This is a genomic window from Pseudomonas sp. B2M1-30 (assembly GCF_025447575.1).
Classification (GTDB): Bacteria; Pseudomonadota; Gammaproteobacteria; order Pseudomonadales; family Pseudomonadaceae; genus Aquipseudomonas; species Aquipseudomonas botevensis.
This window is the reverse complement of sequence record NZ_JAOEJT010000001.1, coordinates 678,311-782,975: the sequence shown is the minus strand read 5'-3', so window position 1 is coordinate 782,975 and position 104,665 is coordinate 678,311. Positions and strand designations below refer to the sequence as shown.

Genomic DNA, 104,665 nt, shown 5'->3' with positions numbered 1-104,665 from the left:
CTACAGCGTTACACGCTGCTGTCAACACCTCTTTTTCTCCGCTTTCGATCGAGAAGATCGAACCGTTAAAAGAGCTAAACATCACCACTCTTTCAACGCATTCCAGGCTTCGATGAACTGAAGCGATCCGCAGCCGAAAAACATTCTAACTCATTGAATCTCAAGGAGTTTTCCGTTTCGACTGCGCCGGAAGTGGGGCGAATTATAGACCTCCTGAATCTGCCGTCAACCGTTAATTTCACTTTTCTTTCAACAAGTTGCGAAACGGCAAAAACCCGATGCTTCTATATAGAAGAGCTCCCTCTATATAGAAGCCACCATCAAAGCACCCCATCCCTCTTGAGAGCATCCACCGCACCAGCCTCAAGCCCCAGCACCCGCTGCAAGACCTCCAGCGTATGCTCGCCCAATAAAGGCGGCGCACGACGATACTCGACCGGGGTCTGCGACAGACGAATCGGACTGGCCACCTGCGGCACCATTCCTGCCAACGCATGGGGCAACTCAATCGCCAACCCACGGGACTTCACCTGCGGATCCTCGAACACCTGGGACAAATCGTTGATCGGCCCACACGGCACCCCAGCCTGTTCCAACTGCGCCACCCACTCAGCCGTCGTCTTGAAAACCGTTGCCTGGCGGATCAACGGAATCAGCACCGCCCGGTTCGCCACTCGCAGCTTGTTTGTCGCGAAGCGTGGGTCATCCGCCCACTGCGGCTGCCCGGCCACCTCGGCGAACTTGCGGAACTGCCCGTCATTACCCACAGTAAGGATGAAGTCGCCGTCAGCCGTAGGAAAATCCTGATACGGCACAATATTCGGATGCGCATTCCCCAGCCGTTTCGGCGCATTGCCCGTCGTCAGGTAGTTCATCGCCTGGTTCGCCAGACAAGCCACCTGCACATCCAGCAAGGCCATGTCGATATGCTGGCCGCCACCTTCGTGATCGCGATGAGCGAGCGCAGCCAGGATGGCAACCGTTGAATAGAGCCCGGTCAGAATGTCCGTCAACGCGACACCAACCTTGACCGGACCCGCCCCCTCGTCACCCTCTGGCCGCCCGGTGAGGCTCATCAGCCCGCCAAGCCCCTGGATCATAAAGTCATAACCCGCGCGCTTGGCGTACGGCCCGGTCTGACCGAAACCGGTGATCGAGCAGTAGATCAGATCCGGGTTGATCGCCTTCAGCGACTCATAATCCAGACCATAGGCCGCCAGGCCACCCACCTTGAAGTTTTCGATCAGGATGTCGGACTTCGCCGCCAGTTCTCGCACCAGCTTCTGCCCCTCGGGGCGCGTGAAGTCGATCGTTACCGATTGCTTGTTGCGGTTGGCCGACAGGTAATACGCCGCCTCGCTGGTGTTCTCGCCATAGGCGTCCTTCAGGAAGGGCGGCCCCCAGGCGCGCGTGTCGTCGCCATTGCCCGGACGCTCGACCTTGATCACCTCGGCGCCAAGGTCGGCAAGAATCTGCCCGGCCCATGGGCCGGCCAGCACGCGCGATAAATCCAGTACCCGCAGATGCGATAGCGCGCCCATGGTCGCTCTCCTATTAATAGAACGCCTGCAGACCGGTTTGCGCACGCCCCAGAATCAGCGCATGAACGTCATGGGTCCCTTCATAGGTATTCACCACTTCCAGGTTGACCAGGTGACGAGCCACGCCGAACTCGTCGGAGATGCCGTTCCCACCGAGCATGTCGCGAGCCATTCGAGCGATTTCCAGCGACTTGCCGCAGGAGTTGCGCTTCATGATCGAGGTGATTTCCACCGCAGCGGTGCCCTCATCCTTCATGCGACCCAGACGCAGGCAACCTTGCAGTGCGAGTGTGATTTCGGTCTGCATGTCCGCGAGCTTTTTCTGAACCAGTTGAGTGGCTGCCAGCGGGCGACCGAACTGCTGACGGTCCAGGGTGTACTGGCGAGCGGTGTGCCAGCAGAACTCGGCGGCGCCCAATGCCCCCCAGGAAATACCATAACGAGCGGAGTTGAGGCAGGTGAACGGCCCTTTCAGGCCACGCACGTCAGGGAAAATGTTCTCTTCCGGTACGAACACGTTATCCATGACGATCTCACCGGTGATCGACGCACGCAGGCCGACCTTGCCATGAATCGCCGGGGCGCTCAGGCCTTTCCAGCCCTTCTCCAGGACGAAACCACGGATGTCGCCAGCATCGTCCTTGGCCCAGACCACGAACACGTCGGCAATCGGGCTGTTGGTGATCCACATCTTGGCGCCGGTCAGGCTGTAGCCGCCTTCGACCTTGCGTGCACGAGTAATCATCGCGCCCGGGTCGGAACCATGGTTCGGCTCGGTCAGACCGAAGCAGCCGATCCATTCGCCGGATGCCAGTTTCGGCAGGTATTTCTGCTTCTGGGCCTCGGTCCCGAACTCATTGATCGGCACCATCACCAGCGAAGACTGCACGCTCATCATCGAGCGATAGCCAGAGTCGACGCGCTCGACTTCACGGGCAATCAGGCCATAGCTGACATAGTTCAGGCCGCTGCCACCGTACTGTTCCGGAATGGTCGCGCCCAACAGGCCGACTTCACCCATTTCACGAAAGATTGCCGGGTCGGTCTTTTCATGGCGGAACGCCTCGAGAACGCGCGGAGCAAGACTCTGCTGGGCGAACTGCTCGGCGGTGTCGCGGATCATGCGTTCTTCTTCAGTCAGCTGTTGATCCAGCAGCAGGGGATCGATCCAGTTGAAGCTAGCTTTACCGCCCATGAGTGAGTCCTCGCAAATCGAGTGAATTAACGTGGGATTGATCCTAGGCGCGACTGAGCCATGCGGCAAACGAGGATTTCGCATTCTGTTGTGCTAATTTCTCACTCCGAAACATCTTCGATAGCCGTTTACCTGAAACATTAGTGAGGTTGACGTACATGCGCCGCAAGATTCCCAGCACCACCGCTCTGATCAGTTTTGAAGCGGCCGCCCGGCACGAGAGCTTTACCAAGGCCGCCGAGGAACTTTCGCTCACCCAAGGCGCCATTTGCCGACAGATCGCCAGCCTTGAGGAGTTCCTCAACGTCGAACTGTTCCGACGCTCGCGGCGCGGAGTGAAACTGACCGAAGCAGGCCTTTCCTACAGTCGTCGGGTTGCCACCCAACTCGACGCGGTGGAACGCGACACGCTGTCGGTCATGGGCCAGCAAGGCACCAATGTGATCGAACTGGCGGTAGTGCCAACCTTCGGCACCCAATGGCTGCTGCCACGACTCAAGGATTTTCAGTCCAGGCACCCCGAAGTCACGGTCAACCTGACCAACCGCACGCGCCCCTTTCTGTTTGCCGATACCGAGTTCGATGCGGCGATCTATTTCGGCGATGCCGACTGGTCGGGTACGGAATCACACAGATTGATGGGCGAGAATCCGATGCCGGTGTGCAGCCCCTCCCTACTTGGCAACAAGACGCATCTGACAGCCGAAGACATCGCCGAACTGCCCCTGCTGCAACAGACCACTCGCCCCTATGCGTGGCGCCAGTGGTTCAACTCACAGCATCTGAATATTCCCCGCGACATGACAGGTCCGCGCTACGAGCTATTCTCCATGCTGGCGCAGGCGGCCATGCACGACATGGGGATCGCGCTGATTCCACCGTTCCTGATTCAACGCGAACTGGCGGAAAAACGTCTGGTCATCGCCAACCAGAATGCACTCTCGAGCATCAAGGCGTATTACCTGATGATTCCGGAGCGGAAAGTCGAATCGGCGTCGCTGAAGGCTTTTCGCGACTGGCTCGTACATCAGGCGTACAGCTACAGCCCAGAAGGATAAAGGCCTGCGGCACTTGTTAACCCCGTAGTCAGGAAAACAAAAGCCCTACAGATATAAGTATTTGTCGCAAATCAGCAGACTGTATACGAAGGTCGTACAGACGTCCCAGAACCGGCTCCCCGCGTGGCTTTGCGCCTACATTTACGACGCATCACTGCTTATTCACGCCACCGATGAGAAAATTTTGCATATTCGTCCAGAATCCTTGCAAGGCACGGCCTGTAAGGGATTCGACCGGCCCTGTGCGACATTCGGTCACGGCATGACTTGTAGTTAATTTTCCGTCACCCGTCATAATCCCTTGAAGGGCATAAACTTCGCCTGCAAAATGCCGCGCCCCGCCCTGATTTGGCGGGATCGTGCTGATCGGCCGCCCCAGTCGCACCATCCGAAGTGCCTGGGTTTACTCAATAAGATCACGCAGGAGATTTGACGTGCACATTGGTGTTCCTCTCGAAACCCAGACCGGTGAAACACGGGTTGCCGCAACCCCGGAAACCATTAAGAAGCTGATCAGCCAAGGTCATAAGGTCACTGTGCAAACCGGCGCCGGCATCAAAGCCAGTGTTGTCGACAGTGCCTATGAAGCGGCGGGCGCAACCATTGGCAGTGCCAACGATGCGTTCGGTGCCGAGCTGATTCTCAAAGTGGTCGCCCCCAGCGACGCCGAACTGACGCTGATCAAGCGTGGAACGGTGCTGGTCGGCATGCTCAACCCGTTCAACAACGAAACCATCGCCAAAATGGCCGAGTGCGGGATCACCGCGTTCGCCCTGGAAGCGGCGCCGCGCACCTCTCGGGCACAGAGTCTCGATGTGCTGTCGTCCCAGGCGAACATTGCCGGTTACAAGGCGGTGTTGCTGGCTGCCCACTATTACCCGCGCTTCATGCCGATGCTGATGACCGCCGCGGGCACCGTGAAAGCGGCGCGCGTGCTGATTCTCGGCGCGGGCGTGGCCGGATTGCAGGCGATTGCCACGGCGAAGCGTCTGGGCGCGGTCATCGAGGCCTCCGACGTTCGTCCGGCGGTGAAGGAACAGATCGAATCTCTTGGCGCCAAGTTCGTCGACGTTCCCTACGAAACCGATGAAGAGCGTGAATGCGCGGTCGGTGTCGGCGGTTACGCGCGACCAATGCCGGCAAGCTGGATGCAGCGCCAGGCCCAGGCCGTCCACGAGCGCGCCAAGCAGGCCGACATCGTCATCACCACCGCTCTGATTCCGGGCCGCAAGGCGCCGACGCTGTTGAGCGCCGAAACCGTGGCCCAGATGAAACCAGGCTCGGTGGTCATCGACCTCGCCGCCGCACAGGGCGGCAACTGCCCGCTGACCGTGGCCGATCAGGTTGTCGTGGAGAACGGCGTGACCATCGTCGGCCCGACCAACCTGGCCGGCGAAGTCGCCGCAGACGCCTCGGCACTGTATGCGCGCAACCTGCTGGACTTCCTCAAGCTGGTATTCAGCAAGGAAGGTCAGTTCGACGTGAACCTCGAAGACGACATCGTCGCCGCGTGCCTGATGTGCCGCGACGGCCAAGTCATCCGCAAAAACGCCTAAGCAGGGATTCAGACGATGGAAGAGCTTATCTCCCCCGGTATCTACAACCTGATCATCTTCGTGCTGGCGATTTATGTCGGTTATCACGTGGTCTGGAACGTTACGCCTGCACTGCACACGCCGCTGATGGCGGTGACCAACGCCATTTCGGCCATCGTGATCGTCGGCGCCATGCTGGCCGCCGCCCTGACCATCACTCCGCTGGGCAAGACCATGGGCACCCTCGCCGTGGCCCTGGCGGCGGTCAACGTGTTCGGTGGCTTCCTGGTCACCCGCCGCATGCTTGAGATGTTCAAGAAGAAAGCCCCGAAAGCAAAAGAAGAGGCGCCGAAGTAATGAGCATGAATCTCGTCACGACGCTCTACCTGATCGCGTCGATCTGTTTCATCCAGGCCCTCAAAGGCCTGTCGCATCCGACCACGTCGCGTCGCGGCAACCTGTTCGGCATGCTCGGCATGGCCCTGGCCATCCTGACCACTGTCGGCCTCATCTATAAGCTGGGCGCCGAGCTGGCTACCGCCGGTATCGGCTACGTGATCGTCGGCCTGCTGATCGGCGGTACCGCCGGTTCGATCATGGCCAAGCGCGTTGAAATGACCAAGATGCCGGAGCTGGTCGCCTTCATGCACAGCATGATCGGCCTGGCGGCGGTGTTCATCGCCATTGCCGCAGTGGTCGAGCCGCAGTCGCTGGGCATCGTCAAGCAACTGGGCGACGCGATCCCGGCGGGCAACCGTCTGGAGCTGTTCCTCGGTGCGGCCATCGGCGCAATCACCTTCTCCGGTTCGGTAATCGCCTTCGGCAAACTCTCGGGCAAGTACAAGTTCCGCCTGTTCCAGGGGGCACCGGTACAGTTTTCCGGTCAGCACAAGCTGAACGCAGTACTGGGCCTGGCCACACTGGTGCTCGGCGTGACCTTCATGCTCACCGGCAACCTCGCCGCGTTCGCGCTGATGCTGGCCCTGGCGTTCGTGATGGGCGTGCTGATCATCATCCCTATCGGCGGCGCCGACATGCCGGTGGTGGTGTCGATGCTCAACAGTTATTCCGGCTGGGCGGCGGCGGGTATCGGCTTCTCGCTGAACAACTCGATGCTGATCATTGCCGGTTCGCTGGTGGGTTCGAGCGGTGCGATCCTGTCGTACATCATGTGCAAGGCGATGAACCGTTCCTTCTTTAATGTGTTGCTCGGCGGTTTCGGCAATACGGCGGATGCCGGCCCGGCCGGTGCGAAAGAGGCGCGTCCGGTGAAATCCGGTTCGGCCGACGACGCTACCTTCCTGCTGACCAACGCCGACACCGTGATCATCGTTCCGGGTTACGGCCTGGCGGTGGCCCGCGCACAGCATGCACTGAAAGAGCTGACCGAAAAGCTGACCCACCACGGCGTCACCGTGAAGTATGCGATCCACCCGGTAGCCGGGCGCATGCCGGGGCACATGAACGTACTGCTGGCGGAAGCCGAAGTGCCGTACGACCAGGTGTTCGAGATGGAAGACATCAACTCCGAGTTCGGTCAGGCCGACGTGGTGCTGGTGCTTGGCGCCAACGACGTGGTCAACCCGGCCGCCAAGAACGATCCGAAATCGCCGATCGCCGGCATGCCGATTCTCGAAGCGTTCAAGGCCAAGACCATCATCGTCAACAAGCGTTCGATGGCCAGCGGCTATGCCGGTCTGGACAACGAACTGTTCTATCTGGACAAGACCATGATGGTGTTCGGCGACGCGAAGAAGGTCATCGAAGACATGGTCAAAGCGGTCGAGTAAACCTCGCCGGCAATGCAAAACGCCCCGACTCGTCGGGGCGTTTTTGTTTGCGCAAATCGTTGGACAATTTGCCGCGTTGTTACCGATCCGGTAACGGTGTTTTACTTGAAACCCGCTGAATAGACGCCTCGTTTGCGACCTTGGTAGCGGGACAGGCGCCCGCGAAATTCACTAGACTGCGCATCCTGCTACTCGCTGCCCGAGATAAAAATCCATGTACCGTGACCGTATTCGCCTGCCTGCGTTGTTGGATAAAGTGATGACCGCCGCCGAGGCCGCCGCTCTGATCGAGGACGGCATGACCGTCGGCATGAGCGGCTTCACCCGCGCCGGCGAAGCCAAGGCCGTGCCCCATGCTCTGGCCGAACGGGCCAAGGTCACGCCGCTGAAGATCAGCCTGATGACCGGCGCCAGCCTCGGCAACGATCTCGACAAGCAACTGACCGAGGCCGGCGTCCTGTCGCGACGCATGCCGTTCCAGGTCGACAGCACCTTGCGCAAGGCAATCAATGCCGGCGAGGTGATGTTCATCGACCAGCACCTGTCGGAGACTGTCGAGCAACTGCGCAACCAGCAACTCAAGCTGCCGGACATTGCCGTGATCGAAGCCGTTGCCATCACCGAGCAAGGGCATATCGTGCCGACCACGTCGGTGGGCAACTCGGCGAGCTTCGCGATTTTCGCCAAACAGGTGATCGTCGAGATCAACCTGGCGCACAACGCCAACCTCGAAGGCCTGCATGACATCTATATCCCGACCTATCGCCCGACGCGCACGCCGATCCCTCTGGTAAAGGTCGACGACCGCATCGGCAGCACCGCCATTCCGATTCCACCGGAGAAGATCGTCGGCATCGTCATCACCCAGCAGCCGGATTCGCCGTCCACCGTGCTGCCACCGGACGCCGACACCAAGGCCATCGCCGACCACCTGATCACTTTCTTCAAACAGGAAGTGGACGCCGGGCGCATGACCAACAAGCTTGGCCCATTGCAGGCCGGAATCGGCAGCATCGCCAATGCAGTGATGTGCGGCCTGATCGACTCGCCGTTCGAAGACCTGAGCATGTACTCCGAAGTGCTGCAGGACTCGACCTTCGACCTGATCGATGCCGGCAAGCTCAGTTTCGCTTCGGGCAGCTCGATCACCCTGTCCGAGCGGCGCAACAGCGACGTGTTCGGCAATCTCGAGCGCTATAAGGACAAACTGGTGCTGCGCCCGCAGGAAATTTCCAACCATCCGGAAGTCGTGCGGCGCCTGGGCATCATCGGCATCAACACCGCGCTTGAGTTCGACATCTATGGCAACGTCAACTCCACCCACGTCTGTGGCACGCGGATGATGAACGGCATTGGCGGCTCCGGCGACTTCGCGCGCAATGCGCACCTGGCCGTGTTCGTCACCAAATCGATCGCCAAGGGCGGCGCGATCTCCAGCGTGGTGCCGATGGTCAGCCATGTCGACCATACCGAGCACGACGTCGACATCCTGGTGACCGAAGTCGGCCTGGCCGACCTGCGTGGCCTGGCGCCCCGTGAGCGCGCCCGGGCAATCATCGACAACTGCGTACACCCGGATTACCGCCAGGCGCTGAACGATTACTTCACCGCAGCCTGCGCAATCGGCGGTCACACGCCACACATTCTGCGTGATGCGTTGAGCTGGCACATGAATCTGGAAGAAACCGGACGCATGCTGGCGGTGTAATCCACACAGAAGAGCCGCTGATGCAAACACAGTTTTCGTCAGCGGATTTATTGCAAAGACCATTTCCATCAAAAACTGTACTGCTGTACCGGTGATTTCCTACCGCTTTTTCCTACTTGCATGATCAATCCGAGCAAAAACGCACCATTAATGGGCAGACAGGTACAGTTTGCGCGATTTTGACCCATACACCGTCTATAAACAGTTAACTGGTCACTCACAATACATATGAACTGTATCTACAGAGACTGGGCAAACGAGAGGATCATGGGTACCAGTTAAACCACTACCTAATCCCGCCACAAGCGGAAGGATGTCAACCATGGAACGTACACTCAGTTCCGAACTGTTCTTCGAAGACAAAGCTGTTAAATCCCAGGCTTCCATGCCTCTGCGCGTTCTCGCCAACCTGATGCTGTGGCAGCGCCGCATCTCCAGCCGCCACCAACTGGCTCGCCTGGATTCGCGTCTGCTGGCTGACGCCGGTATCAGCGAAGCACAACGCTATGAAGAGCTGAGCAAGCCGTTCTGGCGCTAAGTAGCGTCGCTGGCTCTGGTCGCTAGACCCACCGCCAGCAACCCGAATTGAACAAACAAGACCCGTCGCGGGAAACCGCGACGGGTCTTGTCGTTTCTGGCCCGAAAAACTCCCGATACAGCCGCCCGAGCCAAAGACAGGTACAGTTTTAAATAAACTACAACTGAATCAGTACAATTTTGACTCTGTGTATCTGCCCCTGCCCTTGCATCCGGCTCAACATGACTTTTCGCCTCTCCCGGTAAAAGGAAAACGTCATGAATGACTTACAGGATGTGTCAGCGATTGTTATCCCGTCCGCTGCTCGCCAAAAGCCTCTGTGGCGTCTGTTTCAGGGCCTCTGGCAAGGTCTGGAGCGCGCCAGAACGCGGCGCCTGCTGGCGCAACTCAATGCGCGGGATCTGGCCGACCTGGGTCTCAGCCACGCCGATCGGCTCAATGAAATGACCAAACCCTTCTGGCGCTAGCATTCTGCCCACTGTGCGAACACCGCGCGTCGGCCTAATATCCACGCAGAACGTGGCGAATGCTGTGCGACTGGCGTCTGACTCCCAGACACCGTGCCACCTCTCAATACGGTTTTATCTACAGGAGTTACACCATGTCCCCTCTTCGCCTGCTCAGCGCTGCCGCCCTGCTGGCCGTGGCTGCCAACGCCAGCGCCACCAGCTTCATCGTGACCACCGACGCCGTTGTCGGTGCCCTGAAATCCTCTTCCGATGCCACCTCCGACGTCACCTCGTCCTTCCGTGACGACAAGATCGTGCTCGCCGCCCGTGACGACGCCGCCAGCTTCGTGGCCAGCGAAGGCGAAATCCGTGGCGTGAAACTGGAAAGCGCCCTCGATCACATCCGCCATCAGGCACCGCAACTGAACGCGACCGACGCACAGCTGGCCCAGGCCATTCTGACGATCTAAGCGACAGCGGTACTTGCGGGACATGCCAGTCATGTCCCGATGTTTCGGCGCTGGCTCTGGCCCGGGGGTTACGCTAGCCTTGGGACTCACCAACAGCCGCCGAGTCTCATGCGCTTTCTTGCCAAACTGCTCATTCCTTCCGTTGCCGTGACTGCCTGCTGGACGACATCGGTCGATGCCTTCGATGTGTCGACGCAAAACACCGTCGTCAGCGGATACGCCACCAGCCTGGTGTCTTCTGCGCCTTTCGACCGTAAAATGCTGCTCGCCGCCCACGACGATGCGGCGGTATTCGTTGCCAGTGACGGCCAGTTACGAGGCGCCCGGCTGGAATCCGCGCTGCATTACCTGCGCAAATCCCGGCCAAAACTTCATGTAAGCGACCTTGAACTGGCTGAGGCAATTCTCGTCCAATAGTTATCCCTGTCCCCTCCGGAGTCGTTCCATGCGTAGCCCGCTGATTGCTGCCGCCCTTGGCCTGCTGTTGTTGGCCGATATGGCCCAGGCGCACACCCTGGTAGCCACCAGTAACATCATCGTTCGTGCCTCCCAGCGCACCATCGATTTCACGTCCGATACCACGACGTCGATCCGCGATTCGAAAATCATCCGCGAAGCCCACGACGATGCCGCCAGCTTCGTCGCCAGCAATGGCGATATCCGTGGCGCGCACCTGGAAGCCGCCCTCAACACCTTGCGCACCCGCGTGCCGGAAGCCCGCGACGCCAGTGATCAGGTACTCGCCGAAGCCATCCTCGCACTGTGAAGTCACTCAACGCCTGGCTGCTGGCCGGGGCGTTGTTGCTGCTTGGCAACAGTGCCCACGCCGACCTGCAACTGCGGCTCAAGACCGACGGCCTGAGCCCCGCCCAACAACAGGCCAGCCAGGCGCTGCTCGATGAAGCCATGCAGGCGTTGCCGCCGAGCTTCATCGCACGTCTGGACCGACGCATCGATGTCGGCTGGACCGATGACATGCCCGGCAACGCCTACGGCCAGGCGACGCTGGTCGACGAACTCGATCTGAATCGCAAACTGCTCGCCGGTCTCACCGATGGCAGTGCGGCGAAAGAAAAAACCAATCGCCCCCACGGCACCGTACGCCGCGAACTGTTGGCCACGGTCCTGCACGAAATTACCCACATTTACGACCGCGCACGTTTATGGCCCGCCGCCGAACGTACGCTGATCCAGCGCTGCACCCGGCGTTTCAACAGCGCCGGGCTGATCGGCATTCCCGATGAATGTCGCGGCCAGAACGGGCGGCGCTTTACCCTCAGCGATGACCCACGCCTGCTCGACCTCGCGGGCTGGCAGCAATACGTCGGTCGCCGTGGCGAGCGCGAGCAGCACAACCGGCAGATCGCCCGCAGCCCGGATTTGTATGAAGTTTCCGCGCCGAAAGAGTTTGTCGCGGTCAACATGGAATATTTCCTCCTCGACCCGAGCTATGCCTGCCGTCGCCCGGCGCTGTACCGCTATTACAAGGAGCACTTCGGCTGGGCGCCGCCGGCCAAGGACACCTGCAGCCAATCATTCTCCTTCCTCAATGCGGGCAACGACTTCGCCAAACAGCCGCTGGGCCAGGTCGACCCGGAGCGCGTCTACGCTGTCGATTACCTGCTGGCCGAAGCCAATCAGAACTGGGTCAGCCGCTGGGGCCACAGCATGCTGCGTCTGGTGATCTGCGCCCCGGGCCGGCCACGCGGGCCGGACTGCCGCCTCGATCTCGACCAGCATCTGGTGCTGTCTTACCGCGCGTTCGTCGGTGACGTGCAGCTGTCGAGCTGGGACGGTCTGGTCGGCAAGTACCCATCGCGGCTGTTCGTACTGCCACTGGCACAGGTGATCGACGAATACACCAAGACCGAACTGCGCAGCCTTGCTTCGGTGCCACTGAACCTGTCGCGCAAGGAAATCGAGGAAACGGTCGAGCACGCCGCCGAAATGCACTGGAGCTACGACGGCAATTACTTCTTCCTGTCCAACAACTGCGCGGTGGAAAGCCTGAAACTGCTGCGCAGCGGCAGCAACAACGCGCAGCTCACGGGCCTGGACAGCATCATGCCCAACGGTCTGCTGGAAGTGCTCAAGGGTCGGGGTCTGGCCGATACCAGTGTGCTGGATGACCCGAAAGAAGCCCTGCGCCTGGGCTATCGCTTCGACTCGTTCCGCGATCGCTATCAGGCGATGTTCGATGTGTTGAAAAAGCAACTGCCGATCAAGCAGATCAGCGTCGAGGACTGGCTCTCGCTGTCCGCCGACGAGCGTCGACCGTGGTTCGAGCGCGCGGACCTGCGCACCAGCGCTGCGTTGCTGCTGTTGGAGCAGGCGAGTTTCCGTCGCCAGTTGTTGCTGGCTCAGGATGAGGTCAAGCAGCGCTATCTCGGCGCCCGTGAGCTGGAAAACGGTGGCATGGACAAGGCCAATGCGACCTTGCAACAGATCCTCGCCAACAGTGGCTTCCTCAGCCGTCCGGCGGAGCTGCTCGACAGCCGTGGCTACGGCTTGCCGCAACCGAGTGAATTCAAGCGCCTGGAAGCCGAAAGCGCGTTGCGTCAGCAGAAGTTGCTGGTGTTGAGCGGCGACCTGGACAAGGAAGTGCGGGCATTGCTGGAACCGAAACGCGCTGCCGAGATTGCCGCCAACGAGGCCAACGTGAAGCTGATCGGCGAGCATCTGCGCAAACTGCACAAGGCGGCCGGCGGCCTGGAACTGCCGTAAAACAAAAGATCGCAGCCTTGTACAAGCAAGGCTGCGATCTTTTTTATTGCCTGTCGATCAATACAACACGCCGTCCAGGATTTCATAGACGATCCCGGTGCCCACCGCGATCAGCACGATATCGCCCCCCGCACGGCGCCATTCATAGCCGGGATACACCGGCAAGCGCCCCAGTGCGCGATTATCCAGACGCTCTCCGTAATAGCCGTGCGGCAACGGCCGACCACGTTCCAGATGAATGCCCGGAGGCGGCGGCGCGCCGCGAACGAAGTAGCCATGGTTGTCGCGAATCACCTGGCGAACCGGGCCGAAATCACGCGGCGGCGGGCCGCCACGGTGGTTGCTCTGCCAATCATGATGGTCACCGCCACGATTGTCGTAGTGGCCCTGTTGCGGGCCGCCGTGGTCGTGATCGTCGCGCGGATCGGCGCTGGCCAGCAGCGGTGTCGCGCTGATCATCAGCACGCCCAGACTGGCAATCAGACGTTTCGGCATTTTCATCGGGTCTTTCCTCACTGCACTGACAGCAAAAAGGGATTCAGGACAGAGTCCTGAATCCCTCGATCTTGCTGATTTAGTCTGTGCCGCGAGGCGCTAATTCCTCTGTATCAGGAACTTTACCTTCAGCTGACGCGGGCCTTACGCACGCCCTCGGACAGCGCCGAACACAGGCCCAGCACGCCGTCGATGGCCTGGGCCGGCGTGGCGGCATTGGCGATGTGGTCGATCAGCGCCGAACCCACCACCACACCCTCGGCCAGACGCGCGATGGCGGCGGCTTGCTCCGGGGTACGGATGCCGAAACCGATGCTGATCGGCAGATCGGTGTGACGACGCAGGCGCGCCACGGCTTCCTCGACATGCTCCAGGGTGGCCGCACCGGCACCGGTCACCCCGGCAACCGACACGTAGTAAACAAAACCGGAGCTGCCGTTGAGCACCTTCGGCAGACGTGCGTCATCAGTGGTCGGCGTGGTCAGGCGAATGAAGTCCAGACCGGCCGTCTGCGCCGGGTCGCACAGCTCGGCGTTGTGTTCCGGCGGCATGTCGACCACGATCAGACCGTCGACGCCCGCCTCTTTGGCTTCGGCGATGAACCGCTCGACGCCAAACTTGTGAATCGGGTTGAAGTAGCCCATCAGCACCAGCGGCGTGTCGCTGTTGTCCTTGCGGAACTCGCGAACCATTTGCAGGGTTTTCGCCAGGTTCTGTTTGGCCCCCAGGGCACGAATGTTCGCCAACTGGATTGCCGGGCCATCGGCCATCGGGTCGGTGAACGGCATGCCCAGTTCGATCACGTCGGCACCGGCGGCAGGCAGCCCCTTGAGGATCGCCAGCGAGGTGTCGTAATCCGGGTCACCGGCGGTGATGAAAGTCACCAGCGCGGCGCGGTTTTCTTGCTTGAGGGCGGCAAAACGGGTTTGCAGGCGGCTCATCAGTGTTTCTCCTGCTTCGATTGTTCCATGTGATGCATGACGGTCTGCATGTCTTTGTCGCCACGGCCGGACAGGTTGACCACCATCAGGTGATCCTTCGGCAGTTTCGGTGCGCGCTTGAACACTTCGGCCAGGGCATGGGCGCTTTCCAGCGCCGGGATGATCCCTTCGAGGCGGCAGCACTGGTGGAACGCGGCGAGGGCTTCGTCGTCGGTCACCGAGGTGTACTGGACGCGGCCGATGTCATGCAACCAGGCATGCTCCGGGCCGATGCCCGGGTAGTCGAGGCCGGCGGAAATCGAGTGAGCGTCGATGATCTGGCCGTCGTCGTCCTGCAGCAGGAAAGTACGGTTGCCGTGCAGCACACCCGGTACGCCGCCGTTGAGGCTGGCCGCGTGCTTGCCGGTTTCGATGCCATAACCGGCCGCTTCGACGCCGATGATTTCAACGCCCTCGTCGTCGAGGAACGGGTGGAACAGGCCCATGGCGTTGGAGCCACCGCCGATGCACGCCACGAGGCTGTCCGGCAGGCGGCCTTCCTGAGCCTGCAACTGGTCACGGGTTTCCTTGCCGATCACGGCCTGGAAGTCGCGCACCATCGCCGGGTAAGGGTGCGGGCCGGCCACAGTACCGATCAGGTAGAAAGTGCTGTCGACGTTGGTCACCCAGTCACGCAACGCTTCGTTCATCGCATCCTTCAGGGTGCCGGTGCCAGCGACCACCGGGATCACTTCAGCGCCCAGCAGCTTCATGCGGAACACGTTGGCCTGCTGGCGCTCGATGTCGGTGGTGCCCATGTAGATCACGCAATCCAGGCCGAAACGCGCGGCCACGGTGGCGGTCGCCACGCCGTGCATGCCGGCGCCGGTTTCGGCGATGATGCGTTTCTTGCCCATGCGCCGCGCCAGCAGGATCTGGCCGATGCAGTTGTTGATCTTGTGCGCGCCTGTGTGGTTCAGCTCTTCGCGCTTGAGGTAGATCTTGGCGCCACCGCAGAACTCGGTCAGGCGCTCGGCGAAGTACAGCGGACTTGGACGTCCGACGTAATCACGCTGGAAGTAGGCCAATTCTTCCTTGAACGCAGGATCTTCCTTCGCCGCTTCGTATTCACGGGCCAGATCAAGGATCAGCGGCATCAGGGTTTCGGCGACGTAACGGCCACCGAACGCGCCGAACAGGCCGTTATCGTCCGGGCCGTTGCGCAGGTTGGAAGTGTTCGAAGTCTGGGTCATGGGTGGCTCCAGGTGGATTCGCTGAGTAGACCGCGAGAAAGGACAATGGCGTCCACTCTACCCCTGACCTTCTATGCTGAAAACCGATAAGATCGCCGCAACCCGTCAGGAAAACTCACAGATCCCATGAGCCACGACCTTCCCCCGCTGAACGCATTGCGTGCCTTCGAGGCCACCGCCCGGCTGAACAGCGTCAGTCAGGCCGCCGAGCAATTACACGTAACCCACGGAGCCGTCAGTCGTCAGCTCAAGGTGCTTGAGGAACACCTTGGCGTGAGTCTGTTCGTCAAGGATGGGCGCGGCTTGAAACTCACAGATGCCGGCATCCGCCTGCGAGACGCCAGCGGCGAGGCGTTCGACCGGTTGCGCAGCGTCTGCGCCGAACTGACCCAGAGCCACGCCGATGCGCCGTTCGTACTCGGCTGTTCCGGCAGCCTGCTGGCACGCTGGTTCATTCCAAGGCTGGGGCGACTGAATGCGGATCTGCCGGACTTGCGTCTGCACCTGTCGGCCGGCGAAGGCGATCTCGATCCACGGCGTCCGGGACTGGATGCGCTGCTGCTGTTCGCCGAGCCGCCATGGCCGGCCGACATGCAAGTCTACGAACTGGCCAGCGAACGCATCGGCCCGGTACTCAGCCCGCTGTTCAGCGGCTATCAGCGGCTGCAAGACGCGCCCGCCGAAGCGTTGCTCCATGAACCCTTGCTGCACACCACCTCGCGCCCGCAGGCCTGGCCGAGCTGGGCGCAGCAAAGCGGCCTCGACGCCAAGGCATTGAAGTTCGGGCAGAGTTTCGAGCATTTGTATTATTTGCTGGAGGCGGCGGTCGCCGGCCTCGGCGTGGCCATTGCCCCGCAGCCGCTGGTGGCCGAAGACTTGAAGGCCGGTCGCCTGGTCGCGCCATGGGGTTTCTGTGAAACCCCGGCGCAACTGGCGTTGTGGCTACCCAAGCGCGCCGCAGACGGGCGCGCCCGGCAATTGGCGCAATGGCTCAGGGATGAGTTGCGCCAGGCGGATCACTCGCCGCGCTTGAACAGCAAGTAAGCGGCCAGCAGACCCAACGCGCCGACGGCCACGCCGGCGGTCGTCCACGGATGTTCCTGCGCGTAGTCGCGGGTAGCGATGCCGGTCTCGCGGGTTTTCACTTTGACTTCTTCATAGGCATCGCTGAGCAGGTGACGCGAATGTTTCAACGCGCTTTCGGCGTTGCTTTTCAGCGCCTTGAGGGTCTTGCGCGACTCGTCCGAAGCATCGTCCTTCAGACTTTCCAACGACTTGAGCAGACTCTCGATCTCCGCTTCCATGCTTTGCAATGAGGCTTTGCGTAAAGAGGTGTTGGCCATGGTAACTCTCCTGCATTGGTGATGAGTGGCGTGTGTTGGTTGGGACTTCGCGGGTTTGAGAAAGTGCAGAAAATCTGAACTTCGCCTCGCGCAGGTCACCGAAATCAACACTGGAAATTCACTGCTAGGCTGTATTCACACTTCAAGGAGAACGTCATGAGTGATCACCACACGTACAAGAAGATCGAGCTGGTCGGTTCGTCCACTACCAGCATCGAAGAAGCCATCAACAACGCGTTGGCCGAGGCCAACAAGAGCATCAAGCATCTGGAGTGGTTTGAAGTGGTCGATACTCGCGGCCACATCAGGGACGGCAAGGCCGCTCACTTCCAGGTGACCCTGAAAGTGGGTTTCAAGATTGCCAGTAGCTGAGTTTGATCTACGCTTCTGAACTTGCGCGCTGGCCGAGTGCCATAGGAATGGCAAAGCGCTACAGGTGAGCGCATCGAGCAGATCGCCCGGTGCCCGCCTCTTTTGATCCGACCAGGGAGTGCGACCGATGAAGAAGTTCATGTTGGCGGTAGGTTTGTTGAGCCTTGCGGGTGGTGCGTTTGCTGCCGGCAAGCCTTGTGAAGAGCTGAAGGCCGAGATTGCGGCCAAGCTCGATGCCAAGGGCGTTTCCGGTTATTCGCTGGAGATTGTCGACAAAGGTGCGACGGCGGACGGCAAGGTCGTCGGCAAGTGTGAAGGCGGCGCCAGGGAAATCGTCTACAAGCGCGGTTGAGTGCACCTGGAATGCAAAAGCCGACGCGGATGCGTCGGCTTTTTTATGGGCGCTCGGCTGGGGGATCGTGGCGTGATTGAGGCGGGAGGCGGAGGGAGCCCAATCCCCACGCTCAGTCCCCGAGTTTTCAGCCCTTCATCACCTGCGCCAGCAACGCGTAGGAATGCAGCCGGTCCGCATGCTCATACAAATCGCAAGTGAAGATCAGCTCATCGGCCTGGGTCTGCTCGATCAGCACTTCCAGTTTCGCGCGGATCTTCTGCGGGCTGCCAACCATCGCCAGGCCAAGGAAATCGCCCACGGCCTCGCGCTCGTGAGGCAGCCACAAGCCGTCCATGGTTTTCACCGGTGGACGCTGCACCAGACTTTGCCCACGCATCAGCGCAAGAATTCGCTGATAGACCGAGGTTACCAGGTAATCGGCCTGTTCATCGGTGTCGGCCGCCACCAGCGGCACACCGAGCATCACATACGGCTTGTCGAGCACCGCCGACGGCTTGAAATGATTGCGGTAGACGCGAATCGCCTCGTGCATGAAACGCGGTGCGAAATGCGAGGCGAACGCGTAGGGCAAACCGCGCTCCCCGGCCAGTTGCGCGCTGAACAGGCTGGAACCGAGCAGCCAGATCGGCACATTGGTGCCGGTGCCCGGCATCGCGATCACCCGCTGATCCGGAGTGCGCGGGCCGAGGAAGCGCACCAGTTCGGCGACATCTTCCGGGAAATCATCGGCACTGCCGGAGCGCTCGCGACGCAGGGCGCGGGCGGTCATCTGATCGGAGCCCGGCGCACGCCCAAGGCCCAGATCGATCCGGCCCGGATAGAGACTTTCCAGGGTGCCGAACTGCTCGGCGATCACCAGCGGCGCATGGTTGGGCAGCATCACGCCGCCGGAACCGACGCGGATGGTCGAGGTGCCGCCGGCCAGATACCCCAGCAGCACCGAGGTCGCGGAGCTGGCGATACCGTCCATGTTGTGGTGTTCGGCGACCCAGAACCGGGTGTAGCCCAGTTTTTCGGCATGCCGGGCCAGGTCCAGCGAATTGCGCAGCGATTGGGCCGGGCTGCCGTTCTCGCGCACGGGCACCAGATCGAGCGTGGAAAATTTTACATCGGACAGTTGCTTCATAACCCTGCTTCTCCGGGTGAGGACGCAGGTTTGTTCTCGCGAACGCGAACCTGCCGAATTCATAAGCGTGTCCAGAGCAATATGGGCATATACCCGAGTTTCAATAGCCGATGCGAAATTTCCTACTAAATTTGTCAACGATTCACATGGGCTGAACTTTGTTCCGCCGTCTATCCTCAGAAACCTTGCAGACAAAACCGCGATGGCGCGGCATTCCGCGCCTGATGATGAGGAGGTACACATGGCTATCGTGAAGAAAGCATCCGCGCATTGGGAAGGTGACCTGAAAACCGGCATCGGCTCGATTTCCACCGAAACCGGTGTCCTGCGGGAAGCCCCCTACGGCTTCAAGGCCCGCTTCGAAGGCGGCAAGGGCACCAACCCGGAAGAACTGATCGGCGCCGCGCACGCCGGCTGTTTCTCCATGGCGTTTTCGATGATTCTCGGCGACGCCGGGCTCAAGGCCGACAGCATCGACACCCAGGCCGAAGTCACCCTCGACCAAGTGGAGGGCGGCTTCGCGATCACGGCGGTGAAGCTGATCCTCAAGGCGAAAATCCCGGGCGCGACCCAGGCGCAGTTTGAAGAACTGAGCAACAAGGCCAAGGAAGGTTGCCCGGTTTCCAAGGTGCTGAATGCGAAGATCAGCCTGGACGCCTCGTTGGTCGGCTGATCGCCTTGAGCCAGGTCAGAACCCGCCAGGCAAAACGCTGGTCGAATGTAATGACAGCAGCCTTCGCGCATCTTCGTGCGCGCTGCTCCAGGGAGCTTCAACCATGAAACGTTTTGCTTTGGCGGTTCTCGGCCTTGCCCTCGCGACTGGCGCCGTGGCGGCACCGAAACCCTGTGAAGAACTCAAGGCCGAGATCGAAGCCAAGATCCAGGCGCGCGGGGTCACGTCCTACACGCTGGAGATCGTCACCAACGATGAAGTCCACGATCAGAACATGGTCGTCGGTTCGTGCGAAAACGGCACGAAGAAGATCATTTACCAGAAGAACGACCGTTGAGAGGCCTCAGATGATGCAGTAGGACTCACGGTCTTCGGCGACGATTTCCTGCCTGTCGTTGTACAGCCGGGCACTCGGGGTAAACGCCAGCGAGCGCCCTTCCAGCCTGTAGCGCTTCCCGGCCTCGAAATGGTCGTAGCGGATGGTGAGGTAGCAGAGGCGTTCCATCGGCCCGGTCATCAGGCTGCCGCCACCACCGAACACTTCGAAATCGAACCGCACGCGCAGCTCATGGCTGCCCGGCGTCACCTGGAAATAGCGCCCGTCGCTCAACCGCTGGTTGTCCAGACGATCGGCCATGAGCAGTTTGCCGCCCGGGGTCGGCGTGGCGAATTCGACCCAGGCCATTTGCGGATTGACCGGTGGCAATGGCGTCTGGCAACCGGCGATAGCGCCGACTGCGAGCAACAGCATCAACTTGCGCATGATTGGATATCCCTTGTTCCGGACATCCAGCATAACGCCGATCATGTGCCCTGACAGCCCGCCGGCGTGCCTTGGCCGACCACTTTGCGCTGCTGGTCATAGAGTTTGGCCCAGGGCCGGAAACCGATATTCCCGGCCTGCAATTGATAACGCTGGCCGGCGTTGAAGTCCTTGAATTTCAGGCTCAACTGACAGTCGCGCCACAGCGTCTGGGCATCGGGGCCGATGTTGGTCGCCTCCACCGGAAACTGGTAGCGCACCTTCAGTTCATGGCTGCCGGGCTGCACTTCGAAATAACGTTTGTCGACGGCAGCCTTGGCATCGACCTGCAACGCTTGCAGCGCCGTGTCCTGCTGTCGGGCATCCAGATCGATCCAGGCCTGGGAAGGATCAGGGTTGGGCATTCCGAATCCGGCACAACCGGCCAGCGTCAGCAGGCCTCCAGTCAGCATCAACATGCGCATAGCGAAGCTCCAATGGGCGGGATAGTCTTGCGGGCAGACTTTCCAGGGATGTTCTTATTGTGATCAGGCCGTTTCCAAGCCTTGGGTTACTTGATCGCGTTTTGCGGGTTTTGTTTCCGGGTGCGTTGTTTTTGTTACTCAACGGTTGCTCCAGCCTTGGCTACTACAGCCAACTGGCCTCGGGGCAGATGCAATTGCTGCGGGCGCGGGAGCCGGTGAGTGAGGTCATCGCCGACCCGAGTCGCGACCCGACCCTGCGCGCGCACCTGGTCCAGTCGCAGAAAGCCCGGGCCTTCGCCAGCGAGCACCTGCACCTGCCGGACAACCAGAGTTATCGCCTGTACGCCGACATCGGCCGGCCCTATGTGGTGTGGAATGTGTTCGCCACCCCGGAGTTTTCCCTGACCCCGCAAAACCATTGTTTCCCGATTGCCGGGTGCGTGGCCTATCGCGGCTACTACAGCCAGAGCGCGGCCCGGGGCGAGGCGGCGATCCAGCGCCTGCAAGGCATGGACGTATCGATTGGCAGTGTGGAAGCCTATTCGACCCTGGGCTGGTTCAACGATCCGATTCTCAACTCGATGATGGGCTGGGGCGACGAGCGGCTGGCGACGCTGATCTTTCATGAGCTGGCGCATCAGCGTTTTTATGTGCAGGACGACACCGAGTTCAACGAGTCCTTCGCCACGTTCGTCGAGCAGGAAGGCACTCGCCAGTGGCGGGCATTTCGCGGACTGCCGGCCGATCACGACGCGCAGTTGCAACGACGCGATCAATTCATTCAGTTGGTGCTCGATACCCGGACCCGTCTGGAAAAACTCTACGCGCAACCCTTGCCCGCCGAGCAGATGCGCACGCGCAAGGCCGCTGAGTTCGAACGGTTTCGCCGGGATTACCGGACCCTGCGCGATAGCCAGTGGGCCGGGGACAAACGTTATGACGCCTGGGTCAATGCGCCACTGAACAATGCCCGGTTGTTGCCGTTCGGGCTGTATGACCAGTGGGTGCCAGCGTTCGCCGAGCTGTTCCGGCAGGCCGGCGGCGATTGGCAGCGCTTTTATGCACAGGTCGAGAAGCTAGGGGGATTGCCAGCCAGGGAGCGCAAGGTGGCGCTGCAAGCCCTGGCAGGCTCATAACCTTTATTGGCACGGGCTCGCCCGCGAAGGCGACTCCCTCAACGCCGCAAAAACGCCTGGTGCAACTCGTCCAGCGTCTCGAAGTGATAAGCCGGGGCCTCGGCGCTCAGCTCTTCGTGACTGCCAAACCCATACCCCACCGCCGCCGCATCCAGCCCGTTGCTGCGCGCACCGATCAGGTCATGCTTGCGGTCGCCGATCATCAGGGTGTCGGCCGGATCCAGCCCTTCCTCGGCCACCAGATGGGCAATCAACTCGACCTTGTTGGTGCGGGTGCCGTCCAGCTCGCTGCCGTAAATCACCTTGAAGTGCCGGGCGAAGTCGAAGTGCCGGGCGATTTCCCGGGCGAACACCCACGGCTTGGATGTCGCAATGTAGAGCTGCCGCCCCTGGCCGCCGAGGGTTTCCAGCAACGGCGTGACGCCATCGAACACACGGTTTTCGTACAGACCGGTGACTTTGAAGCGCTCGCGATAGAAATTCACCGCCTCCCAGGCCTTGGCTTCGTCGAATCCGTAGAACTGCATGAACGCCTGCAACAGCGGCGGGCCGATGAAGTGTTCCAGTTTGCTCAGATCCGGCTCATCGATGCCGAGCTTGCCCAAGGCGAACTGGATGGAGCGGGTGATGCCCTCACGCGGGTCGGTCAGGGTGCCATCGAGGTCGAACAGTACAGTCTGGTAATGCATGGGAATTCCAAAGTCGGTTCAGAGGGTGTCGTAGCCTTCGGCCAGATGCAGGTTCTTGAGCTTCACGTAGTTCGCCGCGCTGTAGGTGAAAAAGGCGCTTTCCTTGTCGGACAGTGGCCGGATCTGCTTCACCGGGCTGCCGACGTACAGAAAACCGCTTTGCAAACGCTTGCCCGGGGGCACCAGGCTGCCGGCGCCGATGATCACATCGTCCTCGACCACCGCGCCGTCCATGACGATGCTGCCCATGCCGATCAGCACGCGACTGCCGACGGTGCAGCCATGCAGCATGACCTTGTGGGCGATGGTCACATCGTCACCGATCAGCAACGGGAAACCGTCCGGGTTGAAAGGGCCGGCGTGGGTGATGTGCAACACGCAGCCGTCCTGGACGCTGGTGCGCGCGCCGATGCGGATGCGGTGCATGTCGCCACGGATCACCGTCAGCGGCCAGACGGAGCTGTCTTCACCGATTTCGACGTCGCCGATCACCACCGCCGAGCCGTCGACAAAAGCGCCTTTGCTCAAGCGTGGCATGTGATTCTGGTACTTGCGAAGGGACACGATAATTTCTCTCTCTGTCGCCGATAGCTGCGGTTGCTGCCGATTGTAATTAAGATGGCCGCATGTTTCTCCCAGCCAAGGTGCCAACCGTGAGCGTGAACAACCCTCTTTTGCAGTCCTACGACCTGCCGCCGTTCTCCACGATCCGTGCCGAACACGTCCTGCCGGCCATCGAAACCATCCTGGCCGACAACCGCGCCGCCATCGCCGGGATCCTCAAGACTCAAGGTCAGAACCCGACCTGGGCCGGCCTGGTCCTGGCAATGGACGAACTCAATGATCGCCTGGGTGCCGCCTGGAGTCCGGTCAGCCACCTCAACGCCGTGTGCAACAGCGCCGAACTGCGTGAGGCCTACGAGTCGTGCCTGCCGGCCTTGAGCGCCTACTCCACCGAGATGGGCCAGAACCGCGAACTGTTCCAGGCCTATGAAGCCCTGGCCAACAGCCCGGAAGCCGCCGGCTTCGACGTGGCGCAGAAAACCATTCTGGAACACGCCCTGCGCGATTTCCGTCTGTCGGGTATCGATCTGCCGGAAATCGAGCAGAAGCGCTACGCCGAAGTACAGAGCAAGCTTTCCGAGCTGGGCAGCCGTTTCTCCAACCAACTGCTCGACGCCACCCAGGCCTGGACCAAGCACGTCACCGATGAAGCCGCCCTAGCGGGCCTGACCGATTCGGCCAAGGCGCAAATGGCTGCCGCCGCGCAGGCCAAGGCGCTGGACGGCTGGCTGATCACCCTGGAATTCCCGAGCTACTACGCGGTGATGACCTACGCGCAAGACCGTGCCCTGCGCGAAGAAGTCTACGCCGCCTACTGCACCCGCGCCTCGGACCAAGGCCCGAACGCCGGGCAGAACGACAACGGCCCGGTGATGGGCGAAATCCTCGACCTGCGCCAGGAACTGGCGAAACTGTTGGGCTTCAGCAGTTTCTCCGAGCTGAGCCTGGCGACCAAAATGGCCGAGTCCAGCGACCAGGTACTGAGCTTCCTGCGTGACCTCGCCAAGCGCAGCAAACCGTTCGCCGCCCAGGACCTGCAACAGCTCAAGGCCTACGCCGCCGAACAAGGCTGCGCCGACCTGCAAAGCTGGGACAGCGGTTTCTACGGTGAAAAACTCCGTGAACAGCGCTACAGCGTGGCCCAGGAAACCCTGCGCGCCTATTTCCCGATCGACAAGGTGCTGAGCGGCCTGTTCGCCATCGTCCAGCGTCTGTACGGCATCGAAATTGCCGAACTGAAAGGCTTCGACACCTGGCACCCGGATGTACGTCTGTTCGAAATCAAGGAAAACGGCCAGCACGTCGGCCGCTTCTTCTTCGACCTCTACGCCCGCGCCAACAAGCGCGGCGGCGCCTGGATGGACGGCGCGCGCGACCGTCGCCGCACCGCCGACGGCGCGCTGCAAAGCCCGGTGGCCAATCTGGTGTGCAACTTCACCCCGGCCGTCAGCGGCAAGCCTGCGCTGCTGACCCACGATGAAGTGACCACTCTGTTCCACGAATTCGGCCATGGTCTGCATCACCTGTTGACCCGCGTCGAGCATGCCGGTGTGTCCGGGATCAACGGCGTGGCGTGGGACGCGGTCGAGCTGCCGAGCCAGTTCATGGAAAACTGGTGCTGGGAGCCGGAAGGTCTGGCGCTGATTTCCGGCCACTACGAAAGCGGCGAGCCACTGCCCCAGGATCTGCTGGAAAAAATGCTCGCGGCGAAAAACTTCCAGTCCGGCCTGATGATGGTGCGTCAGCTTGAGTTCTCGCTGTTCGACTTCGAACTGCATGCCACCCACGGCGACGGCCGCAGCGTCGCGCAGGTGCTCGAAGGCGTGCGCAACGAGGTTTCGGTGATGCGTCCGCCGGCTTATAACCGCTTCCCCAACAGTTTTGCGCACATCTTCGCTGGCGGTTACGCGGCGGGTTACTACAGCTACAAGTGGGCGGAAGTGCTGTCGGCCGATGCCTTCTCGAAGTTCGAAGAAGACGGCGTGCTCAACGCCGACACCGGCCGCGCCTTCCGTGAAGCGATCCTGGCGCGCGGTGGTTCGCAGGCACCGATGGTGCTGTTCGTCGACTTCCGTGGCCGTGAGCCGTCGATTGACGCACTCTTGCGCCATAGCGGCCTGAGTGAGGACGCGGCAGCATGAGTGAGGCACCTGTGAAGACCAAGAAACGCTTTATCGCCGGGGCGGTCTGCCCGGCGTGCAGCGAGCAGGACAAGTTGATGATGTGGAGCGAAGACGACGTGCCGCACCGCGAATGCGTGGCTTGCGGTTATTCCGACACGCTCAATGCGCAGGGGTTGTCGGTTCCCAAAGAACTGGGCACACGGGTCAACACCAGTGCGCTCAAACCGGCGCCGGACAAGACCGTCCAGACCGTGCAGTTCTTCCCGAATCCGAAGCTCGCGAAAAAGTCCGAAGACTGAACCAAGGTTACCTTCCACGGTGCAACGCCGTGGAAGGTCCCGGTTTACTTGAGGTTGACGGTCTGGAACCAGCTCTTCATCGAGCAGGTGGCAAAAGCACTGGTGCTGCAATCGCCATTGGCCAGCGCGGTGCGCAGTTTGTCGGCATCGGCCTGCATCACGTAGCGAACGCTGTCCTTGAAGTGACCACTTTCGCCGAAACCGCCCTGAGTCATTTCATTCAACGCGTCTTCCTTGCTCCAGCCCTGGATAACGATCCGGTACATCGCCGCCATCAGGCCGGTACGGTCGGAACCGTGTTTGCAATGCATCAACACCGGGCCGTTGGCTTCGGCAGCCTGAATCGCCCGCAGAGTCTTGAGCACATCGGCGTCGTCAACATGGTTGGTGCGGTACGGCAACTGCACCTGATTGATGCCGGGACTCGTCAGCCACCGCGAATCCGCTTCCGGGAGGAAGTTGATGACCGTGGCGACCTTGAGATTGTTCAGCAGCGGCACCACGCCGCTATCCGGCAGCGCGCTGCGGTAGAGGGTCGGCGACATCTGGAACAGGTTGTATTGCACCTCGACCGGTTGCGCCCATTCTGCGGGCCGGACAGCAGGAGCATCGGCGGCATGGGCGGGTATCGAGCTGAACAGGAAAAACAGCGAAAAACCGATTGCAGAGGAAAAACGCTTCAAGGACATGCTGTGCGGTGACCGTATGTTATTTCGCCAGTGAAGGCCGCAGCTTGCGCGCCAGGCAGTCAAATCCCTGTGAGCCGCTTGTCAAAGAAACGTGAATCGGTGGTGATCTTTCATCGCAAAAATCAGGCTTTTTTCAGCTGAATCGCTTCATCCGATTGCTTAGCCTGCTACCATTTGTCACAGCATGTTGCAGACGTGTCCCCTTTCTCCGGGTCATCACCCGCCACGTCGCAGCCACGAACCCCGAAAGCCGCCCACAGAAAACGGCTGACAACCCTCAATGCCTGATGAGGTACACCCCATGTCTGATGAAAATCGAGACAACCCGCGGCGTGATTTTTTGCGCAAATCCCTGACCCTGATTCCCGTGGTCACCCTCGCCGGCACCGGCCTGGGCAGCAGCGTGCTGCAAGCCGCTCCCGAGAGCGCACCGGCGCCGCAACCCGTGCGCGCCAACGCCAGCGCAGGCACCTATGAACCGACCTGGTTCACCGCTGAAGAATGGGCATTCATCAATGCCGCCGTGGCGCAGCTGATTCCCAACGACGCCCAGGGTCCCGGCGCTCTCGAGGCCGGTGTGCCGGAGTACATCGACCGACAGATGAATACCCCGTATGCCGCTGGCGCCCTGTGGTACATGCAAGGCCCGTTCAATGCCGACGCGGCGCCCGAGATGGGCTGGCAGAGCAAACTGGTGCCCAAAGAGATTTATCGCCTCGGCATCGCCGCCACGGATCAGTGGGCAAAATCCCTCAACGGTAAAGTATTTGCTGAGCAAGACAGCGCTACCCGAGACGATTTGCTCAAACAGCTCGAAGCCGGCAAACCCCAGTTCGACAGCGTTCCGGCGAAGATTTTCTTCAATCTGCTGCTGCAGAACACCAAGGAAGGGTTCTTCTGCGACCCGATCCACGGTGGCAACAAAGGCATGGTCGGCTGGACCATGATCGGCTTCCCCGGCGCCCGCGCCGATTTCATGGATTGGGTGGAACGCAACGAGCAATACCCCTTCCCGGCAGTTTCGATTCGCGGCGAGAGGGCGTGAGCATGGCAACGGTAATGAAGAAGGTCGACGCGGTGATCGTCGGGTTCGGCTGGACAGGCGCGATCATGGCCAAAGAGCTGACCGAGGCCGGCCTCAATGTGCTGGCGCTGGAGCGCGGGCCGATGCAGGACACCTATCCTGACGGCAACTATCCACAGGTGATCGACGAACTCACCTACAGCGTGCGGAAAAAGCTCTTTCAGGACATCTCGAAAGAGACCGTCACCATCCGCCACAGCGTCAACGACATCGCCCTGCCGAACCGCCAGTTGGGTGCATTCCTGCCGGGCAATGGCGTGGGCGGCGCCGGGCTGCACTGGTCGGGCGTGCATTTTCGGGTCGACCCGATCGAGTTGCGCATGCGCAGCCACTACGAAGAGCGCTACGGCAAGCACTTCATCCCCAAGGACATGACCATCCAGGACTTCGGCGTCAGCTATGAAGAACTGGAGCCGTTCTTCGACTTCGCCGAAAAAGTCTTTGGCACCTCCGGCCAGGCCTGGACCGTGAAAGGTCAATTGGTCGGCGAGGGCAAGGGCGGCAACCCCTATGCACCGGATCGTTCCAATCCGTTCCCGCTGGAAGCACAGAAAAACACGGTTTCCGCACAGCTGTTCGGCAAAGCGGCTACCGAGGTCGGCTACAAGCCCTACAACCTGCCGTCGGCCAATACTTCGGGACCGTACACCAATCCCTACGGCGCGCAGATGGGGCCGTGCAACTTCTGCGGTTTCTGCAGCGGCTACGTCTGCTACATGTATTCCAAGGCCTCGCCCAACGTGAACATTCTGCCGGCGCTCAAACCGCTGGCGAACTTCGAACTGCGTCCCAATGCCCATGTCCTGCGGGTCAACCTCGACAGCAGCAAGACCAAAGCGACCGGCGTGACCTACATCGACGGCCAGGGCCGGGAGATCGAGCAGCCGGCGGACCTGGTGATTCTCGGCGCATTCCAGCTGCACAACGTGCGGCTGATGCTGCTTTCCGGGATCGGCAAGCCCTACGACCCGATCAGCGGCGAAGGCGTGGTCGGGCGTAACTTCGCCTACCAGAACATGGCGACGATCAAGGCGTTCTTCGACAAGGACACCCACACCAACAACTTCATCGGCGCCGGTGGCAACGGCGTGGCGCTGGACGATTTCAACGCCGACAACTTCGATCACGGCCCGCACGGCTTCGTCGGCGGCTCGCCGATGTGGGTCAACCAGGCCGGCAGCAGACCGATTGCCGGCACCTCCAACCCGCCGGGCACCCCGGCCTGGGGCAGTGCGTGGAAACGCGCCACCGCCGATTACTACACCCATCAGGTGTCGATGGACGCCCACGGCGCGCATCAGTCCTACAGAGGCAACTACCTCGATCTGGACCCGGTGTACCGCGATGCCTACGGCTTGCCGCTGCTGCGGATGACCTTCGACTGGCAGGAAAACGACATCAAGATGAACCGCTTCATGGTCGAGAAAATGGGCAAGGTCGCCGAAGCCATGGGACCGAAAGCCATCGCGGTGATCGGCAAGAAGGTCGGCGACCACTTCAACACGGCGTCGTACCAGACCACTCACCTCAACGGTGGCGCGATCATGGGCACCGACCCGAAGACCAGCGCCCTCAACCGCTACTTGCAGAGCTGGGACGTGCATAACGTCTTCGTACCGGGGGCTTCGGCTTTCCCACAAGGTCTGGGTTACAACCCTACAGGACTGGTCGCCGCGTTGACCTACTGGTCGGCGAAAGCCATCCGCGAGCAATACCTGAAAAACCCCGGCCCGCTGGTTCAGGCTTAAGGAGCGATGACCATGAAGACTCTCGTTATCGCCACCCTGGCGCTGCTCGGCAGCACCGGCATTTACGCCGCCGAAGCGGATCAGGCCTTGATCAAACAGGGCGAATACCTCGCCCGTGCCGGCGACTGCGTGGCCTGCCATACCGCCAAGAACGGCAAGCCGTTTGCCGGTGGCCTGCCGATGGAAACCCCGATCGGCACGATCTACTCGACCAATATCACCCCGGACAAAACCGGCGTCGGTGATTACAGCTTCGAGGACTTCGACCAGGCCGTGCGCCATGGTGTCGCCAAAAACGCTAGTACCTTGTACCCGGCCATGCCGTATCCGTCCTACGCCCGCGTCAGCGAAACCGACATGAAGGCGTTGTATGCCTACTTCATGCACGGCGTTAAACCGGTGGCACAGGACAACAAGGCCAGCGACATTCCGTGGCCATTGAGCATGCGCTGGCCGCTGACGGGCTGGCGCTGGATGTTTGCGCCGAAGGTCGAGGACTACAAGGCAAGCGGCACAGATGCCGTCGTCGATCGTGGGGCGTATCTGGTGGAAGGCCTCGGACATTGCGGCGCGTGCCATACGCCGCGTGCCCTGACCATGCAGGAAAAATCCCTGAGTGCCGCGGATGGCAGCCATTTTCTGGCAGGCAGCGCACCGCTGGAAGGCTGGATTGCCAAAAGCCTGCGCGGCGATCACAAGGACGGTCTCGGCAGCTGGAGCGAAGCGCAACTGGTGCAATTCCTCAAGACCGGGCGCAGCGACCGCAGTGCGGTGTTCGGCGGCATGAGCGATGTGGTCACCCACAGCATGCAGTACATGACCGATGCCGACCTGACCGCGATCGCCCGCTATCTGAAATCGCTGCCGGCCAGCAACCCGGCCGACCAGCCGCACCAGTACGATGAAAAGGCCGCCAAGGCCCTGTGGAACGGTGACGACAGCCAGCGCGGCGCCTCGGTGTACATCGACAACTGCGCCGCCTGCCACCGCACCGACGGCCACGGTTACACCCGCGTGTTCCCGGCGCTGGCGGGCAACCCGGTGCTGCAATCGGACGACCCGACCTCGCTGATTCACATCGTACTCAAGGGCGGCACCCTGCCGGCCACCCACGCCGCACCGTCAACCTTCACCATGCCGGGCTTCGCCTGGCGCCTGTCGGATCAGGAAGTGGCGGACGTGGTGAGCTTCATCCGTGGCAGCTGGGGCAACAAAGGTGCGCCGGTCGAGGCCGCCGATGTCGCCGAGTTGCGCAAGGAAGACATGCAGCACACCTCGAACGATGACCTCGGTCAGGTGACCCGGCACAACTGACGAGTCGCCCAACGGCACTGGTCAGATGCACTGCGCCTCGATACTGTATATACAAACAGTATCGAGGCGCTGCCATGTCTGCTCCACTTCCCCCGCGCGGTCGCGGCACCGCCAGCAACCCGCACAACCGCTTCGCGCCGAATCGTTCGGTGGTCGAGGATGACGGCTGGTATCAGGAGGTGCCGCAGACCCAAAGCACCGAAATCCGCTTTGAAACGGCGAAATCCATCATCACCCGCAACACCTCGCCCGACCTGCCCTTCGACCGTTCGATCAACCCCTATCGCGGCTGCGAGCACGGTTGCATCTACTGCTACGCCCGCCCCAGCCATGCCTATTGGGACATGTCGCCAGGGCTGGACTTCGAAACCAGACTGATCGCCAAAACCAACGCCGCCCAGGTGCTGGAAGAACAGTTGAGCAAACGCGGTTATCAGTGCGCACCGATCAATCTCGGCTCCAACACCGATCCGTATCAGCCGATCGAACGCGAACAGCGGCTCACCCGCCAGACCCTCGAAGTGCTGCTGCGCTATCGGCATCCGGTGACCATCGTCACCAAGGGTTCACTGATCCTGCGCGATCTCGACCTGCTCACCGAATTGGCGCAGCAACGACTGGTAGCGGTGATGATCAGCCTGACCACCCTGGACGACGAACTCAAACGCATCCTCGAACCCCGTGCCGCCGCGCCCAAGGCCCGGTTGCGGGCGATCCGGGTGATGCGCGAGGCGGGAATTCCGGTCGGCGTGCTGTGCTCGCCGATGATTCCGATGATCAACGACAGCGAGATCGAAAGTCTTTTGACCGAAGCCCACGCCGCCGGCGCGCAGAGCGCCGCCTACATGATGCTGCGCCTGCCGCTGGAAGTGGCACCGCTGTTCGAGGAATGGTTGCAGGCGCACTACCCGCAACGGGCTGCTCATGTGTTGAGCCTGATCCGCCAGAGCCGGGGCGGTGAACTGTACGACAGCCGTTTCGGCGCCCGCATGCGCGGTGAAGGGCCGTTCGCCGACCTGCTGGCGCAGCGCTTCAACAAAGCCATCAAACACCTGGGGCTCAATCATCGGGAGGGGTTCAACCTCGATTGCACGGCCTTCTGTCCGCCGGGTCGCCAGATGGCGTTGATTTAGCGACAATTGACCTATGGTTAAGTCGCTGGAATGGCTTGGCCCGGTTTACGTCGGTCACGTTTTTTGTGACCTGGAACACACGTTCTAGAGCGCTTGATTCAGTTTGAGTTAAGTTTCGGCCGCTACCTTGTTCATCGAGTGACTGACGGGTCGGGATGACCCGGATGTTGTAAACAGCCACTGGCTTCCACCGGACTACACGGGAAGACTCCCTGAATCCGCCAAAGAGGATGAATCATGAGTGACAAGGATAAACAGCCGTTGGCTGCGTCGGCATCTCCACAACCTGTGGCGGAATCCGCCGATGCAGCGCTGAAACACATTGTTGACGGCTTTTTGCATTTTCATCATGAGGTCTTTCCACAGCAGGAAGAACTCTTCAAGAAACTCGCCACGGCCCAGTCGCCACGCGCGATGTTCATCACCTGCGCCGACTCGCGCATCGTGCCCGAGCTGATTACCCACAGCTCCCCTGGCGATTTGTTCGTGACGCGCAACGTCGGTAACGTCGTACCGCCTTACGGCCAGATGAACGGTGGCGTTTCCACCGCCATCGAATACGCGGTGCTGGCCCTCGGCGTGCAACACATCATCATCTGCGGCCATTCCGATTGCGGCGCGATGCGCGCGGTACTCAACCCGGACAGCCTGGAAAAAATGCCGACGGTCAAAGCCTGGCTGCGCCACGCCGAAGTCGCGAAAACCATGGTGCAGGACAACTGCAACTGCGCCGACGAAAAAGAAAGCATGCCGATCCTCACCGAGGAAAACGTCATCGCCCAATTGCAGCACTTGCGTACCCATCCTTCGGTAGCCTCGCGCATGGCGAACGGTCATCTGTTCATCCATGGCTGGGTCTACAACATCGAAACCAGCGAAATCAAAGCCTACGACGCGGACAAAGCCTGTTTCCTGCCGCTCGACGGCAGCCATCCGATTCCGGTGGCGACGCCCAAAGCGCGCTTCTAAATCCTCCTAAAAATCCGTGTGGTCTGATGCCGGTCGCTGTTTCAGCGGCCCGGCCTCCCCACGCCTGAAGAAAACTTCGGGAGAGTCATCATGCGTGCTGCTCAATTGAAAGCTGTTCTGCCACGGGAGCTGCTGGCTTCGGTGGTGGTGTTCCTTGTCGCCCTGCCGCTGTGCATGGGTATCGCCATCGCTTCCGGGTTGCCGCCGGCCAAGGGGCTGATCACCGGGATCATCGGTGGTCTGGTGGTCGGCTGGCTGGCCGGTTCGCCGCTGCAAGTCAGCGGGCCGGCGGCGGGTCTGGCGGTGCTGGTGTTCGAGCTGGTGCGCCAGCACGGTATCGAGATGCTCGGGCCGATCCTGCTGCTCGCCGGTTTTCTGCAACTGGTGGCCGGGCGTCTGAAGCTCGGTTGCTGGTTTCGGGTCACCGCGCCAGCCGTGGTGTACGGCATGCTCGCCGGGATTGGTGTGCTGATCGTGCTGTCCCAGGTGCATGTGATGCTCGATGCCAAGCCACAACCTTCCGGTCTGGATAACCTGACGGCGTTCCCCGGCGCGGTGGCGCAGGCGTTGCCGTCGTTTGGCTGGCAGGCCGGATTGCTCGGGTTGTCGACGATTGCGGTGATGTGGTTGTGGGAGAAATTCCGCCCGCATTCGTTGCGCTTCATTCCCGGCGCGTTGCTCGGTGTCGGTCTGGCGACGGGCGCCAGCCTGATGCTGGCGTTGCAGGTGAAACGGGTCGAGGTGCCGGCGAATCTGGCGGAAGCGATCGACTGGCTGACCCCGACAGATCTGCTCAGCCTGGCCGATCCGACCCTGCTGATCGCCGCGTTTGCCGTGGCCTTCATCGCCAGCGCCGAAACCCTGTTGTCCGCCGCCGCGGTGGATCGGATGCACAGCGGCCCACGTTCGGACTTCGACCGTGAGCTGTCGGCGCAAGGCGTCGGTAACATGCTCTGCGGACTGGTCGGCGCACTGCCGATGACCGGGGTGATCGTGCGCAGTTCGGCTAACGTGCAGGCCGGGGCCACCACCCGTTACTCGACGATTTTCCATGGCCTGTGGCTACTGGCGTTCGTGCTGTTGCTGTCGAGCGTGCTGCAAAGCATTCCGGTGGCGAGTCTGGCGGGCGTGCTGGTCTACACCGGGTTCAAACTGGTGGATCTGAAAGCCTTTCGCGGTCTGGGGCGGTATGGCCGGATGCCGATGTTCACCTACGCCGCGACGGCGCTGGCGATCATCTTCACCGACCTGCTGACCGGCGTGCTGATCGGGTTCGGGCTGACCCTGGTGAAGCTCGCGTTCAAGGCTTCGCGATTGAAGATCAGCCTGATCGACCTGCCCCAGGATGGCGAGATGGAGTTGCGTCTGGTTGGCGCGGCGACCTTCCTCAAGGTGCCGGCGCTGACCCAGGTGCTGGGCAGCATTCCGCCGGGCGTGACGGTGCATGTGCCGCTCAATAACCTGAGCTACATCGACCATTCGTGTCTGGAGTTGCTGGAAGAATGGGGCCGGGCGAACGCGGCCAAGGGGTCGAAACTGCTGATCGAGTCACGCGGCTTGAAGCGACGGCTTGAAGGCCGGATTCGCACCACCACCGGGATCGGTGCGGCGGGCTGAAAACATTTGGGGGAACAGAGTGATCTGTTCCCCCGATTTTTTGCGCGGATCAGGCAGCTGGCTGGTCCAACTCCAGACCCACGCCCAGGCGGCGCCCCATGCACGGCCAGCGTTTCCACGCGGCACCGGTGTCCGGGCTGCTGAGTTTCTCGCGGTAGGCTTCCACCGACTCCAGCGCAAAGCTGTCGTCGTCGAGCATGCTGTCGACCGCGTGATGCACCACTTCGTCGAGTTGGTTGGCAAATTCCTCACCGATCAATTGGTGAGCAATCAGATTGGCGACCGTCATGTCCAAGGGGATCAGTGGCTGGCCGAAATGCTTGATGTACAGGTCGTTGACCTCTTCAACGAAACGGTGCGCCAGATAGGCTTCGTCCAGCAGGCTGTCCAGGCCGACGTGACCGTTGAGGACGGCTGGCGGCTGGAGGAAATACTGCTCGGCGATTTTCAGCACCGGTTTGATCTGCGATTCGATTCCCGCTTCCCTGGCGACTTCATTGGCTGCATCCAGCAGGTCCGGTACTTCATCGATGTAGGCGGCGACAAAACGCGTCAGCACGCCGTTGGCGTCCGCTTCCGGCAGCTGGATTGCCGGGTGCAGATGAGGGAGTTTTGTTTCGAGTTGACGTGCCAGCAGGCCGGTATCGGCCTCGTGTTGTTGGGCTGTTTGGATCTGCTCGCGCAATGCGGCGGTGTTCATGAAAACTCCAGGGAACAAGGCAATGAAATAGGGAAGACATAACTTAGCTGGCTTACGAAAAATGCTAAGACGCATTTGTCATAATTATTTCATCCTTGATGCACCGGCGTTATATCGGTTTGCCACCGCTCGTCTGCATCCTTCTCCAATCGTGCCCCGGAACGCAAGTGCCAGCTGTTTCAGATGATTTACGTCCGCGCATTGCAATTTCCAGTCGATGTCTATACTCGCCAGTGAATGGAGTTAGCTGATGACGCCCGACTGCACCCGCAGCAAGGCCCGGCGATTCAAGTTCGTAGTCTGATGCAGCCGCTCCCTTGCCGCAGGCGAAAGCCGGCGGGATAACAAGAACGATAAGGGGAACCCGCAATGATGCGACATCCACACGTCTGGATGGGCCTCCTGTTGTGGTCGATTTTCAGCCAGGCCAATGCGGCCTGGACTGTGAATATGGCGCCTGGAGCGACTGAAATCAGTCACGCAGTATTCGACCTGCACATGACCATTTTCTGGATCTGTGTGGTGATCGGGATCATCGTCTTCGGCGCCATGTTCTGGTCGATGATGGTGCACCGCCGTTCCACCGGGCAGGTCGCCGCAAAATTCCACGAAAGCACCACCGTCGAAATTCTCTGGACCGTCGTGCCGCTGCTGATTCTGGTGGCGATGGCCGTTCCGGCGACCGCCACCCTGATCAAGATGTACGACACCAGTGAGCCGGATATCGATATCCAGATCACCGGTTATCAGTGGAAGTGGCACTACAAATACCTGGGCCAGGATGTCGAATTCTTCAGCAACCTGGCCACCCCCGCCGAACAGATCCACAACAAGGAAGCCAAGGGCGAGCATTACCTGCTCGAAGTCGACAAGCCGCTGGTGCTGCCGGTCGGGGCCAAAGTGCGCTTCCTCGTCACCTCCGCCGACGTTATCCACTCCTGGTGGGTGCCGGCCTTCGCGGTCAAGCGCGATGCGATCCCCGGTTTCGTCAACGAAGCCTGGACCCGCATCGACAAGCCGGGCCTCTACCGTGGGCAATGTGCCGAACTGTGCGGCAAGGATCACGGCTTCATGCCGATCGTGGTCGACGTCAAGGAGAAGGGCGACTACGACAAATGGCTGGCCGAACGCAAAGCCGAAGCCGCTCAGCTCAAGGAGCTGACCAGCAAGGAATGGACCCTCGACGAGCTCAAGGAGCGCGGCGACAAGATCTACCACACCACCTGCGTGGCCTGTCACCAGGCCGAAGGCCAGGGCCTGCCGCCAATGTTCCCGGCACTCAAAGGCTCGAAAATCGCCACCGGGCCGAAAGAGGCGCACCTGAGTCTGGTGTTCCACGGCAAACCCGGCACGGCCATGGCGGCGTTCGGCAAACAGCTGTCGGAAGTCGATATCGCAGCGGTCGTGACCTACGAACGTAACGCCTGGGGCAACAACAAGGGCGACATGGTCACGCCAAAAGAAGTGCTGGAGCTGAAACAGGCGGAAAGCAAATGAGCCGGCCCATCGCGTTATCCAGCCAACGTCCGGGGCACCGCGCCCCGGGCCGCCCAGCCCAATCGCTTAAAGGAGACAGGCCATGAGCGCTGTAATCGATGACCACGGTCATGCCGACCACGCCCACGGCCCGGCCAAAGGCCTGATGCGCTGGGTACTGACCACCAACCACAAGGACATCGGCACGCTGTACCTGTGGTTCGCGTTCTGCATGTTCCTGCTCGGCGGCTCGTTCGCGATGGTGATCCGCGCCGAGCTGTTCCAGCCCGGCCTGCAGATCGTCGAGCCGGCGTTCTTCAACCAGATGACCACCATGCACGGTCTGGTGATGGTGTTCGGTGCGGTGATGCCGGCGTTCGTCGGCCTCGCCAACTGGATGATCCCGTTGATGATCGGCGCGCCGGACATGGCCCTGCCACGGATGAACAACTTCAGCTTCTGGCTGTTGCCGGCGGCTTTCCTGCTGCTGGTCTCGACCTTGTTCACCGCCGGTGGCGGGCCGAACTTCGGCTGGACGTTCTACGCGCCGCTGTCCACCACCTACGCGCCGGAAAGCGTGACCTATTTCATCTTCGCCATCCACCTGATGGGGATCAGCTCGATCATGGGCGCGATCAACGTGATCGCCACCATCCTCAACCTGCGTGCCCCCGGCATGACGCTGATGAAAATGCCGCTGTTCGTCTGGACCTGGCTGATCACCGCGTTCCTGCTGATCGCGGTGATGCCGGTCCTGGCCGGTTGCGTGACGATGATGCTGATGGACATTCACTTCGGCACCAGTTTCTTCAGTGCCGCCGGCGGCGGTGACCCGGTGCTGTTCCAGCATGTGTTCTGGTTCTTCGGTCACCCCGAGGTGTACATCATGATCCTGCCGGCCTTCGGTGCCGTCAGCCAGATCATCCCGACCTTTTCGCGCAAGCCGCTGTTCGGCTACACCTCGATGGTCTACGCCACGGCGAGCATCGCGTTCCTGTCGTTCATCGTCTGGGCGCACCACATGTTCGTGGTGGGCATTCCGCTGGTGGGCGAGTTGTTCTTCATGTACGCGACCATGCTGATCGCGGTGCCGACCGGGGTGAAAGTGTTCAACTGGGCCAGCACCATGTGGCAGGGCTCGATGACCTTCGAGACGCCGATGCTGTTCGCCGTGGCGTTTGTAATCCTGTTCTCCATCGGCGGGTTCTCCGGGCTGATGCTGGCGATCGCCCCGGCGGACTTCCAGTACCAGGACACCTACTTCGTGGTCGCGCACTTCCACTACGTACTGGTGCCGGGGGCAATCTTCGGGATCTTCGCCTCGGCCTACTACTGGCTGCCGAAATGGACCGGGCACATGTACGACGAAACCCTGGGCAAGCTGCATTTCTGGCTGTCCTTCGTCGGCATGAACCTGACGTTCTTCCCGATGCACTTCGTCGGCCTGGCGGGGATGCCGCGACGGATTCCGGACTACAACCTGCAATTCGCCGACTTCAACATGGTGTCGTCGATCGGCGGATTCATGTTCGGCGCCACGCAGATCTTCTTCCTGTTCATCGTGATCAAGACCATTCGCGGCGGCCCGCCGGCACCGGCCAAGCCGTGGGATGGCGCCGAAGGCCTGGAGTGGAGCGTGCCGTCACCGGCGCCGTACCACACCTTCACCACGCCGCCGGAAGTGAAATGAGACCTGTAGCCTTTGAGGCCTGCCACCATGGCTGACTCGATTTCGATGAAGAAACTGGTGACCCGACTGCTCGGCGTGGTGGTGGCGATGTTTGTCTTCGGTTTTGCTCTGGTGCCGATCTACGACGTGATGTGCAAGGCGTTCGGCATCAACGGCAAGACCGCCGGGCAGTACGAAGGCGAGCAGGTCGTCGATACCTCGCGTCAGGTGCGGGTGCAGTTCCTGTCGACCAACAACATCGACATGCCCTGGGACTTCTACCCCAAGCATGACGAACTGACGGCCAACCCCGGTGCGGTGAACGAGATGATCTTCATCGCCCGCAACCCCACCGACAAACCCATGAGCGCCCAGGCCGTGCCGAGCATCGCACCAAGCACCGCGGCGGCGTATTTCCACAAGACCGAATGTTTTTGCTTTACCCAGCAGGTGCTGCAGCCCGGTCAGCAGATCGAAATGCCGGTGCGTTTCATCGTTGACCGCGACATGCCCAAGGACGTGAAGCACCTGACGCTGTCCTACACGCTGTTCGATATCACCGCCCGACATCCTCCGGTGGCTGTAAACACTGGCGGTTGAGCGTGCCCGATAAGGAGAACAATAAATGGCAACTCATGAGCACTATTACGTTCCGGCCCAGAGCAAATGGCCGATCGTCGCCACGGTGGGGATGTTCGTCACCGTGTATGGCCTGGCGACCTGGTTCAACGATCTGAAGGCAGCGCGCCCGGAATCCCATGGCCCGCTGATCTTTTTCGTCGGCGGCCTGTTGCTCGCGTACATGCTGTTCGGCTGGTTCGGCACAGTGATCAAGGAAAGCCGCGCCGGGTTGTACAGCCCGCAACTGGATCGCTCGTTTCGCTGGGGCATGAGCTGGTTCATTTTTTCCGAGGTGATGTTCTTCATCGCCTTCTTCGGTGCGCTGTTCTACGTGCGGCACATTTCCGGCCCGGCGCTGGGCGGTGAAGGCACCAAGGGCATCGCCCACATGCTCTGGCCGAACTTCCAGTTCACCTGGCCGCTGCTGCACACCCCGGACCCGAAACTGTTCCCGCCGCCCAAGGAAGTCATCAGCCCCTGGGGCCTGCCGCTGATCAACACCATTTTGCTGGTGAGCTCCAGCGTGACCATCACCATCGCCCACCACGCCCTTAAGAAAGGTCATCGCGGTGCGCTGAAACTGTGGCTGGCGATCACTGTGCTACTGGGCTGCGGGTTCCTCGCGTTGCAGGCCGAAGAGTACATCCACGCCTACCACGAACTGGGCCTGACCCTCGGTTCGGGGATCTACGGCGCGACGTTCTTCATGCTCACCGGGTTCCATGGCGCCCACGTGACCATCGGCACGATCATTCTGTTCGTGATGCTGATGCGCATCCTGAAGGGGCACTTCGATGCCGATCACCAGTTCGGTTTCGAAGCCGCGAGCTGGTACTGGCACTTCGTCGATGTGGTGTGGATCGGCTTGTTCATCTTCGTCTACGTGCTCTGAACCTCACCAGGGCGCATGTGAAACCAGCTGGCCGCTGAAGAATCCCCAGGCGATCAAGCCGACGGTGACAGCGGCCAGCGTGACCCGAACGCTCAAGGCGATGACCAGGCGATTCGAACTGCTGTCGTCCTTGACCAGAAAAAACAGGCCGCTGAACAGGCTGATCACCGTGGCAATCAGCATCAGGACGATCGCTGCTTTGAGCATGGGAAGACTCCGGGGGAAGGCGATGCATTTGAGTATAGCGCTCGCGAAAACCGACTCTGTGGCGCGGCCATGAAGCGCTTTCGGCCGGGCGTGGTGCCGACGGTGGTGGTCGCCTTGCTGCTGCCGCTGCTGATTTCGCTGGGCTTCTGGCAACTGGGCCGGGGCGCGGAGAAAACCGCCCTGCTCGCCAGTTACGCCGAACGCCGCGCCGCCGACCCGATGGCCAGCAGCGAACTGCTGCACAGCGCCGACCCGGCCTATCGCCGGGTACATCTATATGGGCAGTTCGACGCCGCCCATAGCCTGCTGCTCGACAACCGTCAGCGCAATGGCAAGGTCGGCGTCGAGTTGCTGCAACCGTTTCAGGATCAGCGCAGCGGTTTGTGGCTGCTGGTCAATCGCGGCTGGCTGGCGTGGCCGGACCGGCGCGTGCCGCCGCAATTCAATACCCCCGGCAACGCGGTGAATCTGGACGCCTGGGTCTACGTCGCTCCCGGTGCGACCTTCCAGTTGCACGCCGACCCCGCCAGCAATACCTGGCCGCAAACCATCACCGCCGTCGAGCCGGCCAGGCTGTGGAAGTCCCTCGACCGCGACGGCTTCGCCTACGAATTACGCGCAGAACCCGGCCCCGCCAGCTATGAGGCCGACTGGCCGGTGGTGGCGATGGGGCCGGAAAAACACCTGGGTTACGCCGTGCAGTGGTTTGCCATGGCGACCGCCCTGTTCGGTCTGTACCTCTACCTCGGCTGGCACAACGCAAAGGAGAAACACCATGGGAGCGGCCATGAATCCACCCAGCATGTCTGAAGCCAAAGCCCCGGGCCGGCGCGGTCGCGGGCGTATTCAACTGCTGTTGATCCTGCTCGGCGTGGTCGGCCCGATGATCCTCGCCACCGGCATGTACAAATTGCAGTTCTGGGTGCCGGAGGGCCGCAGCTATCACGGCGAACTGATCGGCAACGGCCAGACCCGCGCCGACCTCGGCGTGCAGGCCGACGAACAAACCTGGCAGATGCTGGTGACCGCGCCCAGGGATTGCGCGGTGGACTGCCAGCAACTGGTGTACCTGGCACGGCAGATCCAGATCGGCCTGGGCCGTGATGCCAACCGCGCCAGCCATGCCCTCGCTGCCGCGCAACCGTTGACCGCCGATTACGAAGCCAAGCTGAGCCGCGAATACCCGCAGTTGCAACGCTACCCGCTGGACGCCGCGACCTTCGGCAAGACCACCGGCGACAAAGCCACGCCGCAACTGTGGATCATCGATCCCCACGGCAATCTGGTGCTGCGCTATGACCCGAACGTCAAAGGCAAGGATCTGCTCAACGACCTGCGTCACCTGCTGAAACTGTCGAACATCGGATAAGGGCATCGTCATGGCCAAACCAGGATTTCGCCTCGCGTTGTTTGCCACCCTGCTGGCACTGATTGTGGTGCTGCTCGGCGCCTACACCCGCCTGACTCACGCCGGCCTCGGCTGCCCGGACTGGCCCGGCTGCTACGGGTTTATCAGCGTGCCGAAAAGCGAAGCGCAACTGGCCCATGCCGAACTGCACTACCCCGATTCACCAGTGGAAGCGCACAAAGGCTGGAACGAGATGATCCACCGCTACTTCGCCGGCACCCTCGGCATGTTGATTTCGTTGCTGGCCGGGCGCGCCTGGGTCAATCGCCGGCATCCGGGACAACCGCTGAAACTGCCGCTGTTCCTGCTGGCGGTGGTGTTCGCCCAGGCTGCGTTCGGCATGTGGACGGTAACGCTGAAACTCTGGCCGCAAGTGGTCACCGGGCACTTGCTCGGCGGTTTTGCCACGTTGAGCCTGCTGTTTCTGCTGACCTTGCGTCTGTCCGGCGTACTGCCGGCGCTGACCGTGCCGCGTCGCTTGCAGTACTGGGCGACCGCCGGACTGTTGCTGGTGATCGGCCAGATCGCCCTCGGCGGCTGGGTCAGTTCCAACTATGCGGCGGTGGCCTGCATCGACTTCCCGACCTGCCACGGCCAATGGCTGCCGCCGGCGGATTTCGCCAACGGTTTTCACCTGACCCAGCACATCGGCCCGAATTACCTCGGCGGGCAACTGGACAGCGACGCGCGCACGGCGATTCACCTGACCCACCGCATCGGCGCGCTGCTGGTGACCCTGGTGCTGCTGGGCCTGGCCTGGCAACTGAAGGTGGTGGGCATGACGCGCCTGGCCGGGCTGGTGCTGGTCGCCCTCGCCGCGCAGATCACCTTGGGCATCAGCAACGTGCTGTTCCACCTGCCGCTGCCGGTAGCCGTGGCGCATAACGCGGGCGGCGCGGCGCTGTTGCTGACCATGGTGCTGGTCAACTATCACGCGCGCACCAGTCTGGTCCGGGTCAAGCAGCCGATGATCGCGCGCTGGCGCCTGAGCCCCGGTAAACACGTGGCCGCGCCCATCACGATAAAAGGAGAGACGCCATGGCGATTCTGATCGGCGAACGTCCGGCGCAGGCGCTGTGGCGGGATTATCTGGAACTGACCAAGCCAAAAGTGGTGGTGCTGATGCTCATCACCTCGCTGGTGGGCATGTTCCTCGCGACCCGCGCCGGCGTGCCGTGGACGGTGCTGGTGTTCGGCAACCTGGGGATTGCGCTGTGCGCGGGTGGCGCAGCGGCGGTCAACCATGTGGTGGATCGGCGGATCGACGCGGTGATGGCCCGTACCCACAAGCGGCCACTGGCCGAAGGACGGGTGTCACCGGTGGCGGCGCTGACCTTTGCATTGGCGCTGGCATTGCTCGGCCAAGGGTTGTTGCTGACCTTCACCAACCCGCTGACCGCCTGGCTGACCCTGGCCTCGCTGCTCGGTTACGCGGTGATCTACACCGGTTTCCTGAAACGCGCGACGCCGCAGAACATCGTCATCGGCGGCCTCGCCGGTGCCGCGCCGCCGCTGCTCGGCTGGACCGCCGCCACCGGCCACGTCAGCGCCGAACCGTTGCTGCTGGTGCTGATCATCTTCGCCTGGACCCCGCCGCACTTCTGGGCGCTCGCGATCCATCGCAAAGAGGAATACGCCAAGGCTGACATCCCGATGCTGCCGGTGACCCACGGCGAGCACTACACCAAAGTACACATTCTGCTGTACACCGGCGCGCTGCTCGCGGTCAGTCTGCTGCCCTACGTGATTCACATGAGCGGCCTGCTGTACCTGGTCTGCGCGCTCGCGCTGGGCGCCAGGTTTCTGCAATGGGCCGTGGTGCTGTACCGTGGCAGTCGGCCGCACGCGGCGATCAACACCTTCAAGTACTCTATTTATTACTTGTTCCTGCTGTTCATCGCCCTGCTCGTAGACCACTACTTACTGTTGAACCTATGACTCGAACCCAGAAAACCGTCTTCATCCTCGTCGCCGTGATCGCGCTGATCCTCGGCCTGACCGTCAACAAAGTGCTGAGCGGCAAGGGCCAGGGCGATCCCACCGCGCTGATCGACGCCGGCATCATCCTGCTGCCGCAGAGCCGTAACCTGCCGGACGTGACGATGACCAATCAGGACGGCCAACCGGTCACGGTCAACGAACTCAAGGGCAAGTGGAGCCTGCTGTTCTTCGGCTACACCTTCTGCCCGGACATCTGCCCGACCACCCTCGCCCAGCTTCGCCAGATCAAGAGCGAACTGCCGAAAGAGGCTGTGGACAAGTTGCAGATCGTGCTGGTCAGCGTCGACCCGAACCGCGACACCCCCAAGCAGCTCAAGCAGTACCTGGGTTACTTCGATCCGCAGTTTGTGGGTCTGACGCCGGCCTCGGTTGAAGAGTTGCAGAAGGTTGCCAATGCGGTGAGCATTCCGTTTATTCCGGCGGATACGAGCAAGCCGAATTACACCGTCGACCACAGCGGCAATCTGGCGGTGATCGGACCGGACGGGACGCAGCGCGGGTTTATTCGGGCGCCGTTGAACAATGCCAAGCTGGTGGCGCAGTTGCCGGTGATGCTTGACCGCAAGTAATCAGATCAAAAGCGCCCTCACCCTAACCCTCTCCCGGAGGGAGAGGGGATTGAATGGGGAATATTGGCGACCTACACCGAATTGAACGCACTGCTTTGAATCCATAATCGCCAAGATCTTTCAGGTCGATGCAGGACACAAGACACCTCGATCGGCTCCCTCTCCCTCCGGGAGAGGGCTGGAGTGAGGGGCGCGCGATTTCAAATGCGCTACAAAACCCAAATCGAAAGCACAAAAAAGGGGACGCCCATGGCGTCCCCTTTTTCGTTGCAGCGCCCGAATCAGAACGCTGGCAACACCGCACCCTTGTACTTCTCGGTAATGAATTTCTTCACTTCCGGGCTGTGCAGGGCAGCAGCCAGTTTCTGCATGGCGGCGCTGTCCTTGTTGTCCGCGCGGGACACCAGGATGTTGACGTAAGGCGAGTCGCTGCCTTCGATCACCAGGGCATCCTTGGACGGATCGAGCTTGGCTTCCAGCGCGTAGTTGGTGTTGATCAGCGCCAGGTCGACCTGGGTCAGCACACGCGGGATGGTCGCGGCTTCCAGTTCACGGATTTTCAGATCCTTCGGGTTCTGCGCGATGTCCTTGACGGTCGACAGGATGTTGGTCGGATCCTTCAGGGTGATCACGCCAGCCTTGGCCAGCAGCAACAGCGCACGGCCGCCGTTGGTGGCGTCGTTCGGGATCACCACGTTGGCGCCGCTTGGCAGCTCGTCGAGTTTCTTGATCTTGCTGGAGTAGGCGCCCAGCGGCTCCAGGTGCACACCGGTCACGGCAACCAGGCTGGTGCCCTTGGCCTTGTTGAACTCATCGAGGTACGGCTGGTGCTGGAAGAAGTTGGCGTCCAGACGCTTCTCGGCCACCTGCACGTTCGGCTGGATGTAGTCGGTGAACACCTTCACCTTCAGATCCACACCTTCTTTCGCCAGCGCAGGCTTCACGAACTCGAGGATTTCGGCGTGCGGCACCGGGGTCGCGGCAACGGTCAGTTCTTCGGCGTGGGCCGAAAAAGCGGCAACGGCCGCCAGGGCAACGATCAGTTTTTTCATTCAGCTAACTCCTTGTGAGGCGCCCGTCCGGCGCCTGCCAGCGAATGGCCGGCTTATGTCTTGATTACAAAACCGGTTATTTGCGCGAGAAATGGACGACCAGACGATCACCCACCATTTGCAACACTTGCACCAGGATCAACAGCAACACCACGGTCACGATCATCACGTCGGTCTGGAAACGCTGGTAGCCGAAACGGATCGCCAGGTCACCCAGACCACCGGCGCCGACCACACCGGCCATCGCCGTGTAGGAAACCAGTGTAATCGCCGTCACCGTAATCGCCGCGAAAATGCCCGGACGGGCTTCCGGCAGCAAGGCATTGACGATGATCTGCCGGGTGGTCGCGCCCATCGACTGGGTCGCTTCGATGATGCCGCGATCGACTTCACGCAGGGCGGTTTCCACCAGACGCGCGAAGAACGGCGTCGCGCCCACCACCAGCGGCGGAATCGCACCGGCCACGCCCAGCGACGTGCCAGTGATCAGCACGGTGAACGGGATCATCACGATCAACAGAATGATGAACGGCAGCGAACGCAGGATGTTCACCACCAGCGACATGATCGCGTAGACACCACGGCTTTCGAGCAACTGGCGCGGGCTGCACAGAAACAGCAGTACACCCAGCGGCAGGCCGAGCAGCACGGTGAACAGCAGCGAACCGCCGAGCATCATCAGGGTGTCGCCGGTGGCGAGCCAGATTTCATACCAGTCGATATTGGTGAAGAAACTCATCAGGTCTGCCATTAGCGCAACACCTCCATGTAAACGTCAGCGGCGGTGAAGCGGGCGAACGCCGCGTCCATGTCGCCACCGGTGACGGCGAGGGTCAGTTGCCCGTAGGGAATGTCTTTGATGCGGTCGATACGACCGGCCAGGATGCTGTAGTCCACACCGGTTTCCCGGGCGACGGTGCCGAGCAGTGGCGCGTAGGTCGCATCGCCCTGGAAGGTCAGACGCACGATACGGCCCGGCACGTGCGCGAAGTCATCGCGCTGCTCGCCTTCATCGATCTGCTCGTCTTCCTGGACGAAACGCTTGGTGGTCGGGTGTTTCGGATGCAGGAACACCTCGGCCACCGAGCCTTGCTCGACGATCACCCCGGCGTCCATCACCGCCACCTGGTCACACACGCGACGGATCACGTCCATCTCGTGGGTGATCAACACGATGGTCAGTTTCAGTTCGCGGTTGATCTCGGCCAACAGTTGCAGCACCGAGGCGGTGGTCTGCGGGTCGAGGGCGCTGGTGGCTTCGTCACACAGCAGAATCTTCGGCTTGGTCGCCAGCGCGCGGGCGATGCCGACGCGCTGCTTCTGACCGCCGGACAACTGCGCCGGGTATTTCCTGGCGTGATCGGACAGGCCGACCCGTGCCAGCAGCTCGGCCACCCGCTGATCGATCTCGCCACGCGACAGCTCGCCGGCCAGGGTCAGCGGCAGCGCAACGTTGTCGGCCACGGTCTTGGAGGCCAACAGGTTGAAGTGCTGGAAGATCATCCCGACCTGCTGGCGGAAACGGCGCAGGCCGTTGGCGTCCAGTGCGGTGATTTCCTCGCCGTCGACGATGATCTTGCCGCCACTGGAATCCTCCAGGCGATTGATCAGACGCAGCAGGGTACTTTTTCCCGCACCGGAATGGCCAATCAGGCCGAACACCTGACCATTCTCAATCGACAGACTGGTCGGATGCAGCGCGGGGATGTCCTTACCGGCGACGCGGTAAGTCTTGTGGACGTTTTGGAACTCGATCACGTAGCGAACCTTGTGGGGCGCGTTAGAAAAGGATCAGCGGTTAGCCGGGCGCGCATTTTAGCCTGTCCGTATAGAGGTTATTAGCATTTATTCCGCATTCAACCTTTCATTTGGCAATAACGCGATCAAAGGTCATAAAAAAGGAACGGCCAAAACCCTCATCAGTCACTAAGTAAGCGACTTGCTACTCCGGGTGCCGTGCCCGGAAACCACTCAAGAGTCCTTGGATGGAAGGGGTCAAACGAGGAGTTTACGTCTGATGAGTACCAAAAAGCCTGCCTCCGACAAGAGCCAACTGGCCGGAACCGACACCAAGGACCGCGCCAACACCAACAGCAAACTCGACAGCCTGGAGAAATTCCGCTCCGACGCCACCGGCCAGGCCCTGCGCACCAACCAGGGCGTGAAGATCGCGGACAACCAGAACACCCTCAAGGCCGGCCCGCGCGGGCCGTCACTGCTGGAAGACTTCATCATGCGGGAGAAAATCACGCATTTTGACCATGAGCGCATTCCCGAGCGCATCGTCCACGCTCGCGGCACCGGCGCCCACGGGTTCTTTCAGAGCTACGAGAACCATTCGGTACTGACCAAGGCCGGTTTCCTGCAGGACCCGGCGAAAAAAACGCCGGTATTCGTACGCTTTTCCACGGTGCAGGGGCCACGTGGCTCAGGCGATACCGTGCGTGACGTGCGCGGTTTCGCGGTGAAGTTCTTTACCGACGAAGGCAACTTCGATCTGGTCGGCAACAACATGCCGGTGTTCTTCATTCAGGACGCGATCAAGTTTCCCGACTTCGTGCATGCGGTCAAACCCGAGCCGCACAACGAAATCCCCACCGGCGGCTCAGCCCACGACACTTTCTGGGACTTCGTATCGCTGGTGCCGGAGTCGGCGCACATGGTGATCTGGGCCATGTCCGACCGGGCGATCCCGAAAAGCCTGCGCAGCATGCAGGGTTTTGGGGTGCACACCTTCCGGTTGATCAACGCCGAGGGTAAATCGCGCTTCGTCAAATTCCACTGGCGCCCCACCGCCGGCACCTGTTCGCTGGTGTGGGACGAAGCGCAGAAACTGGCCGGTAAAGACACTGACTACCACCGTCGCGATCTCTGGGAGGCGATCGAGACGGGGGACTACCCGGAATGGGAACTTGGCGTACAGATCATCGAGGAGGAAAACGAGCACGCCTTCGACTTCGACATCCTCGACCCGACCAAACTGATTCCCGAGGAAATCGTCCCGATCACGCCACTGGGCAAAATGACCCTCAACCGCAACCCGGACAACTTCTTCGCCGAAACCGAGCAGGTCGCATTCTGCCCCGGCCATATCGTGCCGGGCATCGACTTCTCCAATGACCCGCTGCTGCAAGGTCGGCTGTTTTCCTACACCGACACGCAAATCAGCCGACTCGGCGGGCCGAATTTTCATGAGTTGCCGATCAACCGCCCGGTGGCGCCGTTCCACAATGGTCAACGCGATGCCCAGCATCGTTCGACGATCGACAAGGGGCGTGCGTCCTACGAGCCGAACTCCATCGACGGCGGCTGGCCGAAGGAGACGCCACCGGCCGCACAGGACGGCGGCTTCGAGAGCTACCCGGAACGCATCGATGCCAACAAGATCCGCCAGCGCAGCGAGTCGTTCAGCGATCACTTCTCCCAGGCGCGGTTGTTCTTCAAGAGCATGAGCAAGCACGAGCAGGAACACATCATCGCGGCCTACAGCTTCGAGCTGGGCAAGGTGGAGCGTGAGTTCATCCGGGCGCGGCAAGTGAACGAGATTCTGGCCAACATCGATCTGGAACTGGCCAAACGCGTGGCCGAGAACCTCGGCTTGCCGGCACCGGGCAAAGGCACGGTGCAGGTACGCAAGACTTCGCTGGATCACTCGCCGGCACTGAGTCAGGCCAATCTGTTGCCGGAAAACATCAAGACACGAAAAGTGGCGATACTTGCCGCAAACGGCGTCGAGGGTGCAGCGATTGATGCAATGAAAAAGGCGCTCGAGGCAGAAGGCGCCCACGCCAAACTGCTTGGCCCGACATCGGCACCCGTGAAAACCGCCGAGGGCAAAAGCCTGGCGGTGGATGCGTCGATGGAGGGAATGCCGTCGGTGATCTTCGACGCGGTGTTCGTGCCGGGTGGGGCGGCGTCTGTCAAAGCCTTGAGCGGTAACGGGGTAGCGCTGCATTACCTGTTGGAGGCCTACAAGCACCTGAAGGCGATTGCCGTGCAGGGTGAGGCCAAGCAGTTGCTGGATCTGTTGAAACTGGAGGCGGATGCAGGATTGATCGCCGGCAAGGATGTGCCAGCGTTGACCAAGGGGTTCTTTGCCGCCATCGGGCAACATCGGGTTTGGGATCGGGAAACGAAGGCCAAGGCGATTCCGGCCTAGAGACGCCTTCGCAAGCAAGCCCCACCGGTTTTGTGGGCGCGGGCTTGCTTGCGAGGCTTTTAAGGTTTTTTAGGACTCAGAACCATCTGCGCCGGCACGGTACGCAGAATCTGTTTCTCGATCTTCAGATCGAAATCCGGATCCAGCTTCTTCACCCGCTTGGTCAGCAAAGTCGCCAGCCACGGATAGTCATCGGTACGCGGGGCCTGAATGCTCACCGCACACTCGTAACTCACCACATCGGCGGCGATCGCATCCAGTTGTCGGCGAAGTTTGCGGCTGTCGGTGATGTTCAGCGCAACCGTGGTGCTCTCGGCCGTCGGGTCGATGACCTTGGCCTTCGGCTTGGCTTCGGCCGCTTGCAGCGCCGCCTCAGCCTTCTCGAGTTCAGCCTTGCGCGCTTCGGTGATCGCACCGTTGACCCCGCCGGTCAGCGCCGGTGCCTTGGGCATCAGGGCGCGGGCACGGCTCAACGCGGTCGCGGCGGCGTTCACATCGCCCTTTTGCAGGACAATCTGGCTGCGCCGCAGATAGGCTTCGGCGAGTTGTCGCTGATATTGCTCAAGGGACTGATCGTTGGGCGTTTCGGCCTGCAAGGCTGCCAGTTGGTCCTCGGCAGTGGCCAGTTCGCTGCTGGCCAGGCTTTGCTCCAGCTGCGCGATGGCCGTGGCCCGCGCATCGGGGACTTCGGCCACCGGCGGCGTGCTTTGGCAGGCGCCCAGCAGCACTGAAAATGCGACAAGGAGCAGATAACGGGAGGCGAACGGCTTCATTCCTGCGACTCTCTATTTGCGCAAAAAACGAGCAAGTCTACACCCCTCGACGGGGCAGAACAAAACTCAGCAGAAACAGTGCGGCAGCCGTCACAACGATTGACGGGCCGGCCGGGGTGTCCTTGAACCAGGACAGTGCCAGCCCGCCACACACAGCGAGCATGCCCAGCAGGCTCGCGCCCAGCGCCATCTGCTCCGGCGAACGGGCGTGACGTTGTGCCGCAGCCGCCGGGATGATCAGCAGCGAGGTAATCAGCAACACACCGACGATTTTCATCGCCACCGCGATCACCACCGCGATCAACAGCATCAACGCCATGCGCAGACCCGCCACCGGCAGGCCTTCAACCCTGGCCAACTCTTCGTGCACGGTGATCGCCAGCAGCGGCCGCCACAGCGTCACCAGCAATACCAGCACCGCCGCGCTGCCGCCGAGAATCCACGCCAGGTCAGTCGGGCTGATCGCCAGCAAGTCGCCGAACAGATAGGCCATCAGGTCGATCCGCACTTCATGCATGAAGCTTAGTACCACCAGCCCGAGGGAGAGCGTACTGGGTGCGAGAATTCCCAAAAGGGTGTCGGACGCCAGCGGTTGGCGCTGTTGCAGGGTCACCAGCACCACCGCCAGCAGCAGGCAGCCGACCGTGACCGCCACGGTCGGGCTGACATCCAGCAGGAAACCCAGCGCCACGCCGAGCAGCGCGGCGTGGGACAGGGTGTCGCCGAAGTAGGCCATGCGTCGCCAGACCACGAACGATCCCAACGGCCCGGCCACTACCGCCAGCGCCAGACCTGCAAGCAGGGCGTAGAACAGAAAATCAGCCATGCTTGCAGTTTTCTCCGTGAACGTGAGGTTGGCCCTTCACCGGTCCCTTGACCACCGAACCGTGCAGATCGTGGGCATGGTCGTGATGGTGGTGATAGACCGCCAGGCTCGGCGCGTTGTTGCCGAACAGCTCGACGAAGGCCGGGTCGCCGCTGACCTGCTCGGGATGCCCGGAACAGCAGACGTGGCGATTGAGGCACACCACCTGGTCGGTGGTGCTCATCACCAGATGCAGATCGTGGGACACCATCAGCACGCCACAGCCATGACGGTCGCGCAGGCGGGTAATCAGGCTGTACAGCTCGGCCTGGCCGGCGACATCGACACCCTGCACCGGCTCGTCGAGTACCAGCAGCTCCGGCTCGCGCAACAGGGCGCGGGCCAGCAGCACGCGCTGCATTTCACCACCGGAAACGCTTTGCACCGGGCTGTCGATGACGTGTTCGGCGCCGACTTCCCTGAGCGCCGCCAACGCGCGCGGACGGTCGACGCCCGGCACCAGCCGCAGGAAACGCAGCACCGACAGCGGCAGGGTCGGATCGACGTGCAGCTTTTGCGGCATATAGCCGACGCGCAGTTTCGGCTTGCGCCAGACGCTGCCGCTGTCCGGTTTCAACAGCCCGAGCACGGCGCGCACCAGGGTGGTCTTGCCGGCGCCGTTGGGGCCGATCAGGGTGACGATCTGCCCCGGTTCGACGCTCAGGTGAATGTTGTCCAGCACGTTCTGCCCGGCAAACCGGACAGCCACCTGCTCCAGACGGATCAGCGCGTCGCTCATCAAGCCCCCTGGCAACCGGAGCACAGACCCACCACTTCGACGGTCTGCGCCTCGACGATGAAACCGACGTCCCTGGCGCTGTGGACGATGGCGTCGCTAATGGTTTTTTGCTCAAGCTCGATGGCGGCGTGGCATTGGCGGCAGATCAGGAACTGGCCCTGGTGCGAATGCTTCGGGTGAACGCAGCCGACAAAGGCGTTCAGTGAAGAAATGCGGTGGACGAGGCCGTTTTCCAGCAGGAAGTCCAACGCCCGGTAGACCGTTGGTGGCGCAGCGCGGCGACCGTCCTGCTCGCTGAGTACCGCCAGAATGTCGTAGGCGCCCAGCGGCTTGTGGCTCTGCCAGACCAGTTCCAGCACCCGCCGACGCAGTGCGGTCAGGCGCAGGCCCTTCTGTGCACACAAGGCATCGGCCTCGGACAGGGCGCTGTGGACGCAGTGAGAATGGTCGTGGGGACGGCTGGCAATCGGTGTAATAGGCATGAGCGGCGACGAGTTTGGTTAGAGACGTTATTATGTTACCCGTTCTCGCCTCCTTGAGTGGTCATCGTGTCCCGACTTTTTTCTGTTTTTGTGGCATTTTTCGCCAGTTTTCTGCTGATCGGCTCGGCCCAGGCCGAAGTCAAAGTCCTCACCAGCATCAAGCCGTTGCAGTTGATCGCCGCTGCCGTGCAAGACGGCGTGGCGATTCCTGAAGTCCTGCTGCCGCCCGGTGCCTCGCCGCATAATTACGCGCTGCGCCCGTCCGACGTGCGCAAGGTGCAGTCGGTGGATCTGCTGTACTGGATCGGCCCGGACATGGAAGGCTTCCTGCCGCGCGTGCTGAACGGTCGTACACTACCGAGTGTCGCGGTGCAGGATCTGCCGGGGATGAAACTGCGGCGTTTCGCTGAAGACAGCCACTCCCACGCCGAAGAGGCGGACGAGCACGATCACGACCACCGTCCCGGGAGCCTCGACGCGCATCTGTGGCTGTCGCCGGTCAACGCCCGGGTCATCGCCAACAAGATGGCGGCCGACCTGAGTGCCGCCGACCCGGCCAATGCCGAGCGCTACCAGAGCAACGCCAAAGCCTTCGATGAGCGTCTGGATGCCCTGGATCAGCGCTTGAAGAAACGTCTGGCCGGCGTTGCAGGCAAACCCTACTTCGTGTTCCACGAAGCCTTCGACTACTTCGAAGATGCCTACGGCTTGAAGCACGCCGGCGTGTTCAGCGTCGCGGCGGAAGTGCAACCGGGCGCCCAGCACGTAGCGGCGATGCGCGCGCGGTTGCAGGAAGTCGGCAAGACCTGCGTGTTCAGTGAACCGCCGCTGCGCCCACGTCTGGCGGAAACCCTGGTGGCGGGCCTGCCGGTCAAGTTGGCGGAACTGGATGCGCTGGGTGGGTATACGCCGGCGACTGCTCAGGGTTATGAGCAAGTGCTGGAGAAGCTGGGCAATGATCTGGCGGGCTGCCTGGAGTCGCTCTAATACAAAAAAACCGCAGCCTGCACAGGCTGCGGTTTTTTCTTTTACAGGGCAAATGGCAGCGGCGTATTGACCGTCTGACGCTGTGCCAAACGCTGCTCGAACTCCTTCGGATCGTGAATCAACACGTCCTGCCCGGCGAACGATTCCGCCGCAATCAACCGCGACAGCCAGAACCGCACGCACGCCACTCGCAGCATGGTCGGCCACAATTCGGCCTCGACGGCCGTGAATGGGCGCAATGCCGCGTAGGCACCCAGGAAGGCCCGGGCACGCGGGCCGTCGATCAGGCCGTCATCGTCTGAACACCAGTCGTTCAAGGCAATCGCCACGTCATAGAGCATCGGCCCGGAGCAGGCGTTGTAGAAGTCGATCAGCCCGGTCAGGTGCGTGCCTTCGAACATCGCGTTGTCGCGGAACAGGTCGGCGTGGATGTTCGCCCGCGGCAACGCGAGAATTTTCTCTTTCTGTTGCGTGATTTCTTCCAGCGCCTTTTGCAGCAGCGCACGCGGCTCGTCGCTCAGGTGCGAAAGAAACTCGGTGCCCTCCTCCAGCATCCAGTCCAGGCCACGATCGGTCTTGCGCTTGATCATGTGCTCGCCCTGGGTCGCCAGGTGCAGATGCGCCTGCAACTCGCCGACCTGCGCGCAATGCTGGGCGTTGGCCTGTTTGATGTGCTTGCCGGCCAGACGCGGTTGCAACAGCGCCGGTTTGCCTTTCAACTCACGCAACGCCACGCCGTCGGTGGTGCGCAGTGCGTAAGGCACCGGCAGGTCGGCTTCGTGCAGCACGTCGAGCAGGTCGATGAAGAACGGCATTTCCTGCACCGGGCCGCGTTCGACCAGAGTCAGGACAAACTCGCCCTGCTCCATGCTGATAAAGAAATTGGTGTTTTCACTGCCGGCGGCGATCCCCTGGAAATCAAGCAGACGGCCGAGCCCGTAAGGGGCGAGAAAGGTTTCCAGCTCGGGCCGAGCCAGGGGGGTGAACACAGACATGGTTAAAAACTGCTCAGTTCGGGCGCCGCCACGAAGCGGCGCCTGTTAAAAGTCGGGAAACTTACTTCCAGGTAAAAATTTCCCACGACGGAATCAGCATATCCGGCTGGTCGGAACGGATGTAGTTCGCGTCCGTACCGTCGGCGCGGACCAGAAAGTACGGTTTGCCGCCCTTCGGCGTGACCTTGATCGCATACACGAACCCACTCCGGCTGTATTCCTGAATGACCTTGTCGCCTTCCGTGTGCGTGTTGATGGTGACTTCAGGCTCCGCTGACGGCGCATCATCCGCCGCGATCGCGGCCAACGGTGTGGTTGCAATCAAACTGACCAGCAGCAAGCGATTTAACGTACGCATGATAACCTTGTCCCTTTGTCGTCAACGGTCCCGCTATTCTAGCGCCGGGCCCGCCGAAAAGGTTGATTCTGCTCATGAGCCAAGCCCCCCTCGTCCTGGTGGACGGTTCGTCCTACCTGTACCGCGCCTTTCATGCGCTGCCACCGCTGACCACCTCCAAAGGCCTGCCGACCGGTGCGGTCAAGGGCGTGCTGAACATGCTCAAGAGCCTGCGCAAGCAGTATCCGGACAGTCCGTTCGCCGTGGTGTTCGACGCCAAGGGTGGGACATTTCGCGATGAGATGTACGCCGAATACAAAGCCAACCGCCCTAGCATGCCCGACGACATGCGCGTGCAGATCGAACCCCTGCACCAGAGCGTGATTGCGCTCGGCTTTCCGCTGCTGTGTGTCGACGGCGTCGAGGCCGACGATGTGATCGGCACCCTGGCCCGCAGCAGCGCGGCGGCGGATCGCCCGGTGATCATCTCCACCGGCGACAAAGACATGGCGCAACTGGTCGACGGGCACATTACCTTGGTCAACACCATGTCCGGTAGTTCGATGGACGTGGACGGCGTGAAGGAGAAATTCGGCGTCGCTCCCGAGCAGATCATCGATTATCTGGCCCTGATGGGCGATTCTTCCGACAACATCCCGGGCGTTCCCGGCATCGGCCCGAAGACAGCTTCCGGCCTGCTGGTCGGCGTCAACGGCGGCCTGACCGAGCTCTACGCGCAGCTCGATATCGTTCCGACCCTGCCGATTCGCGGTGCCAAGACCTTGCCGGCCAAGCTCGAAGAACACAAGGAGATGGCGTTCCTCTCCTATCAACTGGCGACCATCAAGGTCGACGTGCCGCTGGACATCGGTCTCGACGATCTGCAGATGGGCGCGGAAGACCCGGCCAAACTCTACGAGCTCTACAGCCTGCTCGAATTCAAAAGCTGGCTGAACGACCTCGATCGGGACGCCAAGCGCCTGGAACTCAGCGCCGCCGAGCCGCAGCCGGGCGCTGATCTGTTCAGTGCAACCGAAGCTGAAGCCGAAACACCGGCGGCCAGCACCGAGGCCCAATACGAAACCATCCTCGATCAGGCGCGTTTCGAGGCCTGGCTGGAAAAACTCAAGCAAGCCCGGCTGTTCGCCTTCGACACCGAAACCACTGGCATCGACGCGCAGCAGGCGCAACTGGTGGGCCTGTCGTTCGCGGTGAACGCCAACGAAGCGGCATACATCCCGCTGACCCACTCCTACATCGGCGTGCCCGAGCAACTGGACCGTGACACCGTGCTGCGCGCGCTCAAGCCGATTCTGGAGGACCCGAGCAAACTCAAGGTCGGCCAGCACGCCAAGTTCGACATGAACATCCTCGCCAACTGCGCCATCGGTGGTGATCAGAACGACGGCATTACCGTGCGCGGAATCGCCTTCGACACGATGCTCGAGTCCTACGTGCTCAACTCCACCGCCACCCGCCACGACATGGACAGCCTGGCGCAGAAGTACCTGGATCACACCACCGTGAGCTTCCAGGACATCGCCGGCAAAGGCGCCAAGCAGCTGACCTTCGACCAGATCGCCCTCGAACAGGCCGGGCCGTATGCCGCCGAAGATGCCGGCATCACCCTGCGTCTGCATCACACGCTGTTCGACAAGCTCAGCGCCATCCCGAGCCTGGCCAGCGTACTGACCGATATCGAGATTCCGCTGGTGCCGGTCCTGGCGCGCATCGAGCGCCAGGGGGCGTTCGTCGATGCCGCGCTGCTCGGCGTGCAAAGCATCGAGCTGGGGGAAAAGATGGTTGCCCTGGAGCGCGAAGCGTTCGAGATCGCCGGCGAAGAATTCAACCTCGGCTCGCCCAAGCAGTTGGGCGTGATCCTCTACGAAAAACTCGGTCTGCCGGTGCTGAAGAAGACCGCCAAGGGCCAGCCATCCACCGCCGAGGAAGTGCTGGCGAAACTGGCCGAAGACGATCACCGCTTGCCGAAAGTGCTGATGGAGCACCGTTCGATGAGCAAGCTGAAGAGCACCTACACCGATCGCCTGCCGGAGCAGATCAACCCGCGCACCGGACGCATCCACACCTCGTATCACCAGGCGGTGGCCTCCACCGGGCGCCTGTCCTCCAGTGATCCGAACCTGCAGAACATTCCGGTGCGCACCGCCGAAGGCCGGCGCATCCGTCAGGCATTCGTCGCCCCGGCGGGTTACAAGCTGTTGGCGGCGGACTATTCGCAGATCGAGCTGCGGATCATGGCCCACCTGTCCCGCGACGAAGGCCTGATGAATGCCTTCCGCAACAATCTGGATGTACACACCGCCACCGCCGCCGAAGTGTTCAAGGTCGAACTGAACGAAGTGACCTCCGACCAGCGCCGCAGCGCCAAGGCGATCAACTTCGGCCTGATCTACGGCATGGGCGCGCAGAAGCTCGGCAAGGACATCGGTGTCGACTCCAAGACCGCCAAGGCCTACATCGACACCTATTTCACCCGTTATCCCGGCGTTCGCGAGTACATGGACCGCACCCGCGTCCAGGCAGCGGATCAGGGTTTCGTCGAAACCATCTTCGGTCGTCGCCTGTACCTGCCGGAGATCAACTCCAACAAGCCGCAGGAACGCGCTGCCGCCGAACGTACGGCGATCAACGCGCCGATGCAGGGCACGGCGGCGGACATCATCAAGAAGGCCATGGTGGCTGTGGATAACTGGCTGAGCACATCCGGGCTGGATGCCAAGGTCATTCTGCAGGTACACGACGAACTGGTGCTGGAAGTTCGTGAGGATCTGGTCGAGCAGGTCAGCCAGGAAATTCGCCTGCACATGAGCGAGGCGGCAAAACTGGACGTGCCGCTGCTGGTGGAAGTCGGGGTCGGCAACAATTGGGATGAGGCTCACTGAGGCCTCTGGAACGGGCTTTTGCCGCGACATGGTGTCGCGGCATGGGCACCGGAAAGGGCTTAGTCCGGATCGCTCTTGGGCTTATTCCAAAGCTTTTTGAAAAAAATCTGAACTAATCTTGCAGAGCACCACTCAGAGTTACTGAATGGCTGGTGAAGCCCTTCGATGCTCCTATGTTGTGTTAAGTGTTGGCAGATATCTGAACCCCGCCCTAGCGGTTCGGAACTTAGACCCCGGAACTTCTCCCTCCCCATATGAAGTCCGGGGCTTTTTTTGCCTCAAAATTGCCTTACTCAGCTGCTTCGGCGCCCTTGTCCGCCAGCTCCATCCAGCCCGCCAACACAGTGTAGGCCTCTTCCAGCCCCATGCGCTTCGGCGCCGAGAACAGCTGGATCGTCACCTGGTCACCCCAACCCTTGCGGATTTCCGACTGCACTTTGAGCAGGGTGTTCTTGGCCGCGCCGTAGGTCAGCTTGTCGGCCTTGGTCAGCAGAATATGCATCGGCATGCCGGCCGCAACGGTCCAGTCGAGCATCAGCAGGTCGAAGTCGGTCATCGGATGGCGGATGTCCATCATCAGAATCAAACCCTTCAAACTCTCGCGGCCGCCCAGGTAAGCCTCCAGGTGGCGCTGCCAGTGCTGCTTGAGCGGAATCGGTACTTTTGCATAACCGTAGCCCGGCAGGTCGACCAGACGGCGTTCATCGTCTAGCTTGAAGAAATTCAGGAGCTGCGTGCGACCCGGGGTTTTCGAGGTACGCGCCAGGCTGGCGTGAGTCAGGGTGTTCAGCGCGCTGGATTTACCGGCGTTGGAACGGCCGGCGAAAGCCACTTCAAAACCTTCGTCGTCGGGGCACTGATCGACTTTGGCGGCACTGAGCATGAACGTGGACTGTTGGCACAGGCCGAGGATGGGATTTTTGAGCTGCATGGGATTTCCGATGTGGGCGGCGCCGGGAATGGGCGCGGAACGCGGTGTCGCTTCCGTTTCAGTGACGCCAGTATATAATGCCGCAGATTTTGTGTGTGCTTTGTCCCAGCGAAGGATGAAGTTCACGAGAGCGACAGACCTTGATTGCGCATTAGAACGCAGAACGCTCTCAACCCTGAAAAGGTCGTTTTATGACGAAATGGCTGCTGGCTGCCGGAGTCTTGATGCCACTTTACAGTGCGCAGGCTACACAAGATCCGGAAGCCGTGTACAACCGTGTTTGTGGTGCCTGTCATTCCGGCCAACTCCCCATGGCGCCCCAAAAGGGCGATCAGGAAGCTTGGACGCCGAGGTTGGCGAAAGGTATGGAGACGCTGGTGCAACACGTGACCCAGGGTTTCAAGGCGATGCCGCCGCGTGGTTTGTGCATGGACTGCAGTGCCGAGGATTACCGAAGCATCATCCTCTGGATGAGCGAGTAAGCCCGGTCCATAACTCTTAACCCTTAGCCGTAGTTGGATTAGCTGATGAACAAACTGATCGTGAGTCTGCTGTTGACCGTGGGAATCTCAGGCTTCGCCCATGCTGCAGGTGATGCAGCCGCAGGCCAGGCGAAAGCTGCCGTATGCGGTGCCTGCCATGGCCCGGATGGCAATAGCATGGCGCCAAACTTTCCAAAACTGGCGGGACAGGGTGAACGTTACCTGACCAAGCAACTGCACGACATCAAGTCGGGCAAGCGCACCGTGCTGGAAATGACCGGCCTGCTGACCAACCTGAGCGATCAGGATCTTTCCGACATCGCCGCCTACTTCGCCAGCCAGAAAGGCAGTGTCGGCGCCGCCGATCCGAAGCTCGTCGCGCGCGGCGAGGCCCTGTTCCGTGGCGGCAACCTGGACAAAGGCCTGCCAGCCTGCACCGGTTGCCACTCGCCAAACGGCGCCGGCAACGCAGCCGCCGGCTTCCCGCACCTGGGTGGCCAACACGCTCAATACATCGCCAAGCAACTGACCGACTTCCGCAAGGAAGATCCAGCGGCCGGTCGCAGCAACGACGGCGATGCGATGACCATGCGCACCATCGCCCGCAAACTGAGCGATGAGGACATCGCGGCGGTTGCCAGCTACATTCAGGGTCTGCACTGAGACCTGCCTCGCGGCCGGCGAACGGACGTTGCGCGGCACGGACAACTCCTGCAACGTTAACGCTCGATTAATCCGTCGCGACAAGTATAAAAAGGGTGGCTTTGGCCGCCCTTTTTTGTGGCCGCTGCCGTTACACTACAGAACTCACGCCCGCCAGGATCTGTCTGAAAACAGGTCGCGCGAGGCGACCCAAATTGTCCAGGAGTAAAGCATGCGTAATCTGATCATCAGCGCCGCTCTCGTCGCTGCCAGCCTGTTCGGCGTGACCGCCCAGGCCGCCGAAGCCCCTGCCGCACCTTACGTCGAGCTGAGCAACCCGGTGCCGGTTGCCGTGCCTGGCAAGATCGAAGTGGTGGAGCTGTTCTGGTATGGCTGCCCGCACTGCTACGCCTTTGAGCCGGTGATCAATCCCTGGGTCGAAAAACTGCCGTCCGACGTCAACTTCGTGCGCATCCCTGCCATGTTCGGCGGCCCGTGGGACGCCCACGGCCAGATGTTCCTGACCTTGGAAGCCATGGGTGTCGAGCACAACGTCCACGCAGCGGTATTCAACGCGATCCAGAAAGAACACAAGAAGCTGACCGACAAGAACGACATGGCCGACTTCCTCGCCACTCAGGGCGTGGACAAGGACAAGTTCCTGGCGACTTTCGACTCGTTCGCCATCAAGGGCCAGATCGTCAAGGCTCGCGAGCTGGCGAAGAAGTATGAAATCTCCGGCGTTCCAACCATGATCGTCAACGGCAAATACCGCTTCGACATCGGCTCCGCCGGTGGTGCCGAGCAAGCGCTGCAGCTGGCCGACCAACTGGTCGCCAAAGAGCGAGCGGCCAACAAGGCAGCCGCCAACTAAGCGCGGCAACCGCCATGCGCCGCTGGGGAGTCGAACGTCTCGTTGGCCTGCATGATCCGCAGGTCAACGAGCATCACCTGGAGTCCACGGGCCTGCCCGCAGACAGCCGTCTGCGTTTGCTCAGTTTCAATATCCAGGTGGGCATCAGCACCGAGCGCTATCGGCATTACCTGACCCGCAGCTGGCAGCACTTGCTGCCGCACACCGGGCGCTCAGGCAATCTGCAAAAGATCGGCAATCTGCTCGGCGACTTCGATCTGGTCGCCCTGCAGGAAGTCGATGGCGGCAGCCTGCGGTCAGGCTACGTCAATCAGGTCGAACACCTGGCCCACCTCGGCGCCTTCCCCTACTGGTATCAACAACTCAATCGCAATCTCGGCCGGCTGGCCCAGCACAGCAATGGCGTACTCAGCCGCCTGCGCCCGTGGGCGATCGAGGATCACCCGTTGCCGGGGCCGAAAGGACGCGGGGCGATCCTGCTGCGCTTCGGCGAAGGTCCGGAAGCGCTGGTGGTCGTGATGATGCACCTGGCGCTCGGCGCCCGGACCCGCAGCATGCAGCTTGGCTACATTCGCGAGCTGATCGGCGGCTACAAGCATCAGGTACTGATGGGCGACATGAACACCCACGCCAGCGACCTGCTGCAACACTCGCCACTGCGCGACCTCGGCCTGCTGGCCCCGCAACTTGAAGCGACATTCCCCAGCTGGCGCCCGCAGCGCTGCCTGGACCATATTCTGCTCAGCCCGACCCTGACCCTGGAAAAGGTCGAAGTGCTGGCCCAACCGATTTCCGATCACCTGCCGGTCGCGGTAGAGATTCGTCTGCCGGGTTCGCTCACGGCCGATGCATTGCCCGCGTTGAGTCCTGCCCCTCGCGGAACCCCTGAATGAGCGACGAAGCCCAGCGCTGGAAAGAGAAATACCTCCAAAGCATCGAAAAACAGGAAAAGCTCGAGCGCCGATGGGACGCCCGGCTCGACCTTCTGCGCCGAGGCCTGGTGCGCAGCACCCTGGCGGCGGAAGGCACCGACCGGGTGGTCGACCAATACATGAAAGAAATGCGCGACGTGATCCGCACGGACGACATGGACGCCGGCCTTGCCGCCCTGTTGCCGCGTCTGGAAAAGGCCGTGCTGGACTCCGAGCAGCGCCGCGAAACCCGCCTCAATCAAGTCAGCACCGCTCTGAATGCGCTGGTTACTCAACTGCAAGCGCTGCCACTGCCCCGGGACGTGGCCCAGCCGCTGAAGAAGTTCGCCAAGCAATTGGACGGGCGTGTCAGCCAGGCACGGGAGATGCCGCTGCTGCTCAGCGAACTCAGCGGATTGCAGGGCAAGGCGCTGCATCAGCTGGAGACGCCAGCGGAACCGGGGCGGCCGGGATTGCTGCAACGCCTGTTCGGCAATCGTGACAGCGAAGAGACGCCTGTTCAGCCGGCACCCGCTGCCATCCCCGCCGCGCAGCCACAACAGCCACCCTCCGAATCCGCTTCAGAACCGGTACACGCGCCATTGGCGCCTGTTGCCGTTGCCGAGCCAGCCGTCATCGCTCCAGCCCCGGAGGCGCCAGTCGCCGCAATGGCAACGGTTTCAACACCCGAAGTGGAGCTGGAAGTGGTGGCTTTCGAGCCGCCCGTGGTCGCCATCGAATCCGTCAGCCCGACCGTCGAACCGCAAGCCCACGAACCGCAGCCGCCGGTCATCACAACGCCGGTGCCCGTTGCGCCTGTCGCGATCAACCCCGACGAACTGATCCATCCCGGTGACGATCCGGCACCACCGCTCACTGCCGACCTGCCCGCGCCCGCCCCCGTCATCCAGGCCTCGACGCCCGCCGATCCGGAGCACCCCGAGCACGACGTTCTCTACGCCCTGCCGGATTCGCCGGAGCCGTCCTACAGCTCGGTCGCCAAACACATCGAAGACACGCTTATCGGTCTGCTCGACGACCTGACGCTGCCGGAACGTCACCGCCCACAAGCAGAGGCCATGCGCGACCGGCTGCAAAACGGGCTGAACTGGTACGAATTGCTACCGATCCTCGACGATCTGGCCACACTGATGCTCGCCATCACTGACAGCGGCCAGCACGAATTCGAAGCCTACCTGCAACAACTCAACGAACGCCTCGAAGCGTTCCAGAGCAACCTGCAAGCCGCCAGCGAAGGCCACGCCGACAACAGCTCCGCCGCGCGGGAAATGGATACGCAGATCCGTGAGCAGGTCGACGGATTGCAGAGCAGCGTTCAGGAAGCCGCCGACCTCGATGACCTCAAGCAGGTCCTGGAAAACCATCTCGAAGGCCTGCTCGGCACCATGGACCAGCACCAGAAGCAGCGCGACGCCCGCGAGCAGGAAGTAGCTGCGCGTCTGAAAAGCCTGGCCGAGCGCGTGGCGCACATGGAGCAGGAAGCCCTCGGTTACCGCGAGCATCTGGAAGAGCAGCGACAGAAAGCGTTGGTCGACCCGCTCACCGGCCTGCCCAACCGGGCGGCCTGGAGCGAACGGCTCGAACATGAAATCGCCCAGTGGCAACAGCACGGCAACACCCTGAGCCTGGCGATGCTCGACCTCGATCACTTCAAGCGGATCAACGACAACTACGGTCACCTGGCCGGCGACAAGGTGTTGAAGATCATCGCCACGGTGCTGCGCAAACGCCTGCGTGGCACGGACTTCATCGCCCGGTTCGGGGGTGAGGAATTCGTCCTGCTGCTACCGGCGACCCCGCCGGCGGTGGGTGCCCGACTGCTGGAAACCCTGCGTGCCTCAATCGAGGCCTGCCCTTTTCACTTCAAGGGTGAACGGGTGACGATCACCATTTCCATGGGCCTGGCAGCCTTTAAACCGGGAGAACACAGCGATCTGGTGCTCAAAAGAGCCGATCAGGCGCTGTATCGGGCCAAAAACGGCGGACGCAACCGGGTGGAGTTGGGCTGAGGCAATTGTTCCATTTCATTTAAATCAGCCGTTTGGCCGTCGGCACGCAAGGCATTACGTTACACTGTTGCATTATCGTCTTGCGTGTATTGCTCTCTGCCATGAAATTTCTTGCTCTCATTGCGTCGCTGCTGGTTCTGGCCGGATGTGCCAGTGGCCCACGCTTCGACACCAGCCACCCTTCGGCCAATCACGACAGTCGCGTCCAGTTCGTGATCGTGCATTACACCTCCGCGTCGCTCGCGCGCTCGCTGCAATTGCTGACCCACGGTGAAGTCAGCAGCCATTACCTGATCGGCGACGACCAGAACGCGACCATCTACAAGCTGCTGGACGAGAACCAGCGCGCCTGGCACGCCGGGGAAAGCGAGTGGCAGGGTCGCACCTGGCTGAACTCCAGCTCGATCGGCATCGAAATCGTCAATCCCGGTTTCAAGGACACCCCGACCGGGCGCCTCTGGTATCCCTACAGCGAAGCCCAGGTGCAATCGCTGATCGTCCTGCTCAAGGACATCAGCCAGCGCCAGCGCATCAACCCGCGCTACATCATCGGCCACAGCGACATCGCGCCGTTGCGCAAACTCGATCCAGGCCCGCTGTTCCCCTGGAAACGCCTGGCCGCCGAAGGCCTCGGCCTGTGGCCCGACGAACAAGCGGTGGCGCGTCAACAGGCGCTGTTCAACGCCGAATTGCCGAGTATCAGCTGGTTCCAGACGCAACTGGCGCGTCTTGGCTACGCCACCCCGCAGACCGGTGAGCTGGACGTGGCAACGCGGCATGTCATCGCGGCATTCCAGATGCACTATCGCCCGACCCGTTTCGACGGCACGCCGGATGCGCAAACGGCAGCGTTGCTGCTGGTACTCAATCAGACAAAATAATGACGCCCGCCCGACGGTCAGGGCGAAAGTCCAATCAGCAGCTATAACTCATTGGTAATTCTTCGGATATCCATGATGGTTGCTACCCGAGAGGCACTGCGTAGCTGGTTTTATCGCCCGTGGTTTTTGGCGATGCTGGCGGCTGTCCTCAGCGCGAGCCTGCTGATTACCGGCGGGCTGTTCGTGGCCATGCGCCAGGTCGAGCAAAGCGAAAGCCAGGAGATGAACGCCCAGGGCGCGCGCTTCCTGGCCCGCCTGGAGCAATTGTTCGGGCAGTTGCGCGAAAGCCTCGACGACCTCGAAGCCCAACCCCTGCGCAGTTGCGATGACGAGATGATCGCCACCCTGCAACTGGTGACCTTCAACTATCGCTTCGTTTATGAAGCGGCCTACATGGACGCGCAGCGCACCTGTTCCAATCGGCCGCGCCAGGAAGGCCTTTCGGTAAGCCGCCCGGCGGACATCAAAGGCCCGACCTACAGCTACTGGCTGAACACGACCACCGAACCCGATGAAAACCGCGCCGCGCTGATGCTGGGGCGCGGCAACTTTCGCGTCGCCACCTCTCGCGGCCATCTGACCGACATGGTCGACCTGTCACCCGGCAGCAGCCTGCTGGTGGTGCTGGATCGCGGCACCCGGGCGATCCCGGTGCTCGGCGTGCCGCAAACCTGGCCGCCCACCGATCCCTGGCCACCGAAAACCCCGGATGCCCTGCAAGTCACTCAGGATCACTTGATCTACCGCATGCCCACCGACAACCCGGAATACCAACTGGTGCTTATCTCCCCGCGCACCGGCATGCGTATCCCGGAGCTCTGGTGGTGGATGGTGCCGCTGTGCCTGATGATGGGCGCGCTGGTCGGGGTCATGGTGTTCTGGCTGGTGCGCCAGCGTCAGTCGCTGGATGCCGAGCTGAACGGCGCGATCCGCCGTGGCGAGCTGCAGGTGCTGTATCAACCGATCTTCGATCTCGACAGCCGCAACTGCGTCGGCGCCGAAGCCCTGCTGCGTTGGCGTCGACCCGACGGCACGCTGACCAGCCCGGATCTGTTCATCCCGATGGCCGAGAACACCGGGCAGATCCGCCAGATGACTGACTTCGTCCTGCAACGCTTGCTGGAGCAACTCGGTCAGTTGCTGCGGGCCAATCCGCAGTTATACATTTCGGTCAACCTCGCGGCGTGCGACGTGATGGTGCCGCGTATCGGCCAGGTCATGGCGCGGTTGCTGTCCCTGCACCGGGTCGCGGCGCGGCAGATTGCCTTCGAGGTGACCGAGCGCGGCCTGATCGACGTGGTGGTGGCGCGGGAAAACCTGCAAGCGCTGCGCGATGTGGGCCATCAGGTGCTGATCGACGATTTCGGCACCGGCTATTGCAGCCTCGCCTACCTGCAAACCCTCCCTGTGGATTGCCTGAAGATCGACAAGGCGTTCATCGACGCACTCGGCCATGACGCCGCCAGCAGCGGCGTCGCGCCGCACATCATCCATATGGCGCAAGCGCTGGATCTGAAAGTGATCGCCGAAGGCATCGAATATGAAGCGCAGGCTGCGTTGCTCAGCAGCGAAGGGGTGAAGTTCGGTCAGGGCTGGTTGTTCGCCCATGCCCTGAGCGCGGTGCAATTCATCGAGCTGATCACTCGCGGCCGCCGGCTCGCCGGTCGGCGCCTCGACGACGAGGCCTAGACCGCCAGGGCCATGTAGAACTGCGTGCCCTGCCCCGGCCGGGAATAAACCCCCATCCGCCCGCCGTGCAACTGCACGATTTCCTTGCACAGCGCCAGCCCGAGGCCCGCGCCACCTTTCTTGCGCCCGACCTGGACAAACGGCTCGAAAATCCGCCCCTGCTGACCGTAAGCGATGCCTTCGCCATTGTCCTCGACACTGATGATGACCCGCTCGCCATGCCGACGCGCCTGCAAGCGGATCAGCCCGTCGCGGGCGGTGTGGCGCAGGGCATTGTCGATCAGGTTGTCCAGCACCCGGTCCAGTTGCACCTGATCGGCCTGCAAGCGAGGCAAAGGCCCCTGCACTTCCACATTCAACGTCACGCCTTTCTGCTCGGCGGCGTCGGTAAAGCGCAGGCTCGCCTGCTCCAGCAGATCCTCGATGGAGCACGGCGCCAGGGTCAGCTTCTGCAAGCCGCTCTGGTAGCGCGAGAAGTTCAGCAGGTCGTTGATCAACTGCATCAGACGCTTCATTTCCTCGTTCACGGTATCGAGCAGGTCGGCTTCGCGGGACTCCTGGGGGAACTTCGCCCGCTCGCGGAACAGGCCGAACGCCATGTGCATGCCGGTAACCGGTGTGCGCAGCTCGTGGGAAGCACGCAACACGAACTCGCTGCGCACCCGCTCGAAGGCGCGCTGTTCGGTGACATCGTGCAGCACCATCACCGCGCCGAGGATATGCCCCTGGGTGTGGCTGACCGGCGTCAGGCTGTAGGTCAGCAGGCGCGATTCGCCATCGACCTCGATACTGAGGTCTTCCGGGGCCCGCTCCAGCGTGCCGCCGCGCAACACCAGTTGCAGTTGCGCATCCAGTTCCGGGCGCTGCAATGCGGTGCCCAATCCCTCGTTGGAGTGGTCGCTTTCCCAACCCAGTTGCCGCTGGGCCACCGGGTTCAAGTGCTCCAGATGCCCCTCGCGATCGATCATCAGCAACCCGTCGTCGATGCTGTCGAGCACCGCTTGCAAGCGCTGCTGGCCGGCCAGCAACTCGTCGACATTGGTTGCCTGATGCTCGCGCAAAGCCTCGGCCATCAGGCCGAAGCGCCGTGAGAGCAGATTGACTTCCATGGCCGAGGAGATCGGCAAGGTCACTTCGAAATTGCCCTGGCCGATGTTGTCCGCCGCTTTCGCCAGCGCCTCGATCGGCGCACCGAAACGCCGGGCGATGCCATGGGCGGTGATGAAGCCGATAATCAGCACTGCGAGGCCGACGAGTCCGAGCAGGCCGGCGATCAACAGTGCCCGGTCACGGGCCGCATGCTGTACAGAATTGATGTTATCCAGCGCGTGCTTGTGCTCGGCGATCAAGCCGTTGCGCAAGGTGTTGAAACGCTCGCGAAGCTCACCGTCGCCACTCAGGGCGCTCGCCGGGTCGCGGGATTGTTCGAAGGCCTGGAGAAAACTCAGGTAATCCGCCTTGGCCTGGTTGAACCCGTACTGGCGGCCGTCATCCGGCTGCTCCTGGGCGATGCCTTCGTCGAGCAACTCGAAGTAATGCTGTTTCGAGGCTTCGAAGGCCGCCGGATCAGGCTTCTCGGCGAGCATCATGATCAGTTGATCGCCGAGGGTCTGCCGCAGCTTGAGGCCCAGATCGAGGGTGACGAAGTTGTTGCGCACCAGCGCTTCCTGGCTGCCGGCCATCTGCATCACGCTGACCAGCCCGAGCAGCAGCCCGAGCAAGGCCACGGTGATCAGCGCGGAAATGCTCAGGAACAAGCGGGTCCGCAACTTCATCGCCAGTTTCATCGGCGGGCGCTCACAGGTTGTACTGCTTGCGCTTGCGATACAGGGTCGAAGCGTCGATTCCTAATGTCTTGGCGGCCTGGTCCAGGGTGCCGGCAGTGGCAAGCACGGCGCCGATGTGGGCTTTTTCCAGTTCGTCGAGGCTCAGCGCCGCGCCGACCCGTGGGGCATTGTTGGCTGGCTGCTCGGCCATGCCGAGGTGGCTGATTTCCACGCGCTCCTGCGGGCAGATGATGCTCGCCCGCTCGATCACGTTGCGCAGTTCGCGAATGTTGCCCGGCCAGCGATAGCCGAGCAGCGCTTCACGCGCCTCGTCACTGAAGCCCCGGGCCGGGCGCGCGTACTCTTTGACGAAACGCGCGAGGAAACGGTCGGCCAGGGTCAGGATGTCTTCGGCGCGCTCGCGCAGGGGCGGCAGGTGCAAGGTGATGACGTTGAGGCGATACAGCAGGTCTTCCCGGAATCGTCCGTCACGCACCATGTCTTCAAGGTTGAGGTTGGTCGCGGCGAGAATGCGCACATCGGCGCGGCGGGTGACCGGATCCCCTACCCGTTCGTATTCCTTGTCCTGAATGAAACGTAGCAACTTGGGTTGCAACGTCAATGGAAAATCGCCGATCTCGTCAAGAAACAGCGTGCCGCCATCCGCCTGATTGACCCGCCCCAATGTGCTTTCGCTGGCGCCGGTGAACGCACCGCGACTGTGGCCGAACAGCTCGCTTTCCATCAGTTCGGCGGTCAGCGACGGGCAGTTGATGGTGACGCAGGATTTCTTCTCGCGCTTGCTCCAGCCATGAATCGCCCGGGCCAGCTCACCTTTACCGGTGCCGGACTCGCCGAGGATCAGGATGTTGGCATCGGTGCCGGCAACCTGGCGCGCGGTTTCCAGTACGACTTTCATCGCAGGGCTGTGGGAATCCAGACCATCCTTCGGCTTGCGGATCTCGCCTTCGAGGGCTTCGAGTCGCGCCGACAACTGGCGCACTTCCAGTTGCTTGGCAGTGGCCAGACGCAATTGGTCAGGGCTGCATGGCTTGACCAGATAGTCGGCGGCACCCGCCTGGATCGCATCCACCGCCGTATCGACCGCCGAGTGGGCGGTGACGATCACCACGCGCATCCACGGTGCCTGGATGCGCATCTGCGCCAATACGTCGAGGCCGTTGTCCTCGCCCAGACGCAGATCGAGGAAACACAGATCGAACACCTGGCGCTGCAACAGCGCATCGGCCTGGGCCGCGCTGTTGGCGGTGGCAACGGTATAGCCTTCGTCTTCAAGACAGTAACGAAAGGTTCGCAGGATGGCGGATTCATCGTCCACCAGCAGAATGCGGCCTTGGTGCTCAGTGGCTGATTCCATTTTTCCTACGCTCCATAAGTGAATGTCTTGGGTTAGTCCCGGAAAAATCGGGCAAGTTGCATGGTTGATTCTGAACGATGCCAGCCATAGGAGGGTAGCTCTCTCCTGCCTTTACGGCTAATCCACTGATTTTGTTGATTTTTTAAACAAATCTCGATTGGCGGGCGATTGCCTGCGTTCTTTTCTGACATCCGCGCCCTGCTCTCAATTCCATAAGAATGAAATCTCCTACGAAATAATCGTGCATTACGCACGACCACGGCGGACACATCGTGCAGGATGCGTCGCGAACGATTTTTACACCATCTATAACTTATTGATTTTATTGGATATTTTTAAAATAAAAAGCTGGCATGCAGGCTGCAATATCCCTGACAGCCCGGGCAGATTTGCAACTGCCCCCATCGAACAAGAGTGAGGAAACCAGGATGACTCGCCAACGTGCCGCCCAACTGAGCATCTCGCCACTGCACATTCAGCAAGGCCTGTTTGGCGTGCTTGCCCTGTTGATCACGTTGATTGCCTGCCAGCAGTACCTGCGCTGGGAGCAGAGCCAGCAGCCCGAGCCGCTGATCTCGATCCAGCACAAGACACAGACGCACTTCAGTGCCGTCAGCAGCAGTCAGACCGAGACCACCTCGATGCGCATGCTGGACGTCGACCAGCCACAGCCGCTGGGTGAGATGCCACGGCAGGAGCGCTGGGTTTTCTAAGCATTTTTCCAGTCAGTTTCGGGCGTCCACGCGCCGGGAAATGCAATACCCCTAAATAGAAGCAAGGAGAATCACCATGTTGAGCTGGGCAATCACATTCCTGATCATTGCCATCATCGCCGCCGTACTGGGCTTCGGTGGTATCGCGGGCACCGCCACGGGTATCGCCAAGATTCTGTTTGTCGTGTTCCTGGTGATGTTCATCGCATCGTTCTTCTTTGGCCGTCGCGGCCGAGGTTGACCATGAGTGCTTTAAAGACACTGGCAGCCGCCCTGCTTCTGGGCGGTAGTGCCATGGCGATAGCGGCCAATGATGGCCAGGCGCGAGTCAATGAGTTGCTAAGCTCCGACGCGCAATACAGGGAAACCTGGGAAGGCGTGGTGAAGAAGGAAGAACGCCTGCCGGAATGGGTGATGAACCTCTCCGGAACGCCAGACCAGCAAATGAATGCAGTGACTGAAGATGGCGACAAGTATCTGGTCGGGCCACTCTGCGAATCGCAGGACAAATGCCTCAACCACCGCCTGATCGTCGCTTTCAGTTTCGACAAGAAGCATGCCTACGCCATGCTGGTCGATGTGCCCGAAGGACTGCCGGCCGACAAGTCGCCCACGCGACATGCCACCTACCGCTTCCTCGGCAAACCCGATCAGGGCATGCAGGATCTGTTGATGGAAACATTGAAGAAAGATCCGAACTGGTACTGAAGTTTCGAACATGAGGGCAGTGAAGCTGCCTTCCATTGCGCCCACCCGAGGAAGGTTGGCGCATGACCAAGGGGCCGGGACGTTCTGACTGTTTCAGGGTCGGAGTGACCTACGGGTACAGGGAGTGCCTGCGTCGAGGGCCGGGTCAGGGTAAAAGCTGCGACGCAAGTTCGCCGGCGTCACTCGCCCTGGCGGGCTTGCGAAGGGCTTTGTCGCGACAAAACGTTGATCTAGAGCGCTCTGCTCGTCTCTTTTCTCCAGCACACTCCCCGCGAAACCGTTTCGCCGTATTTCCAGCCGACCGTATATCGAGAAAGCAGCGAATTAATGGCTCGGACTTTTTGTCTCTGAACGTGGGCTTTTTCCGAAATTTCCGACGAAATTCTGCTGATCAAAAAACATCCGGACTACGCTGGAATGGCCGGTTCACGGCACTTATGCCTGCCGAAATGTCGTATTCGAACCGGTTGGGACGCCAGTTTCATTTGAAAAATCTCATGCCGATTCGGCATAGGGTAGGCGTTTACGGCATTAGACGTCGCAACCCCGCATCGGAATAGTTGCGCCTTTTTTCGCCTGCCGGAGAGCGCAAATACGCGCTTCGGGGGCACCTTATACGGAGGCAGATGCACAGACTTTTCCGCCAAGAGCGTTCCAGTTCCTGCATGTGCCTGAGTCAAACGCAAGTAAGGGTAAAGATAATGAAGAAGGCAAAGCTTAGCCTCGCCTGGCAGATCCTCATCGGTCTGGTATTGGGGATTGCAATCGGTGCGTTGCTCAACCACTTCAGTGCCGAGAAGGCGTGGTGGATCAGCAACGTCCTGCAACCGGCAGGCGATATCTTTATCCGTCTGATCAAGATGATCGTGATCCCGATCGTCATCTCGTCCCTGATCGTCGGCATCGCCGGTGTGGGCGACGCCAAGAAACTCGGGCGCATTGGCCTGAAGACCATCATCTACTTCGAAATCGTCACCACCATCGCCATCATCGTCGGTCTGTTGCTGGCCAACCTGTTCCATCCGGGTGCCGGCATCGACATGAGCACCCTGGGCACCGTGGACATCTCCAAGTACCAGGCCACCGCTGCCGAAGTACAGCATGAACACGCGTTCATCGAGACCATCCTCAACCTGATTCCATCGAACATCTTCGCGGCCATGGCCCGTGGCGAGATGCTGCCGATCATCTTCTTCTCCGTGCTGTTCGGCCTCGGTCTGTCGAGCCTGCAATCGGACCTGCGCGAGCCTCTGGTGAAGATGTTCCAGGGCGTTTCGGAAAGCATGTTCAAAGTCACCCACATGATCATGAACTACGCCCCGATCGGCGTATTCGCACTGATCGCGGTGACCGTCGCCAACTTCGGCTTCGCTTCGCTGCTGCCGCTGGCCAAACTGGTGATCCTGGTTTACGTCGCCATCGCCTTCTTCGCCTTCGTGGTGCTGGGCCTCATCGCCCGCCTCTTTGGCTTCTCGGTGATCAAGCTGATGCGCATCTTCAAGGATGAGCTGGTGCTGGCCTACTCCACCGCTTCGTCCGAAACCGTGCTGCCGCGCGTGATCGAGAAGATGGAAGCCTACGGCGCACCGAAAGCCATCTGCAGCTTCGTGGTGCCGACCGGTTACTCGTTCAACCTCGACGGTTCGACCCTGTACCAGAGCATCGCGGCCATCTTCATCGCTCAGCTGTACGGCATCGACCTGTCGATCAGCCAGCAACTGCTGCTGGTCCTGACCCTGATGGTCACCTCCAAAGGCATCGCCGGCGTACCGGGCGTGTCCTTCGTGGTGCTGCTGGCGACCCTGGGCAGCGTCGGTATTCCGCTGGAAGGCCTGGCGTTCATCGCCGGTGTCGACCGCATCATGGACATGGCACGTACCGCCCTGAACGTGATCGGCAACGCCCTCGCCGTGCTGGTCATCGCACGTTGGGAAGGCATGTACGACGACGCCAAGGGCCAGCGCTACTGGAACTCCCTGCCGCACTGGCGCAGCAAGGAAAAGCTGCCGGCAGGTGAAACCTCCCGCAACTGATCCGAACCTGTCGGAGCGGGCAAGCCTGCTCCCACAAGGTCGCGACAGGCCTCACACACAAACCCCGGAGCAATCCGGGGTTTGTCGTTTCTGGCAGCCCCGCTATCATTCGCCGCATCTTCCGGGGGATTTGACTGATGCTTAATGGCCTGTGGCTTGGCTTCTTCATCGTGGCAGCCGTATCGGCGCTGGCGCAGTGGCTGGTCGGCGGCAACGCCGGGATTTTCGCGGCGATGGTGGAAAGCATTTTTGCCATGGCCAAGCTGTCGGTCGAGGTCATGGTGCTGCTGTTCGGCACGCTGACCCTGTGGCTGGGCTTCCTGCGCATTGCCGAGAAGGCCGGCATCGTCGAATGGCTGGCGAAAGTGCTCGGACCGCTGTTTCTGCGACTGATGCCGGAAGTGCCGCCCGGTCACCCGGCGCTCGGTCTGATCACCCTGAACTTCGCCGCCAACGGCCTCGGCCTCGATAACGCCGCCACGCCCATCGGCCTCAAGGCCATGAAAGCGCTGCAGGAACTCAACCCCAGTGCCACCGTCGCCAGCAACGCGCAGATCCTGTTCCTGGTGCTCAACGCGTCGTCGCTGACCCTGCTGCCGGTGACGATCTTCATGTACCGCGCCCAGCAAGGCGCGCCGGATCCGACCCTGGTGTTCCTGCCGATCCTGCTGGCGACCAGTTGCTCGACCATCGTTGGCTTCCTGTCCGTGGCGTTCATGCAGCGCCTGCGCATCTGGGACCCGGTGGTGCTGGCCTATCTGGTGCCCGGCGCATTGATTCTCGGCGGCTTCATGGCGCTGCTGGCGACCCTGTCGGCGACGGCGCTGGCGAGCCTGTCGTCGATCCTCGGCAACCTGACGCTGTTCGGTCTGATCATGCTGTTCCTGATCATCGGCGCGTTACGCAAGGTGAAGGTCTACGAGGCATTCGTCGAGGGCGCCAAAGAAGGCTTCGACGTCGCCAAGAACCTGCTGCCGTATCTGGTGGCGATGCTCTGCGCAATCGGCGTGCTGCGCGCTTCCGGGGCGCTGGATTTCGGCCTCGACGGCATCCGTCATCTGGTCGAGTGGGCCGGTTGGGACACGCGCTTCGTCGACGCGCTGCCGACCGCGATGGTCAAGCCGTTCTCCGGCAGTGCCGCCCGGGCGATGCTGATCGAGACCATGAAGACCTCGGGCGTGGACAGCTTCCCGGCGCTGGTCGCGGCGACGATCCAGGGCAGCACCGAGACCACGTTCTACGTGCTGGCGGTGTACTTCGGCGCGGTGGGGATCCAGCGCGCGCGGCACGCGGTGGGTTGCGCATTGCTCGCGGAACTGGCCGGCGTGCTGGGCGCCATCGGCGTCTGCTACTGGTTCTTCGGCTAAACCAAAAACCTCCGTGGGAGCGGGCAAGCCCACTCCCACAAGGATTAGGGTTAAATCAGGGCTTCACGGCGGGCGAGGCTTTTTGCCCTTGCTCGACCGCCCACGCCACGACCTTCGCGGTCAGCCGGTCACTGGCCTGACCAAACCCGGCGACCACCGCCGGCACCTTGACGTCGCTCAGCGGCTGACGCTCTTCGAAGCGGCGGCTGGCGAGGATGCGCTGGTCATAGCCGCGCACCAGCAACACATCGAGACGCACCACGACGCTGGCCTGACTGCCCTGATATTCGGTCTGGAACGCCTGCAAGCTGCCGCCCAGCTCCAGATCCGCCTGGAAGTTGCTGTCATCGGTGCTCAGCAGCGTCACCCGGCCGTCACGCTGAAAGCCGTCCAGCAGTCGATTGCGCACCAGCACCGGCGCCGGATCGCTCCAGCGCGAGGCCTTGTAGCTGCTGATCACATCACCTTGCGGGATCACCGCGATGCTCGGTCGGTTCAACGCTTCGCCGGCCTGCAATTTGTTCAGCCGCAGCGACCAGTGTTGCGTCGCCGAACCGGCCGACGCAGGAGCCTGGGCCGCCGGCAAACGGTAGACATCCGACGGCACCGACTCGGGCAGGATCGAGCACGCACCGAGCACCGTGCCGATCAGGGTCAGGAGGGCGAGACGGGTCAGCTTCATGGCGTGAATTCCTTGTTCTTGTCACGGCCCAGCAGGTAGCCGCTGGGGTTGGCCTCAAGGCGTTGGGAAATGGCCCGCAGCGAGTTCAGGGTTTCGCGCAGTTCGCGCACGGCCGGGGCCAGGCCGTTGAGACCTTGCATGCCGCTGTCGAGGGACGTCTGGTTCTTGCTCAGCAGCTCATTAATGGTGGCGCTGCTTTGTTCCAGGGATTTCATGGCCTGGCTGGCGCTGCCGAGGGCCTGCTTGCCTTGATCGTTGAGCAGGCCGTTGGCGTTGCGCATCAGCGCCGAGGTCTGTTCGAGCATGTTGCCGGCCTGTTTGCCGACGCTCGTCAGTTGCTGCATGGCCTGACGCAGATCGCCGCGCTGATCGTTGATCGCACCGGTGGTCTGTTCGAGGTGAGCGAGGGTATTGCTGATGCGCTCGACGTTGTCCGCCGAAAACATCTGGTTGGCGTTGTGCAACAGCACGTTGATGCTGCTCATCAGGTCGCTGCTGTCGGTGAGCAGGCGGGCGATGGGCGAGGGCGCAGCGATCAGCGTCGGCAGGTTGCCGTCGTGCCCCTTGAGCTTCGGACTCTGCGGCGTACCGCCACTGAGCTGGATGATCGAGGTGCCGGTGATCCCGGTCAGCGCCAGTTTCGCCTCGGTGTCTTCCTTGATCGGTGTGTCGCCGCCCAGGCGAATCCGCGCCAGCACCCGACGCGGGTCCTGCGGGTCGAGACGCAGGCTGACCACGTCGCCGACCTTGATCCCGCTGTACTGCACCGGACTGCCCTTGGACAGACCGCTGACCGCCTCGTTGAACACCACTTCGTAATCCTTGAACTCGGTGTCGACGCTGGACTTGGCCAGCCACAGACCGAAGAGCAGGGCGCCGGCCACCACTATCACGGTGAACAGGCCGATCAACACATGATGGGCTCGGGTTTCCATGTCAGACCTCGTTGAGCAATTTGGCGGCGTCCAGCGCCGAGCGGCCGCGAGGGCCGTGGAAGTATTCGTGAATCCATGCGTCGTCGGTTTCCGAGACCACGTCGATCGGCCCGGCCACCAGCACTTTCTTCTGCGCCAGCACCGCCACCCGGTCGGTGATGGTGTAGAGCGTGTCGAGGTCGTGGGTCACCAGAAACACGCTCAGGCCCAGCGCATCGCGCAGGGTCAGAATCAATTGATCGAACGCCGCCGCGCCGATCGGATCGAGGCCGGCGGTGGGTTCATCGAGAAACAGGATGTCCGGGTCCAGCGCCAACGCCCGGGCCAGCGCCGCGCGCTTGATCATGCCGCCGGAGAGGGACGCCGGGTATTTGTCCGCCGCCGACAGCGGCAGCCCGGCCAGCGCCAGTTTCACCGCCGCCAGATGCTCGGCGTCGTTGCGGCTCAGGCCGGCATGTTCGATCAGGGGCAGGGCGACGTTCTCGGTGACGGTCAGCGAAGAGAACAACGCGCCTTTCTGAAACAGCACGCCGAAACGCCGCTCGATCAGTGAGCGTTCGTGTTCGGGCAGGCTCGGCAGGTTTTGGCCGAACACCTTGACCACGCCCTCGCTGGGCTGACGCAGACCGACGATGCTGCGCAGCAGCACCGATTTGCCGCTGCCGGAACCGCCGACCACGGCAAGGATTTCGCCTTTGTACAGATCCATGTCGAGGTTCTCGTGCACGCTCTGGCGCCCGAAGCGGTTGCACAGGCCACGAACTTCGATCACCGCCTCGGACGGCGCGCGGGGTAGACGACTCACCAGCCCATCTCCATGAAGAACAACGCGGCCACCGCATCGAACACGATCACCACGAAAATCGACTGCACCACGCTCGACGTGGTGTGAGCACCCACTGATTCGGCGCTGCCGCTGACCTTGAAGCCTTCCAGGCAGCCAATCGCCGCAATCAGAAACGCAAAGATCGGCGCCTTCACCAGCCCGACCAGAAAATGCTGGATACCGATGTCGGTTTGCAGCAACGAGAGGAACATCGCCGGAGAAATCCCCAGCGACACCGCACAAACCACCCCACCGCCGACGATCCCGCAGACCATCGCCAGAAAGGTCAGCATCGGCAACGCCACCAGCAACGCCAGCACACGCGGCACCACCAGCAGCTCCATCGGATCGAGGCCGAGGGTGCGGATCGCGTCGATCTCTTCGTTGGCCTTCATCGAGCCGATCTGCGCGGTGAACGCACTGGCGGTGCGCCCGGCCATCAGGATCGCGGTGAGCAACACACCGAACTCCCGCAGGAAGGCGAAACCCACGAGGTCGACGGTAAAGATGCTCGCGCCGAAACTGGCGAGCACCGTAGCACCAAGAAACGCCACCACGGCGCCGACCAGGAAAGTCAGCAGGGCAACGATCGGCGCGGCGTCGAGACCGGTCTGTTCGATGTGCGCGATCATCGGTGTGATCCGCCAGCGCTTGGGCCGGAACAGGCCTCGGGCCAGGGTTTCGAGAATCAGCCCGACGAAGCCGAGCAGTTGCAGGGTGTCTTGCCAGACCGTGTCGACGGCGCGACCGATGCGGGTCAGCAGTTGCACGCTGACGCTGATTTCCGGCTCCTTGATCGGTACGCAGAAATCGGTGAGCGAGCGATACACGGTTTGCAGCAGCGCGCGGTCGGCGGCGGACAAGGTGCAATCGGGGTGTTCGGCGGACATGCCCAGACGCTCGGAACCGAGCAGTTCCACCAGCAGCGAGGCGCCAGCGGTGTCGAGGGCGCCGAGGCCATTGAGGTCGATAGGGGTGTTGGCGTCGTACTGGCCGTGGAGCTTTTCGCTCAGGAGCTTGAGGTCGGCGTAATGAGCAAGCGTCCAGTCCCCCGTGACCCGCAGGCGGGCAGGGCTGAGCGACGTGTCCAGTTGGGCATTACCGGTCATCGAGCGGCTGGTCATAAGCTCCGTGCTTGTTCGGCTGTTTACGCGAAGCTACGTAATAGCACGAACCCGGTTACTTTTCTTTGCTCGGTGTGCTGTCCGTGACGTTGAAGCGCAGCACGCCGATCAACTGGTCGTCTTCGGTCAGGACCCGCACCTGCCATTTGCCCACCGGATTGCCGGGGAAATTCTGCTTGTGCGTCCACGCCCGGTAGCCTTCCTTGCGCCCGCCATGAATATCGAGGGCGATGCGGTCGACCTCTTTGCCGTTGAACTGCCAGACATGATAGATCCGCTCATCCAGCCCGCGCGGCGCATTGATCGCGGTGTAGGCGTAGAGACCGCCGTTGCGGATCTGCTCGGCGCTGACCTCTTCGAGGCTGGCGCCGGGGGTGCGATCCTGCACCTGGGTGCTGATCGCCACGTCGGTCATCCACAGCGTTGCCGGTGGCACCCAGGAACGCAGCACCCAGCCCACGCCGCCGATACCGACGGTGATGCTGAGAATCGCCAGCGCATTGCGCACGGTGCGGATCGGGAAGATCGACGCCAGGCTCGGGAACGACAGCACCACGGAAATTCCCAATGCCCACTTGAAGCTCTGCGAAGTGGTCAGGTGCATGATCACCGGCAACGCGGTGAGCAGGGCGGCGAACAGGGTCAGGGTGTGCAGCGCGAGAAACGCCCAGCGGCGCGGCGCCAGCCACTTGTAGTAGAGCGGGTCGACAATCGAAATCAGCGCCGCGACGCCGAGCAGCCCGGTGAACAACAACTGGCCGCTGTTCCAGGTGGTGGTGATGAAGAAGAACGGCAGGACGAAAAACAGGCTTTCCTGGTGAATCATCTGCGTCGCGTAGCGCAACAGCGGCTGGGGAATTTCCCGTTTGAAGACCCGCGTGAACAGTTGGGTCAGGCTGTTTTCCAGCATCAGCCAGATCCAGCTCAACAGCATGATCGTGGTGATCCAGCTCGCCAGCCCCTGCTGCCGGTCGACCAGGATGAAACTGCCGACCCCGGAGATGAAACCACCAAGCGCAATGACCCCGGGATAGCGCTTCATCAGTTCGAGAATGCGCTGGATCAGAAGGGTCAGTCTGGACATTTGGGCGGTTCACGACGTCATAGGAAAAAACCCCGACAGGGTAACGTCCGCGAGCGCTTGTGGCGAGGTTCGCGGTCAGTAAAAACACACTGAAGCCCTGTTGGATTCAGTGCCTGGCCGAAGATTTGCGGCGGTGCAGACGCCAGCCGAGCAACGTCAGCAGCACAATTCCCAGGCCACCGACCACCAGCCACACCACCTGATCATCACTGAGCAGCGGCTTCTCGATCCGCAGATAGCCCGGTTGCAGCAACAGTTCGCGCATGGCCTTGTTCGCCGCGTCCAGCGTCACCCCTTGCAGCTCCCGGGCGGGGTCGGCGAAGCGGCCGTCTTCGTAGTCGCCCAGCGCGCTCCAGTAGTAGTCGGCCATCGCGCTGTTGCCCTGCACGGCCCAGGCCTGATGGGCGATGGCGGCTTGCTTGAGGCGGGCGAAGGTTTCGGGGTCAAGGCCGTTTTTCAGCAGTTCAGCCTTCAAGTCGTCGAGCACTTGCCTGGCTTCGTCGATGTCATTGCGATCCAGATCGGCGTTCAGGCTCATGAAACCGACGCCACCGAACACCTCGCGTTCGGCCCATGGCCCGTAGGACAAGCCGTGTTCCAGGCGCAATTGGCGATAGAGCGCCCATTCCAGGTACTCCTTGAGCAGATCGAAGGTTTCGTCGTACTGATCGTCCAGCACCGGCTCGGGCACCAGCCAGTGCAGCTTGGCGCTGTCGCCAATGAAGCCGCGCATCAGTGTGCGTTCATGGGCGGCGCTGGTGCGGATGTCCGGCAACGGCCGGTGTTCGCTGGGGTCAACGGCCTGGAGCGCGCCCCAGGTGCGTTCCAGATAGGCCGGCAGCAGTTTGTCGAGCTCACCGACGACGATCAGGGTCATGTTGTTCGGCGCATACCAGGCCTTGCGCACCTTCTCCAGTTGTTGCTGGGTCAGTTTGTCGACCTCAGCCCGCTGCGGGCATTTCAGGCCCAGCTCGACCGCCAGTTGATTGCTCGCGCTGTGGCCCAGGTCCTGGCGGTCGAGGAAGCGTTGCAGACGCGTGTAATGTCCGCCGTCCTCGCGCTCGACCACGCGTTTGGCGGCGTTGATCGCGTTGTCGTCGATGCGGGTCTGGGTCAGCAGATCGAGCAACAGATCGAGGACCTTGCGCTGGTTTTTCGCCGGGGCTTCGATGACGAACGTGGTGTCGGCGTTGCTGGTGAAGGCGTTCCAGTCGCCGCCCAGCGCCTGCATGCGCTCCTCCAGACCGCCTTCGCCGGTGGCATCGATGCCGCTGAACAGCAGGTGCTCGAGCAGGTGCGGCAGCTCTTTCTCATCGCAATCGAAGTCATCGAGACCTACGCCGACCACCAGCCGGATCGCCACATGTCCACGCTCGGTGCCGGGCTTGAGCAACAGTTGCAGGCCATTGGGCAGGGCATAGCCTTCGACCTGAAAACGATCCAGGGCGAAGGAGGGCAGAGAACCGAGCAACAGACAAGCGAACAGCAGGCAACGCATAACAGGCTTCCATACGGCTGATTTGGAGATCCGTGTCGTCAGTCAGACCGCCTTCGCGGGCAAGCCCGCTCCCGTTGGTAAACCTGTGGGAGCGGGCTTGCCCGCGAAAACGGCCCCGAGGATGAACTCTGTGTTACTGACTAACCGCAGTGCCAGACGTTCAAGGCGAATGCGTGATATCCGTCATATCGTCCACCGCCAGCGCTCCGGTATCGGAGGTTTCCAGTACCACATAGGCGCTGCCGCAGAACAGTGAATTCAGGCGTTTCATGTCGGCAATCAGCTCCAGATGCAGCGAACTGGTTTCAATACTCTGCACGATCTTGCGTTGCAGACGGCTGACATGGGCGTGAGCCAAGCGGCGTTCCTGGGCGCGAAAGCGGCGCTTCTCGCGCAGCAACTGACGGGCGCTTTCCTTGTCGCCACTGAGAAATACCGACAGCCCCAGCCGCAGGTTGGCGATCAACTGCCCCTGCAACCCGGCCAGCTCCTCCAGCCCGTCCTCGGAAAACGAACGGCGTTGCGAGGTTTTCTGCTGCTGGATTTTGCGCAGCATGCGTTCGATCAGATCGCTGGCGAGTTTGAGGTTGATCGCCAGTTCGATGATCTCGGCCCAGCGCCGGCTGTCCTGATCGCCGAGATCCTCCCGGGGCATCTGCGCCAGGTACAGCTTGATCGCGCTGTACAACGCCTCGACATCATCGGTCAGGCGGCGCATTTCCTGGGTCACCGCCGTCTGCTTGCCGTGCAGCACATCGCGGGTGGCGTCGAGCATGTTGTCGATCAGATCGCCCATGCGCAGGGTTTCCCGGGCCGCGTTGGCCAGCGCCAGACTCGGCGTGGCCAGGGCGGTCGGATCGAGATGGCGCGGTTTGGCGGTGCCGTTGACCTCCGGACGTTCCGGCAGCAGCCATGCGCATAGCCGCGCCATCGGCCCGACACTCGGCAACAGAATCAGGCAGCGGGTGGTGTTGTAGAGCAGGTGGAAGCCGATGACCATTTCCTGCGGACTGAAATCCAGACTGTCGAGCCAGTGTACGAACGGATCGAGCACCGGGATCATCAGCAACAGCCCGATCAGCTTGTACAACAGGCTGCCCAGTGCCACCTGTCGCCCGGCGGCGTTCTGCATGCTGGTGCTCATGAACGCCAGCACGCCGCTGCCGATGTTGGCGCCGATCACCAGACCGATCGCCACCGGCAGGCTGATCACATTGGCCCCGGCCAGGGTCGCGGTGAGCAGCACGGCGGCCAGGCTGGAGTAGGAAATCATCGCGAACAGCGCACCGACGAGAGCGTCGAGCAGGATGTCGCCGGTCAGCGAAGCAAAAATCACCTTCACGCCCTTGGCATGAGTGATCGGCCCGGCGGCCTCGACGATCAATTGCAACGCCAGAATGATCAGCCCCAAGCCGATGGCGACGCGCCCCATCTGCCCGAGCCGCGTCTGTTTGCGCGACAGAAAGAAAATCACCCCGACGAAAATCAGCAGCGGCGACAGCCACGACAGATCGAACGTCAGCACCCGCGCCATCAGCGCCGTACCGACATCGGCACCGAGCATCGTCGCCAGCGCCGGGGTCAACGCCATCAGGCCCTGACCGACGAAAGACGTCACCAGCATGGCCGTGGCGTTGCTGCTCTGCACCATCGCGGTGACCAGAATGCCGGCAATGAAGGCCAGCCAGCGCCTGGACATGTTCTGACCGATCACATGCCGCAGATTGGTGCCGTACACCCGCAGGATGCCGGTCCGGACAATGTGCGTACCCCAGATCAGCAGGGCGACGGCAGACAGCAAATTGAGCAGGGTTAACATGCAGACCCCCTGTATAAGCAGCGCCCCAGAGAGGCAAATTGACGATCCGCGCTATTTCTACGTTCTGTTTCTTAAGCTGTAGTCGGCTAACGGTCTGGACGCCAGCATTGCACAGCTAAAGTGGGGATTGAAACAAATGTGTCACAAAGCCCGAAAAGGCCCCGCCATAAACAACTGTAGGAGCGAGCGTGCTCGCGAAAGCGGTGTAACCCGCCAACATTACTGTCGACTGTCACGCCGTCTTCGCGAGCACGCTCGCTCCTACAGGGTATTGCTCAGGATCTTGAGCGTTACTGCCCCGGAATATCCTTGCGCAGCTTCACCGGATCCTGCTTTTCCTTCTTCTTGCGAGCAATCGCCCCGCGCATCTTGATGTTGATCGCCTCGACTGCCAGCGAGAAGCCCATGGCGAAGTAAACGTAACCCTTCGGCACATGCACATCGAACGACTCAGCAATCAGCACAGTACCGACCACCAGCAGGAACGACAGCGCGAGCATTTTCAACGACGGGTGCTTGTCGATGAATTCGCTGATCTTGCCGGACGCCAGCATCATCACCAGCACCGCCACGACAATCGCTGCAACCATCACCGGAACGTGGGAGACCATGCCGACAGCGGTGATCACCGAGTCCAGCGAGAACACGATGTCGATGATTGCGATCTGAATGATGGTGTAGAGGAAATTGCCGCCCTTGCCCGAAGGCGCGTCGTCGCTTTCGTCTTCGCCTTCCAGCGCGTGGTACATCTCCTGGGAGCTTTTCCACAACAGGAACAGGCCACCGAAGAACAGGATCAGGTCACGTCCGGAAATGCCCTGGCCGAACACTTCGAACAGGTCGGCGGTCAGGCGCATGACCCAGGTGATCGACAGCAGCAACAGAATCCGCGTGATCATGGCCAGGCCAAGACCGAAGATCCGGGTGCGCGCCTGCATGTGTTTGGGCATGCGGCTGACCAGGATCGAAATCATGATGATGTTATCGATACCCAGGACGATTTCCAGGGCGGTCAGCGTGAAGAAGGCAACCCAGATCTCAGGGTTGGTCAGCCATTCCATGTGTATTCCTTTGAGCGTTTGTCAAACCACGACGCCAGCAATCAGCTGGCGGCGCGGTCGTTTGATGTCGTTACAGTTACAGCGTGCTGAACAGCGGGAAAGTCCCCAACAGCAAAGCTGCAACCAGTATGCACAGGCAGACCAGCACTGCCCACTTCAGGGTGAAACGCTGGTGGTCGCCGAACTCGATCCCGGCCAGTGCAACCAGCAGGTAAGTCGACGGCACCAGTGGACTCAGCAGGTGGACGGGCTGACCGACGATCGAGGCACGCGCCATTTCCACCGCCGTGATGCCGTAATGGCTGGCCGCTTCGGAGAGCACTGGCAACACGCCGTAGTAAAACGCGTCGTTCGACATGAAGAAGGTGAACGGCATGCTCACCAGCGCCGTGATCACCGCCAGGTACGGGCCGAGGAAATCCGGAATCACCGCCAGCAGGCTTTTCGACATGGCATCGACCATGCCGGTGCCCGACAGGATACCGGTGAAGATACCCGCCGCGAAAATCAGACTGACCACCGACAGCACGCTGCCGGCATGCGCCGCCACCCGATCCTTCTGCTGTTGCAGGCAAGGATAGTTGACGATCATGGCAATACTGAACGCCACCATGAACAGCACCGGCAGCGGCAGCAGGCCGGCGATCAGGGTGCACATCAGCGCCAGGGTCAGCAGGCCGTTGAACCAGATCAGCTTCGGACGGCGGGCATCGGGGAACTGCGACACGCTGATTTCACTGTGATCGATCTCGTCGCCGATCAGATGCAGCTCACCCAGACGCGCACGCTCACGCTTGCCGTAGAAGTAGGCGATGATCAGGATCGCCACCACACCGGCAGCCATGGCCGGGATCATCGGCACGAAGATGTCCGACGGATCGACATGCAGCGCACTGGCGGCACGGGCGGTCGGACCACCCCATGGGGTCATGTTCATCACGCCACCGGCGAGGATGATCAGACCGGCCATGATGCGCGGGCTCATGCCGATGCGGCTGTACAGCGGCAGCATGGCGGCCACGCAGATCATGTAAGTGGTCGCGCCGTCACCATCGAGGGAAACGACGAGCGCCAGTACGGCGGTGCCGACCGAAACTTTCAACGGGTCGCCCTTGACCAGTTTGAGGATCTTGCGCACGGCCGGGTCGAACAGGCCGGAGTCGATCATCAGGGCGAAATAGAGAATCGCGAACATCAGCATCACGCCGGTCGGCGCCAGCTTGGTGATGCCTTCGAGCATCATCGGGCCGATCTTCGGCGCAAAACCGCCGAACAGGGCAAACAGGATCGGGATGATGATCAGGGCGATCAGCGCGGACAGGCGCTTGGTCATGATCAGGAACATGAACGTGATGACCATGGCGAAGCCAAGGAAAGTCAGCATGGGAATACTCCAGGCGTAGCGCGGCTAGGGAATGAGCGGATCGGACGGATCAGCGCAGAACGGGAAGCACGAGACGTACGGGCGGAGTGACAGCGAAGAGGCGGGTTGCAGAGGACATCAGAATCACCATTGTTGTTGTTAATTGGGCCGGATGAGCGATGAATCACACACGTTGGCCAACCGGTCTGTTGCCGGCAGTGGGGGCGATCCTAATCGGGCAAGCTTTCAGCCAGCTTTCGTTGGTGAAAGCTCTGACAAGAGGTCGGAACTGTTTCCCGCAAAAACCAACTCCATGGGGAGCTGAATCGTAAGACGCTTCCGCAGTTTCTGAAGGGCTGCGTTCCCTGCTGTATGGACGAGAATCGCAGTGCTAGGCTAGCGCCCACTGCAAAGTTTGAGAGGAGCTCCAACCAATGCTCAAAAGCGTTGAATTAGACAATTTCGGCCCATTACAGAAAGTCCGTTGGGCCAAACTCTCAAATTTGAATCTGATCATCGGAGCAAACAGCAGCGGCAAGACATTCTTGCTGAAGGCGCTGTATTGCACGATGCGAACACTCGAAGAGTATCAACGTGGAAATGAGCAGCGGTCAGCCGCAGAAATTCTCACCGACAAGCTTTACTGGACATTCCAGGCTGACAAGATTGGCGATCTGGTAACAAAAAGTGCAGATAGTCCGTTGTCATGCAGGGTCAATGTCGATTCGCGCGAGTTTCGTTATGGTTTCGGCAAGGACACAACCAAAAATATCGCCTCTCTGGAAAATCACGTACCTCCACGCGGCAGCAATTCGATCTTCCTTCCTCCCAAGGAAGTGCTTTCACTGCAGCACATCATTTTGAAAAGTCGTGATGTCGATAAAGACTTCGGATTCGATGACACCTATTACGATTTGGCAAAAGCTCTGCGTCTGCTGCCAACAAAAGGCAGAAATCACGCTCATTTCGCCAAGGCTCGGGAGAACCTGGAAGAGATGTTCGGCGGCAAAGTAGAGTTCGATAGTCGAGCCAATCGCTGGCAATTCAAGAAAGGCAATCAGAAATTCCAGATTGGTTCTACGGCCGAAGGCATCAAAAAAATTGCCATTCTCGACACCTTGCTGGGCAATCGGTATCTGACAAAAGACTCCATGGTATTCATCGACGAGCCAGAGTCTGCTTTGCATCCGACTGCGATCACCAAGCTGATTGACATCATCGTGTCCCTTGCAGAGAGTGGAATTCAGTTCTTCGTCGCCAGTCACTCTTACTTTGTGATTAAAGCGCTGTATATCGCAGCCCAAAAACAGAACATGTCCATTCCAGTGCTTTCATCGGTCGACGGAGAGTGGAAAAGTGATGACCTGCTCAAAGGCATGCCGGACAACCCCATCGTCGATGAATCAATCCGCCTCTACGAAGAAGAAGTGGAGCTGGCTCTGGGATGACTATTTCAATCGAAGAATCAGGGATGATTTTTGGGCCATTTCCTGAAGAAAAACTTTTCCCAATCGAAACCAGCCCACTTTCGAAAAGATTGGGAGAAGGGATCAAGGTCACTGAGTTTGTTTTACTGCGAGATCTTCCGGGCAGACCGGTCGAAGCCTGGTTTATAGAGGCAAAATCAAGCGCTCCCCGGCAGACCGCCAACTTCGTGGAAGAAATCCGGCAGAAATTCACAAACTCCGTGCAACTGACACTAGCCTCGTGTCTCAGGCGCCACGACCACAGTGAAGAACTCCTTCCCGTGGGATTCTTGAACCTTGATCTCGGGAGCTGCGCCCTGAAATGCGTCCTTGTCATCAACAACTTTCCGAAGGAATGGATGGTCGACCTTCAGAGTGCGCTGAACAAGGCGATGAATTCGATGGCAAAGACGCTGGGACTCAAACCTGGATCGACAATCGTCATTAACGATGAAATGGCACGTATGCGGAATCTGATCCGCTAACTAGGTGATCTGACGATGGCTTCATTCCACAGCGGCGGCTGCCATTGCGGACACATCCGCTATCAGTTCAGCGGGGCGTTGCAAGACATCGCCCATTGCCATTGCTCGATCTGTCGGCGGGTCAGCGGCGGGATCGTCACGACCTGGATCACCGTGCCGGCGGCGAATTTCCAATGGCTGGCCGGCACGCCGTCGCGCTATGACTCATCGAGCAGTTGCGCGCGGTTCTTCTGCTCGAACTGCGGCGCGCAACTGGCGCTGGTGACGCTGCTCAGCCCCGAGAGCATCGATCTGACCATCGCCACCCTCGATCATCCGGAACAGGCGCCGGCCGAACGGCATATCTGGACTGACAGCCAGCTACCGTGGCTGCACCTGGACGAGCATTTGCCGGGCGAACCGGAAGAAACCCTGTAGGTTTGCCACAGCCTGCTCAGAAAATAGACAGATCCAGTGGCCGGATTGCGCCCATCCAGATGGCATGTTCGGTGTGGTCGAGCAGGTCATCGCCGGTGTCCGGGTGCAGAAACACCACCAGCCCCGCGCGATTGAGTACCAGCCACGGCAGCACATCGCCAAGCAACTCCGGGCCGAAGGCCAGTTGGCAACTCCAGTCCGGGTGCGGGCCGACCGGGCGCTCGTGAACCCGGCCCATCCGCAATGGAAACAACTGCGCGGCTTGTTCGCACAACGCCCGCGCCTGATCGATAGTGCTCGCATCGTAATAAACGTGGGCGTGATAGCCCTTGATCGTCTGCATCGCAGCCTCGCTGAATCGGTTCGAACCCTCGCCGTTGCCCGCGTGTCACACGCCATACAAGGGATAACAAAAGGGAAATCAGCCATGAAAAATGCCGAAACCCCGGTGGTGAAGGTGGTGCTCTATGGTGCCATGAGCAGCCTGGGCAGTGCGTTGATGGCTGAGCTGCTGCGGCGCCAGCACGAAGTCATCGCGATTCTCGACGATTTGACGGCGCTCGCGCCGCGTCCGGGCCTGCGTACCAAGAGCGGCGATCTGTTCGATGCCGAGCGGGTCAACCAGAGTGTGGCCGGCAGTTCGGCGGTGATCTGCCTGCTCGATGCGCCGGGCTTGCCGTTCAGCAGCGACCATGTGGAAAAAACCGTGGTGCTCGGCCCGGTCGAGCAGGTGCTGGCGGTCGATGCGCTGATCGATGGCCTGCAAGCGGCAGGGGTGTCGCGATTGTTTGTGGTGGGGGATTTCGCCGTACTCGACGAGCCGGACCTTGATGATCGTCTGCAACGCCACGCCGCCGAGGAAGTCCGCGAAGCCCTGCAAAGCAGCCCGCTGCAATGGACCCTGGTGAATGCGCCGCGCGGGGTGGCGGGCCTGACCATCGAGCATTTCAGTCAGGTCGGCGGGACGCTGGAGCCAGGGCTGACGGAACCGCTGGAGCGGCTCAACCGCGTGGCGGTGGGGATCGCCGATGAGCTGCGGCTGAATCTGCATGTGGGTGAGCATGTGAACTTTGTCGCCGCTGGCGGACCTTGAAAACGCTTCACACCGCAATCGACGGCAACGGCAGCCCCGCGAGGGATTCCGCGCTGCTGGCCTGTTCCGCCATCAGCCAGTCGACGAACCGCTGGATCAACGCTCCCCGGCGCTTGCGCTGCGGCAGCACCACGTAATACCCGAGGCGCGACAGAGTGGTTTCGGCAATGGGTCGGCACAGCAAACCCTGGGTCAGCAAGTTATCCACAAGATGCCGCCAGCCGATCGCCACACCCTGGCCGCCGATCGCCGCTTGAATCAGCAAGGTGTAATTGTCAAAACGCAGTTGCCCCGGCGCGGGCGGCGTGGTGATGCCCAACTCGCGGAACACGCCGCTCCAGTCGAACCAGTTGCTACTGTTTTCCCCGCGCAAGTGCAACAGCGGAAACTCCAGCAACGCCTGGGCCGGCAAGGGCAGGGTGCGCTCCTTGAGCAGTAGCGGGCTGCATACCGGGAACACTTCCTCGCTGAACAGCCAATGACTTTCACCCTGTTTGAAGCGCCCGTCGCCAAACAGAATCGCCACGTCGATGTCGGTGCGCAGCATATTGTGATTGCGCTCGCTGGTGACCAGGCTCACATCGACCTGCGGATTGGCCGCGTGAAAGCGCGGTAATCGTGGCATCAGCCAGTAGGCCGCGAAGGCAAAGTCGGTGGCGACCTGCAACACTTCATGCTGCTGTTGTGCGCTGATTGCACTCAATCCTGCGTCGATATTCTGCAAACCGAGGGTAACTTGTTCAAACAGTAGAGAGCCGACCTCGGTCAGTTCGATGCCCCGGTAAATCCGGTCGAACAGCCTCGCACCGAGCTGTTCCTCCAGGCGTTTGATCTGCTGGCTGATCGCCGGCTGCGTGGTGCCAAGCTCCACCGCCGCAGCGGTGAAGCTGCGATGCCGGGCCGCCGCCTCGAAGGCTCGCAGCAGATCCAGCGACAAATCACCAAGAGCTTCATACATAAGCTGTGCTTATCCTAGTCATTGTCCGGCGCGGGCTTTACCGGATAGGGCGTGGAATCCATGCTCGATCGCAGCAATGTCGCATAAATATTCACTATGGAATGCCGCGATCACATGAAGCGCAAGAATATTCTTTTCATCATGGCCGATCAGATGGCCGCGCCAATGTTGCCGTTCTACGGCCCTTCGCCAATCAAACTGCCGAATCTCAGCCGCCTCGCCGCCCAAAGCGTGGTATTCGACGCCGCCTATTGCAACAGCCCGCTGTGTGCGCCGTCGCGTTTCACCCTGGTCAGCGGACAGTTGCCGAGCAAGATCGGCGCTTACGACAACGCCGCCGATTTCCCCGCCGACATTCCGACCTACGCCCACTACCTGCGGCGTCTGGGCTACCGCACCGCGCTGTCGGGCAAGATGCACTTCTGCGGCCCGGATCAACTGCACGGCTACGAAGAACGCCTGACCAGCGACATCTACCCCGCCGACTATGGCTGGGCGGTGAACTGGGACGAACCGGACGTACGCCCGAGCTGGTATCACAACATGTCCTCGGTGTTGCAGGCCGGGCCGTGCGTGCGCACCAATCAGCTCGACTTCGACGAAGAAGTGGTGTTCAAGGCCCAGCAATACCTGTTCGACCACATTCGCGAGGACGGCGACCAGCCGTTCTGCCTGACCGTGTCGATGACCCACCCACACGATCCGTACACGATTCCCAAGGCTTTCTGGGATTTGTACGACGACGCCGATATCCCGCTGCCGACAACCCCGGATCAGCATTCCCTCGACCCGCACTCCCAGCGTCTGCTCAAGGTCTACGACCTGTGGGACAAGCCGCTGCCTGTGGACAAGATTCGCGACGCGCGCCGGGCCTATTTCGGTGCTTGCAGCTATATCGACGCCAACGTCGGCAAACTCCTGCAAACCCTTGAAGACACCGGGCTGATCGAGGACACCATCATCGTCTTCTCCGGCGACCATGGCGACATGCTCGGCGAGCGCGGGCTCTGGTACAAAATGCACTGGTACGAAATGGCCGCGCGGGTGCCGCTGCTGGTCAGCGCGCCGGGCCAGTTCGGCGCACGTCGGGTCAGCGCTGCCGTGTCCACCGCCGATCTGCTGCCGACCTTCGTCGAGCTGGCCGGCGGCACGCTCGAAGCCAGCCTGCCACTCGATGGCCGTTCGCTGATGCCGCACCTGCAAGGGCAGGGCGGGCACGATGAAGTGTTCGGCGAGTACATGGCCGAAGGCACCATCAGCCCGTTGATGATGATTCGGCGCGGTGCCTACAAATTTATCTACAGCGAAAGCGACCCTTGCCTACTCTTCGACGTAGACAACGACCCGCGCGAGCTCGAAGAACTCAGCCAATCGCCGCAACATCGTCAGCTGTTCGACGATTTTCTCGCCGAAGCACGAGCCAAATGGGACATTCCGGCCATTCACCGCGATGTCCTGGAAAGCCAGCGGCGTCGGCGGTTCGTCGCCGAGGCGCTGACCATCGGCAAGCTGAAGAGCTGGGATCACCAGCCGCTGGTGGACGCCAGTCAGCAGTACATGCGCAACCACATCGACCTCGATGACCTGGAGCGCAAAGCACGTTATCCACAACCCTGCCAAAACCAATAATGTTAAGGGGAAGTCCATGCGTAAGTTATCCACAGTACTGACGGCCAGCCTGCTGGCGCTGGGCAGCGTCTCGGCCTTCGCCGATTCGTGCGAGACGGTGAAAATGGCCGATCCGGGCTGGAGCGATATCGCCGCGACGAACGCCATCACCGGGTTTCTGCTGGACGGCATGGGCTACAAGGCCAAGGTCGACACCCTCGCAGTGCCGATCACCTTTGGCGGCTTGAAGGATGGTCAGGTCGATGTCTTCCTCGGCAACTGGATGCCGGCGCAGCAGGGCTTCTACGACAAATTCGTGGCCACCGGCGACGTCACCCAACTGGCGAAGAACCTCGACGGCACCGAGTTCACCCTGGCCGTGCCGGACTACGTGTGGGACGCGGGCGTGCATGACTTTGCCGACCTGAACAAGTTTGCCGACAAGTTCGACAAGAAGATCTACGGCATCGGCTCCGGCGCGCCGGCGAACATCTCGTTGCAGGAAATCATCAAGAAGAACGACTTCGACATGGGGCAGTGGAAGCTGATCGAGTCCAGCGAACAGGCGATGCTTGCCGAAGTCTCGCGGGCGGTGAAGAAGCAGAAGTTCGTCACCTTCCTCGGCTGGACACCGCACCCGATGAACGTGCAGCTGAAAATGCGTTACCTGAAGGGCGGCGAGAAGTATTTCGGCGACACCGGCAGCGTCTATACCCTGACGCGCAAGGGTTACGCCCAGGCGTGTCCGAATGTCGGCAAGTTGCTGACGAACCTGTCGTTCACCCAGGACATGGAGAACAGCATCATGGCCGAGGTGGTGAACAAGAAGGTCAGCAATGCCGAGGCGGTGAAGGCGTGGATCAAGGCGAATCCGGCGGTGCTGGATAAATGGCTGGACGGGGTGAAGACCGTGGATGGCAAGGATGCGTTGGCGGCGGTGAAGGCCAGGCTTTGATCGCGGGGGGATCATTGTCTGCGTTCGACTTTAGATTGGCCCCCTCATCCCAACCCTCTCCCCCAAGGGGGCGAGGGGAAAGGGAGCCGAACGGGGAATCATCAAAATTGAGTTCGACCGGACACCCTGGTCAGTCCCCTCTCCCTTTGGGAGAGGGCTTTTCCCACTGACACCCTGATACTCTTTCACAAACCCCATACCGCGAGGATCCATGGCCCTCCCCAGCCGCCGCTCACTTTTCCCGTTCCTGAACTGGCTGCCCCGGCAGACCCGCGCCAGCGTCGGGCGCGATCTGGTGGTTGGTCTCAGCGGTGCGATTCTCGCGTTACCCCAGTCGATTGCCTACGCCCTGATCGCCGGTCTCCCACCCGAGTATGGGCTCTACGCAGCGATCATTCCGGTGCTGATCGCCTGCCTGTGGGGCTCGTCGTGGCATCTGATCTGTGGGCCGACGGCGGCGATTTCGATTGTGCTGTTCGCCAGCGTCAGTCCACTGGCCATGCCCGCGTCACAGGACTACATCACCCTGATCCTGCTGCTGACCTTTCTCGCCGGGATTTTCCAGTGGCTGCTCGGCCTGTTGCGCTTCGGCGCGCTGGTGAATTTCGTCTCGCATTCGGTAGTGCTGGGGTTCACCCTCGGCGCGGCGGTGGTGATTGCCATCGGCCAGTTACCAAACCTGCTGGGGCTGGATCTCCCCTCGAAAGCCACGGCGCTGGGCAGTGCGATGGATCTGCTCCGTCATCTGGGGGCTGTGGATAAACCCTCCCTGGCCCTCGGCGCCGCGACGGTGGTGGTGGGCGTACTGCTCAAACAGTTGCTGCCGCGCTGGCCAACGCTGTTGATGACGCTGGTGCTCGGCAGTCTGGTGGTGTGGCTGTGGCCGGCGATGTTCGGCCACGTGCATCTGGTCAGCGCCTTCGTCGGGCGGCTGCCGCCGTTCAGCGGGTTGCCGCTGGATCTGGATCTGATCCTGCGGCTGCTGCCCAGCGCTGTGGCGGTGGGCATGCTCGGGCTGGTCACCAGCCTGTCGATTGCCCGCTCGATCGCCGCACGTTCGCAGCAATTGCTCGACGCTAATCAGGAAGTCCGCGCCCAGGGTCTGTCGAACATTGTCGGAGCGTTTTTCTCCGGCTCCCTGTCCGCCGGCTCGTTCACCCGTTCCGGGCTGAGCTACGAGGCCGGCGCCTGTTCGCCGTTGGCCGGGGTGTTTTCGGCGTTGTGGGTGGCGCTGTTCGCGATTTTCGGCGCCGGGCTGATCGCCCATATTCCGATCCCGGCCATGGCCGGCAGCATTCTGCTGATCGCCTGGGGGCTGGTCGACCATCGCGGCATTCGCGCCTTGCTGCGGGTCAGCCGCGCGGAGTTCGTGGTGATGAGCCTGACCTGCGTCGCCACCCTGCTGCTGGAATTGCAGACGGCGATCTACGCCGGGGTGCTGGCGTCGCTGTTTTTCTACCTCAAGCGCACCTCGCAACCTCGGGTGCAGCATTGGCGCGATGGCGACGACGATGTGCTGCGCGTCGGTGGCTCGATCTTTTTCGGCGCCAGCCACTACCTGCAAGTGCGCCTGCAACGCATGCACGGTGCGCGGGTAGTAATCGAGGCGCAGCAGATCAACTTCATCGACTATTCCGGAGTGGAAATGCTCCACCAGGAAGCGCGGCGCCTGCTGCGCCAGGATCGCAGCCTGACCTTGCGCCAGGCGCGACCGCAGGTGGTCGAAGAGCTGAGGAAGCTGGAAGGGCCGGAGAAATGTCCGATCCGGTTTGAGGAGTGATCCGAAAACAGCGTCGCGGCCATTCGCGGGCAAGCCCGCCTCCTACCCAGAGCATCACTGCACCTGTGGGAGCGGGCTTGTCCACGAAGCTTTTAGAGGGCCAGTTGGCGACGTAATTCGGCCAACACCGGCGCGGTATCCGGGCGCACCCCGCGCCACAGGAAAAACGCCTCCGCCGCCTGCTCGGCCAGCATCCCCAGGCCGTCCATCACCACCCCGGCGCCATGCTCGGAGGCCCAGCGACAGAACGCGGTCGGCTCCTTGCCGTACATCATGTCGTAGCACAGGGTCTTGCCCGGCTCGATCAGGCTCGGCGCAATCGGCGGCACGTCGCCAGTCAGGCTGGCGGAGGTGGCGTTGATGATCACGTCCACCGGTTCTTGCAGCCAGTCGTAACCACTGGCCGACACCGGCCCCAGGTCGCAGAACAGCTCAGCCAGCAATTCAGCCTTGTCGACGGTGCGATTGGCGATGATCACCGACGCCGGTTGCTCCGCCAGCAGCGGCTCCAGCGCCCCACGCACCGCGCCACCGGCGCCCAGCAGCAGGATACGTTTGCCGGTCAGGCTGAACCCGGCGTTGACCGTCAGGTCGCGCACCAGTCCGGCGCCATCGGTGTTATCTCCCCGCAGCGTGCCGTCGGCGAGTTTGCTCAAGGTGTTCACCGCACCAGCCCGCTGCGCCCGTGCCGTGAGGCTGTTGGCCAGACGATAGGCGTCTTCTTTGAACGGCACTGTCACGTTGGCGCCGCGCCCCTCGCGGAAAAACGCCTCGGCGCTGCCGGAAAAGTCGTCGAGCGGCGCCAGCAGCGTGCTGTAATCGAGGCGCTGCCCGGTCTGCTCGGCGAACAGCTTGTGAATCATCGGCGACTTGCTGTGGCCGATCGGGTTACCGAAAACGACGTAACGATCCATCACAACTCCTCGTTCAGGCCTGGGCCAGCCAGTCGCGATCCTGCAGGAAATACTCGGTCAGCCGCGCTTCTTCGCTGCCAGGCGTAGCCTTCCAGTCGTAGGCCCAGCGCACTTGCGGCGGCAGCGACATCAGAATCGATTCGGTGCGCCCGCCCGATTGCAGGCCGAACAGCGTGCCACGGTCGTAGACCAGGTTGAACTCGACGTAACGGCCACGGCGAAATTCCTGGAATTCACGCTGTTGGGCGGTGAACGCATCGTTCTTGCGACGCTGCATGATCGGCAGGTAAGCGTCGACGTAGGCATCGCCAATGGCGCGCATGAAGGCGAAACTGGTGTCGAAGTCCCACTCGTTCAGGTCATCGAAGAACAGGCCACCGATACCGCGCGGTTCGTTGCGATGCTTGATGTGGAAATAGGTGTCGCACCAGGCCTTGTAGCGCGGATAGACGTCCGGCCCGAACGGCGCGCAGGCCTGCTCGGCGACACGGTGCCAGTGGATGCAGTCCTCTTCGTTGCCATAGTACGGCGTCAGGTCGAAGCCGCCGCCGAACCACCAGACCGCCTCTTCACCTTCCTTCTCGGCGATGAAAAAGCGCACGTTGGCGTGGGAAGTCGGCACATGCGGGTTGTGCGGATGGATCACCAGCGACACGCCGAGGGCTTCGAAACCGCGCCCGGCCAGTTCCGGACGGTGGGCGCTGGCGGATGGTGGCAGACCGCTGCCATAGACGTGGGAAAAGTTGACGCCGCCCTTTTCGATCACCGCGCCGTTATCGATCACCCGGGTCCGACCGCCACCGCCGGCCGGCCGGGTCCAGGCGTCTTCAACGAAACGCGCGCCGCCGTCTTCGGTTTCCAGCGCGGCGCAGATGCGGTCTTGCAGGTCGAGCAGATAGGCCTTTACGGCGTCGGTGCGGGTCGTCATGGCTTCACCTTGAATCAGGGCATAACTGCGCGGCGCCCCGGGAGCGGGGGGCGGCGCAAATGGGCGCGTAGCATACCATCGTGGGCCGGCGCGCCGCAGTTGACGAAGATCAAGCATGGGAGTTCGATAGGGGGCTTCGCATTTCAACTTCGTTCGATTGACCCAAGGAGTAGGCAGATGGCAAAGCGTATCCAGTTCCGCGCCCACGGCGGCCCCGAAGTGCTCGAGTACGTTGATTACCAGCCCGCCGAGCCCGGCCCGCAGCAGGTTCGCGTGAGCAACAAGGCCATCGGCCTGAACTTCATCGACACTTATTACCGCAGCGGCCTCTACGCGCCGCCGGCCCTGCCATCGGGCCTGGGTGCTGAAGGTGCGGGCATCGTCGAAGCGGTGGGCAGCGAGGTCACGCGGTTCAAGGTCGGTGATCGCGTGGCATACGGCAGCGGCCCGCTGGGCGCCTACAGCGATGTGCATGTGTTGCCCGAGGCCAATCTGGTGCTTCTACCTGAAGGCATCAGTTTCGAAACCGCCGCCGGTGTGATGCTCAAGGGCCTGACCGTGCAGTACCTGCTGCGCCAGACCTATGAACTCAAGGGCGGCGAAACCATTCTGTTCCATGCAGCAGCCGGCGGCGTCGGCTCCCTGGCCTGCCAATGGGCCAAGGCCCTGGGCGTGAAACTGATCGGCACCGTCAGTTCGAAAGAGAAAGCCGATCTCGCCAAGGCCAACGGCGCCTGGGAAACCATCGACTACAGCCACGAAAACGTCGCGCAACGGGTGCTGGAATTGACTGACGGGAAGAAAGTCCCGGTGGTCTACGACGGCGTCGGCAAGGACACCTGGCTGACGTCCCTGGACAGCGTAGCTCCGCGTGGTCTGCTGGTGAGTTTCGGCAATGCGTCGGGTGCGGTGGACGGGGTCAACCTGGGGATTCTGGCGGCGAAAGGTTCGCTGTACGTGACCCGGCCAACCCTGGCGACCTACGCCAACAACGCCGAGAACCTGCAACGCATGGCCGATGAGCTGTTCGGGATGATCAGCAGCGGCAAGCTCAAGGTCGACATCAGCCATCGCTATTCACTGGCTGAAGCGGCGAAGGCTCAGACCGAGTTGTCGGCACGACGCACGACGGGTTCGACCATTCTGTTGCCTTGACCGGCCCCTTCGCGGGCAAGCCCGCTCCCATAAGGCCTCTCAGAAGATCCTTGCGGGAGCGGGCTTGCTCGCGAATCAGGCAACGCCGTCTTAAGCCGGACGCACCACATTGCCCGTCGCCAGATCGCGAATCAGGCTCGGGTTCTTGCGTCCGCCGAGCATTCCGCCCAGCACCAGATCGACCTGCCCACGGAAATACTGCTCGACCCGCAACCGCGACTTCGCCGCCGGGCGCCCCTGGGGATTGGCCGACGTCGAGATCAGCGGCCCGACCAGCGAGCACAGATCCCGCACCTGCGGATGGTCCGACACCCGCAGCGCCACGGTGTCATGCACACCGGTGACCCATTCCGGCAGCAGATTCTGATGCGGCACCAGCCAGGTGTTCGGCCCCGGCCAGGTGCTGGCCATGCGGTCGATCCAGTCCTGCGGGAAGTCTTCGAAGAGGAAATCGAACTGGCGGATGTTGTCGGCGATCAGGATCAGCCCCTTGTCCACCGAACGGTTCTTGATCGCCAGCAGGCGATCCACCGCTTCCTCGTTCCACGGATCGCACCCCAGGCCCCAGACGGCTTCGGTTGGATAGGCAATCACCGCCCCGGCGCGAATCTCTCGTGCGGCTTGTTGCACACGCCAACTGTTGACCATGAAAAAAATCTCCGCAGACAGGTTTCGCGCAGTTTACCGATCTTCCTTGTAAAACCTAGCGCGTCCTGGCCAACCAGCGGCCGTTTTCGCACACCGCGCGGCCGTCCATTTCCAGTTCAGTCAGCGATGCGAGCACTTTGGGCAAGCTCCAGCCGCTGCTGTCGACCAAGGCCTCGCTGGTGTGGGGCGCCGCGTGCAACAGCTGCAGCAACGGGTGATCGACCACGGGGGCGTCTGTGGATAACGGCAGATGCTGCCAGCCACGCAAGGCTTCGAGGATGTGTTCGATGGTTTCCACCAGCACCGCGCCGTCACGGATCAACTGATGGCAGCCGCGCGCGCCGGGGTGATGGATCGAACCGGGAATCGCATAGACCTCGCGCCCCTGTTCCGCCGCCAGCCGTGCGGTTATCAGCGAGCCGCTGGCGACACTCGCCTCGACCACCAGCACGCCGAGGGCCAAGCCGCTGATGATCCGGTTGCGCCGGGGGAAGTTGCTCGCCGTCGGCCCGGCGTCCAGCGGGAACTCCGAAAGCACCGCACTGCCGGAGGCAATCATCGTGTCCGCCAGCCGCCGATTGCGCTGTGGATAAAAATTTTCCAGACCGGTGCCGAGCACGCCCACGGTCTGCCCGCCGACATCCACGGCTGCTTGATGCGCGGCGGCGTCAATGCCCAGTGCCAGGCCACTGGTGATGACAAAACCGGCCCCGGCCAGGCTGCGGGAAAACGCGGCGGCGGTGTCCATGCCGGGGCGTGAGGCGCGACGACTGCCGACCATCGCCAGTTGAGGTTTTTCGAGAATGTGCGGATCGCCGGCCACGAACAGCAGCGGCGGCGGGTCGGGAATCTGCGCCAGCAACGCCGGGTAATCCGCCTGATCCCACATCAGCAAATGTTGATCCGGCCGCTCTAGCCAGCGTAATGCGTGGCTGGCGCCATCGCGCACCTCGGGGCAGCGTCGGGCATCGGCGCACGCCGCCGGCAGACCCAGCGCACGCCAGGCGCTGACCGGGGCGCTGATGGCCTTGGACGCCGAGCCGAAGGCTTCGAGGAGTTTGGCAAAGCGCCTGGGACCGATTTCGGGCAAGCGGTGCAGGCGCAGACGCGCCTCCAGTTCCGCCGGGGAAACCGGCGTACAGACAGACATCATCATGGATCATCCTTGATCGTTATAAGCCCCGAACCTTTCGGAACAAGCTGTGGATAACTCTGTTGGTAACTTGTGAAGCCAGCTAAGGATTTCGCACCTTGTCCATCACCGCCAACGAGCGCGATGCGTTGAGGACGAGCCCGTAACTGAGTTTGTCGTAGGTGCGGAACACCATCAGCAACCCGGCGCGCTCATCGGGAATTTTCAACGGCTGGCCGGTGATCCGGTCACGCACGGTTTCCCCGGTTTTCATCACCACCAGCACGTTGCCTTCGGCCAGGCCGTCGCGCTTGCCCTTGTTCAGGGTCACCACGTCCATCGCGCCGATCTGGGTGACGCCACGCGGCACATCGATGATCAGGCCGTTGATGTCGCTGCCCGGTGCGCTGGGCATGAAGGTCGAGTTGATCGAACGCTCCTCGCCACTGAACAGCCGATCGCCAAGGCGCACTTCCTGGGTGGTGCGTTGCAGGGCGAGGGTGGCGACGTCACCTTCGGTGGCAACGATCTCGCCGCCCCCGATGTCATCGGCGTTGATCCCCAGAAACTCCTTGCTCTGCGGATCGGTGTAGACCTTGCCCTGGCGGAAGATGCCGTAGACCGGCTGGTTCGGATCGAAATGACCTCGGGCGAAAATCCGGTCGCCGGTGCCGCTGAGCACCCGTTCGGCATCCCCGGCGACGATGTACGGCGCCTTGTCGAAGTCCTCGACCTTGTCGACGATGCGGTTGCTCAGCAGAAAACTGTTGATCGATTTGAGCGGAATGCTCGGAATCGCCTCGGCCACCGGGCTGGTGCGAATCCGTGGCGACAGTTTGATGGTGCCCCGTGATGCGCCGCGATTGACGGTCAACTGCGGCTGACCGTTGACGTAACTCAGCGTCAGGGTGTCGCCGGGGTAGATCAGGTTGGGGTTTTCGATCTGCGGATTGGCCCGCCACAGCTGTGGCCACTGCCAGGGTTCGCGCAGGTATTTGCCGGAAATGTCCCAGAGGGTGTCCCCCGAAACCACCGTGTACTGCTGTGGAAAACCTTCCTTGAGTTGCACTTGCCCGTGCGCGGCGCCGGCCGAGGCCAGGAACAGCAGGGCGAGTAGTGATTTCCTCATGCGGTGAATCCCTTTATCATGTGCGTTCGCGTGAAACGCCAGAGCCCCCGTGGCTCGCTCCCTGGCTACTCTGAAAGCAGAAGAGCTTCGTTTCACAACGGTAGCCTGCATCTTCGGACCTGCCAGGCCATCGCCCGACTTTACTTCACACGTGCAGCAATCAAGCTTATGGCCATTTTGAACATCCTCGAATTTCCGGACCCGCGTCTGCGCACTATCGCCAAGCCAGTGGCCGTAGTGGACGACGAAGTGCGTCAATTGGTCGATGACATGTTTGAAACAATGTATGAAGCGCCGGGCATCGGCCTCGCCGCGACCCAGGTCAACGTGCACAAACGTATCGTCGTGATGGACCTTTCCGAAGACCGCAGCGAACCCCGGGTGTTCATCAACCCCGAGTTCGAATCGCTGACCGAGGAGATGGACCAGTACCAGGAAGGCTGCCTGTCGGTGCCGGGTTTCTACGAAAACGTCGACCGCCCGCAAAAGGTCAAGATCAAGGCGCTGGACCGCGATGGCCAGCCTTACGAACTGATCGCCGAAGGCCTGCTCGCCGTGTGCATCCAGCACGAATGCGACCACCTCAACGGCAAACTGTTCGTCGACTACCTGTCTACGCTCAAACGCGACCGCATCAAGAAGAAGCTGGAAAAGATCCACCGCCAGAACGCTTGATGCCCTCCTTCAAAGGCTTGCTGCGGCAAGCCTTTTTCTTTTCAAGAAGCTTTGCAATAGAGAGCCCTCCATGACCGAGCCACTGCGCATTGTCTTTGCCGGCACCCCGGAATTCGCCGCCGAACACCTCAAGGCCCTGCTGAGCAGCCCTTACGAGATCGTCGCGGTCTACACCCAACCGGATCGTCCGGCCGGTCGCGGGCAGAAACTGATGCCGAGCCCGGTCAAGCAACTGGCGCTGGAGAACAATATCCCGGTGTTGCAGCCGCCGACCCTGCGCAACGCCGATGCTCAGGCCGAACTGGCCGCACTCAAGCCGGATTTGATGGTGGTGGTCGCCTACGGCCTGATCCTGCCGCAAGTGGTGCTGGACATCCCGCGCCTGGGTTGCATCAACAGCCACGCCTCGTTGCTGCCGCGCTGGCGCGGTGCGGCGCCGATCCAGCGCGCCGTGGAAGCGGGCGACGCGGAAAGCGGCGTGACCGTGATGCGCATGGAAGCCGGCCTGGACACCGGCCCGATGCTGCTCAAGGTCGTCACCCCGATCAGCGCCGAAGACACGGGCGGCAGCCTCCACGACCGCCTCGCCGAAATGGGTCCACCGGCCGTGGTCCAGGCGATTGCCGGACTGGCTGCCGGGACGCTGGACGGCGAAGTGCAGAACGACGACCTCGCCACCTACGCACACAAGCTGAACAAGGACGAAGCGCGCATCGACTGGAACCGCCCGGCCATCGAGCTGGAGCGTCTGGTTCGAGCCTTCAATCCGTGGCCGATCACCCATAGCACGCTCAACGGCGAAGCCCTGAAGGTGCTGGCGGCGACACTCGCCGAAGGCACAGGCGCAGCAGGTGAAATCCTCGGCGCCAGCAAGGACGGCCTGATTGTCGCCTGCGGCGAGCAGGCGCTGTGCCTGACCCGTCTGCAATTGCCCGGTGGCAAGGCGCTGAATTTCAGTGACCTGTTCAACAGCCGCCGTGAGAAATTCGCCATCGGCACGCTGCTCGGCGAAACGGCGGACAGCCAATGAACCCGCGTCTGGCCGCCGCCAAGGCACTTGCCGCAGTCCTGAGCGGAAAAGCCTCGCTCAACAGCTCCCTGCCGACACAACTGGAAAAAGTCGAGGACCGCGATCGCGGCTTCACCCAGGATCTGGCGTTCGGCACCGCCCGCTGGCAGCCACGGTTGTCGGCACTGGCGGAAAAACTGCTGCAGAAGCCGTTCAAGGCTGCCGACGCCGATGTCGAGGCGCTGCTGTTGGTCGGTCTCTATCAATTGCTCTACACCCGGGTGCCGGCCCACGCCGCCATCGGCGAGACCGTCGGTTGCGCCGACAAGCTGAAAAAGCCCTGGGCCAAAGGTCTGCTGAACGCGGTGCTGCGCAATGCCCAGCGTGAAAGCGAAACGATCTTCGCCGAGCTGGAGCGCGATCCGGTGGTGCGTACCGCCCACCCGCGCTGGCTGCAAAAATCCCTGAAAGCCTTCTGGCCCGAACAATGGGAAGCGATCTGCGCGGCCAACAACGCGCATCCGCCGATGATCCTGCGAGTCAACCGCCGCCATCACAGTCGCGATGCCTACCTCGCGCTGCTGACTGACGCCGGCATCGCCGCGCAGCCCTGCACGTTCAGCCGCGACGGTATCGTCCTTGAGGCGGCGACCGACGTGCGCAGCCTGCCGGGCTTCGCCGAGGGCTGGATCAGCGTGCAGGACGAAGCCGCGCAACTGGCCGCCGACCTGCTCGATCTCGCCCCGGGCCAGCGCGTGCTCGACGCCTGCTGCGCCCCCGGCGGCAAGACCTGCCACATCCTCGAAGCCGAACCGGCGCTGGCCGGCGTGGTGGCGGTGGATCTTGAAGCCAAGCGTCTGGTGCGGGTCAAAGAAAACCTCGAACGGCTGGGCCTGGATGCCGAACTGATCGCTGCCGACGGTCGCGACACGGCCACCTGGTGGGACGGCAAGCCGTTCCAGCGCATCCTGCTCGACGCGCCATGCTCGGCCACCGGAGTCATCCGGCGCCATCCGGACATCAAGCTGACCCGCCAGGCCGACGACATCGCCGCCCTCGCGCAACTGCAAGGCGAGCTGCTCGACGCCATGTGGAAAACCCTCGAGGTGGGCGGCATCCTGCTCTACGCCACCTGCTCGACGCTGCCGACCGAGAACACCGAAGTCATCGCCGCGTTCCTTGAGCGTACGCCCGGCGCCCGCGAACTGGACCTGGCCACCGCCGCCGGGATCAAGCAGCCCCATGGTCGCCAATTGCTGGCCCGGCAGGGCGGACATGACGGGTTCTACTACGCCAAGCTGATCAAGATCGCTGCCGCGCGCGGCTAAACGGAATTCAACGGAGTGAACGGATGAAAATCATCATCCTCGGTGCGGGGCAGGTCGGTGGTTCATTGGCTGAACACCTGGCCAGTGAAGCCAACGACATCACGGTGGTCGACACCGATGGCGACCGTCTGCGTGACCTGGGTGACCGTCTCGATATCCGTACCGTGCAGGGCCGTGGCTCGCTGCCGACGGTGCTGCGCCAGGCCGGCGCGGACGACGCCGACATGCTGGTGGCGGTGACCAACAGCGACGAAACCAACATGGTCGCCTGCCAGGTCGCCCACACGCTGTTCCATACCCCGACCAAAATCGCCCGGGTGCGCGAAGCGTCGTACCTGACCCGCGAAGAGCAGCTGTTCCACAACGAAGCGATTCCGGTGGATGTACTGATCAGCCCGGAGCAAGTGGTCACCAACTACATCAAGCGCCTGATCCAGCACCCCGGCGCCTTGCAGGTGATCGACTTCGCCGAAGGCCAGGCGCAACTGGTGGCGGTGCGCGCGTACTACGGCGGGCCGCTGGTGGGGCAGCAACTGCGTCAGCTGCGCGAGCACATGCCGAACGTGGAAACCCGGGTCGCAGCGATTTTCCGCCGTGACCGGCCGATCCTGCCGCAGGGCAACACGGTGATCGAGGCCGACGACGAAGTCTTCTTCATCGCCGCCCGTGCGAACATTCGCGCGGTGATGAGTGAAATGCGCCGCCTCGACGAAACCTACAAACGCATCGTCATTGCTGGTGGCGGGCAGATCGGTGAGCGTCTGGCCGAAGCCATCGAAAGCCGCTACCAGGTGAAGATCATCGAGATGAACCCGGCGCGTTGCCGTTATCTCTCCGACACCCTCGACAGCACCGTGGTGTTGCAGGGCAGCGCATCGGATCGCGACCTGCTGCTGGAAGAAAACATCGCCGACGCCGACATCTTCCTCGCCCTGACCAACGACGACGAGGCCAACATCATGTCGTCGCTGCTGGCCAAGCGCCTGGGCGCGAAGAAAGTCATGACGATCATCAACAACCCGGCCTATGTCGATCTGGTCCAGGGCGGCGATATCGACATTGCTGTCAGCCCGCAGCTGGCGACCATCGGCACCTTGCTGGCCCACGTGCGCCGGGGCGATATCGTCAGCGTGCATTCGTTGCGCCGGGGCGCGGCGGAGGCCATCGAAGCGGTGGCCCACGGTGATTCGAAATCAAGCAAGGTGATCGGCAAGGCCATCGAAAACATCGCCCTGCCGCCCGGAACCACCATCGGCGCGATCATCCGCGACGAAGAAGTGATCATCGCCCACGACGACACGGTGATCGAGGCGGGCGACCATGTGATTCTGTTCCTTGTGGATAAAAAGCATATTCGCGATGTGGAGAAGCTGTTCCATGTGGGCCTGAGCTTCTTCTGATCCCCACCCTGATCAAACCCGAAGAAGGTACAAAAATGCTCGAATCCCTGGAAAAAATGCTCGCCAAGGGTGTGGATAACGCCTTGCTGCGCTTCGGCCTGGGCAAGGGTTATCTGGATCTTGGGGAAAATGCCAAGGCTGTCGAGCATTTCCAGCGTTGCGTGGACTTCGATCCGAAGTATTCGGCGGCGTGGAAACTGTTGGGCAAGGCACAGCTGGCGCTGGGCGCGAAGGCCGCCGCGCGACAGGCCTGGGAGCAAGGTCTGGAAGCCGCTCGCGCCCATGGCGACAAGCAGGCCGAGAAGGAAATGACCGTGTTTCTGAAGAAGCTGGATCGTCAGGCGCAGTGATCCGCCTGTTATAGATACCGCAGGCCGATGCCGTCGGCGTCGACCATCACCACTTCCATCCGCACTCGCGGCGCGCCTGTGGGCAAGTCCTGGACCTGACCGTAGACCACCGCCCCCTTGGGCAGCGAGGCCAGGCGCGGGTGCTGGACGTAGACCCCGGTGGTGGACAGATTGCGCGTCTGCCCCAGGCATTCGCCGAAGCTGTCGTGGGTGATCTTGATACGAAACGATTTGCGTTGTTCGGACATCTGCTGCGCCCTTGAATGAACGGTTGTGGATAACGTCGAAAGTGAGGTTATCCACAGATCATGCCAATCACATCACCCACTCAATACCAGCGCGCCTCTCCCGGCGGACGCTTCTTGAAGCGCTTCATGCTCCACATGTACTGACTCGGGTAGGCCGCCACATAGCGCTCGACCACCTGGCTCATCGCCGCGCAGGACGTCTCGGTGTCGGTGCTGTACATGGCTTCCGGCGCCGCTTCGAGGATCACCTTGTAACCGGAGCCGTCCGGCAGGCGCAGGGCATGCAGGAACACGCCAACGGCTTTGCCGCCGGCGAGCATGTTCGGCACGAATTTGCTGGTCAGGGCCTGGGTGGCGAAGAACGGCACGAAGATCCCGGCGGATTCGGCCGGTTCCGGGTCGGCGGGAATGCCCACTGCACCCCCCTTGCGCACTTCCTTGATGACACTGAGGATGCCTTCCTTGGTCGACGCGGCCACTTTGTTGCCCAGTTGCACGCGCTGTTTGCGCAGCAATTCGTCCACCGCCTTGAGCTTCGGCGGGCGGTAGAAAATGATCGGTTTGCACTGGCTGCAATAGAAGTGGTTGAGCACTTCCCAGTTGCCCAGGTGGCTGGTGATGCCGACCACGCCTTTGCCCGAGGCCAGCGCGTCCTTGAGAATGTCGAGGCCTTCGACTTCGCGCACCAGATCGATCGAACGTTGGGCCGGCCAGATCCAGGCGCAGGCGCTTTCGGTCAGGGACTTGCCGATGTCTTTCAGGCTCTGCCCGACCAGACGCTCACGCTCGGTCGGATCCATCTGTGGAAAACATTTCGCCAGATTGATCCGCACCACGTCGCGGGAGCGGTTGGGGGTTTTCCACATGATCCAGCCGATCGCCGAACCCACGGCCTGCACCGCCCGCCATGGCAGCAGGGCAAACAGCCGCAGAGCGCCTACCAGCAAGGCGCCTTTAAACTTTTCCACAGGTCACTCCTGATCTTGTGCTGTGCGCGAGGCGGCCATTCTAACCGGCGTTGACCAGCTGCGCGTAGCGGTCGCAATCGCGGGTGTGATCCATGACCATGCCCGAGGCCTGCATCAGCGCGTAGCAAATGGTCGGACCGACGAAGGTGAAACCGGCCTTTTTCAGGCCTTTGCTCATCGCCACCGCTTGCGGGGTGATGGCCGGGACTTCACTGCGATCCTTGAAATGATTGATCAGCGGCCGGTTATC

The 104,665-nt window shown here is 61.5% G+C and carries 107 protein-coding genes (1 of these 107 only partly in view); 62 read left to right on the top strand and 45 right to left on the bottom strand.

The annotated features are described in order from the left end of the window. Nucleotides 1-320: 320 nt before the first annotated feature. Entirely contained in the window at nucleotides 321-1,541 is a 1,221-nt protein-coding gene (locus tag N8H74_RS03650; protein WP_262146233.1) for a CaiB/BaiF CoA-transferase family protein, read from the bottom strand. Between the two features lie 13 nt (nucleotides 1,542-1,554). Continuing rightward, nucleotides 1,555-2,736, bottom strand: coding sequence for an acyl-CoA dehydrogenase (locus N8H74_RS03645; RefSeq protein WP_217828946.1), 1,182 nt, complete (start codon nucleotides 2,734-2,736; stop codon nucleotides 1,555-1,557). Between the two features lie 158 nt (nucleotides 2,737-2,894). Here N8H74_RS03645 and N8H74_RS03640 point away from each other — a divergent pair, with 158 nt between their 5' ends. From N8H74_RS03640 to N8H74_RS03590, 11 genes are all read left to right on the top strand, one after another. Continuing rightward, nucleotides 2,895-3,794, top strand: coding sequence for a LysR family transcriptional regulator (locus tag N8H74_RS03640; RefSeq protein WP_262146232.1), 900 nt, complete (start codon nucleotides 2,895-2,897; stop codon nucleotides 3,792-3,794). Nucleotides 3,795-4,228: 434 nt separating this feature from the next. Continuing rightward, the gene (locus tag N8H74_RS03635) at nucleotides 4,229-5,350 is read left to right on the top strand and encodes a Re/Si-specific NAD(P)(+) transhydrogenase subunit alpha (RefSeq protein ID WP_217828948.1); all 1,122 of its coding nucleotides are present in this window, start codon (nucleotides 4,229-4,231) and stop codon (nucleotides 5,348-5,350) included. 15 nt (nucleotides 5,351-5,365) lie between these two features. After that, the gene (locus N8H74_RS03630) at nucleotides 5,366-5,686 is read left to right on the top strand and encodes an NAD(P) transhydrogenase subunit alpha (protein WP_217828949.1); all 321 of its coding nucleotides are present in this window, start codon (nucleotides 5,366-5,368) and stop codon (nucleotides 5,684-5,686) included. Then, on the top strand, nucleotides 5,686-7,119 hold the full coding sequence (locus tag N8H74_RS03625) for an NAD(P)(+) transhydrogenase (Re/Si-specific) subunit beta (protein WP_217828950.1): 1,434 nt from the start codon (nucleotides 5,686-5,688) through the stop codon (nucleotides 7,117-7,119). The genes N8H74_RS03630 and N8H74_RS03625 overlap by 1 nt, the downstream gene beginning before the upstream one ends. A 214-nt stretch (nucleotides 7,120-7,333) precedes the next feature. Next, nucleotides 7,334-8,827 (top strand): acetyl-CoA hydrolase/transferase family protein, encoded by a 1,494-nt coding sequence (locus N8H74_RS03620; protein WP_262146231.1) that lies wholly within the window; start codon nucleotides 7,334-7,336, stop codon nucleotides 8,825-8,827. A gap of 322 nt (nucleotides 8,828-9,149) precedes the next feature. After that, nucleotides 9,150-9,365, top strand: a complete 216-nt coding sequence (locus N8H74_RS03615; protein WP_085579493.1) for a DUF1127 domain-containing protein — start codon at nucleotides 9,150-9,152, stop codon at nucleotides 9,363-9,365. A gap of 257 nt (nucleotides 9,366-9,622) precedes the next feature. Continuing rightward, on the top strand, nucleotides 9,623-9,832 hold the full coding sequence (locus N8H74_RS03610; RefSeq protein ID WP_262146229.1) for a DUF1127 domain-containing protein: 210 nt from the start codon (nucleotides 9,623-9,625) through the stop codon (nucleotides 9,830-9,832). Nucleotides 9,833-9,966: 134 nt separating this feature from the next. After that, nucleotides 9,967-10,284: a DUF2388 domain-containing protein gene (locus tag N8H74_RS03605; protein ID WP_217828953.1), complete on the top strand. Its 318-nt coding sequence runs from the start codon at nucleotides 9,967-9,969 to the stop codon at nucleotides 10,282-10,284. Nucleotides 10,285-10,392: 108 nt separating this feature from the next. Beyond that, nucleotides 10,393-10,701 (top strand): DUF2388 domain-containing protein, encoded by a 309-nt coding sequence (locus tag N8H74_RS03600; protein ID WP_217828954.1) that lies wholly within the window; start codon nucleotides 10,393-10,395, stop codon nucleotides 10,699-10,701. Between the two features lie 28 nt (nucleotides 10,702-10,729). Next, nucleotides 10,730-11,050, top strand: a complete 321-nt coding sequence (locus tag N8H74_RS03595; RefSeq protein ID WP_065260625.1) for a DUF2388 domain-containing protein — start codon at nucleotides 10,730-10,732, stop codon at nucleotides 11,048-11,050. After that, a complete protein-coding gene (locus N8H74_RS03590; RefSeq protein ID WP_262146228.1) occupies nucleotides 11,047-13,008 on the top strand; it encodes a DUF4105 domain-containing protein in 1,962 nt (653 codons plus the stop codon). The genes N8H74_RS03595 and N8H74_RS03590 overlap by 4 nt, the downstream gene beginning before the upstream one ends. Before the next feature lie 57 nt (nucleotides 13,009-13,065). Here N8H74_RS03590 and N8H74_RS03585 read toward each other — a convergent pair whose 3' ends face one another. The 3 genes from N8H74_RS03585 to trpB form a co-directional block, all read right to left on the bottom strand. Beyond that, a complete protein-coding gene (locus tag N8H74_RS03585; RefSeq protein ID WP_217828956.1) occupies nucleotides 13,066-13,509 on the bottom strand; it encodes an anti-virulence regulator CigR family protein in 444 nt (147 codons plus the stop codon). Nucleotides 13,510-13,631: 122 nt separating this feature from the next. Further along, nucleotides 13,632-14,444, bottom strand: a complete 813-nt coding sequence (gene trpA, locus N8H74_RS03580; protein ID WP_262146227.1) for a tryptophan synthase subunit alpha — start codon at nucleotides 14,442-14,444, stop codon at nucleotides 13,632-13,634. Beyond that, nucleotides 14,444-15,676: a tryptophan synthase subunit beta gene (trpB, locus tag N8H74_RS03575; protein ID WP_262146226.1), complete on the bottom strand. Its 1,233-nt coding sequence runs from the start codon at nucleotides 15,674-15,676 to the stop codon at nucleotides 14,444-14,446. The genes trpA and trpB overlap by 1 nt, the downstream gene beginning before the upstream one ends. A 126-nt stretch (nucleotides 15,677-15,802) precedes the next feature. Here trpB and N8H74_RS03570 point away from each other — a divergent pair, with 126 nt between their 5' ends. Beyond that, nucleotides 15,803-16,720, top strand: coding sequence for a LysR family transcriptional regulator (locus N8H74_RS03570; protein ID WP_262146225.1), 918 nt, complete (start codon nucleotides 15,803-15,805; stop codon nucleotides 16,718-16,720). Here the strand turns inward: N8H74_RS03570 and N8H74_RS03565 are convergent. After that, nucleotides 16,693-17,019, bottom strand: a complete 327-nt coding sequence (locus tag N8H74_RS03565; RefSeq protein WP_095190284.1) for a DUF883 family protein — start codon at nucleotides 17,017-17,019, stop codon at nucleotides 16,693-16,695. The two genes, N8H74_RS03570 and N8H74_RS03565, sit on opposite strands and share 28 nt — an antisense overlap. Nucleotides 17,020-17,175: 156 nt before the next feature. On the opposite strand from N8H74_RS03565, the gene N8H74_RS03560 reads away from it, so the two are divergent. Together N8H74_RS03560 and N8H74_RS03555 are read left to right on the top strand one after the other, a co-directional pair. After that, nucleotides 17,176-17,391: a dodecin gene (locus N8H74_RS03560; RefSeq protein WP_217828960.1), complete on the top strand. Its 216-nt coding sequence runs from the start codon at nucleotides 17,176-17,178 to the stop codon at nucleotides 17,389-17,391. 127 nt (nucleotides 17,392-17,518) lie between these two features. Further along, nucleotides 17,519-17,743 carry a DUF1161 domain-containing protein gene (locus N8H74_RS03555; protein WP_262146223.1) on the top strand — a complete coding sequence of 75 codons (225 nt, stop codon included), beginning with the start codon at nucleotides 17,519-17,521 and terminating at the stop codon, nucleotides 17,741-17,743. A 127-nt stretch (nucleotides 17,744-17,870) separates the two neighbouring features. Here the strand turns inward: N8H74_RS03555 and N8H74_RS03550 are convergent, their stop codons facing one another. Beyond that, nucleotides 17,871-18,872, bottom strand: a complete 1,002-nt coding sequence (locus tag N8H74_RS03550) for an LLM class flavin-dependent oxidoreductase (RefSeq protein WP_262146222.1) — start codon at nucleotides 18,870-18,872, stop codon at nucleotides 17,871-17,873. Nucleotides 18,873-19,113: 241 nt separating this feature from the next. On the opposite strand from N8H74_RS03550, the gene N8H74_RS03545 reads away from it, so the two are divergent. Next, a complete protein-coding gene (locus tag N8H74_RS03545; RefSeq protein WP_217828963.1) occupies nucleotides 19,114-19,545 on the top strand; it encodes an OsmC family protein in 432 nt (143 codons plus the stop codon). Between the two features lie 103 nt (nucleotides 19,546-19,648). Beyond that, the gene (locus N8H74_RS03540) at nucleotides 19,649-19,882 is read left to right on the top strand and encodes a DUF1161 domain-containing protein (RefSeq protein ID WP_217828964.1); all 234 of its coding nucleotides are present in this window, start codon (nucleotides 19,649-19,651) and stop codon (nucleotides 19,880-19,882) included. 6 nt (nucleotides 19,883-19,888) lie between these two features. Here the strand turns inward: N8H74_RS03540 and N8H74_RS03535 are convergent, their stop codons facing one another. Together N8H74_RS03535 and N8H74_RS03530 are read right to left on the bottom strand one after the other, a co-directional pair. Further along, nucleotides 19,889-20,308 carry a hypothetical protein gene (locus tag N8H74_RS03535; protein ID WP_217828965.1) on the bottom strand — a complete coding sequence of 140 codons (420 nt, stop codon included), beginning with the start codon at nucleotides 20,306-20,308 and terminating at the stop codon, nucleotides 19,889-19,891. Nucleotides 20,309-20,349: 41 nt separating this feature from the next. After that, nucleotides 20,350-20,772, bottom strand: a complete 423-nt coding sequence (locus N8H74_RS03530) for a hypothetical protein (RefSeq protein WP_217828966.1) — start codon at nucleotides 20,770-20,772, stop codon at nucleotides 20,350-20,352. A gap of 59 nt (nucleotides 20,773-20,831) precedes the next feature. Between N8H74_RS03530 and N8H74_RS03525 the strand changes: the two genes are divergently transcribed. Then, nucleotides 20,832-21,908, top strand: a complete 1,077-nt coding sequence (locus tag N8H74_RS03525; RefSeq protein WP_262146219.1) for an aminopeptidase — start codon at nucleotides 20,832-20,834, stop codon at nucleotides 21,906-21,908. A gap of 38 nt (nucleotides 21,909-21,946) precedes the next feature. Here the strand turns inward: N8H74_RS03525 and N8H74_RS03520 are convergent, their stop codons facing one another. Together N8H74_RS03520 and N8H74_RS03515 are read right to left on the bottom strand one after the other, a co-directional pair. Further along, entirely contained in the window at nucleotides 21,947-22,597 is a 651-nt protein-coding gene (locus N8H74_RS03520; protein ID WP_262146218.1) for an HAD family hydrolase, read from the bottom strand. A gap of 18 nt (nucleotides 22,598-22,615) precedes the next feature. Then, nucleotides 22,616-23,161: a gamma carbonic anhydrase family protein gene (locus N8H74_RS03515; protein WP_262146217.1), complete on the bottom strand. Its 546-nt coding sequence runs from the start codon at nucleotides 23,159-23,161 to the stop codon at nucleotides 22,616-22,618. A gap of 89 nt (nucleotides 23,162-23,250) precedes the next feature. On the opposite strand from N8H74_RS03515, the gene prlC reads away from it, so the two are divergent. Both prlC and N8H74_RS03505 read left to right on the top strand, forming a co-directional pair. Further along, complete coding sequence (prlC, locus tag N8H74_RS03510) at nucleotides 23,251-25,302, top strand: oligopeptidase A (RefSeq protein ID WP_262146216.1); 2,052 nt, start codon at nucleotides 23,251-23,253, stop codon at nucleotides 25,300-25,302. Beyond that, complete coding sequence (locus N8H74_RS03505) at nucleotides 25,299-25,583, top strand: YheV family putative zinc ribbon protein (RefSeq protein ID WP_262146214.1); 285 nt, start codon at nucleotides 25,299-25,301, stop codon at nucleotides 25,581-25,583. Before prlC ends, N8H74_RS03505 begins: the two co-directional genes overlap by 4 nt. Nucleotides 25,584-25,627: 44 nt before the next feature. Here N8H74_RS03505 and N8H74_RS03500 read toward each other — a convergent pair whose 3' ends face one another. Then, nucleotides 25,628-26,272 carry a dual specificity protein phosphatase family protein gene (locus N8H74_RS03500; protein ID WP_262146212.1) on the bottom strand — a complete coding sequence of 215 codons (645 nt, stop codon included), beginning with the start codon at nucleotides 26,270-26,272 and terminating at the stop codon, nucleotides 25,628-25,630. 301 nt (nucleotides 26,273-26,573) lie between these two features. Here N8H74_RS03500 and N8H74_RS03495 point away from each other — a divergent pair, with 301 nt between their 5' ends. The 6 genes from N8H74_RS03495 to N8H74_RS03470 all read left to right on the top strand — a co-directional run bounded on the left by N8H74_RS03495 (nucleotide 26,574) and on the right by N8H74_RS03470 (nucleotide 34,137). After that, nucleotides 26,574-27,317, top strand: coding sequence for a gluconate 2-dehydrogenase subunit 3 family protein (locus tag N8H74_RS03495; RefSeq protein WP_262146211.1), 744 nt, complete (start codon nucleotides 26,574-26,576; stop codon nucleotides 27,315-27,317). A 2-nt stretch (nucleotides 27,318-27,319) separates the two neighbouring features. Then, entirely contained in the window at nucleotides 27,320-29,104 is a 1,785-nt protein-coding gene (locus N8H74_RS03490) for a GMC family oxidoreductase (protein ID WP_217828974.1), read from the top strand. Between the two features lie 12 nt (nucleotides 29,105-29,116). After that, a complete protein-coding gene (locus N8H74_RS03485) occupies nucleotides 29,117-30,418 on the top strand; it encodes a cytochrome c (RefSeq protein WP_262146209.1) in 1,302 nt (433 codons plus the stop codon). A 74-nt stretch (nucleotides 30,419-30,492) separates the two neighbouring features. Beyond that, nucleotides 30,493-31,551 carry a PA0069 family radical SAM protein gene (locus N8H74_RS03480; RefSeq protein ID WP_262146208.1) on the top strand — a complete coding sequence of 353 codons (1,059 nt, stop codon included), beginning with the start codon at nucleotides 30,493-30,495 and terminating at the stop codon, nucleotides 31,549-31,551. Between the two features lie 237 nt (nucleotides 31,552-31,788). Then, nucleotides 31,789-32,520 carry a carbonic anhydrase gene (locus N8H74_RS03475; protein WP_217828977.1) on the top strand — a complete coding sequence of 244 codons (732 nt, stop codon included), beginning with the start codon at nucleotides 31,789-31,791 and terminating at the stop codon, nucleotides 32,518-32,520. Between the two features lie 90 nt (nucleotides 32,521-32,610). Beyond that, complete coding sequence (locus N8H74_RS03470; protein WP_262146207.1) at nucleotides 32,611-34,137, top strand: SulP family inorganic anion transporter; 1,527 nt, start codon at nucleotides 32,611-32,613, stop codon at nucleotides 34,135-34,137. 49 nt (nucleotides 34,138-34,186) lie between these two features. On the opposite strand, the gene N8H74_RS03465 is transcribed toward N8H74_RS03470, so the two are convergent. Continuing rightward, a complete protein-coding gene (locus N8H74_RS03465) occupies nucleotides 34,187-34,837 on the bottom strand; it encodes a hypothetical protein (RefSeq protein WP_217828979.1) in 651 nt (216 codons plus the stop codon). Between the two features lie 369 nt (nucleotides 34,838-35,206). Between N8H74_RS03465 and coxB the strand changes: the two genes are divergently transcribed. From coxB to N8H74_RS03445, 4 genes are all read left to right on the top strand, one after another. After that, nucleotides 35,207-36,334 carry a cytochrome c oxidase subunit II gene (gene coxB, locus N8H74_RS03460; RefSeq protein ID WP_217828980.1) on the top strand — a complete coding sequence of 376 codons (1,128 nt, stop codon included), beginning with the start codon at nucleotides 35,207-35,209 and terminating at the stop codon, nucleotides 36,332-36,334. Between the two features lie 82 nt (nucleotides 36,335-36,416). Beyond that, on the top strand, nucleotides 36,417-38,003 hold the full coding sequence (gene ctaD, locus N8H74_RS03455; protein ID WP_217828981.1) for a cytochrome c oxidase subunit I: 1,587 nt from the start codon (nucleotides 36,417-36,419) through the stop codon (nucleotides 38,001-38,003). Nucleotides 38,004-38,030: 27 nt separating this feature from the next. Beyond that, nucleotides 38,031-38,582 carry a cytochrome c oxidase assembly protein gene (locus tag N8H74_RS03450; RefSeq protein WP_262146206.1) on the top strand — a complete coding sequence of 184 codons (552 nt, stop codon included), beginning with the start codon at nucleotides 38,031-38,033 and terminating at the stop codon, nucleotides 38,580-38,582. A gap of 25 nt (nucleotides 38,583-38,607) precedes the next feature. Further along, nucleotides 38,608-39,495 carry a cytochrome c oxidase subunit 3 gene (locus N8H74_RS03445; protein ID WP_217828983.1) on the top strand — a complete coding sequence of 296 codons (888 nt, stop codon included), beginning with the start codon at nucleotides 38,608-38,610 and terminating at the stop codon, nucleotides 39,493-39,495. Nucleotides 39,496-39,498: 3 nt separating this feature from the next. Here N8H74_RS03445 and N8H74_RS03440 read toward each other — a convergent pair whose 3' ends face one another. Beyond that, a complete protein-coding gene (locus N8H74_RS03440) occupies nucleotides 39,499-39,702 on the bottom strand; it encodes a twin transmembrane helix small protein (protein WP_262146205.1) in 204 nt (67 codons plus the stop codon). Nucleotides 39,703-39,771: 69 nt separating this feature from the next. Here N8H74_RS03440 and N8H74_RS03435 point away from each other — a divergent pair, with 69 nt between their 5' ends. From N8H74_RS03435 to N8H74_RS03415, 5 genes are read left to right on the top strand one after another with little or no spacing between them, the layout of a single operon-like run. Next, nucleotides 39,772-40,512 carry an SURF1 family protein gene (locus N8H74_RS03435; protein WP_262146204.1) on the top strand — a complete coding sequence of 247 codons (741 nt, stop codon included), beginning with the start codon at nucleotides 39,772-39,774 and terminating at the stop codon, nucleotides 40,510-40,512. Continuing rightward, a complete protein-coding gene (locus N8H74_RS03430) occupies nucleotides 40,478-41,071 on the top strand; it encodes a hypothetical protein (RefSeq protein WP_217828986.1) in 594 nt (197 codons plus the stop codon). Before N8H74_RS03435 ends, N8H74_RS03430 begins: the two co-directional genes overlap by 35 nt. Before the next feature lie 10 nt (nucleotides 41,072-41,081). Then, the gene (locus tag N8H74_RS03425; RefSeq protein ID WP_262146202.1) at nucleotides 41,082-42,161 is read left to right on the top strand and encodes a COX15/CtaA family protein; all 1,080 of its coding nucleotides are present in this window, start codon (nucleotides 41,082-41,084) and stop codon (nucleotides 42,159-42,161) included. Next, nucleotides 42,149-43,048, top strand: a complete 900-nt coding sequence (gene cyoE, locus N8H74_RS03420) for a heme o synthase (RefSeq protein ID WP_217828988.1) — start codon at nucleotides 42,149-42,151, stop codon at nucleotides 43,046-43,048. Before N8H74_RS03425 ends, cyoE begins: the two co-directional genes overlap by 13 nt. Then, complete coding sequence (locus N8H74_RS03415) at nucleotides 43,045-43,680, top strand: SCO family protein (protein ID WP_262146201.1); 636 nt, start codon at nucleotides 43,045-43,047, stop codon at nucleotides 43,678-43,680. Before cyoE ends, N8H74_RS03415 begins: the two co-directional genes overlap by 4 nt. A gap of 281 nt (nucleotides 43,681-43,961) precedes the next feature. Here N8H74_RS03415 and N8H74_RS03410 read toward each other — a convergent pair whose 3' ends face one another. From N8H74_RS03410 to N8H74_RS03400, 3 genes are all read right to left on the bottom strand, one after another. After that, nucleotides 43,962-44,732 carry a MetQ/NlpA family ABC transporter substrate-binding protein gene (locus tag N8H74_RS03410; RefSeq protein WP_217828990.1) on the bottom strand — a complete coding sequence of 257 codons (771 nt, stop codon included), beginning with the start codon at nucleotides 44,730-44,732 and terminating at the stop codon, nucleotides 43,962-43,964. A 76-nt stretch (nucleotides 44,733-44,808) separates the two neighbouring features. Continuing rightward, nucleotides 44,809-45,483 carry a methionine ABC transporter permease gene (locus tag N8H74_RS03405; protein WP_217828991.1) on the bottom strand — a complete coding sequence of 225 codons (675 nt, stop codon included), beginning with the start codon at nucleotides 45,481-45,483 and terminating at the stop codon, nucleotides 44,809-44,811. Next, complete coding sequence (locus N8H74_RS03400; RefSeq protein ID WP_262146199.1) at nucleotides 45,483-46,490, bottom strand: methionine ABC transporter ATP-binding protein; 1,008 nt, start codon at nucleotides 46,488-46,490, stop codon at nucleotides 45,483-45,485. The genes N8H74_RS03405 and N8H74_RS03400 overlap by 1 nt, the downstream gene beginning before the upstream one ends. Nucleotides 46,491-46,749: 259 nt before the next feature. Here N8H74_RS03400 and katE point away from each other — a divergent pair, with 259 nt between their 5' ends. Then, nucleotides 46,750-48,891 (top strand): catalase HPII, encoded by a 2,142-nt coding sequence (katE, locus tag N8H74_RS03395; protein ID WP_262146197.1) that lies wholly within the window; start codon nucleotides 46,750-46,752, stop codon nucleotides 48,889-48,891. A gap of 59 nt (nucleotides 48,892-48,950) precedes the next feature. Here katE and N8H74_RS03390 read toward each other — a convergent pair whose 3' ends face one another. From N8H74_RS03390 to N8H74_RS03375, 4 genes are read right to left on the bottom strand one after another with little or no spacing between them, the layout of a single operon-like run. Then, complete coding sequence (locus N8H74_RS03390; RefSeq protein WP_217828994.1) at nucleotides 48,951-49,664, bottom strand: PA5502 family lipoprotein; 714 nt, start codon at nucleotides 49,662-49,664, stop codon at nucleotides 48,951-48,953. 37 nt (nucleotides 49,665-49,701) lie between these two features. Next, the gene (gene znuB, locus N8H74_RS03385; RefSeq protein ID WP_217828995.1) at nucleotides 49,702-50,490 is read right to left on the bottom strand and encodes a zinc ABC transporter permease subunit ZnuB; all 789 of its coding nucleotides are present in this window, start codon (nucleotides 50,488-50,490) and stop codon (nucleotides 49,702-49,704) included. Further along, the gene (znuC, locus tag N8H74_RS03380; RefSeq protein ID WP_217828996.1) at nucleotides 50,483-51,268 is read right to left on the bottom strand and encodes a zinc ABC transporter ATP-binding protein ZnuC; all 786 of its coding nucleotides are present in this window, start codon (nucleotides 51,266-51,268) and stop codon (nucleotides 50,483-50,485) included. The genes znuB and znuC overlap by 8 nt, the downstream gene beginning before the upstream one ends. Continuing rightward, a complete protein-coding gene (locus N8H74_RS03375; RefSeq protein ID WP_262146194.1) occupies nucleotides 51,268-51,750 on the bottom strand; it encodes a Fur family transcriptional regulator in 483 nt (160 codons plus the stop codon). The genes znuC and N8H74_RS03375 overlap by 1 nt, the downstream gene beginning before the upstream one ends. Nucleotides 51,751-51,807: 57 nt before the next feature. Between N8H74_RS03375 and N8H74_RS03370 the strand changes: the two genes are divergently transcribed. Beyond that, nucleotides 51,808-52,737: a zinc ABC transporter substrate-binding protein gene (locus tag N8H74_RS03370; protein ID WP_217828998.1), complete on the top strand. Its 930-nt coding sequence runs from the start codon at nucleotides 51,808-51,810 to the stop codon at nucleotides 52,735-52,737. A gap of 41 nt (nucleotides 52,738-52,778) precedes the next feature. Here N8H74_RS03370 and N8H74_RS03365 read toward each other — a convergent pair whose 3' ends face one another. Both N8H74_RS03365 and N8H74_RS03360 read right to left on the bottom strand, forming a co-directional pair. Further along, entirely contained in the window at nucleotides 52,779-53,732 is a 954-nt protein-coding gene (locus tag N8H74_RS03365) for a homoserine kinase (protein WP_262146192.1), read from the bottom strand. 61 nt (nucleotides 53,733-53,793) lie between these two features. Then, nucleotides 53,794-54,090 carry a DUF2782 domain-containing protein gene (locus N8H74_RS03360; protein ID WP_217829000.1) on the bottom strand — a complete coding sequence of 99 codons (297 nt, stop codon included), beginning with the start codon at nucleotides 54,088-54,090 and terminating at the stop codon, nucleotides 53,794-53,796. Nucleotides 54,091-54,164: 74 nt separating this feature from the next. On the opposite strand from N8H74_RS03360, the gene polA reads away from it, so the two are divergent. Then, nucleotides 54,165-56,972, top strand: a complete 2,808-nt coding sequence (gene polA, locus N8H74_RS03355) for a DNA polymerase I (RefSeq protein ID WP_262146191.1) — start codon at nucleotides 54,165-54,167, stop codon at nucleotides 56,970-56,972. 289 nt (nucleotides 56,973-57,261) lie between these two features. Here polA and yihA read toward each other — a convergent pair whose 3' ends face one another. Further along, nucleotides 57,262-57,903, bottom strand: coding sequence for a ribosome biogenesis GTP-binding protein YihA/YsxC (gene yihA, locus N8H74_RS03350; protein ID WP_217829002.1), 642 nt, complete (start codon nucleotides 57,901-57,903; stop codon nucleotides 57,262-57,264). Nucleotides 57,904-58,094: 191 nt separating this feature from the next. On the opposite strand from yihA, the gene N8H74_RS03345 reads away from it, so the two are divergent. From N8H74_RS03345 to N8H74_RS03315, 7 genes are all read left to right on the top strand, one after another. Further along, complete coding sequence (locus N8H74_RS03345; protein ID WP_217829003.1) at nucleotides 58,095-58,385, top strand: c-type cytochrome; 291 nt, start codon at nucleotides 58,095-58,097, stop codon at nucleotides 58,383-58,385. A 45-nt stretch (nucleotides 58,386-58,430) separates the two neighbouring features. After that, nucleotides 58,431-59,048 (top strand): c-type cytochrome, encoded by a 618-nt coding sequence (locus N8H74_RS03340; protein ID WP_217829004.1) that lies wholly within the window; start codon nucleotides 58,431-58,433, stop codon nucleotides 59,046-59,048. A gap of 211 nt (nucleotides 59,049-59,259) precedes the next feature. Continuing rightward, a complete protein-coding gene (locus N8H74_RS03335; protein WP_217829005.1) occupies nucleotides 59,260-59,901 on the top strand; it encodes a thiol:disulfide interchange protein DsbA/DsbL in 642 nt (213 codons plus the stop codon). A 14-nt stretch (nucleotides 59,902-59,915) separates the two neighbouring features. Beyond that, nucleotides 59,916-60,794 (top strand): endonuclease/exonuclease/phosphatase family protein, encoded by an 879-nt coding sequence (locus N8H74_RS03330; RefSeq protein WP_217829006.1) that lies wholly within the window; start codon nucleotides 59,916-59,918, stop codon nucleotides 60,792-60,794. Continuing rightward, nucleotides 60,791-62,842, top strand: a complete 2,052-nt coding sequence (locus tag N8H74_RS03325) for a diguanylate cyclase (protein ID WP_262146188.1) — start codon at nucleotides 60,791-60,793, stop codon at nucleotides 62,840-62,842. The genes N8H74_RS03330 and N8H74_RS03325 overlap by 4 nt, the downstream gene beginning before the upstream one ends. 101 nt (nucleotides 62,843-62,943) lie before the next feature. Next, on the top strand, nucleotides 62,944-63,723 hold the full coding sequence (locus N8H74_RS03320) for an N-acetylmuramoyl-L-alanine amidase (RefSeq protein ID WP_262146187.1): 780 nt from the start codon (nucleotides 62,944-62,946) through the stop codon (nucleotides 63,721-63,723). 72 nt (nucleotides 63,724-63,795) lie between these two features. After that, nucleotides 63,796-65,412 carry an EAL domain-containing protein gene (locus N8H74_RS03315; RefSeq protein WP_217829009.1) on the top strand — a complete coding sequence of 539 codons (1,617 nt, stop codon included), beginning with the start codon at nucleotides 63,796-63,798 and terminating at the stop codon, nucleotides 65,410-65,412. On the opposite strand, the gene N8H74_RS03310 is transcribed toward N8H74_RS03315, so the two are convergent. Further along, the gene (locus tag N8H74_RS03310) at nucleotides 65,409-67,199 is read right to left on the bottom strand and encodes a KinB sensor domain-containing domain (RefSeq protein ID WP_217829010.1); all 1,791 of its coding nucleotides are present in this window, start codon (nucleotides 67,197-67,199) and stop codon (nucleotides 65,409-65,411) included. The genes N8H74_RS03315 and N8H74_RS03310 overlap by 4 nt on opposite strands. 10 nt (nucleotides 67,200-67,209) lie before the next feature. Continuing rightward, entirely contained in the window at nucleotides 67,210-68,556 is a 1,347-nt protein-coding gene (gene algB / locus N8H74_RS03305) for a sigma-54-dependent response regulator transcription factor AlgB (protein ID WP_217829011.1), read from the bottom strand. 428 nt (nucleotides 68,557-68,984) lie between these two features. Between algB and N8H74_RS03300 the strand changes: the two genes are divergently transcribed. The 5 genes from N8H74_RS03300 (at nucleotide 68,985) to N8H74_RS03280 (ending at nucleotide 73,377) form a co-directional block, all read left to right on the top strand. After that, nucleotides 68,985-69,269: a hypothetical protein gene (locus N8H74_RS03300; protein WP_217829012.1), complete on the top strand. Its 285-nt coding sequence runs from the start codon at nucleotides 68,985-68,987 to the stop codon at nucleotides 69,267-69,269. A gap of 76 nt (nucleotides 69,270-69,345) precedes the next feature. After that, nucleotides 69,346-69,510: a DUF1328 domain-containing protein gene (locus N8H74_RS03295; RefSeq protein WP_003177151.1), complete on the top strand. Its 165-nt coding sequence runs from the start codon at nucleotides 69,346-69,348 to the stop codon at nucleotides 69,508-69,510. Between the two features lie 2 nt (nucleotides 69,511-69,512). Beyond that, the gene (locus N8H74_RS03290) at nucleotides 69,513-69,977 is read left to right on the top strand and encodes an inhibitor of vertebrate lysozyme family protein (protein WP_217829013.1); all 465 of its coding nucleotides are present in this window, start codon (nucleotides 69,513-69,515) and stop codon (nucleotides 69,975-69,977) included. A 701-nt stretch (nucleotides 69,978-70,678) separates the two neighbouring features. Next, a complete protein-coding gene (gltP, locus tag N8H74_RS03285) occupies nucleotides 70,679-72,010 on the top strand; it encodes a glutamate/aspartate:proton symporter GltP (protein WP_217829014.1) in 1,332 nt (443 codons plus the stop codon). A 137-nt stretch (nucleotides 72,011-72,147) separates the two neighbouring features. Beyond that, a complete protein-coding gene (locus N8H74_RS03280) occupies nucleotides 72,148-73,377 on the top strand; it encodes a spore maturation protein (protein WP_262146185.1) in 1,230 nt (409 codons plus the stop codon). Between the two features lie 55 nt (nucleotides 73,378-73,432). Here the strand turns inward: N8H74_RS03280 and N8H74_RS03275 are convergent, their stop codons facing one another. The 9 genes from N8H74_RS03275 to N8H74_RS03235 form a co-directional block, all read right to left on the bottom strand. After that, nucleotides 73,433-74,059 (bottom strand): ABC-type transport auxiliary lipoprotein family protein, encoded by a 627-nt coding sequence (locus tag N8H74_RS03275; protein ID WP_262146183.1) that lies wholly within the window; start codon nucleotides 74,057-74,059, stop codon nucleotides 73,433-73,435. After that, complete coding sequence (locus tag N8H74_RS03270; protein ID WP_262146181.1) at nucleotides 74,056-74,994, bottom strand: MlaD family protein; 939 nt, start codon at nucleotides 74,992-74,994, stop codon at nucleotides 74,056-74,058. Before N8H74_RS03270 ends, N8H74_RS03275 begins: the two co-directional genes overlap by 4 nt. Nucleotide 74,995: 1 nt before the next feature. After that, nucleotides 74,996-75,799, bottom strand: coding sequence for an ATP-binding cassette domain-containing protein (locus N8H74_RS03265; protein WP_262146180.1), 804 nt, complete (start codon nucleotides 75,797-75,799; stop codon nucleotides 74,996-74,998). Further along, entirely contained in the window at nucleotides 75,796-76,944 is a 1,149-nt protein-coding gene (locus tag N8H74_RS03260) for an ABC transporter permease (protein WP_217829019.1), read from the bottom strand. Before N8H74_RS03260 ends, N8H74_RS03265 begins: the two co-directional genes overlap by 4 nt. 55 nt (nucleotides 76,945-76,999) lie before the next feature. Then, nucleotides 77,000-78,028, bottom strand: a complete 1,029-nt coding sequence (locus N8H74_RS03255) for a DUF2914 domain-containing protein (protein ID WP_262146178.1) — start codon at nucleotides 78,026-78,028, stop codon at nucleotides 77,000-77,002. A gap of 106 nt (nucleotides 78,029-78,134) precedes the next feature. Beyond that, entirely contained in the window at nucleotides 78,135-79,526 is a 1,392-nt protein-coding gene (locus N8H74_RS03250) for an insulinase family protein (RefSeq protein ID WP_262146177.1), read from the bottom strand. 160 nt (nucleotides 79,527-79,686) lie between these two features. Then, nucleotides 79,687-81,345: a Na/Pi cotransporter family protein gene (locus N8H74_RS03245; protein ID WP_262146176.1), complete on the bottom strand. Its 1,659-nt coding sequence runs from the start codon at nucleotides 81,343-81,345 to the stop codon at nucleotides 79,687-79,689. 290 nt (nucleotides 81,346-81,635) lie between these two features. Next, nucleotides 81,636-82,406 carry a TerC family protein gene (locus N8H74_RS03240; RefSeq protein WP_262146174.1) on the bottom strand — a complete coding sequence of 257 codons (771 nt, stop codon included), beginning with the start codon at nucleotides 82,404-82,406 and terminating at the stop codon, nucleotides 81,636-81,638. A 76-nt stretch (nucleotides 82,407-82,482) separates the two neighbouring features. Then, nucleotides 82,483-83,790 (bottom strand): CitMHS family transporter, encoded by a 1,308-nt coding sequence (locus N8H74_RS03235; protein ID WP_096822403.1) that lies wholly within the window; start codon nucleotides 83,788-83,790, stop codon nucleotides 82,483-82,485. A 413-nt stretch (nucleotides 83,791-84,203) separates the two neighbouring features. Here N8H74_RS03235 and N8H74_RS03230 point away from each other — a divergent pair, with 413 nt between their 5' ends. Genes N8H74_RS03230 through N8H74_RS03220 form a run of 3 tightly spaced genes read left to right on the top strand, consistent with a single transcriptional unit; the run spans nucleotide 84,204 to nucleotide 86,137 of the window. Continuing rightward, entirely contained in the window at nucleotides 84,204-85,217 is a 1,014-nt protein-coding gene (locus N8H74_RS03230) for an ATP-binding protein (RefSeq protein ID WP_262146172.1), read from the top strand. Further along, the gene (locus N8H74_RS03225) at nucleotides 85,214-85,720 is read left to right on the top strand and encodes a hypothetical protein (protein ID WP_262146171.1); all 507 of its coding nucleotides are present in this window, start codon (nucleotides 85,214-85,216) and stop codon (nucleotides 85,718-85,720) included. The genes N8H74_RS03230 and N8H74_RS03225 overlap by 4 nt, the downstream gene beginning before the upstream one ends. A 15-nt stretch (nucleotides 85,721-85,735) precedes the next feature. Continuing rightward, nucleotides 85,736-86,137 (top strand): GFA family protein, encoded by a 402-nt coding sequence (locus tag N8H74_RS03220; protein ID WP_262146170.1) that lies wholly within the window; start codon nucleotides 85,736-85,738, stop codon nucleotides 86,135-86,137. Nucleotides 86,138-86,153: 16 nt separating this feature from the next. On the opposite strand, the gene N8H74_RS03215 is transcribed toward N8H74_RS03220, so the two are convergent. Further along, nucleotides 86,154-86,480, bottom strand: a complete 327-nt coding sequence (locus N8H74_RS03215) for a DOPA 4,5-dioxygenase family protein (RefSeq protein ID WP_262146169.1) — start codon at nucleotides 86,478-86,480, stop codon at nucleotides 86,154-86,156. A gap of 84 nt (nucleotides 86,481-86,564) precedes the next feature. Between N8H74_RS03215 and N8H74_RS03210 the strand changes: the two genes are divergently transcribed. Beyond that, a complete protein-coding gene (locus N8H74_RS03210) occupies nucleotides 86,565-87,230 on the top strand; it encodes an NAD(P)H-binding protein (protein WP_262146167.1) in 666 nt (221 codons plus the stop codon). Nucleotides 87,231-87,237: 7 nt separating this feature from the next. Here the strand turns inward: N8H74_RS03210 and N8H74_RS03205 are convergent, their stop codons facing one another. Continuing rightward, nucleotides 87,238-88,188 (bottom strand): LysR family transcriptional regulator, encoded by a 951-nt coding sequence (locus N8H74_RS03205; RefSeq protein WP_217829028.1) that lies wholly within the window; start codon nucleotides 88,186-88,188, stop codon nucleotides 87,238-87,240. A 114-nt stretch (nucleotides 88,189-88,302) separates the two neighbouring features. Here N8H74_RS03205 and betC point away from each other — a divergent pair, with 114 nt between their 5' ends. The 3 genes from betC (at nucleotide 88,303) to N8H74_RS03190 (ending at nucleotide 92,531) form a co-directional block, all read left to right on the top strand. Further along, on the top strand, nucleotides 88,303-89,817 hold the full coding sequence (gene betC / locus N8H74_RS03200) for a choline-sulfatase (RefSeq protein ID WP_262146165.1): 1,515 nt from the start codon (nucleotides 88,303-88,305) through the stop codon (nucleotides 89,815-89,817). 16 nt (nucleotides 89,818-89,833) lie between these two features. Then, on the top strand, nucleotides 89,834-90,751 hold the full coding sequence (choX, locus tag N8H74_RS03195; RefSeq protein WP_217829030.1) for a choline ABC transporter substrate-binding protein: 918 nt from the start codon (nucleotides 89,834-89,836) through the stop codon (nucleotides 90,749-90,751). Between the two features lie 211 nt (nucleotides 90,752-90,962). Continuing rightward, a complete protein-coding gene (locus tag N8H74_RS03190) occupies nucleotides 90,963-92,531 on the top strand; it encodes a SulP family inorganic anion transporter (protein WP_262146164.1) in 1,569 nt (522 codons plus the stop codon). Nucleotides 92,532-92,623: 92 nt separating this feature from the next. Here N8H74_RS03190 and aroE read toward each other — a convergent pair whose 3' ends face one another. Next, complete coding sequence (gene aroE, locus N8H74_RS03185) at nucleotides 92,624-93,445, bottom strand: shikimate dehydrogenase (protein WP_262146163.1); 822 nt, start codon at nucleotides 93,443-93,445, stop codon at nucleotides 92,624-92,626. Between the two features lie 13 nt (nucleotides 93,446-93,458). Then, nucleotides 93,459-94,373 (bottom strand): oxygen-dependent coproporphyrinogen oxidase, encoded by a 915-nt coding sequence (hemF, locus tag N8H74_RS03180; RefSeq protein WP_262146161.1) that lies wholly within the window; start codon nucleotides 94,371-94,373, stop codon nucleotides 93,459-93,461. Between the two features lie 177 nt (nucleotides 94,374-94,550). On the opposite strand from hemF, the gene N8H74_RS03175 reads away from it, so the two are divergent. Further along, nucleotides 94,551-95,528 (top strand): quinone oxidoreductase, encoded by a 978-nt coding sequence (locus N8H74_RS03175; RefSeq protein ID WP_217829034.1) that lies wholly within the window; start codon nucleotides 94,551-94,553, stop codon nucleotides 95,526-95,528. A 90-nt stretch (nucleotides 95,529-95,618) separates the two neighbouring features. Here N8H74_RS03175 and N8H74_RS03170 read toward each other — a convergent pair whose 3' ends face one another. The 3 genes from N8H74_RS03170 to N8H74_RS03160 all read right to left on the bottom strand — a co-directional run bounded on the left by N8H74_RS03170 (nucleotide 95,619) and on the right by N8H74_RS03160 (nucleotide 98,437). Beyond that, nucleotides 95,619-96,176, bottom strand: a complete 558-nt coding sequence (locus N8H74_RS03170; RefSeq protein WP_262146160.1) for an L-threonylcarbamoyladenylate synthase — start codon at nucleotides 96,174-96,176, stop codon at nucleotides 95,619-95,621. Between the two features lie 55 nt (nucleotides 96,177-96,231). Beyond that, the gene (gene dprA, locus N8H74_RS03165) at nucleotides 96,232-97,332 is read right to left on the bottom strand and encodes a DNA-processing protein DprA (protein WP_262146159.1); all 1,101 of its coding nucleotides are present in this window, start codon (nucleotides 97,330-97,332) and stop codon (nucleotides 96,232-96,234) included. Nucleotides 97,333-97,411: 79 nt separating this feature from the next. Beyond that, nucleotides 97,412-98,437 (bottom strand): LysM domain-containing protein, encoded by a 1,026-nt coding sequence (locus N8H74_RS03160; protein ID WP_262146158.1) that lies wholly within the window; start codon nucleotides 98,435-98,437, stop codon nucleotides 97,412-97,414. Nucleotides 98,438-98,605: 168 nt separating this feature from the next. Here N8H74_RS03160 and def point away from each other — a divergent pair, with 168 nt between their 5' ends. The 5 genes from def to N8H74_RS03135 all read left to right on the top strand — a co-directional run bounded on the left by def (nucleotide 98,606) and on the right by N8H74_RS03135 (nucleotide 103,199). Beyond that, a complete protein-coding gene (def, locus tag N8H74_RS03155; RefSeq protein WP_217829039.1) occupies nucleotides 98,606-99,112 on the top strand; it encodes a peptide deformylase in 507 nt (168 codons plus the stop codon). A 70-nt stretch (nucleotides 99,113-99,182) separates the two neighbouring features. Then, nucleotides 99,183-100,142: a methionyl-tRNA formyltransferase gene (gene fmt, locus N8H74_RS03150; RefSeq protein WP_262146157.1), complete on the top strand. Its 960-nt coding sequence runs from the start codon at nucleotides 99,183-99,185 to the stop codon at nucleotides 100,140-100,142. Further along, a complete protein-coding gene (gene rsmB / locus N8H74_RS03145; RefSeq protein WP_262146156.1) occupies nucleotides 100,139-101,449 on the top strand; it encodes a 16S rRNA (cytosine(967)-C(5))-methyltransferase RsmB in 1,311 nt (436 codons plus the stop codon). Before fmt ends, rsmB begins: the two co-directional genes overlap by 4 nt. A gap of 23 nt (nucleotides 101,450-101,472) precedes the next feature. After that, nucleotides 101,473-102,849, top strand: a complete 1,377-nt coding sequence (gene trkA / locus N8H74_RS03140; RefSeq protein WP_217829042.1) for a Trk system potassium transporter TrkA — start codon at nucleotides 101,473-101,475, stop codon at nucleotides 102,847-102,849. 35 nt (nucleotides 102,850-102,884) lie between these two features. Continuing rightward, nucleotides 102,885-103,199: a tetratricopeptide repeat protein gene (locus N8H74_RS03135; protein WP_262146154.1), complete on the top strand. Its 315-nt coding sequence runs from the start codon at nucleotides 102,885-102,887 to the stop codon at nucleotides 103,197-103,199. A gap of 8 nt (nucleotides 103,200-103,207) precedes the next feature. Here the strand turns inward: N8H74_RS03135 and N8H74_RS03130 are convergent, their stop codons facing one another. The 3 genes from N8H74_RS03130 to tag all read right to left on the bottom strand — a co-directional run. Continuing rightward, on the bottom strand, nucleotides 103,208-103,447 hold the full coding sequence (locus N8H74_RS03130) for a PilZ domain-containing protein (RefSeq protein WP_217829044.1): 240 nt from the start codon (nucleotides 103,445-103,447) through the stop codon (nucleotides 103,208-103,210). An 80-nt stretch (nucleotides 103,448-103,527) separates the two neighbouring features. Next, nucleotides 103,528-104,415, bottom strand: coding sequence for a lysophospholipid acyltransferase (locus N8H74_RS03125; RefSeq protein ID WP_262146152.1), 888 nt, complete (start codon nucleotides 104,413-104,415; stop codon nucleotides 103,528-103,530). A gap of 40 nt (nucleotides 104,416-104,455) precedes the next feature. Then, on the bottom strand, nucleotides 104,456-104,665 hold the 3' end of the coding sequence (gene tag, locus N8H74_RS03120; protein WP_262146151.1) for a DNA-3-methyladenine glycosylase I. It continues 348 nt past the right edge of the window; only the last 210 of its 558 coding nucleotides appear in the window; the start codon falls outside the window, past its right edge; the stop codon is at nucleotides 104,456-104,458.

Excerpts from the sequence above, each read along its gene's own strand:
- N8H74_RS03650 (WP_262146233.1), bottom strand. The coding sequence starts at position 1,541 with ATGGGCGCGCTATCGCATCTGCGGGTACTGGATTTATCGCGCGTGCTG.
- N8H74_RS03645 (WP_217828946.1), bottom strand. The coding sequence starts at position 2,736 with ATGGGCGGTAAAGCTAGCTTCAACTGGATCGATCCCCTGCTGCTGGAT.
- N8H74_RS03640 (WP_262146232.1), top strand. The coding sequence starts at position 2,895 with ATGCGCCGCAAGATTCCCAGCACCACCGCTCTGATCAGTTTTGAAGCG.
- N8H74_RS03630 (WP_217828949.1), top strand. The coding sequence starts at position 5,366 with ATGGAAGAGCTTATCTCCCCCGGTATCTACAACCTGATCATCTTCGTG.
- N8H74_RS03625 (WP_217828950.1), top strand. The coding sequence starts at position 5,686 with ATGAGCATGAATCTCGTCACGACGCTCTACCTGATCGCGTCGATCTGT.
- N8H74_RS03620 (WP_262146231.1), top strand. The coding sequence starts at position 7,334 with ATGTACCGTGACCGTATTCGCCTGCCTGCGTTGTTGGATAAAGTGATG.
- N8H74_RS03615 (WP_085579493.1), top strand. The coding sequence starts at position 9,150 with ATGGAACGTACACTCAGTTCCGAACTGTTCTTCGAAGACAAAGCTGTT.
- N8H74_RS03610 (WP_262146229.1), top strand. The coding sequence starts at position 9,623 with ATGAATGACTTACAGGATGTGTCAGCGATTGTTATCCCGTCCGCTGCT.
- N8H74_RS03605 (WP_217828953.1), top strand. The coding sequence starts at position 9,967 with ATGTCCCCTCTTCGCCTGCTCAGCGCTGCCGCCCTGCTGGCCGTGGCT.
- N8H74_RS03600 (WP_217828954.1), top strand. The coding sequence starts at position 10,393 with ATGCGCTTTCTTGCCAAACTGCTCATTCCTTCCGTTGCCGTGACTGCC.
- N8H74_RS03595 (WP_065260625.1), top strand. The coding sequence starts at position 10,730 with ATGCGTAGCCCGCTGATTGCTGCCGCCCTTGGCCTGCTGTTGTTGGCC.
- N8H74_RS03585 (WP_217828956.1), bottom strand. The coding sequence starts at position 13,509 with ATGAAAATGCCGAAACGTCTGATTGCCAGTCTGGGCGTGCTGATGATC.
- trpA (WP_262146227.1), bottom strand. The coding sequence starts at position 14,444 with ATGAGCCGCCTGCAAACCCGTTTTGCCGCCCTCAAGCAAGAAAACCGC.
- trpB (WP_262146226.1), bottom strand. The coding sequence starts at position 15,676 with ATGACCCAGACTTCGAACACTTCCAACCTGCGCAACGGCCCGGACGAT.
- N8H74_RS03570 (WP_262146225.1), top strand. The coding sequence starts at position 15,803 with ATGAGCCACGACCTTCCCCCGCTGAACGCATTGCGTGCCTTCGAGGCC.
- N8H74_RS03565 (WP_095190284.1), bottom strand. The coding sequence starts at position 17,019 with ATGGCCAACACCTCTTTACGCAAAGCCTCATTGCAAAGCATGGAAGCG.
- N8H74_RS03560 (WP_217828960.1), top strand. The coding sequence starts at position 17,176 with ATGAGTGATCACCACACGTACAAGAAGATCGAGCTGGTCGGTTCGTCC.
- N8H74_RS03555 (WP_262146223.1), top strand. The coding sequence starts at position 17,519 with ATGAAGAAGTTCATGTTGGCGGTAGGTTTGTTGAGCCTTGCGGGTGGT.
- N8H74_RS03550 (WP_262146222.1), bottom strand. The coding sequence starts at position 18,872 with ATGAAGCAACTGTCCGATGTAAAATTTTCCACGCTCGATCTGGTGCCC.
- N8H74_RS03545 (WP_217828963.1), top strand. The coding sequence starts at position 19,114 with ATGGCTATCGTGAAGAAAGCATCCGCGCATTGGGAAGGTGACCTGAAA.
- N8H74_RS03540 (WP_217828964.1), top strand. The coding sequence starts at position 19,649 with ATGAAACGTTTTGCTTTGGCGGTTCTCGGCCTTGCCCTCGCGACTGGC.
- N8H74_RS03535 (WP_217828965.1), bottom strand. The coding sequence starts at position 20,308 with ATGCGCAAGTTGATGCTGTTGCTCGCAGTCGGCGCTATCGCCGGTTGC.
- N8H74_RS03530 (WP_217828966.1), bottom strand. The coding sequence starts at position 20,772 with ATGCGCATGTTGATGCTGACTGGAGGCCTGCTGACGCTGGCCGGTTGT.
- N8H74_RS03520 (WP_262146218.1), bottom strand. The coding sequence starts at position 22,597 with ATGCATTACCAGACTGTACTGTTCGACCTCGATGGCACCCTGACCGAC.
- N8H74_RS03505 (WP_262146214.1), top strand. The coding sequence starts at position 25,299 with ATGAGTGAGGCACCTGTGAAGACCAAGAAACGCTTTATCGCCGGGGCG.
- N8H74_RS03500 (WP_262146212.1), bottom strand. The coding sequence starts at position 26,272 with ATGTCCTTGAAGCGTTTTTCCTCTGCAATCGGTTTTTCGCTGTTTTTC.
- N8H74_RS03495 (WP_262146211.1), top strand. The coding sequence starts at position 26,574 with ATGTCTGATGAAAATCGAGACAACCCGCGGCGTGATTTTTTGCGCAAA.
- N8H74_RS03490 (WP_217828974.1), top strand. The coding sequence starts at position 27,320 with ATGGCAACGGTAATGAAGAAGGTCGACGCGGTGATCGTCGGGTTCGGC.
- N8H74_RS03485 (WP_262146209.1), top strand. The coding sequence starts at position 29,117 with ATGAAGACTCTCGTTATCGCCACCCTGGCGCTGCTCGGCAGCACCGGC.
- N8H74_RS03480 (WP_262146208.1), top strand. The coding sequence starts at position 30,493 with ATGTCTGCTCCACTTCCCCCGCGCGGTCGCGGCACCGCCAGCAACCCG.
- N8H74_RS03475 (WP_217828977.1), top strand. The coding sequence starts at position 31,789 with ATGAGTGACAAGGATAAACAGCCGTTGGCTGCGTCGGCATCTCCACAA.
- N8H74_RS03470 (WP_262146207.1), top strand. The coding sequence starts at position 32,611 with ATGCGTGCTGCTCAATTGAAAGCTGTTCTGCCACGGGAGCTGCTGGCT.
- N8H74_RS03465 (WP_217828979.1), bottom strand. The coding sequence starts at position 34,837 with ATGAACACCGCCGCATTGCGCGAGCAGATCCAAACAGCCCAACAACAC.
- coxB (WP_217828980.1), top strand. The coding sequence starts at position 35,207 with ATGATGCGACATCCACACGTCTGGATGGGCCTCCTGTTGTGGTCGATT.
- ctaD (WP_217828981.1), top strand. The coding sequence starts at position 36,417 with ATGAGCGCTGTAATCGATGACCACGGTCATGCCGACCACGCCCACGGC.
- N8H74_RS03450 (WP_262146206.1), top strand. The coding sequence starts at position 38,031 with ATGGCTGACTCGATTTCGATGAAGAAACTGGTGACCCGACTGCTCGGC.
- N8H74_RS03445 (WP_217828983.1), top strand. The coding sequence starts at position 38,608 with ATGGCAACTCATGAGCACTATTACGTTCCGGCCCAGAGCAAATGGCCG.
- N8H74_RS03440 (WP_262146205.1), bottom strand. The coding sequence starts at position 39,702 with ATGCTCAAAGCAGCGATCGTCCTGATGCTGATTGCCACGGTGATCAGC.
- N8H74_RS03435 (WP_262146204.1), top strand. The coding sequence starts at position 39,772 with ATGAAGCGCTTTCGGCCGGGCGTGGTGCCGACGGTGGTGGTCGCCTTG.
- N8H74_RS03430 (WP_217828986.1), top strand. The coding sequence starts at position 40,478 with ATGGGAGCGGCCATGAATCCACCCAGCATGTCTGAAGCCAAAGCCCCG.
- N8H74_RS03425 (WP_262146202.1), top strand. The coding sequence starts at position 41,082 with ATGGCCAAACCAGGATTTCGCCTCGCGTTGTTTGCCACCCTGCTGGCA.
- cyoE (WP_217828988.1), top strand. The coding sequence starts at position 42,149 with ATGGCGATTCTGATCGGCGAACGTCCGGCGCAGGCGCTGTGGCGGGAT.
- N8H74_RS03415 (WP_262146201.1), top strand. The coding sequence starts at position 43,045 with ATGACTCGAACCCAGAAAACCGTCTTCATCCTCGTCGCCGTGATCGCG.
- N8H74_RS03410 (WP_217828990.1), bottom strand. The coding sequence starts at position 44,732 with ATGAAAAAACTGATCGTTGCCCTGGCGGCCGTTGCCGCTTTTTCGGCC.
- N8H74_RS03405 (WP_217828991.1), bottom strand. The coding sequence starts at position 45,483 with ATGGCAGACCTGATGAGTTTCTTCACCAATATCGACTGGTATGAAATC.
- katE (WP_262146197.1), top strand. The coding sequence starts at position 46,750 with ATGAGTACCAAAAAGCCTGCCTCCGACAAGAGCCAACTGGCCGGAACC.
- N8H74_RS03390 (WP_217828994.1), bottom strand. The coding sequence starts at position 49,664 with ATGAAGCCGTTCGCCTCCCGTTATCTGCTCCTTGTCGCATTTTCAGTG.
- znuB (WP_217828995.1), bottom strand. The coding sequence starts at position 50,490 with ATGGCTGATTTTCTGTTCTACGCCCTGCTTGCAGGTCTGGCGCTGGCG.
- znuC (WP_217828996.1), bottom strand. The coding sequence starts at position 51,268 with ATGAGCGACGCGCTGATCCGTCTGGAGCAGGTGGCTGTCCGGTTTGCC.
- N8H74_RS03375 (WP_262146194.1), bottom strand. The coding sequence starts at position 51,750 with ATGCCTATTACACCGATTGCCAGCCGTCCCCACGACCATTCTCACTGC.
- N8H74_RS03365 (WP_262146192.1), bottom strand. The coding sequence starts at position 53,732 with ATGTCTGTGTTCACCCCCCTGGCTCGGCCCGAGCTGGAAACCTTTCTC.
- N8H74_RS03360 (WP_217829000.1), bottom strand. The coding sequence starts at position 54,090 with ATGCGTACGTTAAATCGCTTGCTGCTGGTCAGTTTGATTGCAACCACA.
- polA (WP_262146191.1), top strand. The coding sequence starts at position 54,165 with ATGAGCCAAGCCCCCCTCGTCCTGGTGGACGGTTCGTCCTACCTGTAC.
- yihA (WP_217829002.1), bottom strand. The coding sequence starts at position 57,903 with ATGCAGCTCAAAAATCCCATCCTCGGCCTGTGCCAACAGTCCACGTTC.
- N8H74_RS03345 (WP_217829003.1), top strand. The coding sequence starts at position 58,095 with ATGACGAAATGGCTGCTGGCTGCCGGAGTCTTGATGCCACTTTACAGT.
- N8H74_RS03340 (WP_217829004.1), top strand. The coding sequence starts at position 58,431 with ATGAACAAACTGATCGTGAGTCTGCTGTTGACCGTGGGAATCTCAGGC.
- N8H74_RS03335 (WP_217829005.1), top strand. The coding sequence starts at position 59,260 with ATGCGTAATCTGATCATCAGCGCCGCTCTCGTCGCTGCCAGCCTGTTC.
- N8H74_RS03330 (WP_217829006.1), top strand. The coding sequence starts at position 59,916 with ATGCGCCGCTGGGGAGTCGAACGTCTCGTTGGCCTGCATGATCCGCAG.
- N8H74_RS03325 (WP_262146188.1), top strand. The coding sequence starts at position 60,791 with ATGAGCGACGAAGCCCAGCGCTGGAAAGAGAAATACCTCCAAAGCATC.
- N8H74_RS03320 (WP_262146187.1), top strand. The coding sequence starts at position 62,944 with ATGAAATTTCTTGCTCTCATTGCGTCGCTGCTGGTTCTGGCCGGATGT.
- N8H74_RS03315 (WP_217829009.1), top strand. The coding sequence starts at position 63,796 with ATGATGGTTGCTACCCGAGAGGCACTGCGTAGCTGGTTTTATCGCCCG.
- N8H74_RS03310 (WP_217829010.1), bottom strand. The coding sequence starts at position 67,199 with ATGAAACTGGCGATGAAGTTGCGGACCCGCTTGTTCCTGAGCATTTCC.
- algB (WP_217829011.1), bottom strand. The coding sequence starts at position 68,556 with ATGGAATCAGCCACTGAGCACCAAGGCCGCATTCTGCTGGTGGACGAT.
- N8H74_RS03300 (WP_217829012.1), top strand. The coding sequence starts at position 68,985 with ATGACTCGCCAACGTGCCGCCCAACTGAGCATCTCGCCACTGCACATT.
- N8H74_RS03295 (WP_003177151.1), top strand. The coding sequence starts at position 69,346 with ATGTTGAGCTGGGCAATCACATTCCTGATCATTGCCATCATCGCCGCC.
- N8H74_RS03290 (WP_217829013.1), top strand. The coding sequence starts at position 69,513 with ATGAGTGCTTTAAAGACACTGGCAGCCGCCCTGCTTCTGGGCGGTAGT.
- gltP (WP_217829014.1), top strand. The coding sequence starts at position 70,679 with ATGAAGAAGGCAAAGCTTAGCCTCGCCTGGCAGATCCTCATCGGTCTG.
- N8H74_RS03280 (WP_262146185.1), top strand. The coding sequence starts at position 72,148 with ATGCTTAATGGCCTGTGGCTTGGCTTCTTCATCGTGGCAGCCGTATCG.
- N8H74_RS03275 (WP_262146183.1), bottom strand. The coding sequence starts at position 74,059 with ATGAAGCTGACCCGTCTCGCCCTCCTGACCCTGATCGGCACGGTGCTC.
- N8H74_RS03270 (WP_262146181.1), bottom strand. The coding sequence starts at position 74,994 with ATGGAAACCCGAGCCCATCATGTGTTGATCGGCCTGTTCACCGTGATA.
- N8H74_RS03260 (WP_217829019.1), bottom strand. The coding sequence starts at position 76,944 with ATGACCAGCCGCTCGATGACCGGTAATGCCCAACTGGACACGTCGCTC.
- N8H74_RS03255 (WP_262146178.1), bottom strand. The coding sequence starts at position 78,028 with ATGTCCAGACTGACCCTTCTGATCCAGCGCATTCTCGAACTGATGAAG.
- N8H74_RS03250 (WP_262146177.1), bottom strand. The coding sequence starts at position 79,526 with ATGCGTTGCCTGCTGTTCGCTTGTCTGTTGCTCGGTTCTCTGCCCTCC.
- N8H74_RS03245 (WP_262146176.1), bottom strand. The coding sequence starts at position 81,345 with ATGTTAACCCTGCTCAATTTGCTGTCTGCCGTCGCCCTGCTGATCTGG.
- N8H74_RS03240 (WP_262146174.1), bottom strand. The coding sequence starts at position 82,406 with ATGGAATGGCTGACCAACCCTGAGATCTGGGTTGCCTTCTTCACGCTG.
- N8H74_RS03235 (WP_096822403.1), bottom strand. The coding sequence starts at position 83,790 with ATGCTGACTTTCCTTGGCTTCGCCATGGTCATCACGTTCATGTTCCTG.
- N8H74_RS03230 (WP_262146172.1), top strand. The coding sequence starts at position 84,204 with ATGCTCAAAAGCGTTGAATTAGACAATTTCGGCCCATTACAGAAAGTC.
- N8H74_RS03225 (WP_262146171.1), top strand. The coding sequence starts at position 85,214 with ATGACTATTTCAATCGAAGAATCAGGGATGATTTTTGGGCCATTTCCT.
- N8H74_RS03220 (WP_262146170.1), top strand. The coding sequence starts at position 85,736 with ATGGCTTCATTCCACAGCGGCGGCTGCCATTGCGGACACATCCGCTAT.
- N8H74_RS03215 (WP_262146169.1), bottom strand. The coding sequence starts at position 86,480 with ATGCAGACGATCAAGGGCTATCACGCCCACGTTTATTACGATGCGAGC.
- N8H74_RS03210 (WP_262146167.1), top strand. The coding sequence starts at position 86,565 with ATGAAAAATGCCGAAACCCCGGTGGTGAAGGTGGTGCTCTATGGTGCC.
- N8H74_RS03205 (WP_217829028.1), bottom strand. The coding sequence starts at position 88,188 with ATGTATGAAGCTCTTGGTGATTTGTCGCTGGATCTGCTGCGAGCCTTC.
- betC (WP_262146165.1), top strand. The coding sequence starts at position 88,303 with ATGAAGCGCAAGAATATTCTTTTCATCATGGCCGATCAGATGGCCGCG.
- choX (WP_217829030.1), top strand. The coding sequence starts at position 89,834 with ATGCGTAAGTTATCCACAGTACTGACGGCCAGCCTGCTGGCGCTGGGC.
- N8H74_RS03190 (WP_262146164.1), top strand. The coding sequence starts at position 90,963 with ATGGCCCTCCCCAGCCGCCGCTCACTTTTCCCGTTCCTGAACTGGCTG.
- aroE (WP_262146163.1), bottom strand. The coding sequence starts at position 93,445 with ATGGATCGTTACGTCGTTTTCGGTAACCCGATCGGCCACAGCAAGTCG.
- hemF (WP_262146161.1), bottom strand. The coding sequence starts at position 94,373 with ATGACGACCCGCACCGACGCCGTAAAGGCCTATCTGCTCGACCTGCAA.
- N8H74_RS03175 (WP_217829034.1), top strand. The coding sequence starts at position 94,551 with ATGGCAAAGCGTATCCAGTTCCGCGCCCACGGCGGCCCCGAAGTGCTC.
- N8H74_RS03170 (WP_262146160.1), bottom strand. The coding sequence starts at position 96,176 with ATGGTCAACAGTTGGCGTGTGCAACAAGCCGCACGAGAGATTCGCGCC.
- dprA (WP_262146159.1), bottom strand. The coding sequence starts at position 97,332 with ATGATGATGTCTGTCTGTACGCCGGTTTCCCCGGCGGAACTGGAGGCG.
- N8H74_RS03160 (WP_262146158.1), bottom strand. The coding sequence starts at position 98,437 with ATGAGGAAATCACTACTCGCCCTGCTGTTCCTGGCCTCGGCCGGCGCC.
- def (WP_217829039.1), top strand. The coding sequence starts at position 98,606 with ATGGCCATTTTGAACATCCTCGAATTTCCGGACCCGCGTCTGCGCACT.
- fmt (WP_262146157.1), top strand. The coding sequence starts at position 99,183 with ATGACCGAGCCACTGCGCATTGTCTTTGCCGGCACCCCGGAATTCGCC.
- rsmB (WP_262146156.1), top strand. The coding sequence starts at position 100,139 with ATGAACCCGCGTCTGGCCGCCGCCAAGGCACTTGCCGCAGTCCTGAGC.
- trkA (WP_217829042.1), top strand. The coding sequence starts at position 101,473 with ATGAAAATCATCATCCTCGGTGCGGGGCAGGTCGGTGGTTCATTGGCT.
- N8H74_RS03135 (WP_262146154.1), top strand. The coding sequence starts at position 102,885 with ATGCTCGAATCCCTGGAAAAAATGCTCGCCAAGGGTGTGGATAACGCC.
- N8H74_RS03130 (WP_217829044.1), bottom strand. The coding sequence starts at position 103,447 with ATGTCCGAACAACGCAAATCGTTTCGTATCAAGATCACCCACGACAGC.